Consider the following 115,343-nt stretch of genomic DNA (forward strand, 5'->3'; position numbering starts at 1 on the left):
CGGCAGCGGCAAGACGACCCTGCTCGAATTCCTGGTCGGGGCGCTGGCCGCGCGCGGACTGCGCGTGAACATCGTCAAGCACAGCCACCACGACATCGTGCTGGAGCCGCCGCACAAGGACAGTGCGCGCCTGCGCGCGGCCGGCGCCGCCGAGGTGATGATCGCCTCGCCCTACCGCTATGCCATCCTGCGCGAACTGCGCGGGGAGGGCGAGCCGCCGCTGGCGGCCCAGCTGGCGCGCCTGGCGCCGGCCGACCTGACCCTGGTCGAAGGCTATAAATGGGAGGCGCTTCCCAAGCTCGAGGTGTATCGCCCGGCGCTGGGCCGGCCGCCGCTGTATCCCGACGATCCGCTGGTGGTGGCGGTGGCCTCGGATGAGGCTCCCGACGAGGCTGGCCTGCATGCGCCCCCATGGCTCGACCTGAATGCGCCGGCAAGCGTCCTGGCCTGGCTCGAATCCTGGATGACGGCAGATCCTAAAGTTTCCGAAAAACAAGCCGTTAATGGGGGATAACCCTCACCAGGAGCATCGCATGGACGTCGCCAGCATCGCCAAGTTGTCCACCACTATTGCCGAGACCGGCAACAAGGAAGAAGTCGCCATGACCATGCTGAAAAAGCAGCAGGACATGCAGAAGTCGATGGCCACCCAGCTCCTGGGCACCATCGCGCCGCCTCCCGCGCAGAACCTGCCGGCGCATCTGGGCCAGAACGTCAACACGACCGCCTGAGCGCTGGTAATCTTGTCCCCGCCGGTTGCCGCCACGCGGCGGCCGGGTTATCCTGCCGGGTGCCCATTCGCCCACGCCCTGCCAGGAACCGCTCCATGAACAAACGCCAAGCCGCCATCGCCGCCGCCCTTGCCGGGCTCTGCGCCGCCTCGTCCACGGGCGCTGCTGCGCAAGACGATTCCATGTATGGCAGCAAGCCGGACCAGGAGCGCTGCTACGGTGTCGCCAAGACCGGGCAGAACGACTGCGGCACCGCCACCCACGGCTGCGCCGGCATGGCACGTGTCGACAACGATCCGGCCGAGTGGAAGATGGTGCCGAAGGGCAGCTGCGAAAAGGCGGGCGGCAAGCTCAGCGCGCCATCCACCCAGCCGCCCGTCCGGGCAAAGTAAGCGGTGCGGGTAGAGGAGGGCGCTGCTGCCGGCGTCGGCGTCGGCCTGCGCGCGCCGCACTACCGCGCCTTTTCGCCACGCGCCAGCCGGTCGGCTGGCTCGAAGTCCATAGCGAAAATTTCCTCGCCCGCGCTGGCTGGGACTGGCACGTGCTGCGCACGCTGCGCCGCGACTATCCCGTCAGCCTGCACGGAGTCGGCCTGGGGCTGGGCTCGGTGCATGGCTTCTCGCTCGAACACCGGCACGCGTGCGCGCGCTCGTCGATGCCGTCGAGCCGGCCCCGGTCTCCGAACACCTGAGCTGGGGCGCGCTGGGCGAACGCCACCTGAACGATTTATTGCCGCTGGCGCTGGACGAAGCCATGCTGGCGCTGCTGACCGGGCGGGTAGGGCGGGTGCAGGATGCGCTGGGGCGCCAGCTGCTGCTGGAAAACGTGTCGCGCTACGTCCGTTTTCGCGGCGACACGATGAGCGAGGCGCAGTTCCTGGCCGAGCTGGTGCGGCGCAGCGGCTGCGCGCTGCTGCTCGACGTGAACAACCTGTATGTCAACCAGCAGAATCACGGCGAGGATGCGCTGGCCGCGATCGCCGCGCTGCCGCAAGACGCCGTACGCGAAATCCACCTGGGCGGCCACCTCGACGCCGGCGGCCTGCTGGTCGACCATCACGGTGCCCAGGTTGCGCCGCCCGTCTGGACCCTGTACCGCGCGGCATTGGCGCGCTTTGGCCGCGTGCCTACCCTGATCGAATGGGACAGCGAGGTGCCGGCGCTGGAAGTGCTGCTGGCGGAAGCCGGCAAGGCGGAGGCGATCGGCGCTGCCTTCCGGTGCCGGCGCCGCGGGCAGGCGAAGAGACACCCGCGCCGTATGTGCCCGGGCCTGCACTGCGCGCTCATGCCGGCCTGCAGGCCAGCTTTGGGGCGGCCCTGTTCGACGCCGGGCGCGAAACCGAACTGGCGCAGGCCTTGCTTGGTGCCAATCCCGTCGAACTTGGGCGGCGCATCGCCGTCTACCGCGGCAACCTGCACGCCAGCTGGGAGCGCGCGCTCGCAGCAAGCTATCCGGTCCTGCGCGAACTGGTGGGGACGGCATTCTTCACGGCTATGGCGCATGCCTATGGCCGCGCGCACCCGTCGCAGGAGGGCGACCTGGCCGCTTTCGGCGCGCAGCTGGCTCGATTCATTGAAGCCTATGCGCCGCTGGCCGCCTATCCCTACATGGCGGATATGGCGCGCCTGGAATGGACGCTGCACCGCTGCGCCAGTGCCCCCGAGGCGCCGGTATTGCACGCCGTCGATCTCGCCGCCACCGACCCGGCAGCACTGGAGGCAGGCCGCTTCCCGCTGCATCCGGCCTGCGCCCTCGTTTCCAGCCCCTGGGCGGTCGGGACACTGTGGCGAGCGCATGGGGAGGGCGGTCCGCCGTTTCCGCAGCAAATGGCCACGCCGGGCTACGTCCTGGTGACGCGCCCGCGCTGGCACCCCAGCGTGACCGATATCGATGCGGCGGCACATGGGGCACTGGCGGCGCTGGCCGCCGGTGCCACCCTGGGTGATGCGCTCGACGCGGCGTTCGCACTGGACGAGGCTTTCGACCTGGGCGCACGCTTGCGCGAGTGGCTGGCGCTGGGCGTCTTCCTGCGCAGCGACCTTACTCCGACTTGAAGGTCCAGCTTTCAATGTGGCCGGTGTCCTGTGCCCCGCGGTCGCTGACCCGCAGGCGCCAGGTACCCAGGCGCGCCTTCGAGCCGAGCGACAAGGAATAGCTGCGGATGATGTTGTCGGTCCCGCTGCCGCTGCGGTTGTGCAGGTTGTACACCGTGCCGTCCGGCGCAATCAGGTCCATCACCAGGTCGCCGATGTAGGGATGGATGATGCGCACATCGACCGTCACCGCACCCGCGCTGCCTGCCGTATTGACGCTTACCGGGCTGGCCACGCCGGTCGTGTTGTTGTCGGGGATCGTGTAATCGCCCGTATTGCTGACTGTGACGCTTGCAGACACCGGCGCGGCCCGGAAGCCTGCGAGTGTGGCGGCACGCTCATTGAGTACGCGCGCGTTGTTCGAACGGGTGCTGGTCCCCATCGCCACGCCGTTGCGCGTCTTGCTGGGGTTGGACCACCAGTTGATGCGCGGGCAGCCGTTCGGGCAGTCATAGGCCATGATGGTGCGCCAGTTGCGACTCGGCGACAGGTAGCCGTGGCCATACGCATATGGCGTCGTGCTGCTGTCTTCCTCCGGATTGTGGCGCGCCCCGAACAGGTGGCCCAGCTCGTGGCCAAACGAGTAGTTGCCGACCGCGCAATCGGCGGTCACCGCCACGAAGGCCGAGGTGCTGGACGCGTGGATGGTGCCGTTGCCGCAGCCGCTGTTCCCGTCGGTCAGGAGCACGCCCACATCGGCCGCGTAGGTAGTGCGCTGGGCATGGATTTCGTCCATCACGCGGTCGTCGACGTCGGCATAGCGGCTACGATCGGTGCTGTTGCTGCCGCTCTCGCTGTAACTTACCGGCGCCACATGCGCCAGCTCCACGCGTGCATTCACGCCCGCGTTGACGTAGCCCTGGTTGGTCTCAGCCACCGCCAGGTTGATCTCGCCAACGATGTCGCCAATGCGATTCTTCGCGGCCGGCGTGTAGTTCACCAGCACGCGGATGACCGGCGTCCCGGCCAGGGCCGGCGTCACCGTCGTGCCGGGCAGCGTGGTGGCCGGTAGCTGGCGCTCCAGCGGCTGGCGTTCCAGCGGCTGGCGTTCCAGCGGCTGGCGCTCCGGGGACTGGCGCTCCAGCTCCCGGCGATATTCGCTTTCTTCGTGGTCGCGCGGGAAGGCGGCGCTGTCGATCTCGGCCACCGCATGGCTGCCATCGGCGGCGCTGCGGATGCGATACAGCTTGCCTTCGTGGCGGATACTGCCCGTTACCCGGCCTTCATGCACGACCAGGATGGTTTCTTCCGCTGCCGCTTCGGGCGTGCCGGGTGCCGCGGCATTGTGCTTGCCCACCCAGACGGCCACGCCGCCGCGCGTGTCGTAGCGCTGGGCGCGGCGTGCGGTGAACTGGCGCCCGTCCGGCAGCGGCATGCTCAATTCGGCCGCGCCCAGCGCGGCCGGGTTGACGTGCAGGCCAAGGCGCGCACGGCCTACCTTGTTGTCCTTGCCGAAGGGCGAGTTGGCGGCCGCGGCCTGGCCGGTGACGCTGCGCGTGGCGCCGTTTTCAAGGAACAGGGGTTCTGCCGCGTGACCGGCTGCGCTCGCCAGCAGCAGTGGGAGTGCGAGGGCGAGGGGAAGGCGTTTGATCATTGCTGGGTCTCCGTCGTTGTGGTTTTATCTTTTACTTAACAATTAAAAAATTGTTAAGTGATAAGAGTAGAACGTCGGAAACGCCTCGGTCTTGCTTCTTCGCGACAGCAGTTGCGCGATCACGCCAGAAGCGCAATCCCGGATGAGCATGCCCCGTCGAGGGCGCGGAGCGGTTCGTCGGCAGCGGCGCACCGGCTGGTCCGGGCACGCGCTTCCCCCGCCACGGCAAGGCAGATGCAAGGACAACCGACGATGGGAAGGACCGAACGAGGCGGGCACGACAAAGCCCGCGTACGGCGCCGGAGGGCGGATGAGGAATCAGGAGGGAACAGCAGGGCGAACGACAATGAAACAGCGCAACAGGAGGTGGACTCGTGCAACGCGGAGCGCGGCGCCGGAGGGCGCCGCGATGGACTCAATGGAAGGCGCGCAGGATCCGTGCTTCGCCGGTCAGGTCGGCGTAGCGCTCGTTGGCCAGCCGGGTCGCTTCCATCATGCGACACAGCTGGGCGTCCTCGAAGCGTTCGAGCTCTTCGTTGGCCGCGTTGAGCGCCATGGCCAGCTTGGCGCGCGCGTTCTGGTACAGGACGCTGGTGTATTGATCGGTGTTTTTCAGCAGCTCTTCCGCGTTTTCAATGACAAGGCGCAGATCGCCGATCAGCCTTTCCTGCGTTTGCGGGTTTTCGTCCGGAGTGTTCATCGCTCTCACCTTAAAGCCGGTTGATCACGTCTTAAAATTAAAACAAGGACTACCGGTCGCGTTTGTCTGCGCGCAAAGGTGCGCCGTAGAGGCCGGCAGTCCGCCTACTGCACCGAGATACGTACGTCGCCCACGGTCACGGTCTGGCCCGTGCGGATTTTCGCGGTCTTGCGCAGCTCCTGCTTGCCGTCGACCGACACCGCGCCGCTGGCCACCATGTTCTTGCCGGCGCCGCCGCTGTCGCACAAGCCCACCAGTTTCAACAGCTGGTTGAGTTCGACGAACTCGGATGTCAGTTCGAAAGTTGTCTTTTGCATACTATCCTCTGGAAAAATTGTAGGGCGCACAGTTGGGTTCGGTTTGCGCCCCCAACCCTCATTCCGGATCCGGCCGCGTCATGTCGATCGGAACGATCCACTGCTTGAACTGCTCTTCGTTGACATGGCCCGATTGCAGCGCCGCCTCGCGCAGCGTGATGCCGGTGTGCTGGGCGTGCTTGGCGATTTGCGCGGCGCGATCATACCCGATGTGCGGTGCCAGCGCGGTCACCAGCATCAGCGAGCGTTCCATCAATTCGCCGATGCGCGCGCGGTTCGGCTCGATGCCCTGCGCGCAGTGCTCGTCGAAGGAGCGCATGCCATCGGCCAGCAGGCGCGCGCTTTGCAGGAAGTTGTGGGCGATCATCGGCTTGAACACGTTCAGCTCGAAGTTGCCCTGGGAAGCGCCGATCGTCAGCGCGACGTCGTTGCCGAACACCTGGCAGCACAGCATCGTCATCGCTTCGCACTGGGTCGGATTGACCTTGCCCGGCATGATGGAACTGCCCGGTTCGTTCTCGGGGATGGTGATTTCGCCCAGGCCCGAGCGCGGGCCGGAGGCCATCCAGCGGATGTCGTTGGCGATTTTCATCAGGGCCGCGGCCAGGGTCTTGAAGGCGCCATGGCTGCTCACCAGGGCGTCGTGGCCGGCCAGCGCGGCAAACTTGTTCGGCGCGCTCTTGAACGCCAGGCCGGTGCGCGAGCCAAGCTCGGCGGCGATGCGCGCGGCGAATTCCGGATGCGCGTTCAGGCCGGTGCCGACCGCGGTGCCGCCGGCGGCCAGCGCCAGCAGGCCGGGCAGGGTGGACTTGATCGCGCTTTCCGCAAATTCCAGCTGGGCGACGTAGCCGGAAAATTCCGGCCCAGCGTCAGCGGCGTTGCGTCCTGCAGGTGGGTGCGGCCGATCTTGACGATGTCGGCGAAGTCGCGCGACTTGACGAGCAAGGTGCCGCGCAGCCGGGCCAGCGCCGGCAACACTTCCTTCGTCACCGCGATCGCCGCCGCCACGTGCATGGCGGTAGGGAAGATGTCGTTCGAGGACTGCCCCATGTTGACATGGTCGTTCGGATGCAGCAGGCGTGCCTCGCCCCGCTCGCCGTTCAGCAGCTCGGAGCCGCGGTTGGCCAGCACCTCGTTCATGTTCATGTTGCTCTGGGTGCCGGAGCCGGTCTGCCAGACCGCGAGCGGGAATTCATCGGGATGGCGGCCGTCCAGCACCTCGTCGGCGGCGGCAATGATGGCGTCGGCCTTGTCGCGCGGGAGCTTGCCGAGCGAGCGGTTGACGGCGGCCGCGGCGCGCTTGACTGGGCCAGTGCGGCAACCAGTTCCGGCGCCATCTTTTCGGTCGAAATGTGGAAGTGATGCAGGGAACGCTGGGTTTGCGCACCCCACAGGTGGCTGGCCGGTACCTCGATCGGGCCGAAGCTGTCTTTTTCTATCCGGTTTTCCATGGACTCGTCCTGTTATTTCGAAGCTGGAGCTAAAGAGTGTATCCGAACACCCGTTAATTACGCTTAGGCTACAAATTCACCCGATCCCATGGCGACCCGTCTTTCCCTACTGCTGTCGAGCTTGCTAGCAGCCTCCGTTTTCCCGGCCGCCGGCGCGCATGCGGCCGAACTGGGCGAGGCGAAAGTCGGGTCCCATATCGGCCAGCCGCTCGTCGCCGACGTCGAACTGACGATGATCGACGACGCCGCCAACCCGGTCCAGGTGCGCCTGGCTGACCCGAATGTGTACCGCGGCGCGAACATCGCCATGCCGGCGGTGCTGGGCAGCCTGAACATGTCTGTGATGCGCCGCGATGGCCGGCAGTTCCTGCATCTGACTTCGCTCAAGCCGGTGGAAGGCCGGCATCTGCACCTCTACCTCGACCTGGCCGACGGCAAGGAAAGACAGGTGCGCCTGGTGACCTTGTGGCTGACGCCCGATCCGAATCCGGTTCCGGTGCCAGCACCCGCGCCAGCCGCGCCGGTCGCCGCCGTCGTACCTGCTGCTACGCACGCGGCAGCGGCCGCTCCGGCGGGGCCTGCGCCTGCCGCGCGCAAGGCACCGCCAAACCCATGCCGAACGCGCGCCGAAAAGGCACGCGCCGGCACCGGCAAACCCCGCTGCGTCCCCCGCGCTTGCGGCCAAACCCGCAACCTGCGCAGCGGCACCCGCCGCCGAGCACGTCAATGCCTGCGTCGCACTCGGCGAAAAGAACGCCGCCCTGCGACACGAGCTTGTGCGCCTCGAAGACAGGATGGACAAGCTGCAGCTGCTGGCCGGCCACGCGTCGGCGTCGGCGCCGGCAAAGGATGCCACGGCGGTCCTGGATGCGGACGTACAAGGCCCCGAGGCGCATGCTCCATCAAACCGGCCGCCCCGCAGGCCGCGCCCCGCATCCACGCCAAACCGAAAAAGGCCCCGCCACCGGAAGCGGAGACGTCCTGGCTGCCGATCGCGGGCGCGGTAGCCGCGCTGCTGGCACTGGGCGGCCTGGTGGCCATGCTGGTGCGCCGCCGCCGTGCCGCGAGCGGCAAGATGGCGCAGCAACAGGAAGCTGACAGTCCGGAAAAGGGGGCCGGCGTCTCTGGCGCGGGCTCCGGCAAGCGCAATTTCGTGGCGACTGTGAAAGCGCGCTTGATGGCCTTGAGGCGACATAACCCGGCGCAGGACGCTGCGCAAACGGCGCCGGAAAGCGCTGCGCAACCGGCCGCGGAGGCGGTCGAATAGCCGCGCACGAATCGTCTACACAACTGCGAATTTTGCGCTATACTGAATTCGCTGGTTAACAAAACCACAAAAAAACGGCCCCAGGGTCCGGCGCAGCCACCACCGATAGCGTGGCGCGGGAACCGGTCTTTCGTCGCAAGACGCCTGGCTCCGGAAGCGGTCTGACTGCCAACAGCGGCAGCTGACGCCGGATGCAACCGGCAAAGAGGCGACCACCGGGATTACCTGGTGTTCGCTCTCCGAATTCAGTGGTCCGGGTTCCGGGCCGCGGCAAGAAGGCGCCCCTGAGGCGCCTTTTTGTTTGCCTCGCGATTTGTTTGCTTGAAGTTTTTGTGCGTGTAGAAATCGGACCCGTGCGGAGAGGGCGGCGCCTGTCCGGACGCGAGTTCGTCCACGCTCGCATGAACCGGCCGCCGGGACGAGGCCGCTGTTCGTCCGGCGCGGAAAACAAAAAAGCGCCCGCAGGCGCTTCGATGTCGGCCGATGCCGGCTTGGTGCGCCATACAAAACCTTCAGGACAAGGCGCGGCGTCGAAGACAGGTCGAGCGTACGGCAAGACGATGCAACGCTGGACTGGAGGTTTTGTCAGGCGCTCTTTAGTGCGGACGCATCGCCTGGTCCAGCTGTCCCATCCAGGGTTCGGTCACGTCGCGGATGGCGCGGTCGTTGGCCATGATCTGCTTGAGGAGGGCAATCTTGCTCAGGCGCTTGGCGCCGTCCAGCGCCGGGACGCCCGTCGCCGCGACGCTCGCCTGTGCAGCACATTCGCCCTGCAGCTGGTCGAAGCTGTTCCAGTCCCCCGTTTGCGCCGCCGTCGCCATCTTCCCGGTCAGGCCGGCGATGTTTTCATACATGGAGAGGACTTCGTTGGGGGTCATGTTAGCACCGCGACAATGTTATTCCGGTCGGATGACCGGTTGTCCTCCTTTTACGGCAGGGCTGTCGGGAACTTTAGGGTGTTCCTGAAAAAAAATCAAAATATTTTCCGACGCGCGGCGTGCCGGGGCAGCCGGCAGCGGCAGCACGAGCAATCGCCTGTCCATGCCGCATATTGCCGGGTTTATGCAGTCCAGCGCCCGATTCTGCGGCCTGTCGCATCAAGCCCCTGGCAGGTGCAGCCTTGACGTAGAGTGCGTGCTGGGTTGCTGCGCCGGACGCGGCGCCGACATACTAAGAGAGAGCACAAGATGAGAGACCACCAAGCTTCGAGCCTGGCCACGAACCGGGCCTGCGTCGCGGCCATCGCGCTGGCCCTGGCGGCCGGCAGCGCGCAGGCGGAAGCGCCGTTTTCCTTCGAGTCCACCCCAGGCAAGCTGCCGAAGGACGTCATTCCACTGCTGTACGACGCCCACCTGGTGCCGGACATGGCCGCCGACACCTTCCGCGGCGAACAGACCGTCGAGATCGAGGTGCTGCGTCCCACGCGCAGCATCGTCCTGAATGCCGCCAACCTGGCGATCGAGCGCGCGACCCTCGCCAAACGCGGCATGGCCGAGCGCGCGCTCACGCCCATCCTCGACGCCGAACACGAAACCCTGCGCTTCGACCTCGATGCGCCGCTGGCGCCGGGACGCTACCGCCTGGCCTTGCGTTTCAGCGGCCAGATCAACCGCGAGGGCAGGGGACTGTTCCAGGTGCGCTACAAGGCGGGAGCGAGCGACAAGAAGCTGGTGGCGACCACGATGGAGCCATCCGACGCGCGGCGCATGCTGCCCACCTGGGACGAGCCGGCCTTCCGCGCGCGCTTCAAGCTGACCGTCGACGTGCCCGCCAGCTTCAAGGCCTACTCGAACACGCCAATCGAAAAACAGCAAAAGCTCGCCGGCGGCCTGCAGCGCATCAGCTTCGCGCCCACCCCGAAGATGCCGAGCTACCTGGTGGTGCTGGTGGCGGGCGAGATGGAACGCGTCACCACGCGCCAGGACGGCGTCGAGATCGGCGTCGTCACCACCGAAGGCAAGCGCGGTTCCACCGCTTTTGCATTGAACAGCACGCGCGACCTGCTGCGCTACTACAACAATTATTTTGGCGTGCCTTACCCGCTCGCCAAGCTGGACCAGATTGCCATCCCCGGCGGCTTCAATGGCGCGATGGAAAACTGGGGCGGCATCGTCTATAACGAGTCGACCCTGCTGTACGACCCGGACAGGAGCCCGGAGCAGGTCAAGAAACTCACTTTCGAGGTCAACGCCCATGAAGTCGCGCACCAGTGGTTCGGCAACCTGGTCACGATGGCCTGGTGGGACAACCTCTGGCTCAACGAAGGCTTTGCCTCCTGGATGGCGGCCAAGGCAACGGCCCACTTCCATCCCGAGTGGCGCCCCTACCTGGACGGCATCGTCGAACGCGAGAGCGTCCTGAACCTGGACGCGCGCAAGACCACCCACCCGATCCAGACCCGCATCGACAACGAGGAGCAGGCTGCCGGCGCCTTCGACGCCATTACCTACGTCAAGGGCCAGGGCTTCCTGCGCATGCTCGAAAGCTGGGTCGGCGAAGACGCCTTCCGCAAGGGCATCCGCGCCTACATGGCGAAGCACCAGTACTCGAATACCACCACGGCCGACCTGTGGGCGGCGATCGAACAGACCTCCGGCAAGCCGGTGTCGAAGCTCGCCGCCGACTGGACCACCCAGCCCGGCTACCCATTGATTTCGGTGAGCCAGCGCTGCGAGGACGGAAAGCGCCAGGTCACGCTGACGCAGGAACAGTTCCGCGTGGACGAACCTGCGCGCGAGGAAAGGCTGTGGAACGTGCCGCTGCAGGTCGGCACCATCAACGGGCGCGCCTGGTACACCCTGCTGGCGAACCGCAGCAGCACCATCACCCAGGGTACGTGCGAAGGTACGCTGGTGGTCGATCCGCAGAGCGTCGGCTTCTTCCGCATCCAGTACGACCGCGCCAGCTTCGACGCCCTGGCACGCGATGCGGCGCGCCTGCCCGACACCACCCGCCTGAAGCTGCTCACCGATACCTGGAGCCTGGTTGCGGCCGGGCGCATGCCGCTCGATGCCTACACGGCGCTGGTGGCGAAATACGGCGACGAGCCGCGCCTGGCTGTCTGGGATTCGATCCTGGTCAACCTCGGCACGCTCGATAACCTGGCGCGCGGCGAGCCGGAGCAGGCCCTGGTGCGGCGCTTCATCATCGACTTCGTGCGTCCGAAATTCGCCAGACTCGGCTGGGAAGACAAGCCTGGCGAATCGTTGGAAGAGCGCCAGTTGCGCGCGCAACTGGCGAGCGTACTGGCGCTGGCCGGCGACGAGCGCGCGATCAACGAAGCGCGCGCGCGCTTTGCCAGTTATCAGCGCGACCCGGCCTCGGTCAGCCCGGAAATGCTCGACTTCGTGTTCGGTACCGTCGGCCGCTATGCCGACGCCGCCACCTACAAGGCGCTGGGCGAGCGTGTCGCCGCGGCCGGGACCGATGAAGAGCGCCACCGCGCGGGACGCGCCATGACGGGCGCGCTCGACCCGCAACTGGCCGAGGCCACGCTGCGCATGGCGCTCTCGCCCCAGGTGCCGGCGAACCTGGCATCGATGATCGTCGCCGGGGTAGGACGCCAGCACCCGGACCTGGCCTGGCGCTTCGCCACCGCCAACCGCGACGCGCTGTTGCAGAGCACCGATGCGGTCGGGCGCAACCGCGCGCTGGCGGGCGTGGTCGCGGCATCGAACGATGCGCGCCATGCGGATATGATGGAACAATATGTTGGCAAGCATTTTGGCCCGGACGCGCTGGTCGAAGCCCAGCGGGTCGGCAACGGCATCCGCGTGCGCGCGGCCCAGAAGGCGCGCCTGCTGCCCCAGCTGCGCGCCGCCCTGCAGACGCCACCACACTCACCGCAATCACATTAAATAGCGAGAAGAGGAAGACATGAAGACAAGCCCGACACCCATGAAGCGCGCCCTCGTCCTGGCGCTGTGCGCCGCCACGCTGGCACCGATGCTGGCCGCCGCGCAGTCCACGGCAAGCACGGCCAAAGCCCCTGAAAAACAGCTTGAAAAGCAGGCTGAAAAACAGGGCGACAAGCCGGCGAACATGACCGTGCTGCCTGGCGACGACTTCTTCGCCTATGCCAACGGGGACTGGCTGGCCAGGACCGAGATCCCGGCCGACCGCGGCTCCTGGAGCGCCATGGGCGCGCTCGCCGAAGAGACCAACACCCGCATCGCCAAACTGATCGAGGAGCTGGGCGCGGCCAAGGCGACAAGCGGCGAGGCGCGCAAGGTGGCCGACTTCTACGCCGCCTACATGGACGAAGCCGGCATCGAAAAGCGCGGCCTGGCGCCGATCCAGCCGATGCTCAAGGGGATCGCAGCGATCAAGGACAAGGCGGCGCTGGTGCGCGCGCTCGGCGCCTCGGTACGGGCCGACGTCGATCCGCTCAACGCCACCGACTTCTACACCGAAAACCTGTTCGGCCTGTGGGTGGCCGGCGGCCTGACCGACCCGTCGCGCAACCTGCCTTACCTGCTGCAGGGCGGCCTGGGCCTGCCCGACCGCGCCTACTACCTCGAGAACAATGCGCGCATGGCCGAGCTGCGCACCAGGTACCAGCAACACATCGCCGCGATGATGAAGCTGGCCGGCTTCGACAAGCCCGAGGAACGCGCCGCGCGCGTGTTCGAACTCGAGCTGGCGCTGGCCCAAACCCATGCCACGCGCGAGGAATCGGCCGACATCCAGAAGTCGAACAATGTCTGGAGCGCGAAGGACTTCGCCGCGCGCGCGCCGGGCATCGACTGGGCTGCCTTCTTCAAGGCTGCCGGCCTGCAGGGCCAGGAACGCTTCCAGGTCTACCACCCGAGCGCCGTCATCGGCGCGGCCAAATTGCTGGCCAGGGCCGATGTCGCCACCTGGCGCGATTACCTGGCCTTCCACCAGATCAACCAGTACGCCAGCCTGCTGCCGAAGGCTTTTGCCGACCAGCGTTTCGAATTCAACGGCAAGGCGCTCACCGGCACGCCGCAGCAGTCGGCACGCTGGAAGCGCGCGCTGGCCGCGACCAACGAGGCGATGGATGAAGCCGTCGGCAAGATCTACGTGGGGCGCTATTTCCCGGCCGAGAACAAGGCAAAAGTGCAGGCGATGGTCGCCAACATCATCGACGCATTCAGCCGCCGCATCGACAAGCTCGACTGGATGGCGCCGGCCACCCGCGCCCAGGCCCAGGCCAAGGTCAAGTCGCTGTATGTCGGCATCGGCTATCCGGAGCGCTGGAAGTCCTATGACGGCTTGCAGGTCGCCGCCGGCGACGCCTTCGGCAACGCCGTGCGTGCCGAGGAGTACCGCTATAAACAGGAACTGGCGAAACTCGGCAAGAAGCCCGAGCGCACCGACTGGGCCATGCCGCCGCAACTGGTCAATGCCGTCAACCTGCCGCTGCAGAATGCGCTGAACTTCCCGGCCGCCATCCTGCAGCCGCCGTTCTTCGATCCGAATGCCTCGGACGCGGCCAACTATGGCGCCATCGGCTCCATCATCGGCCACGAAATCAGCCACAGCTTCGACGACCAGGGCGCCCAGTTCGATGCCCAGGGCCGCCTGCGCGACTGGTGGACGAAGGAAGACCTGGCGCACTTCAAGACCGCGTCGAACAAGCTCGTCGCCCAGTACGGCAGCTATAAACCCTTCCCGGACCTGGCGGTGAACGGCCAGCTGACGCTGTCGGAAAACCTGGCCGACCTGGCGGGCCTGGCGGCCGCCTACGACGCCTTCAAGACCACGCCGGCCGGCAAGGTGGCGGCTGCCGATCGCCAGTTCTTCACGGGCTTCGCCGGGGCTGGCGCAGCAAGATGCGCGAAGCCTCGCTGCGCCGCGCCGTGCTGACCGACGGCCACGCACCGGCCCAGTACCGCACCTATATCGTGCGCAACCTGGATCCGTGGTACCAGGCCTTCGATGTCAAGCCGGGCCAGTCGCTCTACCTGCCGCCGCAGGAACGCGTGCGGATCTGGTAAGCGATGGACAACCTGGACGAGATCGCGCGGCGGACGCTGGCGCACTACGAGCAGAGTGCGCGGCAGTTCTTTGCCGGTACCATCGACCACGATGTCAGCCAGAACGTGGCGGCGCTGCTCGATGCCATCGAGGCGCCGGCGCCGTACACCCTGCTCGACCTGGGCTGCGGGCCCGGGCGCGACCTGAAGACCTTCAGTGCGCTCGGGCACCGCGCGATCGGGCTCGACGGCGCGCATGAGTTCGTCGAGATGGCACGCGGGCACAGCGGTTGCGAGGTCTGGCACCAGGATTTCCTGCACCTGGCGCTGCCCCGGGCATGTTCGACGGTATTTATGCAAACGCGTCCCTGTTCCACGTGCCGAGCGCGGCGCTGCCCGGCGTGCTGGCGGCGCTGCACGCCAGCCTGAAGCCGGGCGGCGTGCTGTTCAGCTCGAACCCGCGTGGCCACAACGAGGAGGGCTGGAATGGGCCGCGCTACGGCAGCTATTACGATTACCCGACCTGGGAGCGCTACCTGGTGGTGGCCGGTTTCGTGCCGCTGCACCATTACTACCGGCCGCCAGGCTTGCCGCGCGCGCAGCAGCCCTGGCTGGCCAGTGTCTGGCGCAAACCTATTGTTAATCAGCGAACAGAATTGCCCGGCGATCAGGCATAAGCTGGAAGCTCGATTTCAACCGAAGAGGTGATGGCATGAACGACGACCAAATCAAGGGCAAGGCCAAGGACATCGGCGGCAAGATCCAGGAAAAAGTCGGCGAAGTCACCGGCAGCCGCCAGCAGCAGGGTGAGGGATTGTCGAACCAGGCCGAAGGCAAGGTGCAGGAAAAAGTGGGCGACGTGAAGGATATCTTCAAGGGAAACAACTGATCCTGATGCCTGCAGGAACGAAAAGCCGCGATTCGTCGCGGCTTTTTCTTTGTCCGCCATTGCTCGCCAGCCATGCGCTGGCCGGCAATATTGCCAGCCTCGCCATGAAGGTACGCAAAGCGACAACAGATGGCGCCATCGCGGCGCCAGCAGATTGACTTTGGGAAGGCCGTCCTGGGGTGTCGTGCGAGCTCGGTCGCAGCTTCATTCCCGCCGCCGGGGCGGACTACGGGGCCCGCTTCGGGTGGAAGGGGAAAGGATGCGTGGCGAACATCAGCGAGATCGGCGTCGAAGACGAACAGGTGCGTCATGTTCCTGTCGAGCTTGCGCGCGTTCCCGAATGCCGCCAGGCGGGCACCGGGCAGCGTGCCCGGTGTGGCATCGGCCCCGCAAACATGCGGGGATCGGGCTCAAGCCTTGTCCCCGACCTCATCCCCCAGCACATCCTCCACATACAGCATCTGCACGAGGACCTTGATGACCGCCGCCAGGGGCGTCGCCAGTGCTACGCCGGCAAAGCCGAACAGGGTGCCGAACACCAGCTGCATGACGATGGTGAGCGCCGGCGGCAGGTCGACCGCTTTCGACTCGATCAGCGGCTGCAGCACGTAGCCTTCCACCAGCTGCACGCCGACGAAGAGCAGCACCGTGTACAGGGCCAGGTCCGGGCTGATCGAGAACGCGATCAGCACCGCCGGGACGCCCGCCATGATCGGTCCGAGGTAGGGCACGAAATCGAGCAGGCCGGCAATGATGCCGAGGATGAGTGCCAGCGGCACCCCGAGCAGGCTCAGGCCCACCGAGGTCGCCACGCCGACGATCAGCATCGACAAGGACTTGCCCAGCAGCCAGCTGCCGAGGGTGCGGCCGATGGTCGACAGCACCTCGCGCGCACGCTGCCGCTTCGCCTGCGGCACCAGCCTGATGAAGCCGTTCGTGTACAGGGTGGGCGAGGCGGCGAAATAGATACCGACGAACAGGATGATGACGACGTTGCCGAGCGCGCCGACGACGCCGCCGAAGAACAGGCCGGCGTTCGGCACCAGCGCCGACATCTGCCTGACGAGCTGCTCGGGCGAGGGCAGCCCGGCCATTACGCGCTTGAGCATGGGATGCTCGTTGATGGCCCCTTGCAGCTGCTGCAGGGATTTCGGTACGGTCTCGGCCAGCCGGGTCGCCTGCTCCGAGACCTGCGGCGCCATTGCCCAGCCGCCCAGGACGATCGCCGCCAGCAGCAAGACCACCACGAGGGCGAGGGCGATCTGGCGCTTGCACTTGATGCGCCGCGCCAGCATTGCGCTCAGCTCGTAAAACAGCACGGCGCACAGGACGCAGGCAAAGGTCAGCAGCAGGGCGTCGGCCGCGAACCAGGCGGCGGCCAGCCCCAGGATGAACAGCACCCCGATACCGTCGATGATGGCCACGCGTTTCATCAGGCTGCGTGGGGCCGCTCTGGAGACCTCGTCCGTGGACGCGGCGGCGGGCCGGCCTGGGGATTCAATATGCTCGCTCATGATGCCCCTTGATTAACAAATTGATAAGCAAAGACTACCATTTGTCACGCGCCGTCGCCGCATGGATGAGCTGCCGGCGCGCGCCCGCGGTATTGCAGAGCTATGTGAAGACACGCACGGAACGCGGCGGTACGGGGGCGTATTCTGGCCTCGTCGCGCTGTCATCCGACCGCGCCTGCCACGCAAGGAGATCATCATGAACAAGGACCAGGTCGAAGGCAAACTGCAAGACATCGGCGGCAAGATTCAGGAAGAAGCCGGCAAGCTGGTCGGCAACCCCGAGCAGCAGGTCAAGTGACTGAAGAACCAGGTCGAAGGCAAGACCCAGGAGAAATACGGCGACGCCAAGGAATCCCTGCGCGACGCCACCAACTAAGAGCCTATCCCGGTAGTCCGGAGTCGCTGCTGGCGCGCCTGACAAACGCGTGCTGCGTTGCTCGTCGTTGCATGGCCAGCCATGCGGCCTCCTCGCGCCTTGCCCGCGCTTGCCATGCATCGCCACCAGCTTTCCCCGGACTACCGGGATAGGCTCTAAGCTGCTCCAAGCGGCGCCCTGACGAAAAAACGGCCCCGGCGCGTGATGCGCCGGGGCCGTTTCTTTACGAGCGTACCGCTGCCGCCTTGCGAAGGCAGCGTGCCCGGGCTTACTGCACTTCGAAGGCGCCGATGTCGATCTTGCCGCCCAGCGTGCTGCGGGTCGTGTACGAAGCGGTGTGCTTGTAGCTCGACGTTGCCTTCAGCGACAGGCCGCCCGCCGAGTTGCCTGGTGTCGAGCCTGCGTTGACGATTTGCAGGTTATCGGTCACGCGCAGGTCGTAGGCGGCGCGGTTGACGAAGCTCGGTGCCAGCGACTGGAAGTTGGTCGTCTTGACCGCCGTCGCCTGGTTGGTGATGCTGCCGTAGCCGCTGAACAGGTTGTTGATCAGCTTGGCCGGCGTGGTCACGTTCTTGCTGACCACGACGAAGGTGCCACGGGTGCTGTCGTCGTTCACGAAGGTATTGTTCACCACGTACAGGTCGGTCTTGCGGTCGCCCACGCCTTCTTCACCGTAGGACACCAGGATCGGGTTGTTGCCGCCGGTCGGCTGCATGATCACGTTGCCGGTGATATAGGTGGTGCCGCCGTTCGGCACGTTGATCTCGTAGCTCGGACGGCCCGAAGCGGTCGTGCCGGTTTCGCCGGTACGCAGGCTCGAGAAGCGGTTGTACGCGATGGTGTTGTACAGCGCGCGCGTCTTCAGGTTGTGGCCGACATTGGCATCGTGCGAATAGTTGTAGCGGAAGGTCAGCTTCGCCACTTTGCCGATGTAGATGTTGTGGCTGTAGCCGTCGCCGTAGCCGTTGTGGCCGAACTCGTTGCGCTCCAGCGTGACGGTGCTGGCGGTGTTGACGCCGCTCAGGATGCCGTTTTCGTTATCGTGCAGGAACGAGTTACGCAGCGTGAAGTTGGTGCCTTCCAGGCGCAGGGCGGCGCCGTTCTTGTCGACGACCTTCGCGCCAACCATCTCGACATTGTCGATGACGATGTTGCTGCCGACGACGATCCAGGTGCCCTTGCCGAGAGCGTTCTTGCCGGCGGCATCGATCTTCGGACGGCCGTTCACGCCGCGGATGGTCAGGTTGCTCTTGTAGATGGCGCAGACGTCGCCCGAATAGGTGGCGGCCTGGATTTCAATGGTGTCGCCGGTCTGTGCGGCGGCAAATGCCTTGCATGGGGTCGCGTAAGTCTTGCCTGCGCCGACGCTGAGAATGGCTGCCGAAGCCGGGGCCGCGATTGCGGCGCCCAGGACGAGGGCGGAGGCGGCCAGGGTGATGCGGGTAGCGCTGATACGGATGGCTTGCATGTTGAATCTTCCTTGTGTGTGCCCGCTCGTTTGAGCGTGTCTGTAGATCAGGAACATGCAGAATACCGCGAGGAATTAATTCCGTGTGGATATATTTCAAGGTGGATTGCTAACGCCAGGACACATAGTTCACAATTCTCATAGGAAAGGAAGTGCATTTGCGGGCAAATGCAACTACAAAAAAAATTTTGATAGTGTCCCTATTTCGCAACAAAGGCCGTTGACTTTTTGTTGAGTTGTCAGAAATTTTGTGTAATGCCCGGCAACTATCGAGCTAAAAAGACAAAAAAGGCCGGCAAGCCATGTTGGCGTGCCGGCCCGGATAGTCCGGAAGGCAAACAGCGCTTCCAGAGTCGCCTGTCGATGCCAGGTCAGCGCGGTGTCGTGCCGCCCAGGTTTTTCTTGAAGAAGTTTTCGATCAGCCCATACACGTGGCGCTGGCTGGTGCGTCCCGAGATGCCGTGCTTGGCGCCCGGATAGGTCATCAGCTCGAACTGCACGTTGCGTTTCACCAGTTCGTCGATCAGGCGCGTGCTGTTGGTGAACAGCACATTGTCGTCGGCCATGCCATGCACCAGCAGCAGCGGCGACTTCAAGCCATCGAGGTGGGCGAACACGCCGCTACGGGCGTAGGCGTCCGGGTCCGACTTCGGCGTGGCGCCGACGAACTGCTCGGTGTAGTGGGTGTCGTACAGCGACCAGTCGGTCACCGGCGCCACCGACACGCCCATCGCGATCTTGTCGGATGCGGCAGCGAGCAGGCGCAGGGTCATGAAGCCGCCATAGCTCCAGCCGAACACGCCGACGCGCTTCGGATCGACAAAGCTCTGCTGCGCCAGCCAGTCGACGCCGGTCAGCTGGTCCTCGACTTCATATTTGCCCAGGTTGTTATAGATGACATCGGTAAAGGCGCGTTCGCGGCGGCTCGAACCGCGGTTGTCCAGCGTGAACACCACGAAGCCCTGCTGCGCCATGTACTGGTTGAAGTAATTGCCCCAGGTCCGGGTCACGCGCTGCGAATGCGGGCCGCCATAGGTGAAGAGGAAGACCGGATACTTCTTCGTCGCATCGAAACCGGCCGGCTTGATCATCGAGTAATGCAGCGTCTGGCCATCGTGCGCCTTGATGGTGCCGAATTCGGTGGGCAGGTGGTCGGGCAGGTACTTCGCGTACGGGTGGCTTGCGTTCAGCTCGTTATGCTCGAGCCATTGCACCATGGCGCCATCGGCGCGGCGGATGGAAATCTGCGGCGGGGTGTCCGGATTCGAGTAGGTGTCGACGAAAATCTTGCCGTTGCTTGCGAATGCCGACCCGTGCCAGCCGTCGCCCTGGGTGACGCGCGCAGGCTTGCTGGCCGTGCTGCCATCGAGCGCCAGCGCATAGGTCTGCTTGTCGATGACGGCGTCGCGGTTCGAGGCGACGTACACCTTGCCGGCGTTCTCGTCCACGGCGAGCACGCCGTCGATGCCCCATTCGCCGCGCGAGATCGGGTGCAGCAGCTTGCCGTTCAGGTCGTACAGATAGAGATGGTTGCGGCCGCTACGTTCGGAGGCCCAGATAAAGGCATTGCGTTTCTTCAGGAAGCGCAGGTCGTCGTGAATGCTGACCCAGGTCTTCGAGGTCTCGGTGAGCAGCGGACGCTGCGCCAGCGTGGCGGCATCCACGCCGACCAGGTCCAGGCGCTTCTGGTCGCGCGTCTGGCGCTGGTAGGCCAGGGTCTTCGCATCCGCGCTCCAGTCGGCGCGCACCAGGTAGATGTCCTTTTCGGGGCCCAGGTCCACCTTGCGCGACACGCCGGTTTCCGGCGACACGATGAAGAGGTCGACCAGCACGTTCGGGTCGCCCGCGGCAGGGTAGTGCTGGTCGATCACTTCGGTACGGTCGGCGAAGATTTCGAAGCGGCGTGCCACCGGCACCGGCGCTTCGTCGTAGCGTTTATAGGCGATTGCGGAATCGTCCGGCGCCCAGTAGTAGCCGGTGGTCTGGTCCATTTCTTCCTGGGCCACGAACTCCGCTTCGGCGTTGTGCACGGTGCCCTTGCCATCGTTCGTGAGCTGGCGCTCGGCACCGCTCTTCAGGTCGACCACGACCAGGTTCTGGTCACGCACGAACGAAACGTAGCGGCCGCGCGGCGAAATCTTCGCGTCCAGCACATTGCCGGAAGCAACCTTGCGTGCCGCGTCCGGTGTCGCCACGTCCACCAGGTACAGGTCGCCGGCGATCGGCACCAGCAGCTGCTTGCCGCTCGGTGCCCAGCTATAAGTAATGATGCCCGACAGCCCGGCCGTACGCGCGCGTTCGCGGCGTGCCTTTTCCTCGAGCGACAGGTTCTCGTTGGGAACGAGCTTCCTGGAGTCGACCAGCAGGCGCGTGGTCTTGTCCTTCATGTTGTATTCCCACAGGTCCTGCTGGAACTGGTTGTCCTGCCGGCCGCGCAGGAAAGTCACGCGTTCGCCGTCGGGCGACACCTTGACGTTTTTGACGCCGGGGCCGGCAAGCGAGGGTTCGCCATGGATGCGGTCGAGGGTCAGGCGTTCCGCGGAAGCGGGCGCAGCCGCGAGCACGGCCAGGAGGCAGAGGAGAAGGCGCATTGATTGTCTCGTAGGAAGTTAGCTATATGCAACGGACGAGACGATACCAGAGTCGCCCTCTAAAAGCAGTACATACCGCGCAGTACACACCGGTGATGAATGCACCGGCGACGCAGCCCCGGGGAGCGGGTCAGCCGGCCGCGCGTATCTTCTGGCGCGACAGGCGGTCGAACGACCAGGTCAGCAGCACGGCGGCAATCGTCAGGCCCAGCACGAGGCCGATCCAGAAACCGGTCGATTCCATCGGCGCGGCAGGAGAACCGGCGAACCAGCCAGGCGCGATGCCGAGGATATAGCCGAGCGGCAGCGAGAAGCCCCAGAAGGCGACCAGCTGGATGATCATCGGCGGGCGCGTGACCTGGTAGCCGCGGATCGCCGAGGCGGTGGCCACCTGGGTGGCGTCCGACAGCTGGAACAGGGCGGCGAACAACAGCAGGTGCACGCACGCTTCCTGCACCGCCGGATCCGACGTGTAGGCGCGTGCGATCTCCCAGCGGAACAGGGCGATGCAGGCCGCCGACAGCACGCCGAACGCGACCGACATGGCGACACCCACCCAGGCGACGAAGCGCGCCCGTACCGGATTGCCTTCGCCCATCGCCTGGCCGACGCGCGTGAGCAGGCCAATGCCGAAGCTGAGCGGCACCATGAACACGAGCGAGGCGAAGTTCAGCGCGATCTGGTGCGCCGACACCTGCACCACGCCGAAACGCGCCACCAGCAGGCTGATCAGGCCGAAGGCGCTGACCTCGGCAAAATAGGTGATGCCGATCGGGATGCCCAGGCGCAGCATCTCGCGGATTTCCTGCCAGTCCGGCCCTTCCCAGCCCGTGAACGGATAGGTCATGCGGTAGGCCGGCGAGAACCTGATCCAGGCCAGCATGGCAAACAGCATGCCGTACATGCCCACGGCGGTGGACACCGCGCAGCCGACCGCCCCCATGCGCGGGAAGCCCCAGTTGCCGTAGACCAGCAGCCAGTTGCTGGCCACGTTGAAGAGCAGGCCGAGGATGGCGATGATCATGATCGGCTTGGTCTGGTTGATGCTGGTCGTGTAGCCGTAGAGTGCGCGGTAGCAGGCAAAGGCCGGCATGCCGACGCTGATCACGTGCAGGAAGAGGGAAGCGCGGTCGGCCACGGCCTGCTCCAGGCCGATGTGGTCGAACAGCAGGGTGCACAGATTCGCCGCCAGCAGGGCGACCAGGCCGATGAAGAGTCCCTTCCACAAGGACTGGCGCACCGAATGCGGAATCTTGTCGTAGCGGGCGCCGCCGATCTCGTGCGCGACCACGGTATTGATCGACATCATCGTGCCCATGACGGTGACCAGCACGATCGACCATACCGAGGTGCCCAGCGACACCGCCGCCAGTTCGGCCGCGCTGACGTGGCCCGTCATCGCCACGTCGGCCACGCCCATGCCGACGGTGGCCAGCTGGCCGACCAGCATCGGCCAGGACAGTTTCCAGAGCGTGGCGATCTCCGCGCGGACGGGAGAGGAAGGCGGGCTGAGCGTGGCGGTGGAAGTCATGGGGTGCACGGCGGTCGAAAGCCCGATTTTACTGTCTAACTGATAAGGCCGTGGCGGAGAGCGGCTTGCGTGCGCTGCTCGCCCCGGCGCAGAGGCAAAACATTGTTTTCGGACGCACTGTCCCCATTTATGGAGGGACCGCAGCGTGGCCCGGAAGGGCGCCGCGCTGCACCGACTTCTCACCATTCCGGGAGTGCACTGTGGAATACAAGGACTATTACCAGACCCTTGGCGTCGACAGGGGCGCGTCCGCGGACGACATCAAGAAGGCGTACCGCAAGCTGGTGCGCAAGTACCACCCCGATGTCAGCAAGCATGAGGACGCGGACAGGAAAACCAAGGAACTCAACGAGGCTTACGGGGTACTGGGCGACCCCGACAAGCGTGCTGCCTACGACATGCTGGGCACGGACGGGCATGCCGGCGGCGACTTCCGCCCGCCGCCAGGCTGGGAAGGCTTCGACTTCGGCGGCGTGGGTGCCGACGATTTCTTTGCCGACCTGTTTGCCCAGGCCGGACGGCCGCGCCGCGGCCATGGCTTCGAGATGCGCGGCGACGACATCCACGCGACGATCACGATCGACCTGCAGGACGCCTACCGCGGCGCCACGCGCACGGTGAGCCTCCAGGTGCCGCGCCGCATGGGGCCGGGACGCGCCGCCGTGCAGGAAAAAAGCTCACCGTGACGATTCCGAAAGGCGTGACGCCGGGCCAGCAGCTGCGCTTGGCTGGGCAGGGCCACGAGGGACATGGCGGCGCCGCGCCGGGCGACCTCTACCTCGAGATCCGGTTCGCGCCCGACCCGCGCTACCGCATCGACGGCGTCCACGTGCACCAGGCGGTGCCGGTCACGCCCCGGGAGGCGGCGCTGGGCGGCAGCGTGTCCGTGCCGACGCCAGGCGGCACGGTCGAGGTCACGGTGCCGGCGGGCTCGCAAAGCGGACGCAAGCTTCGCCTGAAGGGCCGCGGCCTGCCGGGCAAGGTGCCGGGCGACCTCTACCCGGTGCTGGACGTGGTGCTGCCGCCCGCCAATAACGACAAGGCGCGTGCGCTCTACCAGGCCATGGCGCGCGACCTGGCGTTCAACCCGCGGGCGGCGTAGCGCCTGCCATGCGCACGGCCGGGAAGCGTGCAGGCTGTTTCGCGTCTGCCGGTGCGGGCACGGCTTGCCTGAAGCGCGCGCCGTGCGCGCCGCTGTCCTCCTAGAATCGGTGCCAGATGATTCACATTTACCAATTTCGAGGAGGTCACATGGAACAGAGCGGTAATGGAGCGCTGCACGGCAAGAAGGTAGCGGTGCTGATGACGGACGGCGTCGAGCAGGTCGAGTACACGGGGCCGCGCAATTTCCTCGAGCAGCATGGTGCCCAGGTGATCCTGATCTCGCCGAAAGCCGTCGGCGAAGCGGTGCAGGGCATGCACCACGACGACAAGGGCGACACCTTCCCGGTCGAAATGCACATCAACGACGCGCGGCCCGGCGACTTCGACGCGCTGCTGCTGCCGGGCGGCGAACAGAACCCCCTGGCCTTGCGCAAGAGCCCGGAATCGATCGCCTTCATCCGCGATTTCTACGCCGAGGACAAGCCGATCGCCGCCATCTGCCACGCCCCGTGGACGCTGATCGACGCCGGCATTGCCGAGTCGAAGAACCTGACGAGCTGGCCCGAGATCCAGGACGACATGAAGCGCGCTGGCGCGGAATGGGTCGACCAGGAAGTCGTCATCGACGAAAAGCTGATCACCAGCCGCAAGCCGGACGATATCCCGGCGTTCAACGATGCGCTGCTCAAGGCGCTGAAGGTGGATCCGCAGGCGGCGGACATTGGCCCGTCGTCGTAGGGAGGGCAGTGATGATGGCATGAGTCATCATCACTGGCACGCGGGATCGGCGCCGCTTCCATTCTCCCGCATGGCGGGGTTCGTAGGATGGGCGCCCCGGGCCCATGCGGATCCCGGAAACGGCAACCGCCGCCTGTCCTCGTGCGCATGAGGGGCCGAGCGGGCTCAGCCCCCGCCAATCTCCCGCTGCAGCTTCTTCGTCAGCTTCCCGAACACCAGCTCATACGACCTGCGCAGCAGGGCCGCCGCTTCCTCGTCGCCCAGCGCATCCCTGTCTTCCACATACACCCATTTCGCCCGCGCCAGGTAGGGCGCCGGAATGATGCCCGGCCGGTCGGTCAGTTCCAGGAAGCGATCGTCGTCGACCTTGAAGCTGATGCCCGTCGCTTCGCCCAGGTTGGTCACTGCGAACATCTTGCCGCCGACTGAAAAGACGAGGTCGTTGTCCCATTTCGTGTCTTCCGTGACGCCGGGAAAAGTACGGCAGAGGGATTTGGCGGCTTCGAAGTCCATGTGTGTGTCCTGAAAATGAGCAATGGCGGAAGTTTAACTCGGCATGCACGCAGACGGAGCGCCTGCGCCGGCAGGCCCGGCGCGCGCCGCGGCGTCAAAGGTCGCTACCGAACAGATCGCGCGTATAGACCTTGTCGACGACATCGTCGAGCACGCCGGTCATGCGGTTGCAGAGAATGACGTCGGCCTCGCGCTTGAACCTGTCGAGATCGGAGACGACGCGGCAGCCGTGGAACTCGGCCGCGGACAGCATGGGCTCATGGATGATCACGTCGATCCCCTTGTTCCGGATGCGCGACATGATGCCCTGGATGCTGGAGGCGCGGAAATTGTCCGAGCCTGCCTTCATGATGAGGCGGTAGACGCCGACGACGCCGGGCTTGCGGCGCAGGATGCTGTCGACAATGAATTCCTGGCGCGTCGTGTTGGCGTCGACGATGGCGCGAATCAGGTTTTGCGGCACGTCTTCGTAGTTGGCCAGCAGCTGCTTCGTGTCTTTCGGCAGGCAATAGCCGCCATAGCCGAAGCTGGGATTGTTGTAATGGGTGCCGATGCGGCTGTCGAGACCGACCCCCTCGATGATCTGGCGGCTGTCCAGCCCATGGGTGGCGGCGTAGGTGTCGAGCTCGTTGAAGTAGGACACGCGCATGGCCAGGTAGGTGTTGGCAAAGAGCTTGATCGCCTCCGCTTCGGTGCTGCCTGTCAATAATATCGGTACGTCCTTCTTGAGCGCCCCCTCGCGCAGCAGGTGTGCGAAGGTTTCAGCGCGCGCCGAGCGTTCGCCGACCACGATGCGCGACGGATGCAGGTTGTCGTACAGGGCCGTGCCTTCCCTCAGGAACTCGGGGGAGAAGATCAGGTTGTCCGTTTCCAGCAGCACCCGGGTCTTGGCGGTATAGCCTACCGGGACCGTCGACTTGATCACCATGGTTGCGCGCGGATTGATGGCCTTGACGTCGCGAATCACCGCTTCGATGGAGCGCGTGTCGAAAGTACCGGTCTCGGCGTCGTAATCGGTGGGGGTGGCGATGATGACGTAGTCCGCACCTTCGTAGGCTTCGCGCTTGTCGAGGGTGGCCTTGAAGTCCAGCTTCTCGTGCTGCAGGTACCAGCTGAGTTCCTTGTCTTCAAAGGGCGCTTCCTTGCGGTTGAGCGCTTCCACCTTCTCGGGAACGATGTCGAGCGCAACCACCTGATGCTGTTGAGACAGCAACACGCCATTCGACAATCCGACATATCCCGTGCCTGCTATCGCGATTTTCATGCGTTTCTGTACTCCATTACGCGAATATTCCTCTTCTGGGTCGTGCTTCATTGGCTGGTGAGATCGATGCGCTGGAGCGCGATGCCAAGGACGCGCGGGTCCGGGATGCCCTGCAATGCCTGCGGCGACATCGCATCCGGTATGGAGATCGACACTTCCTGGAGCAGGGCATCCCCCGCGGGCACAGGAAGCTTGACCTGCATCGATTCACCCGAGCTGGCCACCAGCTTCCGGCTCCATGGTCGGCCGCGGTCCCCGGTGGCGACCACGACGGCCACCGGACGTGCCGGGCTGGCACCAAAGACGGCGAAATGCAGCGTCGCTTCGCACCCCTTCGCCGTACATGCTGTCGGACGCGGCAGCTGCAAGGTCGCGGCCGCCTGCGACCAGACATGCTGCGCCTCCAGGCCGTGCCAACCGCTCTTGAGCACGAGCGGAGCGTTCCTGAACGCCGACCCCAGGACAAGCGGATAGGGAATGGCGTCGTAGATCGCGCGCAGCAAGGCCGTGCGCGCTGCGCTGCCCTGGAACTGCGGACGCAATCGGATTGTGGCGTAGTACTCGGTGTCCTCGACCTCGAGGTAAGGCAGGGCGCGCAAGGCGTGAACGAGGGGCAGCAGTTGCGCACGCCGCTCCCCCGGACAGCTAAAGCCCGGGACGGTGCGAAAAGGCGACTTCTGGGTCTCATGCGCGATGGTCCGGTCGGGACAGGGCCACAGATGGGGCGACCACAGCATGTGGACATACGGAAGAACGATCACGTCCGTCGTGCCGTCGACCAGGATGTTCTGGAGGACAGGGGCCGCGCCCGCATCGAGGTCGCCGTTGAGGCCTTGCATGGCCGCCGGCCAGCCCGGCAGGGCTGCGGCCAGGTTCTTGTCGCCGCCGATATTGAAAGTACGGAAGTTGGCGCGCGGTGCCAGGTAGTTCGCCATGAAGTCGTTATTCCATGGGAGGAACATGACCGTTTCGGCCGGCCGGATGTGCCGACGCAGGCTGGCCACGAGATCCTGGTCGATCTGCTTGAACATGGTCCGGTTGTCCACGCCCTGGCGCCACTGCGCGCGCAGGTCGGGCAGGTTGAACAGGATGATCAGGAGCAGCGCGGCCAGCCACGGGCGCGTGTCCTGCCCGCCCCTGCCGCCGATCCGGACCATGACGAGGAGCCATAGCGCGAAGATGCCGAGGGCCGACCAGCGGTAGGAAGCGCGCATGACATTGAAGCCTGGCAGCGTCTCGGAGATCCAGGGCATTGCCGGTCGGGACGAGCCCGATTGGTGGCGGTGCCGTCAGCGCCCGGCCGGACGGGGCGGCGTGCCCCGCCACCGGTTTGGTGGCGTTGATTTTCAATGCGGGCCCGAGCGCCATGTAGAAGCCGAAGGCCGCGACCAGCACGGCGGCCGTCGCGAATCCCTTCTGGCGACCACGCCACCACGCGGCCAGGGCGACGAGCAGGAGCGGGAGCGCGAACGTGGTGCGCCAGACCGAGTCGTCGCCGAAATAGCGCGCGTCGCTGCGCTCCACGCTCCAGCCGAGCAGGTCCGGCAGCCACAGCAGGCCTCTCGTGGGAATGGCGGCAAACGACAGGTCCAGCCCCCAGGCCCGGAAGAAATCGAGCTGCTGGGCTTCGAAATGCGACTTGCCGATATACGCGGAAAAGAGCAGGTAGGCCAAGCCGAAGCTGGCGACGTGGACTGGAACGGCGAAGCACGCCAGCGTGCGCCTGGCCTCGGGGCGCACAAGGAACGCATACAGCAGGAACATGCTGGCACCGCAGGCGAACATCATGAAGGTGTAGCCATCCATGAACACGGAGAGCACGGCAGCGGCGCAATACAGCGCCGCATCCGCCGCGCCGATGCGCCGCGACCCCGGCGCGAGCATGAACAGCCTGATGGCCGCCATGAAATAGAACGGCAACAAGGCGATCCCCAGGGACAACATGCTGTACCCGGCATGCGCCCACACGATCGGCATGCTCATCCATGCAACCGCTCCGGGCAGCGCAAGCGGCCGTCCTGCGCCGAACAGGCGCGCGACGCGATAGGCGGAAAACATGGCCAGGCCCAGCCAGGCTGCAACCATGCCGGCGTAGGCGTCGGCGGGATGCAGGCCGAGCCGGATCAGCAGGCCCGCGGGCCAGGCGCCGGCAAGCCCGAAGGCGATGGCGGCAGGCCGGGGAATCCCGAACGCATGCGTGTGAATGTCGAACAGGGACCCGTTCGCGAACGATTGCGAGAAACCCGTGGTCCATACGGCCTGGCCCAGCGTCGGCGTCATCAGGAAAGGCACCGCTCCGTGCAGCAAGAGTACGACAGCCACCGCGATGGCGACAAGGAGCAGCTCCTTCGGTGTTGCGGATGTTTTTTCAGACATGTTCGCTTCCGGATGCTGTCTGTGTAGGAAAAAAGACGGTCGCTGCCGCAAAAAACAATACGTCGCCGACCACCGTGACCATGCGTCCAAGGAGAACGGCAAGCAGCAGCTGTTCCTCCGAGACGAGTCCGTGCAACAGGAACAGCAGGAGCATTTCGCGCACGCCGACGCCGGCCGGTGCCCCCGGCGTGACCAGGCCAACCAGCCAGGCAAAGACATAGGCGCTGCCCACCGGCAGCCAGTAGCCCGTCTTCAGTCCCGCGCCACCAGCAACGGCCCCGAGCAAGCTCACGAACACCGCGGCGGAAACGAGCAGGAACAGGGTTTGCCACAGCAATGCCAGGCGCGCCTGGGGCCCACCGAGCCGGCCCACCGGGACGGCGAGCAGGGCAGCCGCGAGCAGGGCGAGCGCGACACCGGCGGCCACCGGGAAACCGGGCAGGATCAGCGGCAGCACCAGCGGGCCGGACAGCGCCCCGGCAATGGCGATGGAGCCCAGCTCCCACCCGATGGACTTGGCCAGCGGCACCGGTGCAATGCCGGCCGCCATGCCCAGTGCCTGCCGTCCAGCCAGGTGGAAGATATTTCCTGGCACATACTTCGCCAGCTGCGACAAGCCGTAGATGCGGATGGCCCCAGTGCGGCTTGCCACGGCCTCTAAGTGGCGTAGCAAGTGCCACCACGCCAAGGCAAGCAGAATATTGGCTGCGCCATACACGAAGGCGAGCAGGGCCATCACGCACCAGCCGCCCGGGGTGATGGCGGAAAAGGCCAGATCGCGCCAGTAGGCATCCAGGCGCAGGCCGACAAACGCGATGCCCACGAGGGCCAGTGCGCCGCCGAACCAGTGCAGGCCCCGGCGCAGGGCGGGCGACATCGTCAGTTGCGCGGACGGCAAAGCAGCATCGTCCACGGCAGTGGACTTCTCGTTTCAACAATGTCGAAGTAGCTCGACACCAGGCTGATGAAGCCCTTGCGCGACCAGTGCTGGAGGTGGCCTGGCGTGTTACCCCAGTCTCTGATGTACTTGCCGCGCGCCAGGTTGAGGGCACACCACAGCGGCTCGCGCGGCACGCTGAGGATCAGGTGCCGCACCGTGACGCTTTGCAGGGCCCTGAGGCCGGCTTCCGGATCCTCGAGATGCTCGAGCACTTCACAGCACACCACCAGGTCGGCAGCGTCGCGCGCGGCCTCGAGATCATAGATGCTGCGCGCTTCGAACAGGCCCGGCTGCAGGGCGCGCTGCCCGGCGTTTTCGCGTGCGATGTCGATCACGGCCGTCGAGAAGTCACATCCCCTAGCCGGGATTCCCCCCTCGTTCCAGCGCAGGACCCAATAGCCTTCGCCACAGCCGACTTCGTGGATCGAGCGGGGGGCTGCGCGGGTGACGAGCTCGGACAGGGCCGTATCGAACCCGTTCATCATCCATTTGACGATCGGGTTCTTCGAGCCGTATTTGTCGTACGTGTTGCCGATGACGATGCCATCTTCCGTCGCTCCGCCTGCAATCTTGATATTCATGAGTCGCTTCCGTCTTGTCTACTGGACACTGCGCTCGGCCGCATGCTCATCCGCCACGGGTTTGACAGCGGCGGCCGGCGCGATATTCGCGGTCTTGAAGCGGATATCCTCGAGCAGCTTGCGGTTCGCTGCCAACAGGTCGGCCACGAAGGCCACGAGCAAGGTCTGGAAACCCATGCCCAGCAGGACCGAAGCCAGGATCAGGGATTGGACGTGGCCACCGCCGTCGCCCTGCACGTAATGCCACAGGAAGCGCAAGCCGATCAGGAAGCCGAAACTGAAGAGAACGGCGCCAATCGTTCCAAAAAAGCTGAAAGGCCGGTAAATGACGAAAATGCGTGCAATCGTGAAAATGCTGCGCTTGATATACGAGGGAATGCTTTTGACCAGGCGCGAGGGGCGCAGGTCGCCGTTGACGCGGATTGGGACGGAAGTAATGGCAATGTTTTTCTGGCCCGCCTGGATAATCGTTTCCAGCGTGTAGGTATAGTCGCTGAAAACCATCAGGCGCTGGGCCGCGGGACGGCTGATCGCGCGAAAGCCGCTCGGCGCGTCGGGAATGGCCGTTTTGCTCGCCATGCGGACCACCCAGCTGCCGAGCTTCTGCAACAGTTTTTTTACGGGAGAGAAATGCTCGATGGTAGCAATAGGCCGTGCGCCAACGACGATCTCTGCTTCGTTGCGCAGTATCGGTGCCGTTAATGCGGGAATATCGTCCGCATTATATTGATTATCTGCATCTGTATTGACAATGACATCGGCACCCAGGCGCAGGCATGCTTCCAGGCCGGTCATGAAGGCCGTGGCTAGCCCCTTGTTGCCGGCGTGGCGGACGACGTGATGCACGCCATGCTGCTTGGCGACCTCGACCGTATTGTCCAGGCTGCCGTCGTCGATTATCAGCCATTCGACGCTGCTGAAACCAGGAACCGCGGTCGGCAGGGCTGCCAGGGTGACCGCAAGTGTCTGCGCTTCATTGAAGCACGGTATTTGTATGATTAATTTCATTTCTTTTATCCGTCGAAGTGGGCGCATTTTAAAGGTCGGGGCGGATTCGTGTCATCCTTTTCGTCGGCGTCTTATTTGATGTATTTACTGGAGCGGGGAGGGCGTTTCTGGTTTATGTGGGTGCTGGATGATGTTGCGTCTTGATTTTGTATGTACGGCGTTGAGGGCTGGGTAATCGAAACAATTCGTGAGAATTGATGGGGGGCGGGGGCAAGCTTTGGGGAGATTTGCCTGGCTAGGAAGGGGATGGGCTTGAAGTGTTGCGGAGTGCGGGAAGTTGCAGCCTGATTTCCGATTTATTGAACGGGGTGGAGACAGTTGTGCCAGGAGGGCAATGTTCTGCTCGCAGGTTGACTGGCGGGAGCTCGAAAGGCCAGGGCTCCGGCTGTTCGGGCGGGAGCGGAGGGGAAGCCATCGCTGCGCAAGGTCGAGTGGGGTCAAAGGTCGAGTGGGGTCAGGTCTGACATTTGGACACGAGCTCTGCTTTTGGTCGAGTGGGGTCAGGTCTGACATTTAGGTCGAGTGGGGTCAGGTCTGACATTTGGACACGAGCTCTGCTTTTGGTCGAGTGGGGTCAGGTCTGACATTTGGACACGAGCTCTGCCTTTGCGGAACGGTAGGCAGGAGGCGGAAGGCAAGAAATCGCTGCGCGATTTCCCTTAGTCGGGCGAATCGGAGAGCCCCTTGCGTCCGGAGGCGCAAGGTCGCGCGCAGGCTCGTCGCTTGCGCGCCCCGAAACCCCTGCTCGCCCCGCGTCCGTGCCGTCCGCGGAGTCGATTCCTGACGTCCGAACGCCACGCACACAAAAACAAACCCCCGCTGGCTTGCGCCAGCGGGGGTTTGTTTTTGTGTGCGTTGGTGGAGGCGGCGGGAATCGAACCCGCGTCCGCAAGCACTCTACAGACAGTTCTACATACTTAGCACTATCTTTTAATTTAACTTGGACAACGGGGATGTGCACCCTTTGTACAAGCGAGTTACCTTAAATTTCGGAAGCAACCAAGTAACCCGGTTGAGTCCTAGCCTCTGTAAATGACTCTACTTGCCTTGCGGCCCACCCCAGAGGCGAGGTAGTGTAGAGCTAGCAGCAATTAAGCTGCGAGTGCGTACGAGTTATCGTTTGCAGTTATTGATTTCTGGATGTATTTACGAGGTAACCAGTCCTCGGTATGCCCTGCGCTGCTTTGCAACCCACGTCGAAACCAGGTCGCCCCCAACGAAACTCCATTGTACTCCAATCGTGGACGGTGTGCAGTGCTGCGAAGCCGTGTGATGGGTACATGCCCCGTAGCCTGAGGTTCTGTTGCAAACCTGTGCCGTCGATGCAACAAGCGGCGCCTGGTCCATGACTGAACGGAGCAGGGGCACCGCGGCAGTCCATTCGCGGTGCCCGAACTTTCCTTACTGACCCTGGCTGTTGTGGTTGGCGACCTTGTTGCCGATATAGCCACCGCCGATGATGCCGGCGAGGGTCGCCAGTTTCTTGCCCTTGCCGCCGCCGATCTGGTTGCCGATCAGGCCGCCGATGACCGCACCGGTGCCGATGCCGACATAGTTCGGCTGGGCCGGAGCCGGGGCGGGAGCGATCGGGGCCGGTGCCGGGGCCGGACGGTAGCTCGGTTCCTGGACGTGCACGACCTTGGTCGTGTGATGCTCGATGACGCGCGGCTTCGGTGCGGACCACGGTGCGCTTCACGACGGGGCCGGCTCCTGCTTCACGACCACGACCGGCGCCGCTGCGTTGGCGGTCTGCACGTAGGTGGTGGTGCCTGGCGCAGCGCTGACGACCAGCGGGGCAGGTGCGTCGGCGTATTGCGCTACCGGTGCCGCAGCGAGCTGGGCCGGCGCGGCAGCCTGCAGCTGGCCTGCGGCGAGCGGCATGGCAGCGGTCGGGGCCAGGGCGGCTTGCTGTTCCGGGGCGCTGCGCGAGCTCGGCAGCATGCCGGTGATGGCGGCAGCGCCCGTCAGGCTGACGACGATCACCGACACGGCTGCGGCGGCCATCAGGGGATGAATGCGGGTAGCGTTTTGCGTGGTGTTCATGGTCTGCTCCATCAGTGTTGCGTTGTCGATGGAGGTAGATTACCGATCGCGCCGGTTACACGGTAGACACCAACCCGTATCAGTCGTAATCAGTTGTAAGTGGGCAAGCAGGGCGCCAGCTCAAGCCACCGATACGGTCGACTTGGCGGTCGTACCCAGCGAACGCAGCAGCGCGAGCAAGTCGAGCGGCGTCTGGCAGAGGAAATCGGCGCCCCAGGTCGTCGGCTCGATATTGCCGCAATAGCCCCAGCCGCAGGCTACCGTCACCATGCCGGCGGACTGGCCCGCTTCGATGTCGCGCAAGTCGTCGCCGACATACCAGCAATGTTCGGGCGCGATGTTCAGGCGGCGCGCGCCTTCCAGCAGCGGTGCCGGGTGCGGCTTGGCATGCGGCATGGTGTCGCCCGAGACCACGCAGCCCGCGTGGTCCAGGCCGATTTGCGGCAGCAGCGGGTCGGTGAAACGCGCCGGCTTGTTGGTGACCACGCCCCAGGCCATGCCGGCTTCCTCGATGCCCCGCAGCAGTGCGGCGACGCCGTCGAACAGCGTGCTCTCGACCGCCATGTGTGCCCGGTAGCGGTCGAACCACGCCAGGCGCAGCTCCTCGTAGCCCTCGTCGCCCGGGGCCAGGCCGAAGGCGGCGCCGATCATGCCGCGCGCGCCGGCCGAGGCTGTGGGGCGCAGCACGTCGTAGGGCGGGGGCCAGGCCGCGCTCGGTGCGCAGCCAGTTGACGGCGGCGGCCAGGTCGGGGGCGGTGTCGGCCAGGGTGCCGTCGAGGTCGAACAGGACGGCGCGCGGTGCCAGGGTCGGGGCAGGGGAGGTCATCGGTTGCACAGGAAGATAAGCGGGAAGGCGTGGAGCGGTTGCTTGAGGATTGATTACGCCAGCGGTTTGGTGCAGGCCACCATGTAGTTCACATCGGTGTCGTTGTTGAGCGAGTAAATTTTGGTCAGCGGGTTGTAGGTCAGGCCCTTCATGCCGTCGACCTGCAGGCCAGCCTGGCGCATGAATTGCGACAGTTCCGCCGGGGTCAGGAACTTGGCGTAGTCATGGGTGCCGCGCGGCAGCATGCGCAGTACGTATTCGGCGCCGATCACGGCCAGCAGGTAGGCCTTCGGGTTGCGGTTGATCGTCGAGAAGAACAGCTTGCCGCCCGGTTTCGCCAGCGCGGCCGCAGCACGCACGATCGAACCCGGATCCGGCACGTGCTCGAGCATTTCCATGCAGGTGACGACGTCATACTGGCCGGCTTCGTCAAGCGCCATGTCTTCGGCCGCGATCATCTTGTAGCGCACCTCCACGCCCGACTCCAGGCTGTGCAGGTCGGCCACTTTCAGCGCCTTCTTCGACAGGTCGATACCGGTGACTTTCGCCCCCTTCTTCGCCATCGATTCGGAGAGCACGCCGCCGCCGCAGCCGATGTCGATCACGTTCTTGCCCGCCAGCGGCGCGCGTGCGTTGATCCATTCCAGGCGCAGCGGATTGATTTCGTGGAGCGGGCGGAACTCGGAAGTCGGGTCCCACCAACGGTGGGCCAGTTCGCTGAATTTGTTGATTTCGAGAGGATCGGCGTTCGTATTCATAGGTCGGAATAATAGCGGGAAATACCGGGCTGCGACGAACGCGAGGCGACAAATTCGGGCAGCCCGGTGCAAAGGCGAAAAAAAACCCCGCCGCGGCGGGGTTCATGGACAGCAGGCCAGGCCTGCTGCGTGCTTACTGCTGCTGGCGGGTGCGGGTACCGACCACTTCGATTTCGACGCGGCGGTTCTTGGCACGGCCCGACGACGACTTGTTGTCGGCGACCGGCTGCTTCTCGCCCTTGCCTTCGGTGTAGATACGGTTCGCATCGACGCCCTTGCCCTGCAGGTAAGCCTTGACGGCTTCGGCGCGGCGGATCGACAGCTTCTGGTTGTAGGCATCGGTGCCGATCGAGTCGGTGTGGCCGACGGCGATGATGACTTCCAGGTTCATGTCGCCCAGCTTCGAGGTCAGCTCGTCGAGCGCCCCCTTGCCTTCAGGCTTGAGCACAGCCTTGTCGAAGTCGAAGAAGGCGTCGGCGGAGTAGCTCACTTTTTCCGAGGTCGGGACCGGTGCCGGTGCCGGGGCGGGTGCCGGAGCAGGGGCTTCGACGGCCGGCGGTGGCGGAGGTGGTGCGACGCACTTGCCGTTCTCGAGTTTTTCAGGCGGGACGCACAGCGGCGCGTCGCAGCCAGGGACCGCGTCGGCCGGGGTCCAGTAGCCGGTACGCCAGCACAGTCCGAAAGGATCGCGCGCGATCACGCCGCGGCTGTCCTGGACGTACGCGCTGTACGGCTTGTTCGCCTGGATGTCGGTCGTCAGCGGTGCGTACGGCGGTGCGCTTTGGGCAAAGGCACTGCCAGCCATCGCTGCCGAAGCTGCGAGCATGAGGGTTGCAATCTTCTTCATATTTTTCTTTCCTTTCGGTTTTATATCTTTCCGTTGCGAAACTTTGCTGGTTCGCAGGGACGTAGGCAGAATATTAACAGCTCGGTTGCCTTGTCTGTTTCGCATTGTGAAACATGCAATTAACTTCTCGACCATTTTGCCACATACGCCATATCCGCACGACGGGGCGTGACGCAATGGCAGTGCCGGGGATCGGTCACGTTGTTTCTGCGCAACAACGTGCTCAACAACACACGCTAGCTTGACGAAGGTTTATGACAAGCATGTGTCAAATCAACAATTGTGCGGTTGGCCCAGGGTTGGCAGAACTGCCCGGAATGCATGCCTTATATAGGCGTGCATGGTAGAATCATCCGTTGGAACTCATAACCATTAGCCTGAAAGCAGTCGACCCGCCCAATGGATCAATTCGCAAAAGAAACAGTCAACATTTCTCTCGAAGAAGAGATGCGCAAGAGCTACCTCGATTACGCGATGAGCGTGATCGTGGGCCGCGCGCTTCCGGACGCACGTGACGGCCTGAAGCCGGTGCATCGCCGCGTATTGTTCGCGATGCAGGAAATGAACAACGTGTGGAACCGCCCGTACCTGAAGTGCGCGCGTGTGGTCGGCGAAACCATGGGTAAGTTCCACCCGCACGGCGATGCGTCGATCTACGACACGCTGGTGCGCATGGCGCAGGACTTCTCGCTGCGCTACACCCTGGTCGACGGTCAGGGCAACTTCGGCTCGATCGACGGCGACAGCGCGGCGGCCATGCGGTATACCGAGTGCCGCCTCGACAAGATTGCCCAGGAGCTCCTGGCCGACATCGACAAGGACACGGTCGACTTCCAGCCGAACTACGACGGCAAGGAAAAGGAACCGACGGTCCTGCCGACCAGGATCCCCAACCTGCTGATCAATGGTTCCTCGGGCATCGCAGTCGGCATGGCTACCAATATCCCGCCGCACAACCTGTCGGAAGTCATCAACGGCGCCCAGCACCTGCTGCGCAACCCGGAATGCAGCATCGACGAATTGATCGAGCTGATCCCGGCACCGGACTTCCCGACCGCCGGCATCATCTATGGCGTCTCGGGCGTGCGCGACGGTTACCGCACCGGCCGCGGCCGCGTGGTGATGCGCGCCAAGACCCACTTCGAAGAGTATGGCAAGGATGGCGGCCGCATCGCGATCATCATCGACGAGCTGCCGTACCAGGTAAATAAAAAGTCCTTGCTCGAGCGTATCGCCGAAAACGTGCGCGACAAGAAGCTCGAAGGCATCTCCGACATCCGCGACGAGTCCGACAAATCGGGCATGCGCGTCGTCATCGAACTGAAACGCGGCGAAGTGCCGGAAGTGGTGCTGAACAACCTGTACAAGCAGACCCAGCTGCAGGACACCTTCGGCATGAACATGGTGGCGCTGGTCAACGGCCAGCCGAAGCTGCTGAACCTGAAGCAGATGCTGGAATGCTTCCTGTCGCACCGCCGCGAAGTGGTCACGCGCCGCACCGTGTTCGAGCTGCGCAAGGCGCGCGAGCGCGGCCACATGCTCGAAGGCCTGGCTGTTGCACTGGCCAACATCGACGACTTCATCGCCATCATCAAGGCCGCGCCGACGCCGCCGATCGCGAAGGTCGAGCTCATGCAGCGCGCCTGGGATTCGTCCCTGGTGCGCGAAATGCTGCTGCGTACCGCCGAGGGCAGCACGATCGGCGGCATCGAGGCTTTCCGTCCGGAGCACCTGCCGAAGCACTACGGCATGCAGACCGATGGCCTGTACAAGCTGTCGGACGAGCAGGCCCAGGAAATCCTGCAGATGCGCCTGCAGCGCCTGACCGGCCTGGAGCAGGACAAGATCGTCAACGAGTACAAGGAAGTGATGTCGCACATCGCCGACCTGCTCGACATCCTGTCGCGTCCGGAGCGCGTCACGACCATCATCAGCGACGAGATGGCGCAGATCAAGAACGACTACACCGAGAACGGCAAGGATGCACGCCGCTCGGCCATCGAACACAACGCCAGCGACCTCGACACCGAAGACCTGATCACGCCGCAGGACATGGTGGTGACGCTCTCGCATACCGGCTACATGAAGTCGCAGCCGATTGCCGAATACCGCGCGCAGAAGCGCGGCGGCCGCGGCAAGCAGGCGATGGCGACGAAGGACGAAGACTGGATCGACCAGCTCTTCATCGCCAACACCCACGACTACATGCTGTGCTTCAGTAACCGCGGCCGCATGTACTGGCTGAAGGTGTGGGAAGTGCCGCAGGGCTCGCGCAACTCGCGCGGTAAACCAATCGTGAACATGTTCCCGCTGCAGGACAACGAGAAGATCACGGTCATCCTGCCGCTGTCGGGCGAGAACCGCACCTTCCCGGAAGACCATTACGTGTTCATGGCCACTTCGCTGGGTACCGTGAAGAAGACGCCGCTGAAGGATTTCAGCAACCCGCGCAAGGCCGGCATCATCGCGGTCGACCTCGACGAGGGCGACTTCCTGATCGGCGCCGCGCTGACCGACGGCGAGCACGACGTGATGCTGTTCTCGGACGGCGGCAAGGCCGTGCGCTTCGACGAGAACGACGTGCGCCCGATGGGCCGTACCGCGCGCGGCGTGCGCGGCATGAACCTGGAAGAGGGCCAGCAGGTCATCGCCCTCTTGGTGGCCGAGAACGAGCAGCAGTCGGTGCTGACCGCAACCGAGAACGGCTTCGGCAAGCGTACCCCGATCACCGAGTACACCCGCCACGGCCGCGGCACCAAGGGCATGATCGCGATCCAGCAGTCCGAGCGCAACGGTAAAGTCGTCGCCGCGACCCTGGTCGATGCGCTGGACGAGATCATGCTGATCACGACCGGCGGCGTGCTGATCCGCACCCGCGTATCCGAGATTCGCGAGATGGGCCGCGCGACCCAGGGCGTGACCCTGATCGCCGTGGAAGACGGCACCAAGCTGTCGGGCCTGCAACGCATCGTCGAGACCGACCTGGAAGAGGTCGAGCTCGAAGCGGCGCCGGAATAAGCCTGGTAAGGCCACTCCTGCGCGAGTGGCCTTTTTTTTGTCCTTGCTTTGGCTGAGCCGCCTCGGCTTGTTCGAACCCTTACCGACATCACGAATGAACAGGATCCTCCTTGCCGTGAGCGCCGCGTCCGCCTTTGCCGGCCTGCCGTCGTTCGCTCATGCCGTGCGGGAATCGCAGAACCAGTAAGCACCATCGAGAGGACCACATGACCCAGGTATTCAATTTCTCCGCCGGCCCGGCCGTGCTCCCCAAGGAAGTGCTGCGCCAGGCCGCCGCCGAGATGCTCGACTGGCACGGCAGCGGCATGTCGGTGATGGAAATGAGCCACCGCGGGCCCGAGTTCATCTCGATCTACCAGCGGGCGGAAGCCGACCTGCGCGAACTGCTGGCCGTCCCGGGCAACTACCGGATCCTGTTCATGCAGGGCGGCGGGCTGGGCGAGAATGCCATCATCCCGATGAATTTGCTCGGCCGTGTGCAGGGCGGGGCAAATGCCCCCGCCGTGATCGACTTCGTCCACACCGGTTCCTGGTCGGGCAAGTCGATCAGGGAGGCGGCGCGCTACGCCCGGGTGAACGTCGCCGCCTCGAGCGAGGCGGGCGGTTTTACCACCGTGCCGCGCCAGGATAGCTGGCAGCTGAGCACGAACGCCGCCTACCTGCATGTCTGCACCAACGAAACCATCGACGGCGTCGAATTCGACTTCGTCCCCGAGCCGCCGCCCGGCGTGCCGCTGGTGGCGGACATGTCTTCCCACATCCTGTCGCGGCAAATCGATGTGTCGCGTTATGGCGTCATTTTCGCCGGCGCACAAAAAAATATCGGCCCGGCCGGCCTGACCCTGGTGATCGTGCGCGATGATCTGCTGGACGGTGCGCTGCCGATCTGCCCCTCGGCTTTCCACTGGAAGAACGTGGCCGAGCACGAATCGATGTTCAACACGCCGCCGACCTATGCGATCTATATTGCCGGGTTGGTATTTGCCCACCTGAAGCGCCAGGGTGGCGTGGCAGCCGTGGAAGCGCGTAATATCGAGAAGGCGCGGCTGCTCTACGACGCGCTCGATGCGGACGACTTTTACCAGAACCGGGTGGAGAAATCATGCCGCTCGCGCATGAATATCCCGTTCTATTTGCGCGACGAATCACTGAATGAGCAATTCCTGGCCGGCGCGAAGGCGCGCGGGCTGCTGCAACTGAAGGGCCACAAGTCCGTCGGAGGCATGCGGGCATCGATCTACAATGCGATGCCGATCGAAGGGGTGCAGGCCCTGGTCGATTATTTGAATGAGTTTGCGGGGCGGTAGGGAGCTCCCGATGACCACGGTGTGGGCATGCCACGAATCGTAGGGTGGGCTCCGCCCACGCGGTCGTACCGTTGCGGACCCCACCGTGGTCAGCATTCCACAGTTCGATCATCGTGAACGATTGTCGCGGATAAGCCGCAATAGATCATGCGGTGATACCGCGTGGGCAGAGCCCACCCTACGATCGCTGAAGGGCCACAAGTCCGTCGGAGGCATGCGGGCATCGATCTACAATGCGATGCCGATCGAAGGGTGCAGGCCCTGGTCGATTATTTGAATGAGTTTGCGGGGCGGTAGGGAGCTCCCGATGACCACGGTGTAGGCATGCCACGAATCGTAGGGTGGGCTCCGCCCACGCGGTCGTACCGTTGCGGACCACGTCGCGTCAAGTGCCGAAGCGTTGATCTCCGAGGTCGCGTTCACGGATGAGCCGCAACAGATCGGGCGATGATACCGCGTGGGCGGAGCCCACCCTACGGTCGCGAGGTCGCATCGGTTAACGATCACCGCACGCAAACACCAACAAACAGCAGCCTTCAATCAGCACAACCATGAACGACAAACTGACACCCCTGCGCCAGCAGATCGACGCGATCGACGCGCAAATCCTCGAGCTGCTGAGCCGGCGCGGGCGCCTGGCCCAGGAAGTGGGCCACGTCAAGGCCGAGACCTCCGCCCCCGTGTTCCGCCCCGAGCGCGAAGCGCAGGTGCTGCGCGGCGTGGCCGAGCGCAATGACGGGCCCCTGAGGGACCACGACGTCCAGACCATTTTCCGCGAAGTCATGTCGGCCTGCCGCGCCCTGGAAAAGCGGGTGACGGTCGCCTACCTGGGCCCGGCCGGTACCTTCAGCGAGCAGGCCGTCTACCAGCAGTTCGGCAGCGCCGTCGAAGGCTTGCCCTGTGCCTCGATCGACGAGGTGTTCCGCGCCGCCGAGGCCGGCACTGCCGACTTCGGCGTGGTGCCGGTGGAAAATTCCTCGGAAGGGGCCGTCAACCGCACCCTCGACCTGATGCTGGCAACGACCACCATTATCAGCGGCGAAGTGTCGATCCCGGTCCACCACAGCCTGATGAGCAAGAACGGCAGCATGGACGGCGTCAAGCTGATCTGCGCCCATTCGCAGGCGCTGGCCCAGTGCCAGGTCTGGCTCAACCTGCATCACCCGGACATCGAGCGCCGCGCCGTCGCCTCGAATGCGGAAGCGGCCGTGCTGGCCAGCCGCGATGCGGGCGTCGCCGCGATCGCCAGCGAAATGGCGGGTGAGCAATACCAGCTGGGCGTCATCCAGGCCCACATCCAGGACGACCCGCACAACCGCACGCGCTTCGTCATCATCGGCCAGCACCACACCAATCCGTCCGGGCAGGACCGCACCTCGCTGGTGCTGGCCGTGCCGAACCGGGCCGGCGCGGTCTACAATCTGCTGGCGCCGCTCGCGAAGCACGGCGTGTCGATGACGCGCTTCGAGTCGCGCCCGGCCCGTACCGGCACCTGGGAGTATTACTTCTATGTCGACGTCGAGGGCCATCGCCAGAACGAGGCAGTCGACCGTGCATTGACGGAACTGCAGGACAATGCCGCCTTCTTCAAGCTGCTCGGCTCCTATCCGGTCGGCCTTTAATTTTCCATTTTTCGAGATCAATCATGACGCAATTCGGTCCAGACTACGTTCGTGCCATCGCCCCCTACCAGGCCGGCAAACCCATCGCTGAAGTCGCCCGCGAATTCGGCCTCGACGAAGCCAATATCGTCAAGCTCGCTTCCAACGAAAATCCGTTCGGCGTGCCCGAGTCCAGCAAGACCGCGATGGCGCAGGCAGCAAGCGAACTGGGCCGCTATCCGGACGCCAACGGCTTCGAATTGAAGGCTGCCCTGTCCAGCCGCTACGACGTCCCGGCCGACTGGATCACGCTGGGCAATGGGAGCAACGACATCTTGGAAATTGCCGCCCATGCATTCGTGCAGAGGGGCGAGTCGGTCGTGTTCTCGCAGTATTCCTTTGCCGTGTACGCGCTGGCGACCCAGGGCGTGGGCGGGCGTGCGATCGTGGTCCCGGCCGTGAACTACGGCCACGACCTGGACGCGATGGCGGCCGCCATCGCGCCGGACACCCGCCTCGTCTACGTGGCCAATCCGAACAACCCGACCGGCACCTTCATCGATGCCGCGGGCATCGAAGCCTTCCTGAAAAAAGTGCCGGCTAGCGTCATCGTCGTCCTCGACGAGGCTTATAACGAATACCTGGCGCCCGAACACCAGTTCGAATCGAGCGCCTGGGTGCGCAAGTATCCGAACCTGGTGGTGTCGCGCACCTTCTCCAAGGCCTACGGCCTGGCCGGCCTGCGCGTGGGCTTCGCGATCGCCCAGCCAGCCGTCACCGACCTGATGAATCGCATCCGCCAGCCCTTCAACGTCAATTCGCTGGCGCAGGCGGCCGCGATCGCCGCGCTGAACGACAAGGCCTTCCTGGAAAAGGGCGCCCGCAACAATGCCGAGGGCTACAAGCAGCTGACCGCGGCCTTCGAGGAACTCGGCCTGGAATACGTGCCATCCTTCGGCAACTTCGTGCTGGTGCGCATGGGGGGCGACGATGGCGCCGGTGCGCGCGTCAACCTGGCTTTGCTCAAGCAGGGCGTGATCGTGCGTCCGGTGGCCGCCTACGGCCTGCCGCAGTGGCTGCGCATCTCGATCGGCTTGCCGGAAGAAAATGCGACCTTCATCGCGGCCCTGAAGCGAGCCCTGGCGCAGGCCGCCGCCTAATGCTGGGCAAGGTCGTCGTCGTCGGTACCGGGCTGATCGGCGGCTCGTTCGCGCTGGCCTTGAAGGCGGCCGGCGCGGCGCGCCAGATCGTGGGGCTGGAGCGTTCGCCCGATGCGCTGGCGCGTGCACTGGCGCTGGGCATCGTCGATGTCGCTACCGCTTCTTATGAGGAAGCAATGGAGGGTGCCGACCTGGTGCTGCTGGCCGCGCCAGTCGCCCAGACCGCTGCGATCCTGGCCGCCCCGGCGCCGCACCTGGAGCCGGGCACGGTCGTCACCGATGCCGGCAGCACCAAGCTTGACGTGGTTGCCAGCGCGCGCCAGGTGCTGGGCGAGGGTGCGCGGCAGTTCGTGCCTGCGCACCCGATCGCGGGACGCGAGACCAACGGGCCCGAGGCGGCCCTGGCCGAACTGTACCGCGGCAAGAAGCTGGTGATCACGCCGCTGGCGGAGAATGCGCCGGGCGACGTCGGCCTGGTCGCCGCCGCCTGGCGCCTGTGCGGCGCCGTGGTGCACACGCTCACGCCCGAGCAGCACGACGGCGTGTTCGCGGCTGTGAGCCACCTGCCGCATCTGCTGGCCTATGCCCTGGTCGACGATATCGCCGGAAGCCGCACGCCGAGCTGCTGTTCCAGTACGCCGCCAGCGGTTTCCGCGATTTCACCCGGATTGCGGCGTCCTCGCCGGAAATGTGGCGCGACATCAGCCTGGACCAACCGCGGCGCGCTGCTCACCGAGCTCGATGCTTATCTGGCACAATTGACTGCAATGCGGGCGCAGCTCGCCGCCGGCGACGGCCCGGCCCCGGAAGCCATCTACGCCAACGCCCAGCGCGCGCGGCGCGCCTGGAGCGACGCCATCGAAACAGCGGAGCCGCCACCGGTTCCGTCTCAGGAAGAATAATGACGCAGCAAAAGCCTCAATCGAAACACTATCCGCAGCACATCGACCTCGAGCCGGTGATGCATGTCGAGGGTACGGTGCGCCTGCCGGGCTCGAAGAGCATTTCCAACCGTACCCTGCTGTTGGCGGCGCTGGCAGAGGGCGAGACCCTGATCCACGACCTGCTCGCTTCCGACGACACCGCCGTCATGCTGGAGGCGCTGCGCGCGCTCGGCATCAAGTGGGAAGAAGTCGACGAGCGCAGCATCCGCGTGCACGGCGGGGGCGGCACCCTGCCCCAGCATGAAGCGGACTTGTTCATGGGCAATGCGGGCACCGCGATCCGTCCACTGACCGCGGCGCTGGCCGTGATCGGTGGCGACTACACCCTGCACGGCGTGTCGCGCATGCATGAGCGTCCGATCGGCGACCTGGTCGAGGCCCTGAACGCCGTCGGCGCCGCCATCGAGTACACGGGCGAGCCCGGTTTTCCGCCGCTGCGCATCAAGCGCGGCCACATCCACGCCAACCGCATGGCGGTGCGCGGCAATGTCTCCAGCCAGTTCCTGACCGCCTTGTTGATGGCGGCGCCACTGATGGCGCGCGGCCATGCGGTGACGATCGACGTCGTCGGCGAACTGATCTCCAAGCCCTACATCGAGATCACGCTGAACCTGATGCGCCGCTTCGGGGTCACGGTGGAGCAGAACGGCTGGGCCTCCTTCACGGTGCAGCCGGGCCAGCGCTACACGAGCCCGGGCAGCATCCACGTCGAAGGCGATGCCTCTTCGGCATCCTACTTCCCGGCGGCCGGCGCGATCGGCGGCGGCCCGGTGCGGGTGGAAGGCGTGGGCGCCGACAGCATCCAGGGCGACGTGCGCTTTGCCGACGCCCTCGAGCGCATGGGCGCGCTGGTCACCCGCGGCCCGAACTGGATCGAGGCACGCGCCAATGGCCCCCTGCAGGCCATCGACGCCGACTTCAACCACATTCCCGATGCGGCGATGACGATCGCGGTCGCCGCCCCTGTATGCCGACGGCCCCAGCACGCTGCGCAACATCGCCAGCTGGCGCGTGAAGGAAACCGACCGCCTGGCGGCGATGGCGACCGAACTGCGCAAACTCGGCGCCGAGGTGGAGGAGGGCGCCGACTACCTGCGCATCACGCCACCTGCGGAACTGAGCCCCGCCACCATCGACACCTACGACGACCACCGCATGGCGATGTGCTTTTCGCTGGCGGCCCTGGACGGCAAGGCGCGCCGCGGCAATGCCATGCGCATCAACGATCCGAAGTGCGTCGCCAAGACTTTCCCGGACTATTTCGAAGCGTTCGCGGGCATCGCGCGCAACGAACTGTTTTAATCGCGCCCGGCGCGTACCAGAGGTAATCACATGCCAAATTCCCATATTCCCGTCATCACCATCGATGGCCCGACCGCTTCCGGCAAGGGCACCGTCGCCGCCCGCGTCGCCGAGCGCCTGGGCTACCACCTGCTCGACTCGGGCGCGCTGTACCGCCTGACCGCCTTGTCCGCCATCCGTGCGGGCATCGCGCTGACGGACGAGCGCGGCGTGGCGAAGCTGGCGGCCGAACTGCCGGCGCGCTTTGCCGGCGGCGACATTTTCCTGGGAGACGAGGAAGTCGGCGCGCTGATCCGCGCCGAGGAAGTCGGCAACAGCGCCTCGAAGATCGCGGCGCTGCCGAGCGTGCGCCAGGCCCTGTACGCCCTGCAGCTGGGCTTCCGGCGGACACCCGGCCTGGTGGCCGACGGGCGCGACATGGGCACCGTGATCTTCCCCAACGCCAAGCTGAAAGTGTTCTTGACAGCAAGTGTTGAGGCACGTGCGGAGCGCCGCTATAAGCAATTGATTGGCAAAGGATTTTCTGCTAATATGGACGATCTGCTCGCGGATTTGCAGGCGCGCGACGAACGCGACACCCGTCGCACCGTCGCCCCGCTGGTCCCGGCAGAGGGCGCGTACATCCTCGATACGTCGGACATGACGGTCGATGTAGCGGTGGAGCAAGTGCTTCACTGGAACGCGCTGTTGTAGTTTGTTGTACCAAGTGGTGCCTGGAGCGTGCAATCCTGCCTCTTCCGGTGTTGTCCAACCTGACCCAGTTCAGAACCGCACCATCGACGGTCCTGCTGGCTAACTCGTAAATAACTCATGTCTACTGCAACCAATCAAGATTCCGGTATGGAAAGCTTCGCAGCCCTCTTCGAGGAATCGCTGTCGCGTCAAGATATGCGCTCGGGCGAAGTCATTTCCGCTGAAGTCGTGCGCCTGGATCACAACTTTGTGATCGTCAACGCCGGCCTGAAGTCGGAAGCCTTCATTCCGGTCGAAGAATTCAAGAATGACCAGGGCGAACTGGAAGTCCAGATCGGCGACTTCGTTTCCGTGGCCATCGAATCGCTCGAAAACGGTTTCGGCGATACCATCCTGTCGCGCGACAAGGCCAAGCGCCTGGCATCGTGGCTGGCACTGGAAAAAGCAATGGAGTCGGGCGAGATCGTCACCGGCACCGTCAACGGTAAAGTCAAGGGCGGCCTGACCGTCCTGACCAACGGCATCCGCGCATTCCTGCCGGGTTCGCTGGTCGACACCCGTCCAGTCAAGGACACCACCCCGTTCGAAGGCAAGACCCTCGAATTCAAGGTCATCAAGCTGGACCGCAAGCGTAACAACGTCGTGCTGTCGCGCCGCGCCGTCATCGAAGCATCGATGGGCGAAGAGCGCCAGAAGCTGATGGAAACGCTGAAAGAAGGCACGGTCGTGACCGGCGTCGTCAAGAACATCACCGACTACGGCGCGTTCGTGGACCTGGGTGGCATCGACGGCCTGCTGCACATCACCGACCTGGCATGGCGTCGCGTGCGTCACCCGTCGGAAGTGCTGTCGGTTGGCCAGGAAATCACCGCCAAGGTCCTCAAGTACGACCAGGAAAAGAACCGCGTCTCGCTGGGCGTCAAGCAGCTGGGCGACGATCCCTGGACCGGCCTGTCGCGTCGTTACCCGCAAGGCACCCGCCTGTTCGGTAAAGTCACGAACCTCACCGACTACGGCGCGTTCGTCGAAGTCGAGCAGGGCATCGAAGGCCTGGTGCACGTGTCGGAGATGGACTGGACCAACAAGAACGTGGCCCCGAACAAAGTCGTGCAGCTGGGCGACGAAGTCGAAGTCATGGTCCTGGAAATCGACGAAGAGCGTCGCCGTATCTCGCTGGGCATGAAGCAGTGCAAGGCGAACCCATGGGACGACTTCGGCATGACCCACAAGAAGGGCGACAAGGTCCGTGGTTCGATCAAGTCGATCACCGACTTCGGCGTGTTCATCGGCCTGCCAGGCAACATCGATGGCCTGGTGCACCTGTCCGACCTGTCGTGGACCGAAGCCGGCGAAGAAGCAGTGCGCCGCTTCAAGAAGGGCGACGAGCTGGAAGCCGTTGTCCTGGCCATCGACGTCGAGCGCGAGCGTGTTTCGCTGGGCGTCAAGCAGCTCGAAGGCGACCCGTTCAACAACTTCGCAGCCCTGAATGACAAGGGTTCGCTGGTCACCGGTACCGTCAAGTCGGTCGAGCCTAAGGGCGCCGTCATCGGCCTGAACGAAGAAGTCGAAGGCTACCTGCGCGCTTCGGAAATCTCGCGTGACCGCGTGGAAGACGCTGGCACCCACCTGAAAGTGGGCGACAAGGTCGAAGCACTGGTCATCAACATCGATCGCAAGGCTCGCAGCATCCAGCTGTCGATCAAGGCGAAAGACAATGTCGAGACCCAGGAAGCGATGAGCAAGCTGGCTTCGGACAACAGCGCAGCGACCGGCACCACCAGCCTGGGCGCCCTGCTGAAGGCCAAGTTCGATAACAAGAACTAATTGGCTGCCTGAGGCGACCAGATGACCAAGTCCGAGCTGATTGCACGACTGGCTGAGCGTTATTCTCAGCTGGTCGCCAAGGATGCGGAGTACGCAGTCAAGACCATCCTCGATGCGATGACCAACGCCCTGGCGACCGGGCAGCGCATCGAGATCCGTGGTTTCGGCAGCTTTGCACTGAACAGCCGTCCTCCCCGCATCGGCCGCAACCCGAAGTCCGGCGACAAGGTGATGGTGCCCGAAAAACGGGTGCCCCACTTCAAACCGGGCAAGCAGTTGCGCGAGCGGGTCGACGCGATGGTCGGGCAACCGATCATCGAAGACTGAAGTCGTCTGCGAGCGTGCAGGCAACAAGAAAGGCGTCCATCGGACGCCTTTTTTTTTGCGTGGCGATGGCGTTCTGCGTAGGGCAGGCGGGCCTCCCGCCTGCGCGTTCAACCGGCACATGACCCGCCGCGGAGCCCTGCAAGTGCAGCAGAGCCACGGAACAGGTGCCCCAGACGTGGTTTGAACGCGTAGGCGGGGAACCCGCCTACCCTACGAACGTCCCGATCGATGTCGATCAGCCCGTTCTTTGAAATAAACTTGCAGATATGCGACACTGCGCCTTTGCAGAGCGCCAGCCGGAACACCCATGAAATTCCTCTCCACCATCGCCGGATTCATCCTCTTCGTCCTGTTTTTCGGCTTCGCGCTGAAGAACACGAAGGAAGTCGAGCTGATTTTTTTCCTCGGCTACGAATTGCGCGGTCCGCTGGTGCTGATGCTGCTCGCCTTTTTCATCGCGGGAGCCGGGATGGGCATCCTTGCCATGTCGCCAACCGTGTTCCGCCATCGCCGCGAAGCCTCGCAGCACAAGCATACCGTGCAGGCGCTGCAAAGCGCCGCCGGCACCGGCACTGCCCAACCGCCCGCCGACGCCGTGACGACCCCGCGCTGAGCGCTGCACTTCAACCAAGAACAAGAACCCATGGAATTTGAAATCTGGTGGCTGCTGGCCATTCCCGTCTTCTTCGGCCTCGGCTGGATCGCCGCCCGGGTCGACATCAAGCAACTCCTGTCCGAATCGCGCACCTTGCCGCGGGCCTATTTCAAGGGCCTGAACCTGCTGCTCAACGACCAGCCGGACAAGGCCATTGACGCCTTCATCGAGATCGTCACCCTCGACCCGGAAACGGCCGACATGCATTTTGCGCTCGGCAACCTGTTCCGTCGCCGCGGCGAGATCGAGCGTGCCATCCGCGTCCACCAGAACCTGCTGGCGCGGCCCGACCTGCCGTCGGCGCAGCGTGCGCAGGCACAATATGAACTCGGCATGGATTACCTGAAGGCGGGCCTGCTCGACCGCGCCGAGGAAACCTTCAACAGCCTCGTCGACGGCAGCTACAGCGTGCAAGCCCAGCGCGCGCTGCTGGAAATCTACCAGCGCGAAAAGGAATGGCGCCGTGCCATCGACGCCGCCACCGGCCTGCAAGCCTCGGGCGCCGGTGCCCGCCAAAAGGAAATCGCCCAGTTCTATTGCGAGCTGGCCCAGGACGCGCTGGTGCGCACCGACCTGCCCGACGCGCTGTCCCTGCTCGACAAGGCGCTGCACGCGGACCGCAACAGCGTGCGCGCGACGATGCTGCTGGGCGACGCGCTGCTGGCCCGGGGCGAGGTCGAGGGGGCGATCACCACCTGGAAGCGCGTCGAACAGCAGAGCGTGCCGCATGTGGCCCTCGTTGCCGGCCGCCTGATGGATGGCTTCCGCCGCGTCGGCCGTGCGCAGGAGGGCGTCAACCTGCTGCGCTCCTACCTGGCCGAAGCCTCGTCGATCGACCTGATCGAAGTCGTGTTCAAGGCCGTCATCGAACTCGATGGCGTGGAAGCGGCCAAGCAGCTCGTCCTCGACGAACTGCGCCGCAATCCCACCCTGCTCGGCCTGGATAAATTGCTGGAAGCGCGCCTGATGGATGCGCCGGCCCACATTTGGGAAGAGCTGTCGATGGTGAAGAACCTGATCCACGGCTATACGGCCAAGCTGGCGCGCTACCAGTGCAGCCATTGCGGCTTCAAGGCGCGCCAGTACTATTGGCAATGCCCGGGCTGCAGCAACTGGGAAACCTATCCGCCGCGCCGCACCGAAGAACTGAATGTGATGAATTGAAGGTGGCCAGCTGGACGCCACGTTCCGAGTGGGCACGTCATGCAAGCCCCCGGCTCCAATGACCCCACCCTACATGAATGCATACGCGATGATGAACACGACCGCAAGCCGCCTCCTCGACGGCGCAGACTACCTCCAGACTCCGGCGCCTGCCCTCGACAGCGTTCGCCTGCTCGTCGTCGGCGACGTCATGCTCGACCGTTACTGGTTCGGCGACGTTTCCCGTATTTCGCCCGAGGCACCGGTGCCGGTGGTGCGCATCGAACGGCGCGAAGAGCGCCTGGGCGGCGCCGCCAACGTCGCGAGGAATGCCGCCGCGCTCGGTGCGCAGAGCGGCTTGCTGGGCGTGGTCGGGGCCGACGAAGCCGGCAGCCAGGTCGAGACCCTGCTGCGCGACTCCAGCATCCACAGCTACCTGCAGCGCGACGAGGCGATTTCGACCATCGTCAAGCTGCGCGTCATCGGGCGCCAGCAGCAGATGGTGCGCATCGACTTCGAGGAAGCGCCCACCGAGACCGTGCTGCGCGACAAGCTGACCCAGTTCCGCGCGCTGCTGCCGGACTACGACGTCCTCATCTTCTCCGACTACAACAAGGGCAGCCTGGTGAACGTGGCCGAAATGATCAAGGCCGCGCGCGCAGCCGGCAAGATCGTGATGGTCGACCCGAAGGGCGACGACTTTTCCATGTATGCCGGCGCCACCATCCTGACGCCGAACAAGTCCGAACTGCGCCGCATCGTCGGCAGCTGGAAGACGGAAGAACAGCTGACCGAGCGCGCCCAGGCACTGCGCCTCGAACTCGGCCTGGAAGCGCTGCTGCTGACCCGCTCGGAAGAGGGCATGAGCCTGTACACGGACGATGAAGTACTGCACGTGCATGCCGATGCGCGCGAAGTGTTCGATGTGTCCGGTGCCGGCGACACGGTGATCGCGACCATGGCGGCCATGCTCGGTGCCGGAGTGCCGCTCGACGTGGCCCTGGCCACCGCCAACCGCGCCGGCGGCATCGTCGTCGGTAAACTCGGTACGGCCACCGTCACCCGCGAGGAATTGTTCGCGGCCTGATGCGGGCCACGGGGCGGCCTGGCGCCGTCCCTACAGCAGCAACACCTCGGCCTCGCCCGGTATCACCAGCCGGGTTTCCGGGGTATATCCCTCGTCGCCCTTGAAACGGCGGCAGAACACCGTCTCGTGCGCATGGTTGCGCAATTCCTCGCTGGCCGGCAGCGTGGCCACGACCCGCTCGCCCCCGCGCGCAGCAGCACCGGGTGCCCTGCATGTGGCTGCACACGGCCACGGCCAGCTTGCGGGTGACGGCCCACACCACCGGTTTCTGGTACCGGGGCAGCAGCTTGCCGACCGCGCCGCGCGCATCCGCCAGCAGCGACTGCACCGCGCCCACCGTCCAGGCGTCGCGCGGCAGGGTCGGCACCAGCACCAGGTTGACCGACAGGTCTTCCTTGCGCTTGTTGATCAGGAACTGGCCGTTTTCCCGTGCGATGCGCTCATTCACCGGGACGACGAACACGCCATCGGCCTGCGCCTTCACCGGCAGGGGTCTCGTGCTCGCCTTCGAGCCAGATCTCGAGGTCGTCGGTACGCACGTCCCGGCGCTTGGCGCGCAATTCGACACCGAGCGCCGCGCGGCCGCCGAGCGCATCCTGCACCGCCCGCGCCATAGGGTAGAACAGGTCGGCGTAGGGCACCAGGCGCGTGCGCGCGCCCTTGATCTCGACGGTTTGCAGGGCAGCGGGCGCGGCATCGGGATCGGCCGTGGCGCAAACGGGCAGGCAGGACAGGAAGCCGGACAGCAGCAGGATGGAGGGGCGCATGGCAGGCTGGGAGTTGCCGGGGAAGCCCCATGGTTTCATGCTTTTGCCGGAAACTCAACAGGGCCTCCAATTTTCCACCTTACGTGCCTTGATTGACCTCAACAGTTCAGCGTCAACACGAATGGCCGTGCCGCGTTAAGCGCGGGTGGGCGGCATCCGCCGTCCACTTCCCGTACATGGAGAGATTCGATGATCAAGAAACTGATGCTTGCCATTGCCGTGCTGGTTGCTTCGACCGGCTTCGCGTTCGCCCAGGTCGACGTCAACAAGGCCGATGCCGCCGCGCTCGATGGCGTGAAGGGCGTGGGCCCGAGCATGTCGAAGGCCATCCTGGACGAGCGCGCCAAGGGCGAGTTCAAGGACTGGGCCGACTTCCAGAAGCGCGTCAAGGGTGTCGGCGACAAGAAGGCGGCCAAGCTGTCGGAAGCGGGCCTGCAGGTGAACGGCAAGGGCAAGGAAGGCGCCGCTCCGTCCAAGCCCGATGCCAGGGCCGACACCAAGACCGCCAAGGCGGCGCCTGCGAAGGAGGCCAAGGCCAAGGGCGGCGAGGCCAAGGCGGCAATGTAAGCTCGCGCTTGTTCCGGCTGCCGCAATGGCGGCCGGTGGTGGCGGGCACCGACATGGCGGACGCATGCCAGGTACGCCGTGGGGTGCCCTTTCTTCAGCGGGGCGACGGGCGTGCGATTAGCCGTTCCAGCAGCCGCGCCAGCAGGTTACAGCACAGCAGCAAGGGCAGATAGACGAGGAAAGTCCAGGTCTGCACCTCGCCCAGCAGCGCCCGGTACAGCGCCACCGTGCCGAGGACCAGGAACATGTGGGACAGGTAGAGCTCATAGCTCAGGCTCCCCATGCGCGCAAGCCAGCCCAGGCCGTGGCGCGCCCGTGGCGGATGGGCGTGGCAGGCCAGCAGCAGCGCGCAGGTCCCGAGGCAGAGGACGACCAGCCCGGACTTGAACAGGTGGCGGTGCACTAGGTCGGACCAGCCCAGCACCAGCACGATGCCAGTCAAGCCGAGCCAGGCCATGGCACGTGCCTGGCGCGCACCTGGACGCCAGCGCTGCGCCAGCAGGGCCGCCAGTACGCCCCAGGCGATCGCCGCCATGCCCGGCAGGTAGGCCTTTTCGCGCCACACCTCGTCGGCCACCGGTACCAGGTTACGCAGCGGCACCAGGCAGAGCGCCCATGCCAGCAGCAGGCCGATCAGTACCCGGCGTGGCAGCCACAGGCAGAGCATGGGAAAGCCCAGGTAGAACACTTCCTCGATCGACAGCGACCACAGCACGTCCCAGCCCGCCGGTGCCCAGCCCGTGCGGCCCTCGTACCAGTTGAAGGTGAACGTGAGGGCCGAACCAAGCAATCCGACGGTCGTCTGCTCGCCTTCCGGCGCAAAGTCGGGCACGCCCATCCATGCCAGCAGCGTCAACACGGCCAGGACCAGCCCCAGCAGGGGCAGGATGCGCCGCGCCCGGGCAAGATAGAAGCGGCGCAGGTCCACCCGCGCCAGGTCGCCATCGCGCTCGATGATGCGGCTCGCGATCAGGAAACCCGAGACCGTGAAGAAGATGAACACCGCCTCGTAGCCATTGAAGCTGATGGCGTCGATCAAGCGCTTCGGCAGCCAGTCGCCGAGCAGGCTGGGGCCGAGCGGCAGGCGGAAGGGCAGGGCCAGGTGATGCACGATGACCAGCAGGATGGCGAGGCCGCGCAGGCAATCGATGCCGAAGTTGCGCGGCGCCGGACGCAGTGTGGCTGGTGTGGTGCCTGGCGACGGCGCGTGCGGAAGGACCGGTGGCATTGTTGTCATGTGGATAGCTTTCAGATGGACCGCCGCCATCATAAGCGCACCCGGCCGTCGCGGCCAGCAGGACCGGCGCCGCGCCCCGCACGAGCGTGCCGGCCGCGCCGTTTTTGCATGTAAAGACTGCAAGCGGCGGGGTATGCATGAGAAGATAAAGCGCTTGATTGAAGCGTAACGATTTCAAGGATTCCCATGCCTCACGTCCGCATTATCGCCGGCCTTGTTGCCGCCCTGTTCGCTGGCGCCGCTGCCGCTGCCGCCACCCCCGCTGCAAAGAGCGCGGCTCCCGCCGGTCCCGACGTCAAGCGCCACCAGGCGCAGATCGACAAGATCGTCGCCGAGATCTCGCCCAAGCGCATCGAAGGCTATGTGCGCAAGCTGGTGAGCTTCGAGACCCGCCATACGATGTCGGACACGACTTCCGAGACGACCGGTATCGGCGCCGCACGGCGCTGGATCAAGGGCGAACTGGAACGCTGCGGCGCCGGCAACCTGCAGGTCGCCTTCGACAGCCACATGGCACCGGTATCGGCGCGCATCTCGCGCCCGACCGAGATCGTCAACGTGGTCGCCACGCTGCCGGGCACGCAGGAAGCATCGAAAGACCGTCTCTACGTGGTCAGCGGCCACTATGACTCGCGCAACACCGACGTGATGGATGCCACCGGCAAGGCGCCAGGCGCCAACGACGATGCTTCCGGCACGGCCGCGGTAATGGAAATGGCCTGCGTGATGGCCAAGTACAAATTCGACGCCACCCTCGTCTTCATGGCGGTCGCCGCCGAAGAGCAGGGCCTGCTCGGCGCCGGCCACTGGGCAAAAACGGCGCGCGAAAAGAACCTGAACGTCGCCGGCATGTTCACCAACGACATCATCGGCAGCTCGCGCGCCGACGACGGCCGCATCGACAACAAGCAGGTGCGCCTGTTCGCCCAGTCGATCCCCGCAACCAGGGAGATGAGCGAAGCCGTGCGCACCCTGGTGGCCACCGGCGGCGAGAACGATTCGATCTCGCGCCAGCTGGCACGCCATGTCAAGGAGCAGGGCGAGCGCTACGTCAAAGGCTTCAAGGTCAATGTCATCCAGCGCCACGACCGCTACCTGCGCGGGGGCGATCACATGCCTTTCCTGGAGCAGGGCTATGCCGCGCTGCGCTTTACCGAGCCGAACGAGGATTTTTCGCACCAGCATCAGAACCTGCGCACCGAGGACGGCAAGGTGTATGGCGACCTGACTGAATTCGTCGACTTCGACTACACGGCCAGGGTGGCGAAGGTGAACGCCGCGGCGCTGGCCTCGCTGGCGCTGGCACCTGCCGCGCCGAAGGAGGTCAAGGTACGCACCGACAAACTGGTGAACGATTCGACGCTGGTGTGGCAGGCCAATGCCGAACCGGACGTCGTTGGCTACCGCATCGTCTGGCGCGAAACCACCGCCGCCGGCTGGCAGGGATCGCAGTACGTCGGCAACGTCACCGAGGCGACCGTCAAGCTGTCGAAGGACAATTACTTCTTCGGCGTGCAGGCTGTCGACAAGGACGGCAACGCCAGCGTCGCGACTTACCCGATGCCGCTGCGCTGATCTTGCAAGGTGGGCACGGCGTGCCCACCTTGCGCCATACCGCGCCTCTGGCCCTCCCCATACGCCTTGTCCCTTCCCGGTTTAGAATGATGGTTTGAAGAACCGTGAGAAAGCAAACATGGCCTACAAGACCATCGAAGACACGATCGGCAATACCCCGCTGGTGCAACTGGTGCGCCTGCCGGGGCCGGAGATCGCTGCGCGCAACAACATCATCCTGGGCAAGCTGGAAGGGAACAACCCGGCCGGCTCGGTGAAGGACCGCGCCGCCATGTCGATGCTGAAGAATGCCGAGGCGCGTGGCCAGATCAAGCCGGGCGACACCATCATCGAGGCCACCTCCGGCAACACCGGTATCGCGCTGGCGATGGCGGCGGCGATTCGCGGCTACAAGATGCTGCTCCTGATGCCGGACAACCTGTCGATCGAGCGGCGCCAGAGCATGGCCGCCTACGGCGCCCAGATCGTGCTGACGCCGAAGACGGGCGGCATGGAATATGCGCGCGACATGGCCGAGCAGATGCAAAAGGACGGCAAGGGCATCATCCTCGACCAGTTCGCCAACCAGGACAACCCGCGCGCCCACTACGAGACCACCGGCCCCGAGATCTGGCGCGACACCGAAGGCCGCATCACCCATTTCGTCAGCGCGATGGGCACGACCGGCACCATCATGGGCGTCTCGCGCTACCTGAAGGAACAGAACGAGGCGGTGCGCATCATTGGCGCCCAGCCCGAGGAAGGCTCGTCGATCCCGGGTATCCGCAAGTGGCCGCAAGCCTACCTGCCGAAGATCTACGACAAGGCGCGCGTGGACCAGGTGGAAAACGTCGGCCAGGCGGCGGCCGAACAGATGGCGCGCCGGCTGGCGGCGGAAGAGGGCATCTTCTGCGGCATCTCGGCGGCCGGTGCCTGCGAAGTGGCGCTGCGCGTTGCCCAGACGGTGGAGAATGCAACGATCGTGTTCGTCGTCTGCGACCGCGGCGACCGCTACCTGTCGACCGGGGTGTTCCCGGCCTGAACAGGACGCAGAATGGCAAAAGGGGCGATCCGATCGCCCCTTTTTTTCGTCCTTCTTCCGTCACGGCCGCGCCGGGTGGCCGGCCGTGTGGAATATCGGAAAATTACTCGCCGCTCGAGGCGCCTGGTGCCGCGCCTTCTTTCGGCTTGAACTGCTTGTCGCTGATGCGGAACTTGTTGCGGCGGTCGCCCATCAGGTAGCGCAGGTCGCGAATCGACAGGTCGCTCACCTCGTGCATGCGAATGAGCAGCGATGCACCCACCGGCAGGCGGTGGTGCCGGATTTTGGAGATCACGGGCGGCGCCACTTCCAGTGCGCGCGACAGTGCGGCGTCGTTTTTCAGGCGCAGGTTCTCGATGAGGGTGTCCAGCAGACGGTTCGGGTTGTATTGCAGCAATTCATCCGACTCCGCATCGCTGTTCATATCAATGCCGACTTGGTTTGTCATGATCTCTTTGTTCCTATTGTGGGTTACGGAAAGTCGCTAGCGGCGTTTCGATTCCGGACGTCTTTCGAAAAAATATACTCAATTGTACAACTATTTTAGGCTCTAGTACCTATGAGCAATAGAATTCGGTGCGAAGCGTTGATCCTGTTGTCTAATCGCAACAATAGCCGCAATGCAATTCTCTCACAAACTCACGGAAAAAATAATTGTTTTTTCGTTAAACCGGAGTGTAGAGGAAACACGTGTTGCGAGACGCACGTTTCAGATTGATATGCCTGAATGACAAGACCGGAGGGGGTATGCGCGATCAAAAATGTTTCCATAGAGTACAGAAACAGAGTCGGGAGAGATACACCGGGGGAGTACCCCGGTATTTGAAGTGCTGCGCTACAGCAAAACCGCCGCTTTGTTGTGACAGCCTGTTACATGCTGTTACAACTTTCCTGCTCTACAAGACTGCGCCGCTGCGGGCTTCTCGTACGGCACGGCCGAGTTCGATCACCGACATGGCGTAGAAATAGCTACGGTTATATTTGGTGATGGCAAAAAAGTTATCGCTGGCGACCCAGTATTCGGTCGGCGCGGCGCCGTTTTGCAGGTCGACCAGGCCGTACAGCCGGTCGGTGGCCAGGGGCGTACCAGTGACGACGCCGACCGCCGCCAGCTCGTCGGGACGCAGGCTCGCAACGAGGCCGCGGTCGAGCAGGCTTTCCCAGTGGCGGTGCTCGGCCACATCGGCCGGGATCACGGCCGGGCCTTTCTCGCGCGGGTTCCACCCATGCTGGATCAGGAAGTTGGCGACGCTGCCGATGGCATCCGCGCTCGAACCGCGCAGGTCGACGTGACCGTCGCCGTCGAAGTCGACGCCATACTTCAGGATGTTGCCGGGCATGAACTGCGGCAGGCCGACGGCGCCCGCGAACGAGCCCAGCAGGGAGAACGGATCGATGTTCTCGTGGCGTGCCAGCAGCAGGGTGTTTTCCAGCTCGCTGCGGAAGAAGGCGCTGCGTGCGGCGGCGTTCGGCGCTTCCGGATAGGCAAAGGCCAGCGTGGTGAGCGTATCGAGCACGCGGAAGCGTCCGGTGTCGCGGCCATACACGGTTTCGACGCCGATGATGCCCGCCAGGATTTCCGCCGGCACGCCATAGGTGGCCTCGGCGCGCGCCAGGGCGTCGGCGTTCTCGTTCCAGAAGCGCACGCCGGCACCGATGCGGATCGGCTCGATGAAGCGTTCGCGGTAGGCTTGCCAGTTCTTCGGCTTGCCCGGCGGCGCCGGTTTTACCAATTGCACGGCCGAGTCGACGAAGCGCACCTGGCGCATGCGCGCCTCCAGCTCGTCGCGGTCGAAGCCGTGTCTGGCGGCCATCTCGTCGACGAAAACGCGCACGGCCTGCCAGTCGGCGAAGTTGACCTGTTCACCTTCGTAGTCGATGCCGCTCGCGGCGACCGCGGCTTTGGCGACTGGCTGGGGCGCGGCCTTGGCGGCCTTGCCTTTAACAAGCTTGCCTTTGGCCGGCTTGGCCTTGGCGCCCTTGCCCTTGGTGGCCTTCGTGATCCTGGCCTTGCCCTTGTCCGCCCCGTGCTGGGAGGCGGCGCTGGCGTGGGAGTGAGGTGCTGCGAGAACGAGTAGTGCGAGAATGGATGCGAAGAATTTCATCTAACTTGCGAAAGTAGGCGCTTCAGGACCGCGGCAAGATGTTCGTGGCGGCGCGGGGGCGCGTAGCGCCAGGCGCTGTAACGGGACAGGAACTCGGCCACCGCCGCCTGCGCGCGGGGGCGCCAGCCTGCCGGCCTGCGCGATGCGCGCGGCGTAGGCGCCCGGACCTTCATCTGCCGAACGCGCCAGTCCCAGCCGGGCCAGGCGCGTACACAGGGCCGAGTATAGCGCATCGATCGGGTCGATTTCGCGGCGCCGCTTCAAAGTTCTGGCAACCAGCAACAGAGTTATCAGGACGGCCAGCGAGAGCGGCAAACGCCATCCCAGCAGCGAGGACTGCACATAATCGAGCACGTTGCGCTGGCGCTGCGGCGTGTAGTTCAGCACCCACTGGTTCCAGCTGTTGTTGAGCGCCCCGGCCGCATAGCGCAGCTGGGCCAGCAAGGGATGGCTGTCGCCGTCCAGGCGCATCAGGCTGCCCAGGCCCTCGATGCCGAAGGGCGCGCTCTCGGGAATCGCGCTGGCCAGCCCGCGCCGCACCCGTTCGGGCGCCACCGCCGCGGTCGGGTCGATGCGCACCCAGCCGCGCCGCGGCAGCCAGACCTCGGCCCGTGCATGGGCGTCGGACTGGCGCACGGTGAGGTAGCCGTCCGGGGATTGAGTTCGCCGCCCCGGTAGCCGGTGACGACCCGTGCCGGCACGCCGGCGGCGCGCATCAGGAACACGAAGCTGCCGGCGAAGTGCTCGCAAAAGCCGGCGCGGCTCTCGTAAAGAAAAAGCGTCGACGGCGTCGCGTCCCAGCAGCGGAGGACTGAGCGTGTACACATAGTTCTGCTCGCGGAAGCTGCGCAGCACGGCTTCCACCCGCCTGCGTGGATCGGCCTCTGAACGCAGCGCCAGGCCCGCCATCAGCGCGCGCGGATTGCTGCCCGCCGGCAGCTGCAGCCAGTCGTCCAGGCCGGGCGGCGGGCCCGGGCCTGCAGGCTGAAATCGAGATGCGAGCGCATGCGGTAGCGCAGCCGGGTTTGCAGCGGCGCGTCCGCGGTGATTTCGAAGCTGTCCGAAACCTGTACCGCCTTGCCGACCAGTTGCGGCAGCTGCGCGGGCATCTCGAGCGCGAACAGCCAGCGCGAGTCGGCCGGCTCGGTCGTCACTTCATAGGCCAGCGGCCGTCCGCGCAGCGACAAGTCGGCGGGCGTATCGGTGGCGCCGCGCTCGCTTGGTCGCACGCGGGTCCAGGTGCGGCCATCGTAGACACCCAGCACGGGGCCGCGCCAGTACAGGCGTTCCTGCGCCGGCACGGGCCCGTCGAAACGCACGCGGAAGGCAGGCTCGGTCGATTCCGCCAGGCCTGCCATCGTGCCCGGTGCCATGGTTTCCGACATGCCGGTGCGGGCGCTGGCGGCGTCGTCGGGCAGGCCCCAGAGCGGACCCTGGATGCGCGGGAACAGGAAGAACAGGCCAAGCGCCAGCGGCATGGCCAGGCCGAGGATGCGCACGCTCATCAGCAAACGGGCGCTTAGCGGCGGGCGCGCTGCGCCGAACTGGAAGCTCATCTGGGCGGTCAGCAGCGCCAGCACCGATAGCACGGTCAGGAGCGCGGTGCCGATTCCCTGCTCGTAGAAGAAGTTCGTCAGCACCAGGAAGAAGCACAGGAACACCACCACGAACAGGTCGCGCCGCGCGTGCATCTCCAGCATCTTGAAGGTCACCAGCAGCACCAGCATGGCGACGCCGGCTTCGCGGCCGAGCAGGGTCTGGTAGCTTTGCGCCACGCCCAGCATGGCCGCCGCGGCCAGCGGCAGGAGCAGCAGCGAGGACGGCATGCGCTTGCCCTGCAGGGTGATGGCCGCGCGCCAGGACAGCGTCAGGCCGCACAGCAGCGATACCCAGGCCGGCAGGTGGGCCATGTGCGGCAGCAGCACCAGCAGGGCGCTGGCCAGCAGCAGCAGGGTATCGGCCTTGTCGCGCGGGAGCGACGTCAACTTCGCCAGCAAGGCATTCATCGCGCCTCTCCGGGTGTGCCGACGCCATACAGGGCGAGGGCGCGCAGGCAGGCGGCCTGGTGGGCCGCGCCGATGCCGGCCTCGAAGCTGTCGCCGCCCAGGCGGAAGGCATAGGGCAGGGCGCGCTGTTCGCACTCGAGCACCCAGCGCGTCAGGCGCGACAGGCGCAGTTCCAGGTCCATCCGCGGCGGCAGCTGCGCCAGGTCGAGCAGCAGTTCGCTGTGGGCGCCCCCTTCGAAATGCTTGGTGGCGAGCTGGCCGCCGTCAGCCGGGTCGAGGCGCGCGATCTGGCGCCAGGCCAGGCGCTTGAGCGGGTCGCCCGGCTGGTAGGGGCCGCACGCCGGCGAAGTCGTCGTCGCCACCGTGGCCGCTGCCCTCGCTGCCGCTGTTGGAAGCCGGCGGTAGCGGCGGCGCGCCCTCCTCGGGGAAGGGATAGACCAGCGCGCGCATGTCGGGCTGCCAGTAACTCCAGGCGCGAAACAGCCCCAGCGGAAAGCGCGTGGACAGCACCGGCGCGGCGCGGCCAGCCAGCCGCGCGCCTCGCTCGGCAGTGCCAGGCGCACGGTGGTGTTGCCGCTGGCGGGAATGTCGACCAGGTGGCGCCCCGCATCAGCGCTGCCGGCGAGGTCGACCTGGATCGCGTAGCGCGCCCGTTTCGTGGTGTTCGCCAACTGCAGTTCGAACAGCGCTTCCTGGCCGGCGAAGACGGAAGGCGCGCGCCCTGCCGCCAGGCGCAGGTGCACCAGGTTGCGCCAGGTGAAAAACAGGTCGACCACGGCGCAGGACAGCGCCAGGAAGGTCAGGCCGAAGCCGAGGCCCAGGTTGTAGTTGATCGAGCCGACCAGCAGCACCAGCAGCAGGGCGGCGAAGCCCAGTCCCGGGCCGGTCGGCAGGATGTAGACCTGGCGCTGGCCGAGGAAGGCCTCGCGGCCGCGGCGCCGTTCGCGCTTCGGGCGCGGCAGCCAGCCGGTGCCGGCGCGTCCCTTCGCGCTTGACTCGGCTTTGTCGGCCGCCGCTGCCACATCCGTCGCCATGCTAGACCGGCACCGATTTCTGCAACTGCAGCACCAGGTCGCGGCTGGCCAGCGCCAGGCCCCGGGCCGATTTCAGCGGGCGCAGGCGGTGCGCGCAGACGGGCACCAGCACCGCCCGGATGTCTTCCGGCAGCACGTGGTCGCGTCCTTCGAGGGCGGCCCAGGCGCGTCCCGCCTGCAAGAGGGCCAGCGTCGCGCGCGGCGACAGGCCTTCGGCGAACAGCGTGCCCGGCGCGAGGCCGCGGCCAGTGCCTGCACATAGTCGATCAGCGCGTTGGAGGCGTGGATGCCGCGCAGGGCCTGGCGCGCTTCGACCAGTTCGGCCGGGCTCATCGCCGGCTCGAGCGTGCGCAGGGTGCGCGCCGGTCTTCGCCCATCAGCAGCGCGCGTTCGGCGGCCGCGTCCGGGTAGCCGAGCGAAAGGCACATCAGGAAGCGGTCGAGCTGGGATTCGGGCAGCGGGAAGGTGCCCACCTGGTGCGCGGGGTTCTGCGTGGCGATGACAAAGAAGGGTTCGGGCAGGGGGCGGGTCATGCCGTCCACCGTCACCTGGTGCTCCTCCATCGCCTCGAGCAGGCCCGACTGGGTCTTCGGCGTGGCGCGGTTGATCTCGTCGGCCAGCAGCACCTGGGTGAAGATCGGGCCCGGGTGGAAGGAAAAGCCGTTCTTCTCGCGTTCGTACACCGAGATGCCGGCAACATCGGCCGGCAGCAGGTCGCTGGTGAACTGGACGCGGTTGAACTTCAGTCCGAGCGAGATGGCCAGCGCGTGCGCCAGCGTGGTCTTGCCGACGCCTGGCACGTCGTCGATCAGGAGGTGGCCCCCGGCCAGCAGGCAGGTGAAGGCAAGGCGTACCTGCTGGTCCTTGCCGACCACGATCTTGCCCACTTGCCTGGCGCTGGCATGCAATTTATTGAACATAGAGAGTTCCAAAAGTCGAATGATGCGAGGCCGCGCCCGGCATGGTAGATTAGTGCCATTGCAAGCATTCTTTCCATGCCGCGCCGAAGCCGTCCAAACGATTCTATGCGAGAACGGCCGATCCCGGTGTATGGCTGAGCAGCGCGGCCATCCCGGAATCACGGCGGCGCTGCGGCAGCGCACCGGCCGCGCTCACTGCACCAGGCACCGCACCAACCACCGCACCACGACCGCACCACCATGAGCACAGCCATCTACAGCCATCCCGACTGCCTGCGCCACGACATGGGCGACTGGCATCCGGAGTCACCCAGCCGCCTGCAGGCGATCGAAGACCAGCTGATCCTGGCCCGCCTCGACGGCCTGCTCGAGCGCCGCCTGGCGCCGCTGGCCGAGATTCCCGCCGTGCTGCGCAACCATACCGAGGGCGCGCTGGCGCTCGTGCGCGACCACATCCCGCCGCCCGGCGAGACCTATGCGCTCGACGCCGACACCTTGCTCTGCCACGCCAGCTTCGATGCCGCCCTGCGCGCCGCCGGGGCAGCCCTGGCCGCCACCGATGCGGTGATTGCCGGCGACATCGCGAACGCCTTCTGCGCGACCCGTCCACCCGGCCACCACGCCACCCCGAGCGAGCCGATGGGTTTCTGCCTGTTCAACAACGTCGCCATCGCCGCGCGCCACGCCCTCGAAGCGCACGGCCTGGAACGCATCGCCATCGTCGACTTCGACGTTCATCACGGCAACGGCACCGCCGACGCCTTCCGCGACGACCCGCGCGTGCTGATGGCCAGCTTCTTCCAGCATCCCTTCTATCCGTATTCGGCGCCCGAGCCGTTGACAGGCACCCGCGTCAACGTGCCGGTGCAAACCGGCAGCGGCGGCGACGTCGTGCGCCGGTGGTGCGCGAATACTGGCTGCCGGCGCTGCGGGCGCACCGGCCGCAGATGGTCTTCGTCTCGGCCGGCTTCGACGCCCATCGCGACGACGACATGGGCGGCATGGCGCTGGTCGAAGCCGACTATGCCCGGATGACGCGCGAGATCATGGCGGTGGCGCGCGAACACGCGGGCGGGCGCATCGTCAGCTGCCCGGAAGGGGGCTACGACCTGTCGGCGCTGGGGCGCAGCGTCGTCGCCCACCTCAAGGTGCTGGCCGAACTCGACTAGCCCCGTCCGGCGGCGCGGGCGCCCGGCCAATTGTTACCTTCGGGTCCCGGTGCCATTTAACTGACAGTAAATTTTATTTGCATAGGCGTTTTCGCCACAGAATCTTCTTCAGTCAATCGTGCGTTTGACAGCAATCTAAGCCAGGCATACAGTCGGCTCAGCCGTAAAAAACGGCTGCGCCTGCGTTTGCCGGCAGCGATGGCGACCGACAGGCGTCCACTCAAAAACAAGGAGGAGATTGTGAAGAAAGTACTGCAGATGATGGCGGCCGTCTGTTTGATGGCCGCCTCGAGCTTTGCCGCGGCCACGAACTACACACTATGGATCAATGGCCGCACCGGTGGCGGGGTGGTCGGCAACTACAACAGCTGGACCTATTGGGGTCCCGGCACCACGGCCGCCGGCGTCAACAAGAAATCGGTCAACTGGGACGGGCGCAGCAGCATTGCTTCGCAAAGCGGCAAGATCCGCGACGCGCTCGACTGCTTCTGCACCGGTAACAACTGGTGCTATGTCGTCACCCACAGCGCCGGCGACCTGATGATGGGCTACACGATGGCCAATTACGGCGGCTCGGCGCGCGTGAAGAAGAATGCGGTCGCGAACACCTCTGGCGTCTGCGGCAATACCGACGGTACGTCCCAGACCGGCTGGAACATCAAGTGGGTGCGCGCCGCGTCGGGCGCCGGCGGCGGCTCGGAGCTGTCCGATGCCGGCTCCTGGACCACGTCCGAACCGCTGGTGCAGGACCTGAAGACCACCACCGCGCGTGCCATGTACAACCACAACACCACCCGCAACGTCTGGTTCTACATGTATGCCGGCGCCAAGGGCACCGCCTACTCGGGCATCCTGCCGGGCCAGGACGACGAAGCCGTGGCCTACCATAGCACCGGCGGCGTGGCCGGCAGTTCGGGAGGCTCCTACTGCAACCCGAGCGACTGGCTGTGCAACGACCTGAGCCTGGGGACGGCGGCCAACGAAGGCGGCAGCCTGAAGTGGAGCTACCACTCGGTCAGCTTCCGCGACGATAACGAGGCCTACAACCACTATGCCAACGGCAACTGGGGCGGCATCGTCGGCGTGGTCCGCAGCGCCGTGGTGAACAGTGCCCTCTGATCGTCCGGGAGGGTGGCGCGCTGGCGCCGCTGGCTGCCGCTGGCGCTGCTGTTCGCGCTGGTGGCGGCCATCGGCTGGCTGGTGCTGCGCAAGGGCGAGCAGCCGGGGCCGGCGCCCGTCGCCGGTCCCGCTGCCGCTGCCCGGGGCCCCAGTTCTTCGGCCAGGTCGCGGCCGCGGGCGGGGGGGCGCCGCCGGCAGCCGACGAGCGCACGCGCCAGCGCCAGCTGCTGGTCGAAAACTACGAACTGGCCGACCACACCTATTGCAGCTACCGCGAGGGCAGCCAGTATCCGGCCGGCTCGCGGCCGATGTCGCAGAATCCCGACCAGGCCTATCCGAACCGGCCCGTCACCGAGATGAACCCGATGCGCGGCGACGACCGCCGCAGCAACCCGAACATCCTGCTGCAGACTTCGCAGTCGCGGGTCTACCTGGCGGCCGGGGAATCGGTCTCGTTCTCGCTGCGCGCGGTCGAGCCGGGCGGCAACGGCGTGCCGCTCGTGATCACGCGCGCGCTGGCAGCCGGCATCACGACGGCGGGCGCCCGCCCGACCGCCCAGGTGCCGCTGGCCTTTGCCGACGATGGCGGCGGCGCCGATCCGGTGGCGGGCGACGGTGCTTTTGCCGCCGTGCTGACGCCATCCCAGACGGGCCTGGCGGGCTTTCACGGCACCATCCGCACCGAGGTGCGCTACACGGCCGGCGGCAAGAACGGCGCGCTGATCTTCGACGTGATCCATTCGCCCTCGGTGCCCGCCACGGGCTGGCCCGCCGCGCGAGGCGATCGAGGACGGTTCGCTGGTCTTCGTGCTGCGTGCCGACGTGCGCCAGCCGGGGCGCTATGTCGTCACCGGCCGCATCGACGACGCCCGGGGGCGGCCGTTCGCGCTGGCGACCTTCAACGAGGTGCTGGGTCCGGGGCCGAACGACATCAAGCTGGTCGCCTTCGGCAAGCTGCTCCACGACGGCAAGGCCGCGCTGCCGCTGACGCTGCGCGACGTCGACGGCTACCTGCTGAAGGAAAACGCCGATCCAGACCGCGAACTGATGCCGCGCCTGGAAGGCAAGGTGCTGACCAGCCGCTCGCAAACCCTGAAGGGCATCTCGACTGCCGAATGGACGAGCGAGGAGCGCCAGCGTTACCTGACGGAGTTTGCCAAGGACCGCAAGCTGGCCGGCGAGAACCTGGCGAAGTTCGACCCGGCGCAGCCCTTGCCGGCGAGCGCCTGCGAAACGCCGGCGCGGTAGGACATGCAAGGCATCGGGGCAGGGCCTCGATGCCTTGTACGTTGCCGCTACGGGACAGCTGCGGCGCGGCGGTCGTTGACGGCGCCGGTAGACAGTGCCGACCGGCTCGATATGAGGCTCGCCAGCGTGGTAAATCAACTTCGCCGCCTACACCCGCCACGCCCCGCTGTTCGGTATCCTTCCCCCCACGCCCGGACGCGCGCCGGTTGACGCGCCGTCGTCCCTGTAATGTGATGGCGGCAGCGGTCGGCCAACCGAGGAACCCACCGTCACCACAACAATGGAGGAAGACATGGGACGTCCCGCGCGCATTGCCTTAGTCCTCTGCCTGCCCGGCATGCTTGCCGCCGGCCTGGCTGACGCCACCAACTACACGCTCTGGATCCATGGCCGCAACGGCGGCGGCGCGATCGGCAACTACAACGATTTCGCCTACTTCGGCCCGGCCGCTACGGCTGCCGGCGTCAACAAGAAGGCCGTGAACTGGGATGGCAAGAGCGGCGTGGCCTCGCAAAGCGGCACCATCCGCTCGGCGCTCGACTGCTTCTGCACGGGGAACAACTGGTGCTATGTCGCCGTGCACAGCGCCGGCGACATGCTGATGGGCTACACGCTGGCCAACTATGGCGGCTCGCAGCGTCCGGTCACGAATGCCCAGCCGAACACGGCCGGTGTGTGCGGCGCGGGCGGCGGCACGCAGACCGGCTGGAACATCAAATGGGTGCGGGTCGCGGCGGGTTCCGCCGGCGGCAGCGAGCTGGCCGACATCGGCGCCTGGGCGGTGAGCGACGAGATCGCCCGGCAGCACAAGGTGACCACCGCGCGCGCGCTCTACAACCACAACGACACGCGCAATGTCTGGTTCTACATGTATGCCGGCGCGCCGGGGGCACGCTGTATTCGTTCGCGCTGCCCGGCCAGGACGACGAAGTGGTGGCCTACCACAGCGCCGGCGCGGCTTCCGGGGCGGCGGCAGTTCGCTGTGCAACCCGGGCGACTGGTTCTGCAACGACCTGACGCTTGGGTCGGGCCCGAACCAGGGTGGGCGCGCCAAGTGGGCCTTTCACTCGGTGGAGTTTCGCGACGACGGCGAAGACTACGGGCACTACACGGGGCGGACCTGGGGCGGGGTGACGAGCCTGGTGCGGCGCGACATGGAAGCGCTGGCGCGCTAGGGCGGAGAGGGACGGCTGGCGAGGCTGCCGCGCGCTGGAGCGTTCCAGCGCGCGGCCGACCGCGCCTGCTCAGCCCTCGATCTGGCGCGGCGCGCGTTTGGCCGCGCCGCCGGGCCGCTTGCCGACCACGTAGACGACGTACATCGGCTGCATCTGCTCGATGTCCGGCTGCGCCAGCGCGACATCCTCCGCCATGCCCGGTGCCATGCCTGCACCCGCCGACGGGGCGGCGCGCTGGGACGGTCCGCTCAGGCAGGCTGCCAGGCACAGCGCACCGAAAGCCCCAAAGATCCATACTTCGACGTTGCGCGCGATTCCCATGACGATCTCTCCTCGAACCGGCCACAGCGGCCGTCTCGTCATCGTGCGCGCCGGCCTTCCCTGGGTATTGTCCTGGATCAAGCCAAATTTGTTACGTGTGGAAACATAACGACAGCGCGGCGGGACGCGTAGCGGGCGGCAGCGTAAAATACCGCCTCGTTCGCAGAATTTGAAAGCACAGCATGTCGATACAATGGTTCCCGGGCCACATGAACTCCGCCAAGAAGCAGGCGGAGGAGCAGATGGAGTTCATCGATCTCGTGATCGAGGTGCTCGATGCACGCCTGCCCGAGGCGAGCTGCAACCCGCTGGTCGACCGCATGCGCAAGTTCCGCCAGCGTCCGGTACTCAAGATCCTCAACAAGATCGACCTGGCCGACCCGGTCGCCACCGCCGCCTGGAAAGCCTTCTACGATGCCCAGCCGGGCGTGACGGCCTATCCGATGACGACCAAGCGCCCGGCCGACGTCGCGCGCATCCCGGAGCTGGCCCGTTCGCTGGCGCCGCACCGGGGCGTGCCGACCAAGCCGCTGCGCATCATGATCATGGGCATCCCCAACGTCGGCAAGTCGACCCTGATGAACGCGCTGCTGAAAAAGCGCGTGGCCAAAGTCGGCGACGAACCGGCGGTCACCAAGACCCAGCAGAAGCTCTACCTCGACCAGTTCACCGTGCTGGTCGATACCCCGGGCCTGATGTGGCCGAAGATCGACATGCCGAGCGACGGCCTGATGCTGGCCGCCAGCCATGCCATCGGCACGAATGCCCTGATCGAGGAAGAGGTCGCCTTTTTCCTGGGCGACGTGCTGCTTGAACGCTATCCGCAGCTGCTCACGGCGCGCTACGGCTTCAAGACGGAAGGCCTGGACGGCATCGGCGTGGTCGAGCAGGTGGCGGCGCGCCGCGGTTTCCGTGTGCGCGGCGGCGAGTTCGACGTCGAAAAAGCGGCCCACGTGCTGCTGCACGACTACCGCAGCGGGGCCATCGGCCGCATCAGCCTGGAAACCCCGGACTCCCGCGCCGCGCGCCTGGAGGCGCACCGCATCGAGAAGGAAGAAAAAGCGCGCATCGCCGCCGAGAAGGCTGCCTTGAAGGCCGAAGAGGCCGCCCGCGGCAAGCGCGGCACCTGAGGGGGTGTAGGGTGGGCACTTGTGCCCACGCTGTCTCACCGTTTGCTCAGGACCTAGGGTGGAGTCCCGACTCCACGCGGTTTCCCCGCTGAACAGAGAAACGGTATCGTGCCTCCGACAAGACGCGGCCCACGTGGCAACCGGCGCGCCACCATCCGACCCGAAACCCTTGCCAGGTATATAATCACGCCGTTCTGGTGCCCGCGTGCGCGATCTGCGCGCGCAGTTAAACGGGAAACACGATGCCACCGCGCCCCCGGCGCATGGCCAGGTGTGCTGCCCCCGCAACGGTAATCAAGCGTCGCCCCGGCGACAGACTTCCTCGAACACCACTGTGCCGCGCACAGGAAGGTGAGGCGGTCCGACTTGCAAGCCCGGATACCGGCCAGACAGGTGGACGCGCCCGGCGTGTCTCGTGGTGCCGCCCTGTGCGTCGCGAGGCTTACCGGGCGACGTTCGTGGAGTCCGGCCTGCGGGGACGCAAGCCGGGCGCACCCTTATCGAAGAACCAAGATCATGACTGCTGTTGTTTCGAACAGCGCGCCGGCCAGAACGCCGATCGCGCTGGCCTGCGCCGTTTCCCTTTCCCTGTTTGCCGGCGCCGCCCTGGCCGCCGCCGACGTCCCGGACGCTGCCGCCGAATCCGTCTCCACCGTGCATGTCACCGGTGCCCGCTTCGCCAGCGATCCGGCCCTGACGCCGATCGGCGCCACCGTCATCACGGCCGACGAGATCCGCAATGCCGGCGTCACCGACGTGAATGCCGCCATCCGCAAGATTGGCGGCGTATACGGCCGTCAGAGCTTCGACGGTTCGCCCGACTTCGCGCTCGACCTGCGCGGCTTCGGCACCAACAGCAGCCAGAACATGGTGGTCATGGTCGACGGCGTGCGCATGAACGAGAACGAACTGACTGGCGCCGTGCTGTCGACGATTCCCGTCGATACCGTCGAGCGCATCGAGATCATGCGCGGCGGCAGCAGCGTGCTGTACGGCGAAGGCGCGACCGGCGGCGTCATCAACATCATTACCAAACGCGGCGCCGATGGCGGCTACCACGGCTCGCTCGCCCTCGAGGCCGGCCAGCGCCACAGTTTCGATACGCGCGCCTCGGTGCGCCACGGCGCCGGCCCGCTGTCCTTCGACCTGGCCGCCGCGCGCCGGGCAGCCATAACGACCGCGCCAACAACCAGTTCCTGCAAAAGACCGTCAGCGGCGGCGTCCAGTGGGCGCAGGATGGCACGCGCCTGGGGCTGCGCGCCGAAAGCGCGCGCCAGGATGCGCGTTTCCCGGTGCGCTCACCCTCCCGGAGTTCGAGCAGGACCCGACCCAGACCCATACGCCGCACGACTTCGGCGACCTCGCAACCGACCGGGTCACCGCCTTTGCCGAGCAGCGCATCGGCAGCGTGGAACTGGCGGCCGAGCTGTCGCATCGCGAGCGCGAAGTCAATTCGCGCTACGAGTACCAGACCGCGTCCGGTCCCACGGTGCTGGAGTCGACCGGCTACACCCGCCAGACCCAGTTCTCGCCGCGCCTGCGCCAGATCGCCCGCTCCGGCACCCTGCTCAACGAAGTCGTCGCCGGCATCGACCTGACCCGCTGGGAGCGCGGCGCCGCCGGCGTGGGCGCAATCAGCATCCGGGATGCGCGCGCCGTCTACCTGCGCGACGAGCTACGCCTCGAGGGTGCGCTGAAGGCGCGCCTGGCGCTGGGCGCGCGCCACGAGAAGTTCGAGAAGGAGGACACGCGTGGCTATGAAGCCGGCAACCCGTTCTCGGGCGCGCCGAACGGCACCCAGTCGCAGAATGCCTGGACCCTGGAAGGCAGCATCGATCCGATCGCGGGTGTGACCCTGCACGCGAAAGCGGGGCAGAGCTACCGCGTGCCGAACGCCGACGAAAACGCTTACCGCTCGAGCGACGGCCTGCTGGACGTGCAAACTTCGCGCGACCTGGAAATCGGCATCAGCGCCGGCAGCACGGCACGTGGCGTCTCCGCACGCGTGTTCCGCCACCGCCTGCGCAACGAGATCTTCTTCGATCCGACCCTCGCCGGCGGCTGGGGCGCGAACACCAACCTCGACCCGACCCGGCGCCGGGGCGTCGAAGTGGACGGCCACGCGGATCTGGGCGCGGACCTGCGCCTGACCGGCCACTGGCAGCACGTCCAGGCAGAGTTCACCGAGGGCCCGAACGCTGGCCGCGGCATGGTGCTGGTGCCGAAGAACGTGCTGACCGCGCGCCTGGCCTGGCTGCCGGCCGGCGGCCACAGCGCCGACATCGGCGCCCAGTACGTCTCGACCCAGCGCTACGGCAACGACTTCAGCAACGATTGCGGCGCGCGCATTCCGTCCTATACGACGTTTGATGCCCGCTACGCCTACCGCGTCGGCCCATGGGAATTCGCACTCGCCGGCCAGAACCTGGCGGACCGCGACTACTTCAGCCAGGCCTATGGCTGCCGCAGCGGCATCTATCCGGGCAATGGCCGCCTGCTGAAGCTGTCGGCACGCTACGACTTCTGATGTCGTGAGCACCGCCATCGCCAACCCGTCGCCTGCGCGCCGGCACGCCGCCACGCTGGCGCTGCTGGCCGCATGCGCGCTGGCGGCGCTGGCGGGCGCGGGACTGGCAGGCTCGGTGGCCGTGCCGCTGGCTGATTTTCCATCCGCCCTGGCCAGCCTGGTGCGGGGCGAGCCAGGCGGCATGGCGGCGACCCTGCTCGACCTGCGCACGGGCCGCGCCAGCGGGCTTTCGTGACCGGCGCGGCGCTGGCGCTGGCCGGCGTGATGATGCAGGCGCTGGTCAGGAATCCCCTGGCCGACCCCTACGTGCTGGGCGTGTCGGCCGGCGCCGCCGTTGGCGCCCTGGCCGCGCTGCTGTTCGGCGCCGCGCTGTGGGCGGTCGACCTGGGCGCGCTGGCCGGCGCGGTGGCGGTCTCGCTGCTGCTGTACCTGCTGGCGCGGCGCGACCTGGCCGGTGGGCGCGGGGGCGTGCGCACGGGCGAGTCCAGCACCTTGCTGCTCACCGGCGTGCTGCTGGCCTCGGCGTGCATGGCCCTGGTCACCCTGATGCTGTCGGTCGCGCCCGAGTCGCGCCTGCGCGGCATGGTGTTCTGGATGATCGGCGACCTGGCCGGCACCTCGTGGCGGGCGCTGCCCTGGATCGTACTGGGCGGCGCGCTGCTGCTGGCGCTGCGCCGTGCCCGCGACCTGAATGTCATGGCCCTGCATGCCGATGCCGCCGTCACGCTCGGTGTCGATGTGACCGCCCAGCGCCGCTTTCTCTTCATCTGTTCCGGCCTGCTGACGGCCTGCGCCGTCACCACCGGGGGCAGCATCGGCTTCGTCGGCCTGGTGGTGCCGCACGCCTGCCGCCATGCCTTCGGACCCGACCACCGCATGCTGCTGCCGGCGGCAAGCCTGGCTGGCGGCGGCTTCCGGTGCTGGCCGATACGCTGGCGCGCACCGTGCTGGCACCGCAGCAGCTGCCGGTCGGCGTGCTCACCTCGCTGATCGGCGTACCGGTCTTCCTGTTCCAGTTGCATCAACTTCACCTGCGCCGCCCATGATCGAGACCCGCAACCTCCTCCTGCGCGCCGACGGCCGCGTCCTGCTCGAGCGCCTGGACTGGCGCGTCGATCCCGGCCAGAGCTGGTGCGTGATCGGCCCCAACGGCGCCGGCAAGAGCACCTTGCTGCGCACGCTCGCCGGCCTGCGCACGCCCGACGCTGGCCAGGTGGTGCTGGCCGGCCGGCCACTGCCCGACTGGCCGCTGACGGCGCTGGCGCGCGAGCGTGCCTACCTGGCGCAGTCGCGCGGCGACGCTTTTGCCTACCGCGTCATCGAGACGGTCCTGATGGCGCGCCACCCCTATCACGCCGACCGCTACTGGGAAGGCAGCGACGACCATGCCGCCGCCGAGCGCGCACTGCGTACCCTCGACGTGCTGCACCTGGCCCAGCGCGACGTGCGCACGCTGTCGGGCGGCGAGCGCCAGCGCGTGGCGATCGCCGCGCTGCTGGCCCAGGACACGCCGCTGCTGCTGCTCGACGAGCCGGCCAATGCGCTCGACCTGGCGCACCAGGTGGCGATGACGGACCTGCTGGCGCGCCTCTGCCGCGACGAGGGCAGGGCGGTGGTCAGCGTCGGCCACGACCTGAACCTGGCCTGGAGCGGCGCGACGCATGCGCTGCTGCTGTTGAAGGACGGCGCCTGGCGCGCCGGGCCTGTCGCCGAGGTGATGCGCGCCGATTTGCTGAGCGACTGCCTCGGCCATCCGATCGCCGCCATCCACCATGGCGGACGCACCATCTTCCTGCCCGACGATACGCCGGTGCCGGTGCCTGCGAAGCTGCCTGGCCTGGCGGCGCGGAGGGCGCAGTGAAAATCTCGCTCATGCTCGCAGCCGTGCTGGCGCTCAGCGCGAACCTGGCCGCGGCCGCCATCAGCGTCGTCGACGATACGGGCCGCCGCGTCGTGCTGGCGCGCCCGGCCGCGCGCGTGATCTCGATGGCCCCGCACGTGACCGAACTGGTGTTCGCGGCCGGCGGCGGCGCGCGCATCGTCGGCGCCATGAACCATAGCGACTATCCGGCGCAGGCACGCCGCATCCCGCTCGTCGGCTCGAACAGCCAGATCGACCTGGAACGCGTAGTCGCCCTGAAACCCGACCTGCTGATCGTCTGGCAAAGCGGGAACACCGCGCGCCAGATCGCCCAGCTGCAGGGCCTGGGCATCCCCGTGTTCTACAGCGAGCCGCGCAGCTTCGATGCGGTGGAAAGCAGCCTGCGGCGCTTCGGCCAATTGCTCGGCACGGAGGAACGGGCGGGAGCGGCTGCCGCGCGCTTTCATGCGGAAGTGGCCGGCCTGCGCAGCCGCCATGCGGGACGCCCGCCGGTGACCGTGTTCTACCAGGCCTGGGACGCGCCGCTCTACACGCTCAACGGCGAGCACATCGCCAGCGAGGCGATCCGGCTCTGCGGCGGTCGTAACATCTTTGCCGACCTGAAGACGATCGCGCCCCAGGTCGAGCTCGAGGCGGTGGTGGCGAGTGATCCGGAAGCGATCGTCGGCGGCAAGCGCTATACGCCCCAGGACCGCGGCCTGTCGATCTGGTCGCCTTATCGCGGCATGACGGCGGTACGGCGCGACAACCTGTTCACGCTCGACGAGGAGCTGCTGACCCGGCCCGGGCCGCGCGTGGTCGAGGGGGCCGCGGCCCTGTGCGCGCGCCTGGAGACGGCGCGTGCACGCCGCCGCGCGGCCCTTGTAGGCGGTAAGCGCGCGTTACACCCGTAAGCAAATGCAAAAATGCGCCCGTTTGCCCTAGCCGAGGGCAAAAAAGTGGTAATCTCGCGGTCGTTTTCTCCCTATTTCACCAGAAGGATATTTATGCGCCGCTCCCTGCGTTTCGCCCTTGTCGCCGCCAGCCTGGTCGCCAGCACCGCTTTCGCCACGCCAACCAATCCGCAGAACGGGGTGGAATACACGACGCTGTCGACGCCACAGCCGGTGCAGGCCGTGGGCAAGAAGGTCGAAGTGATCGAATTCTTCGCCTACCACTGCCCGGCATGCTACGCATTGGAACCTGGCTTGAACGAATGGATCAAAAAGAATGCGAATAGCGTCAACCTGCGCCGCATCCACCTGCCGTTCCAGGGCCCGGCCGATCCGGAAGCGCACCTGTTCCTGACGCTCGAAGCAATGGGCAAGGAAGCTGAAATGCATCCGAAGATCCTCAACGCCGTCCACGTCCAGCGCGTGCGCCTGATGAAGGACGAGCAGATCATCGACTGGGTTGCGAAGAACGGCATCGACCGCGCGAAATTCCTGGAAACCTGGAACTCGTTCGGCGTGATGACGAAACTGCGCCGCCTGCCGCAAGCCAGCACCAACTACCAGGTGAGCGGCACGCCGACGCTGATCGTCGACGGCAAGTACCAGACTTCCCCTGGCCAGGTCGCGGAAAAGCTGAAGATCACCGACCGCAACCAGCTGATGCAGGCCCACTTCCAGGTCCTCGATGCACTCGTTGCGAAGGCAGCCAAGACGAAATGAGTGATTCAGAACGCAAGGTCCTCGAAATGTACGAGGGCTCGCGCCCCCGGGAAGAGGACTTGTTCGAGACCAGCCACGTGAACCACGTGGCCTGGTCGCTTGTCGTCATCTTCGCCGGCATCGCCATCTGGCTCTGCATTGCGCTCGTCAATGCCGAAAACCAGCGTTATGCCCTGATGACGAACAAATGTCCGGATCCCGTGTTCAAGGGCGGCGTCGACAAGGCCTGCCTGTACACGGTGCGCTCGCGGGACCACTGGTGGGAACACCTCTGGTACGGCTTCACCCACGTCAAGCCCGAGACGGGAAAGTAAGCGGGAAACAAGAAGCGCCGCGGGCCTCAGCCCTGCGGCAGCGTCACGACGAAGCGGGCGCCGCCGAGCGGCGAGGCCTCCACCGCCAGCGTTCCCCATGCAGCAGCACGGCCTTGCGGGCGATCGACAGGCCCAGGCCGAAGCCGCCGGTCGCGCGGTCGCGGCTGCGGTCGAGCCGGTAGAAGGGCTCGAAGATGCGTTCGCGCTCGTCCTCCGGAATGCCCGGCCCGTCGTCCTCCACGGCGATCGTGATGCGGCTGCCGTCGCTGCGCGCCGACAGGCGGATGTCCTGCGCCGCATATTTCTGTGCATTCCTCAGCAAATTCGACAGCGCGCGTTTCAGGAGGCGCGGATCGGCCTTCACGCGCCCCAGCCCGTCGGGGCAGTCGAGCGCCAGGCGCTGTGCTCCCGGCGGCAGGCCGCTCTCGACCGTACGTAGCAGCACGCCGAGATCGACACTCTGCATCGGCAGGGCCTGTTCGCTGTCGAGGCGCGCCATCCCGAGCAGCTCGTTGACCAGGCTGTTCAGTTCAGTCACGTCGCCCTCCATCGCCGCGATGCGCGCGCGCAGGGCAGGGTCGTCCGCCCTGTCGTGCAGTAGTTCGAGTGCGAATTCCAGGCGCGCGATCGGCGTGCGCAGTTCGTGCGAGACCGAATGCAGCAGGTTCTTCTGCGACACGAGCAGCTGCTCGATGCGGTCGGCCATCAGGTCGATGCGTTCGGCCAGCGGATAGATGCTGCGCGAGGAGCGCATGCGCGCACGCGCCGACAGCTTGCCGGCGCCAAATTCGTCGGCCACGCGCGACAGCGTCTGCAAGCCCTGCCAGTGCGCGCGCGACCACAGCGCGATGGGCGCGAGCAGCGCCAGCGCGACGATCACGTAGCGCACCGCCTCCATCTGCAGCGCCAGGCCGATGTCGATCGGCAGGTTGCGCGCATGGATCACCTCGTCGTCGCTGCCGATATAGCGTTCGCCGGTGAGGTCGACGCGCCGGTAGAAGGACTTGTTCCCGACGTCGAGTACGACTTCGCCGCGCTCGAGCGCACCCAGGCTGGCCGCGGGCAGGAAGGTGCGCGCCCGTGCCAGCGTCACGAGGTCGTAGCGGGTATCGGAGACTTCGCGCGCCCGGTTCAGGCGGGTGAGCCATTCGTCGGTGGGCGCGGCGTCGACATATTGTTCGATCAGGAAGATCTGGGCCGAGGCCTGGCGCCGGGCGATGTCTTCCAGCGGGTCGCCGAACAGGCGGCTCATCGTGAAGTAAATGACGAAGGTCGCCGCCGTGATCGATAACATCACCAGCATGAAAAAGCGGAAGAAAATCCGGTTCACCCGTTGTTCTCCACCCGGCGCCTGCCTGTTGTGCGTTTTACCAACATCATTTTTCTCCCGCCGACATTGTATCGGAGCAAACAGCGAACCGGGCTTTTACAAATTCACGACAATTGGCCGACATTTGATGCGGGATTAATAATTTCCCGCTGGGTAACATCAACGCAGATCAGGTTTTCCGTTTGCCCACCTGACATGCGAGTGTCGGTGGGCTTTTTTATTCCGGTCGCCGCCCAGCGGCGTGCGGCCAGCCGAAGCGCCACGAGGCCTGCCCTCCGCGCCATTGTTGCGTCAAGTGCTGGGGAGCAAGGATATGTTGGAGCTGGGCTTGCCTCAACGTAAAATAATGGCACCTGCGTTTTTGCGATCCCACCCATGACCAAGCTTTTCGCCCTGGCCCTTGCAGCTGTAGCGAACACTGCCGCTGCACAGACGCCGGCGACCAATCCGATGCCTGACGGCAGCCGCGACATGTATGTCGGGCTGGGCGTCGTGTCGGCCCCGCGCTACGAAGGCGCGCGCACGAGCGAGCGCCACGCACTGCCGGTGCTGCAGGTCCAGTGGAGCAATGGCGTCTTCGTGTCGGGCATGGGTGCCGGCATGCACCTGTCGCGCGCGCCCCAGGTCGAGTACGGACCGCTGATCGAAGTCCAGCCGCGTCGTGACGAGTCGGGGCGAAGCGGCGAGATCGGCTCCGCCACCGACACCCGCATCAGCATCATCAAGCTGCCGCCCACCACCCCCGAGAACCGCCCGGAAGGCATGGCGCCGGTCCACGCGCGCCTGCAGGCCGGCGGCTTCCTGAACATCTATCTGGCGCCCGACTGGCGCCTGACCAGCAGCATGCTGTACGGCGCCGGCAACGCGCGCAACGGCGCCAGGCTCGATCTCGGCGTGCAGCGCCTGGCGACGACCATCGGCGACGCCCACCGCATCACGCTGTCGGCTGGGCTGGCGATCGCCAACCGCAGCTATAACCAGGCCTTCTTTGGCGTCGACGAGGCCGATTCCCGCGCCAGCGGCAATCCCATGTTCGCGGCCGGCGGCGGCCGGAAGGATGCGCGCCTGGCCGCCCGCTGGAACTGGGCGTGGTCGCCGTCCTGGATGCTCACGTCCAGCGTCCAGGCCACGCACCTGCTGGGAAGTCCGCGCCACAGCCCGCTCGTCGAGCGGCCGACCAACCTGACGGTTTCCACCGCCATCGCCTACCGGTTCTGACGATGCCACTGGCCCGCCACCTCTCCATCTGCGTCCTGTCGCTATGCGCCACGTCCGCCAGCGCGCAATTGCGTGCCGGGGAATGGGTCAGCTATCGCGATGCCTACCGCGCCATGGTGGTATTCGAAAAGTACGGCGGCGCCAAGAACTACCTGCAGAGCCAGCTCCAGGTCGCCCCCCAGGACAGGTCGGTCTCCTTCGACGGCCTGCAATTGACCCTGGCCGGCAAGACCAACCAGGTCAACCTGCCGCTCGACCCACTTGGACGCGCCGCTTTCCCCCTGCTCAAAGCGGCCTACGACGAGAACGTCGCCTTGCTGCTGAGCCGCAAGATCGGCAGCTTCACCGTGCGCCCGCGCGTATCGATCGCGCTCCAGGCCGACGGTTTGTATGAAGACAGCGAGCTGCGCGCCGCCTGCGAGCAGGCACTGGGCTTCGCCCGCTACGGCGACGGCTCGCTGCGCAGCCGCCAGTGCGGCGGCGTGCGCTTCGTGTTCGCCAAGCGGGCAGGGGGAGGCCGGCGTGCGCCTGCATCGCCAGGACGGCAGCGACAGCGCGCTACCCGTCGTGTCCGGCACGGCCTTCGGCGGCGATGGCGACGACGGCTTCCCGACGGTGCTCTATCGTTTCAACGGCGCGGAGCGGGGCCAGTTGGTCACGGCCAATCCACCGCTGGCGATCGTGCCGGTCTTCGACTAAAAGCTCCCCGCACCGAAGGCAGGCGCCCTGTAGAATTGTTGCCTGACAATTTCATGGAGCCCCAATGCGCCGTTTCCTCCTGCCCCTGCTGTTATCCGCCTGCACGCTGACCCAGGCGGCCGAATGGAAGGACAGTCCGCAAGTCGCGCGCCTGTTCGCCCAGGAAGGCGTCAAGGGAACCTTCATCGTCCACGACGTCGCCGCCGACAGCTACACAGTGCATGACCGCCAGCGTGCGCAAACGCGCTACATTCCTGCCTCGACCTTCAAGATCGCCAACAGCCTGATCGGGTTGTCCACAAGCGTGGTGGCGAATGTCGACACGGTACTGCCCTATGGCAGCGGGCCAACGCGGCGGCCGGAATGGGCGCACGACATGTCGCTGCGCGATGCGATCAGGATATCGAACGTGCCGGTCTACCAGGGCATGGCGCGCCGCATTGGCCTCGAGCGCATGCGTGCGGGCCTGCGCACCCTCGAATACGGCAACATGGATCCGGGGCAAAGCGTCGACACCTTCTGGCTGGACGGCCCGCTGGCGATCAGCGCCCAGGAGCAGACGGTCTTCCTCGACAGGCTGGCGCAGGATAAGCTGGCCGTGCCGAAGGAAGCGATGGCCGCGGTGCGCTACATCCTGCGCCAGGAGGGCAGGGAAGAACTCTATGCCAAGACCGGCTGGGGTTCGCCGCCAGGCGCCACGGTCGACATCGGCTGGTGGGTCGGCTGGGTGAAAAAGGACGGCAAGCTCTACACCTTTGCCCTGAACGTCGACATTCCGGACAACGAGACTGGCGCCAAGCGGGTATCGCTGGGCAAGGCCGCATTGACGGCGCTTGGCTTGCTTTGAATTAGCGCGCCTGACAGAACCGCTCTCAGTTCCAGGCCGAGGGCGAGAACAGGTAGCCCTCGCCCCAGACCGTCTTGATCTTCTCCGACTTGGTGTCGTCGAACTTGCGGCGCAATTTCGAGATGCAGTTGTCGATGCTGCGATCTAACCCGTCGAACTCGATGCCGCGCATTTTCTTCAGCAATTCGTCGCGCGAGAGCACCCGTCCGGCCGCCTCGGCCAGCACCAGCAGCAGCTTGTATTCGGTATTGCTCAGCACACAGAGTTCGTCGCGCCAGTAGACGGTGCGGTCGCTGCCGACGATGCGCAGGGCGCCGAATTGTAGCTCGCCCGCGTCGGGCGCAGCCTTGCCGCCGCTGTTGGCGCCGCTGTTGCTTGTCCTGCGCAGCAGGGCACGCAAACGCGCCAGCAGCACGCGCGGCTGCACCGGCTTGTTGACGAAGTCGTCCGCGCCCTGTTCCAGGCCCGAGACCTCGTCGTAGGAGTCCTCGCGCGCGGTGAGGATCAGGATCGGCACCGGCGAGATCGCGCGGATCTGGCGGCAGACCACCATGCCGTCCAGGCCCGGCAGCATCAGGTCGAGCACCACCACGTCCGGCATGAAGGCCTGGAAGCGCGACAGAGCTTCGTCGCCGCGGGTGACGAGCTCGACGGTGAACTCGTAGTTGGACAGATATTCGGTAACGAGCTCGGCCAGGCGCGCATCGTCTTCCACCAGTAATACTCGGTACATGTGTTTCTCCTCGCTCGACATTCTATAAGAGCAATAGTCGTAAAACACATTTCCTACATAATGGAGACAAGCGGATACAGTTTCGGGACAGTCGGCATATTTCGCAGCCCGATTCCTCATCCCGTTCCGTCATGGGACGAAAAAAAATCCGCCGCAGCGGATTTTTTACACGGCAGCCGAAACTCAGGCCATGTTGCCGTTCACGAATTCCCAGTTGACCAGGTTCCACCACGATTCCACGAACTTGGCGCGGGCGTTGCGGTAGTCGATGTAGTAGGCGTGTTCCCAGACGTCGCAGGTCAGGAGGGCCTTGTCGTCGGAAGCCAGCGGGGTGTGCGCGTTCGAGGTGTTGACGATGTCGACGCCGCCGTCGGCCTTCTGCACCAGCCAGGTCCAGCCCGAACCGAAGTTGCCGACCGCCGACTTCGAGAACTCTTCCTTGAACTTGTCGAACGAACCCCACTTGGCGTTGATCGCGTCCGCTACTTTGCCGGTCGGGGCGCCGCCACCGTTCGGGGTCATGCAGTTCCAGAAGAAGGTGTGGTTCCAGACCTGGGCCGAATTGTTGAAGATGCCGCCCGAGGACTTCTTGACGATTTCTTCCAGGGACATGTTCTCGAACTCAGTGCCCTTGATCAGGTTGTTCAGGTTGGTCACATAGCCAGCATGGTGCTTGCCATAGTGAAATTCCAGGGTCTCGGCGGAGATATGCGGCTGGAGGGCGTCTTTCGCGTACGGCAGCGGTGGCAGAGTATGTTCCATGTCTTATTCCTCTAATTGGTTGGAAACGGTGAACGATTCGTCCGAAACGGCGCATATTCTAAACCGGATGGCCTGATGTTGCATGTTTGCTCCCGAAACCACGGTTTCGCCCGACCGGCGAGGCCTTTATTCGAGTCTTGCCTGCACGCTCGATACCTTCACTTCGGCGCTGCCCTCGGCCAGGCGCATCGTCAGTACCTGACGTGCCTTTATCTGCCCCGGCGAGCGCAGCGCCTGGCCCTCGGCATTGCTGACGATGGCATAGCCGCGCTCGAGCGTGCGCTGCGGGTTCAGCAGTTCCAGCTGCGATGCCAGCGCCGTCAAGGCATCGCGCCGTTGTTTGACCAGGCTGCACACGCTCCCGTTCAGGTGACGCTGTTCCGAGGCCAGCTGGGCACGCAGCGTGCGCAGGTCCGGGCGGTGCCGCGCCCAGCGCTGCTGCAGCTGGGCCAGCAGCACGCCGCCGCGGTGCAATGGCATGCGCACGCCATGGGTGAGGGCACCCGCCATGCTGCGCAATTTGAGGCGCTGGTGCGCGATCTGGGCTGTCGGGCTGAGCAGGCGCCGGCTGAGGTTATCCAGGCCCTGGCTCGCCTCCGACAGCGTGCGCCGCATCGCACGGCGCAGGTCGGTGGCATCCGCCGCAAGCGAGGCCATCCAGTCGTCGCGCGGAGTGGCGGCCAGCTCGGCAGCGGCCGTCGGCGTGGCGGCGCGCAGGTCGGCGGCGAAGTCGGCAATGGTGACGTCGGTTTCGTGGCCGACGCCTGAAATGACGGGGATGCCGCAGGCGGCGATCGCCCGTGCCACGCATTCCTCGTTGAAGGACCACAGGTCTTCGATCGAGCCGCCGCCGCGGCAAACCAGCAGCACGTCGACCTCGGCGCGGCGCGAAGCGGTCATGATGGCCTCGGCGATCTTGTCGGCCGCAAACTGCCCTTGGACGGGCGCCGGATACAGCACGATGTTCACGTGCGGCGCGCGCCGTTTGAGGGCCGTCAGGATATCGCGCAGCGCGGCCGCCTGCGGACTGGTAACGATGCCGATGCTGCGCGTGAACAGGGGCAGTGGGCGCTTGCGTTCGGGCGCGAACAGTCCTTGGGCCGCCAGCTTTTCCTTCAGGCGCAGGAAGGCTTCATAGAGCTGGCCGACCCCGGCGCGGCGGATCGCCTCGACATTGATCTGGTAGTCGCCTCTGGCGCCGTATAGCGTGACGAGGGCGCGCACCTCGACCTTGTCGCCTTCGCGCGGGACGAAGCCGGCATATTGGGCGCGGCTGCGGAACATGACGGAGCGCACCTGGGCGGCGTCGTCCTTCAGCGTGAAATACCAGTGGCCGGAGGCGGCGCGCGTGAAGTTCGAGATTTCCCCACCGATCCACACCAGCGGGAAGCTGCGCTCGAGCAGGCGCGCCACCTGCGCATTCAAGGCGGTGACGCTGAGGACGGCGGGTGCCGCATAGGCGGCGTCGGAAGTCGAATCGTTGAGCATGATCGTAGCGGATGGAAGAAGCCGAGCGATGAGCTTATGGCATATCCGTGGCGGATAAACAAGGGTTTTCTATCGCGCGGCGCCACGCGGGTGGCATCGCCTTTTTTGCTGGCAGCCCAGGGTGATCTGTTTTAAATCAAACACTTGCAAGGTGGTAAGGGCACTTGGGCACAATGTTATCCACAAAAAATGTGGGGAACTCAGCAGTAAGCGGCCGAGGCTGCCACAAAAGCGGGCACGTGGTGGAAGACTGTTTTGAATCAAGGGCTTAAGACATGTCGAACGGCCTTGCGCACATTGTTTTCCACAGTTTGTGTGTAAAGGCTGCGCCGGCTTGCCGAGCCGACCCCATAACGGTACGGGACATCCCGCTTTTCTCTTCCGTATGCGTAGTTCTTAACTGTGCGAAAAATTTATGCAGCGTCAAATTTCTCTTTGAAATCAAAGCGCTTGGCGGAGCGCAACACGCTTCCTCACAATTTTATCCACAGAAAATGTGAAGAAGCGCATCCTAGGGACGATGCGACTTTCAGGCCCGGGGCTTTTCCGGACGGGACCGCTTCAACGCTAAGACTGTTCAGCACATGCTGCCCGCAAACCCGCAGGCCGCGGTAATTGCTTAAAAAGCCAGCGACGCTAAAACGCTGTTCAAATTCATGGACTTAGTGTTTGCCAGGGCTGATTGCACACATTCTTTTCCACAGAAAGCGTGGATAGACCTTGATGCTCAACAAGATAGCGGCCCAACAGGAGAACGGCGGGGCCTGTAGCCATGAACTCCGCCGGAAGTCGATTGAACAACTACTTCCACCCAGCGCTCCCGCTCCCTTTGCAACAGACTGCTACGTTTCGAGGCAGAAATACTTTCCTGTTTAAAATCAAGGGGATGAAGCGAACTGGTCCCGCTTGCTCACACTTTTGTCCACAAAAAGTGTGGGCATCTACTTCAATGTTCGCTGCCGGCCGGGTGGTTCGATCCATGCTGCATTTATAGGCGCGGCTTTATTGTTGAGCTAAATCAAAGACTTAGTCTGCTCGACTGATCCTTGCGCACAATTTTATCCACAGAAAATGTTTGCAAGTTCCGCTCGGCCACTGTCACTGCACATTTCGTGCGCGTCAAAACGAAACAATGATTTCCTTCGCTGCCAAATTCTTGCGCATAGGAAAAATTTCCTTAAGAATCAAGGTGCTTGTGCCTGATCAAGGCCCTTGCGCACAATTTTATCCACAGAAATTGTGCAGAACTTTGGCCAGCAGCCTCGCGCACGGCGCGTGTCAGGCTTGCCGCAATGCTGTCAACTTGTTACATTGCCGAATTCGTTTCTATTTAGCAGGAGTTCACTTGTTCGCCATTCTCCAAGCCGCCGGTTGGCCCATCTGGCCTTTGTTGTTCGCTTCCATCCTGGCCCTGGCCCTGATCATCGAACGCCTGGTTTACCTGCGCCGCGAAAAAATCCTGCCGAAGCAGCTGCTGGGCGAAGTGATCCAGGTCTACCGCAACAACAAGGTCACCCCCGACATCATCAATACGCTGGAACAGAATTCGCCGCTCGGCACCGTGCTGGCGGCCGCGCTGCGCAACGTCGACGCGCCGCGCGAAGTCATGAAGGAATCGATCGAAGAGGCCGGCCGTGGCGTCGCCCATGTGCTCGAGCGCTTCCTGACCACGCTGGGCACGATCGCTTCGCTGGCGCCGCTGATGGGCCTGTTCGGTACGGTGGTCGGCATGATCGAGATTTTTGGCTCGCAAAACGCCAGCGGCGCCAACCCGGCCCAGCTGGCGCACGGCATCTCGGTGGCGCTGTACAACACCGGGTTCGGCCTCGCGATCGCCATGCCGGCGCTGGTGTTCTACCGCCACTTCCGCGCCCTGGTCGACAGCTTCATCATCGACATGGAACTGCAGGCCGTGAAATTTGTCGACGTCGTCCACGGGGCGCGCAAATGATGGATTTCCGCCGCGGCCGCAAGCGCGAGGATCCGGAGATCAACCTGATCCCGTTCATCGACGTGCTGCTGGTCGTGCTCATCTTCCTGATGGTGTCGACCACCTACAGCAAGTTCACCGAACTGCAGATCACGCTGCCGACGGCCGACGCCGAAAAAGCAGCCGAGAAGCCGTTCGAGATCAACGTCACCATCGATGCCAAGGGCAACTACACCGTCAACGGCACCCCGGTCTCGTTCAATGGCGTGGGCGGCCTGGCCGACGACCTGAAGGCCGCTGCGCGCAGCGGTCCGAACGGCCAGCCGGTGAAGGATCCGGTCGTCATCGTCAATGCCGACCAGTTCGCGATGCACCAGATGGTGATCAATGTGCTGGAAGCGGCGCGCATCGCCGGCTACGACAAGCTGACCTTCGCTGCCCAGACCGGCGGTAAAAAGTAACCCTCAGTTAAACAGGGCGGACAGCACCGGGCGCCTGGCCACCCGGTGCTGTTTTCTTTTGAACTCCCATGTCGAACCCTCGCTCCCTCGAAACGACCCTGACCCGCGCCTGGCTGCGCCGCGGTCCGCTCGCCTGCGCCCTGTGGCCGCTGTCGCTGCTGTTTCGCGCGCTGGCGGCGCTGCGTGGCGCGCTGTTTCGGGCTGGCGCACTGAAGGCTGAGCGCCTGCCGGTGCCGGTGATCGTCGTCGGCAACATCTTCATCGGCGGCACCGGCAAGACACCGCTGACGATCTGGCTGGCCGAGGCCCTGCGCGCGGCCGGTTTCCATCCGGGCGTGATTTCGCGCGGGCACGGAGGGGACGGCGACGCGGCGGTGCTGCCGGTCACGGTGGACTCGGACACGCGCGCGGTCGGCGACGAGCCCCTCCTGATCGCGCGCCGCGCACGCGTGCCCGTCTTCGTCGGGCGCAAGCGTGCCCAGGCGGGCAGGGCGCTGCTGGCGGCGCATCCGGACGTCGACGTGCTCATCACCGACGACGGCCTGCAGCACTATGCGCTGGCGCGCGACATCGAAGTCGTGCTCTTCGACGGCCGCGGGTCGGCAACGGCTGGCTGCTGCCGGCCGGGCCGCTGCGCGAGCCGCCCTCGCGCCGGCGCGATTTCACGGTGGTGAACGCGCCTGAATTGACGCCGCAACTGGCGCGCGCAGTGGGTGGCCGGCCCTTCCGCATGGAGCTGGCCGGCGACCATGCGGAGCGCCTGGGTGGCGCCGGCGAACGCCTGCCGCTGGGGTCCTTTGCCGGCAAGCGGGTGCTGGCGGCGGCCGGCATCGGCAATCCGGGCCGCTTTTTCGCACTGCTGCGGGGCGCCGGACTGCAATTGGCCGAACTGCCCCTGCCCGACCATTACGATTTCCGCGACAATCCTTTTGCTGCGGTGGAGGCCGATGTCATCCTGATCACGGAGAAGGATGCAGTAAAATGTGGGCAACTTGAAAACCTGAAGCACGACCCGCGCCTGTGGGTCGTCCCGGTGACGGCGCGCATCGATGCCGCGCTGGCCGAACAAATTGTGGAGAAATGTCGTGGACGCTCGCCTGCTTGATATCCTGGTCTGCCCGCTGTGCAAGGGACCGCTCGAATACGATAAGAAGGCGCAGGAACTGACTTGCCGCCCCGACCGCCTGGCTTACCCGATCCGTGACGGCATTCCGATCATGTGGGCCGACCAGGCCCGCCGCATCGAACCGGTGTGAGCACCGGCCGTATGGGCTTTACCGTCATCATCCCGGCGCGCCTGGCCTCGACGCGCCTGCCGAACAAGCCGCTCGCCGACCTCGGCGGCAAACCGATGGTCGTGCGCGTGGCCGAGCGCGCGCGCGAGTCCGGTGCGGCGCGCATCATCGTCGCCACCGACCATCCCGACATCCTGGCCGCCTGCGCCGCGCATGGCGTCGAGGCGCGCATGACGCGCGCCGACCACCCGTCCGGCACCGACCGCATCGCCGAAGTGGCGCGCGAACTCGGCCTGGCGGACGACGAGGTCGTCGTCAACCTGCAGGGCGACGAGCCGCTGATCGATCCGACCCTGCTGGCCGCCTGCGCCGCCCGCATCGAGGCCGGCGTGCCGATGGCCACCTGCGCCCATCCGCTGCACGAGGTGGCGGACGTGTTCAATCCGAACGTGGTGAAGGTCGTGCTCGACCGCCGGGGCAGGGCGCTGTATTTTTCGCGCGCCACGATTCCCCGGCACCGCGACGCCTTCGCTGACAGCCGCGACGCGCTGCCGCCGGGCTACGCCCCGCTGCGCCACATCGGCCTCTACGCCTACAGCAACGCCTTCCTGCAAGCCTACCCGAGCCTGGAAGTGGCGCCGCTCGAGCAGGCGGAAGCCCTGGAACAGCTGCGCGTGCTCTGGCACGGCTACCCGATCGCGGTCCACGTCACCGACAGTGCGCCGCCGGCCGGCGTCGACACTCCGGAAGACTTGGCGCGGGTACGTGCGGTGTTTGCGGCCTGAATGCGTCCTGAATACGTTTTGACCGAGGTGAAAAGGGATTGCGCGCGCGCCTGTGCCCGATCAAGTGAGGCTGCCGACAAGCCCTTCCTTACCCCTGGCGATTGGCGCTGACGCTGACTTTTGTGGTAAGTTTCGTACCAAGGCTGCCAGATATGCATCAATCCCGCTTCGTTGCCAACACAATTACAATTTTCAACATCCGTCTTAGGAATTTTTCATGCGTCTCATTCTGTTAGGAGCGCCTGGCGCCGGCAAAGGCACCCAGGCTAACTTCATCAAGGAAAAATACAATATCCCGCAGATCTCCACCGGCGACATGCTGCGTGCGGCGATCAAGGCCGGCACCGAACTGGGCCTGGCGGCGAAAAAAGTAATGGACGCAGGGGGACTCGTTTCCGACGACATCATGATCGGGCTGGTGAAGAACCGCCTGCAGGAAGCCGATTGCGCCAACGGCTACCTGTTCGACGGCTTCCCGCGCACCATCGCGCAGGCCGACGCCATGAAGGACAACGGCATCAACGTCGACTACGTGCTGGAATTCGACGTGCCCGACGAGATGATCGTCGAGCGCATGAGCGGCCGCCGCTCGCACCCGGGCTCGGGCCGCGTGTACCACACGAAGTTCAATCCGCCGAAGGTTGCCGACATCGACGACATCACCGGCGAGCCGCTGGTCCAGCGCGACGACGACAAGGAAGAAACCGTCAAGAAGCGCCTCGAGGTCTACCATAACCAAACCGAAGTGCTGCTTGGCTACTACAACAAATGGGCCCAGTCGGGCCTGCCGGGCGCCCCGAAATACCGCAAGATTTCGGGCGTGGGCCCAGTCGAACAAGTACGCGACGCGGCGTTTGCCGCACTCGCCGAGTAAGACCGAAAGCGGACGCGAGTCCGCTTTTTTTTCGTGCCCCGGCTGTACCAGAGCGCCTTTGCGCTCATGGAGCACCAATGGTTTGCATCAAAGTCAGCAGTACGCAGTGAGGCAGACTCCTTCGCCGTAGCGGGTGAAGCGTCTTTCAATGTGTGGTTGTGAATACTTGATCAAAATCTAAGGGGACGATATGGCAGCAAACTTTCTCGCGTTTGCGGTGGCGTGCGGCGCCATTGCGGTCATCTACGGGCTATGGGCCAGGGCCTGGATCCTGCGCCAGGACGCCGGCAACGAACGCATGCAGGCCATAGCGCAGGCGATCCAGGAGGGCGCCGGGGCCTACCTGGCGCGCCAGTACCGCACCATCGGCATGGTCGGTCTCGTGCTGCTGGTAGCCATCTGGTTCCTGCTGGGACGCTGGACCGCGCTCGGCTTCTTCGGCGGCGCCGTCCTGTCGGCCGCCTGCGGCTTCATCGGCATGAACGTCTCGGTGCGCGCCAATGTCCGTACCGCCCAGGCGGCAGCGAGCGGCATGAGCGCGGCCCTGAACGTCGCATTCAAGGGCGGCGCAATCACCGGCATGCTGGTGGTCGGCCTGGGCCTCCTGGGCGTCACGCTGTTCTACTGGCTGCTCACCAGCATGGCAGACGGTAGCGGCCAGTCCCGCCACGACGTCATCGAGCCCCTGATCGGGCTGGCCTTCGGCGCTTCCCTCATCTCGATCTTCGCGCGCCTGGGCGGAGGCATCTTCACCAAGGGAGCCGACGTCGGCGCCGACCTCGTCGGCAAGGTCGAGGCCGGTATTCCGGAAGACGACCCGCGCAACCCCGCCGTCATTGCCGACAACGTCGGCGACAACGTGGGCGACTGTGCCGGCATGGCCGCCGACCTGTTCGAAACCTATGTCGTCACCCTGATCGCCACCATGCTGCTGGGGGCGCTGATGGTGACCGATAACATCGGCGAAGCGATGCTCTACCCGCTGCTCCTCGGCGCGGTATCGATCCTCGGCTCCATCGTCGGCTGCGCCATGGTGCGGGCCCGTCCCGGGCGCAAGATCATGGCCGCGCTCTACACCGGCCTGTGGTGGGCGGCCGGGCTGTCCCTGCTGGGCTTTGCCGTCGTCACCTGGATGGTATGGGAAGACCCAGCCATGCGCGGCAGCATGCTCGGTTGCGCCATCGTCGGCATCGTGCTCACTGGCCTGATGGTCTACATCACCGAGTACTACACGGGCACCCAGTTCAAGCCGGTCCAGCATATCGCCGAAGCCTCGACCACCGGCCACGGCACCAACATCATCGCCGGCCTGGGGGTCTCGATGAAGTCGACCGCCTATCCGGTACTGGTGGTGTGCGCCGCCATCCTGATCGCCTACCAGCTCGGCCAGCTGTATGGCATCGCGATCGCCGCCACGTCCATGCTGTCGATGGCCGGCATCATCGTCGCGCTCGACGCCTATGGTCCGATCACCGACAACGCCGGCGGCATCGCCGAAATGAGCGGCATGCCCGATTCCGTGCGCGCCGTTACCGATCCGCTCGACGCCGTCGGCAATACCACCAAGGCCGTCACCAAGGGTTATGCGATCGGTTCTGCCGGCCTGGCCGCGCTGGTGCTGTTCGCCGACTACACCCACGCGCTTGACTCGGCCGGCAAGTCCATCGTGTTCGAGCTGTCGAATCCCCTCGTGATCGTCGGCCTCTTCATCGGCGGCCTGATTCCCTACCTGTTCGGGGCAATGGCGATGGAGGCGGTCGGGCGTGCGGCCGGCGCCGTCGTGGTCGAGGTACGGCGCCAGTTCCGCGATATCGTCGGCATCATGGACGGCAGCGGCAAGCCCGAGTACCACAAGGCGGTCGACATGCTGACCGCCTCGGCCATCCGCGAAATGATCATTCCCTCGCTGCTGCCGGTGATCGTGCCGGTCGCGGTGGGCATGCTGCTGGGGCCTGCGGCCCTGGGCGGACTGCTGGTGGGCACCATCATCACCGGGCTGTTCGTTGCCATCTCGATGACCACGGGCGGCGGCGCCTGGGACAATGCCAAGAAATACATCGAGGACGGCCACCACGGCGGCAAGGGCTCGGATTCGCACAAGGCGGCCGTCACCGGCGACACCGTGGGCGACCCCTACAAGGACACGGCGGGGCCGGCGGTCAATCCGCTCATCAAGATCATCAACATCGTCGCGCTGCTGATGGTGCCGCTCTTGCCGGCAGCCGGGTGGATCGCCGTTTCCGAGCCGCAGATCGCCCAGCTGAAGCGTCCGCCGCGGGCAAGCGTGCCGGCGACGGCCACCGCGCCAGGCGTGGCGCCGGCATTGGCACCGGCGGCCGCAAGCGCGGTCGGAGCCGACAGGCCACCGGCAACGGCGGCGACGAAAACGGCAGTGCAGGTGGAAGCGACGCGGCCCTGACCCGGACCGCGCCCGACGCTACAGTCTTGCGGCTGTGCGGCCCTGGTGGGCAGCACAGCCGGTGTGCGGGACGCAGCGGTGTGGCGGAGAAGCGCGCTAGCCCTTGCCGCCCAAGGCCTGTTCGATGGCGGCCGCCAGCGAAGCATGGTCCGAGTCGCCGTGATAGCGCTCGCCGTTGATGAAGAAGCTCGGGGTGCCCTTGGCACCGTGCGCGTGGGCCTCCTGCACATCGCGCTCGACGCGTGCGCGATGGCGTCCGCCTTCGAACTCGCTCGTGAAGCGCGCCACGTCGAGCTGCAGGTTGGCGGCAAGCGCCGGCAGCGTGTCCTCGTCCAGCATGCCCTGGTTCTCGAACAGGGCGTCGTGCATGTCCCAGAACTTGCCCTGGGCAGCGGCGGCTTCGGCGGCTTCGGCGGCGGGCTGCGCGAAGGGATGCAGGTCGGTGAGCGGCAGGTGGCGGAATACGAGGGTCACCTGGTCGCCGTGCTGGCGCTGCAGCTGGGTCAGCGCCGCGTGGGCGCGGGCGCAATAGGGGCACTGGAAGTCGCCATACTCGATCAGGGTCACGGCCGCGTTCCTGCCGCCGCGGACGTGGTCGTCCTCTGCAATCGTCAAACTGTTGCTCATGCTCTCTCCAATGGTTGGGCCGGCAGGCCGGCGATTGCAGCCATGATGGCATGAGGCAGGGCCTGTACGCCGCAGGTTTCCGTGCGTCAGTACTCTTCAGAACATGCACCCCCGGCTCGCCGCTTAGCGCAGCGAAACACGGGAGGCCAAATGGGTAATGGCGATGAGCTCCTGCCCACACCTCTTCGCCGATAGGCCACGCAGTTGCGCCAGACCATGCGCGATGACGCCACGGTTGACGTCGTTCCATGCTCGTGGTGGCGCTGCGTTCCCGGGCTGGGCATAGGGCGGATGAGCGAATGACGGCGGGCGCAAGTGCGCGCCATGGGGCGGCGCGCAGGCGGATAATCCTGCCATCGGCCAGATTCGTCAGGAGGACGGCATGGAACATGCACACGACCCCCGGCAGGGGAAGGGCGCACGGCACGAACGGCACATGAAGGCGGCCAGGATCGTGCTGGCCTTGCTGGTCGCCCCGGTGGCCAGCAGCGTTGCCGGCCAAAGCACGCAACCGCGCGCTACGGGCGCGGCGGCTCCCGCCCAGGCCAGCCCGCCGCCTGCTACCGGCCCCAGCTACGGACCGGTACTGCATCCGCAGCCGCTCAAATCGGAACCGGGCGCCCAGCCCGAGCAGACGCCCCAGGCCCGGGAAGAAAAGGCCGGCGCCGTGGCGCAGCCACGCCGGGGGGAGAGGTGGATCCCTCGGCACGGCCGGCACCGCAGCCGAAGGACCCGGCCGGCTCTGGAGCGGAGAAAGCCGGAAACGGGAAAAGCAGGGATGCGCGCAGGGAAACAGGAAAGGCTGCACGCAAAGATGCGCGCAACAGCGGGCCGCGGCGCGCCGTGTGGCAGCGCATCGATCCCTTGCCGGCCGTGGCCTCTGACGGCACCGCCGCCGTCGCCACCGCTGCCGCCGCAGCCGGTCTCGACCGTACCGGGGCCGGCGCAGATCAATACCTGTCTGGGCAGCACCTGCATCGACACGCAGGGCGCCACCTACAACACGGGCGTCGGCAACGCGGCGGTCAACAGCAGCGGCAGGCTGTGCAACCGCAGCGGCAACACGATGCAGTGCTTCTGAAAAGCCGCACGCGCCTCGAATGAGCCCGGTAGCTTGCGCCCGGTAGGGCAGTCCCGGGCGGGCAGCCCCAGGCGGGCAGCCCCAGCAAGCAGCCCCCGGCGGGCGGCTCCAGCGGGCAGCCCCAGCGGGCCGCTGCGACGGCGATACCCTCCGCTGCCGATCCCATTCTTTTCAACTCCACGTGGTTTTTTTCCCCAAAGTTCGCTACAATCCTGCGAGTTGACGTTAACGTAAACGTCAAAGACCGCGAACTGGACAAGAAAAGGGAAAACCATGCAAATTCAGAATAATGTGTTCATCGTCACCGGCGGCGCGTCGGGCCTGGGAGCGGCCACCGCACGCATGATCACCGACGCGGGCGGCAAGGTCGTCATCGCCGACGTGCAGGCAGAGGCGGGCGCTGCGCTGGCAGCCGAGCTGAACGGTCAGTTCGTCAAGTGCGACGTCACCTCCGAGGAGGACGGCAAGGCGGTCGTGGCCGCTGCCGTCGCCATGGGCACGCTGCGTGGCCTGGTCAACTGCGCCGGCGTCGCGCCGGCCGTGAAAACCGTGGGCAGGATGGCCCGCACCCGCTCGACGTGTTCCAGCGCGCGGTGAACATCAACCTGGTCGGCACCTTCAACATGTCGCGCCTGGCCGCCGAAGCGATGGGCAACACGGAAGCGGGCGAATACGGCGAGCGCGGCGTCATCATCAACACCGCCTCGGTCGCGGCCTTCGATGGCCAGATCGGCCAGGCGGCCTACGGTTCGTCGAAGGCGGCCGTCGCCGGCATGACGCTGCCGATGGCACGCGACCTGGCACGCAGCGGCATCCGCGTGATGACGATCGCCCCCGGCATTTTCGAGACCCCGATGCTGATGGGCATGCCACAGGAAGTGCGCGACTCGCTCGGCAAGATGGTGCCGTTCCCGCCGCGCCTCGGCATGCCGAAGGAATATGCCCACCTGGCCAAGGCCATCATCGAGAACGTCATGCTCAATGGCGAAACGATCCGCTTGGACGGGGCGATTCGTATGCAGCCAAAATAAGGGCTGGTCTTGTCAGGCAGCTGCGTGGAATGAGCCATCTGACAATTTAAGGTAGGATGCCAAACGGTATCGGGCGCGCAGCGCAGCTTGCGCGCCCGCTTTGCTTTTGGAGAATCCATGATCACGTTGAAGAAGTTCGCCGGTGCGGCCGCGTTGCTGACGCTGGGCGCGTTTGCCGCGGTGAATGCGCCGGCCCAGGAAGTCGCCCAGAAGGCAGTTCCAGGCACTGCCCAGGAAGCCGCCCAGCGCGCCCCCGAGATTTCTACCGGCTATGCCGACAAGGCCGGCTGGGCGGCGCGCAAGTACATGGTGGTGGCGGCCCATCCGCTGGCGGTCGAGGCCGGCTACCAGATCCTGAGGAAGGGCGGCAGCGCCATCGATGCCGCGATCGCCACGCAGATGGTGCTGACCCTGGTCGAGCCGCAGAGTTCGGGCATCGGCGGCGGTGCCTTCCTGATGCATTATGACGGCAAGAAGGTGCAGGCCTTCGACGGCCGCGAAACGGCGCCAAAGGCGGCCGACGAACACCTGTTCCAGAAGCCCGACGGCACGCCGCTGTCGCGTACCGCCGGCATCGTCGGCGGGCGCTCGGTCGGCGCGCCGGGTGTGCTGCGCATGCTCGAGCTGGCCCACAAGCAGCATGGCAAGCTTCCCTGGAAGACGCTGTTCGAACCGGCGATCCGCTTGTCCGAACGCGGCTTCCCCGTCAGCGAGCGCCTCAACGGCCTGCTGACCTGGGACGCGCATATCCGCAAGGACCCGGCTGCAGGCAGCTATTTCTACGATGCCGCAGGCAAGCCCTGGCCAGTCGGGCACGTATTGAAGAACCCGGCGCTGGCGAAAACCCTGCGCGAAATCGCGCGCGGCGGCGCCGATGCCTTCTACAAGGGACACATCGCACGCGACATCGCGGCGAAGGTCAGGAGCCATCCGACCAACCCGGGCCTGCTGACGGCGCGCGATATCGCCGACTACCGTCCCAAGCTGCGCGATCCGGTCTGCAGCGACTACCGCGTCTACACCGTCTGCGGCATGCCGCCGCCATCCTCGGGCGGCATCGCCGTTGCCCAGATGCTCGGCATGTTCGAGACGCGCGACATGGCCAGCCTGGCGCCAAAGGACGGCGTACCGGGCGTCGACGCCCTGCACCTGTTCTCGGAAGTGGGGCGCCTGGCCTATGCCGACCGCAACCGCTACGCGGCCGATACCGACTTCGTGCCGCTGCCCGGACGCGGGTTGCCGGCCCTGATCGACAAACAATATCTGGCGCGCCGCGCTGCGCTGATCACGGAGCGCTCGATGGGCGAAGCACCCGCCGGCAACCCGCTCGGGCTGGACGTGGCCTGGGGTCGCGACAACGCCATCGAAACGCCGTCGACCTCGCACCTGGTTGTCGTCGACGGTCACGGCGCCGGGCTGTCGATGACGACCACGGTCGAAGACGCCTTCGGTTCGCGCCAGATGGTCGGCGGCTTCATCCTGAACAACCAGCTGACCGATTTTTCCTTCGACTCGGTTGACGCAAGCGGCCCGATCGCCAACCGCGTCGAGCCGGGCAAGCGCCCGCGCAGCGCGATGTCGCCGACGGTCGTGTTCGACAAGAAGAGCGGCAAGCTCGTCATGGCAATCGGCTCGCCTGGAGGGCCGGCGATCATCAATTACGTTGCCAAGGTACTCGTCGGCACCCTCGACTGGGGCCTGAACGTGCAGCAGGCGATTTCGCTGCCGAACTTCGGCAGCCGCAACGGTCCGACCGAGCTCGAAGCGGGGCGCTTCCCACAGGCAACCGTGGACGCACTCAAGGCACGCGGCCATGCGGTGCGCCAGCTGGAACTCAATTCCGGCCTGCACGGCGTCATGCGCCTGCAGATCCATGGCGAGCCCTGGTGGTTCGGTGGTGCGGATCCGCGACGCGAAGGTGTCGCAAAAGGTGACTGACGGGCAATAATTTCCCTCAAGCTGCACTTTGTTTGATAACCTTACGAGGTGGACAAAGAACAAGACAGCGCGACGCCATCGACCGCAGCCGGGACGCCGGTCCCGCTGCGCCATGCCTACCCATTTTGGTCATCGGCGGCATGAGAGCCTTCCTGCTCGCTGCGCTGCTGGCGCTGGCCGCCTGTCTCGGCACGGCGGCGCATGCCGCACCGGCGCCGACGCTGCGCTTCGAACACCTCAGCGTCGAAGACGGCATGGCCCAGAAACCGTGCTGACCATGGCCCGGGATGCCGACGGCTTCATGTGGTTCGGCACCCAGAACGGCCTGTCGCGCTTCGACGGCTACCGCTTCGTCAATTTCCGCAACCTCGTCGGCGACGCGACCACCCCGGGCAGCAACTGGATCCGCGTGCTCCACGTCGATCCCAAGGGGCCGCCTGTGGATCGGCAGCGATGGCGGCCTGGCGCGCTATGACGCCACCACCCAGCGCTTCCAGCAATTCCTGCCGAACGAGCCGGCGCGGCGTGGCAACGGCAACCGCCGTGTGCGCGCCATCCTCGACGACGGCAAGGGCGGCCTGTGGCTGGGCACGGGCGACGGCCTGCAGCATTTCGACATCGACAGCAACCGCTTCACGACCTGGCACCAGGTTCCCGGCGACCCGCACAGCCGGGCAACGACGAAATCACCGCGCTCGCGCTGGACAAGCGCGGCCGCCTCTGGATCGGCACCGCAACCGGGGTCGACAGTTTCGATCCGGTGCGGCGGCGCTTCGACCACCATTGGCCCAACGACGGCAAGGCGGTGGAGGTGCACACCCTACTGGCGGACGCTGCCGATACGCTGTGGATCGGCCACGTCGGCGGCCTGGAGCGCATGCAGCTGGCAGGCGGGAAGGCCGGTGCCGTGCGTAGCCTGGGACAGGCCGAGAACATGCCGCGCACCTACGTGTCCGCCATCTACGACGACGGCAAGGGGCAACTCTGGGTGGGCACCCGCGACGACGGACTCTTCCGGTGGAACGCCAAGCGCAACAACTTCGAAGTGCACCGCCAGGCGCTCAACGACTCCCACAGCCTGACCGACAACCACATCTCGTCGCTGTTTCGCGATCGCGTCGGTACTTTTTGGGTCGGCACCTGGTATTCCGGCGTCTCGCGCGTCGACCTCGGCAGCGGCGGCTTCGCGCGCTTGCTGCTCGAGCGCGACGGCAGCGGCGAGGCCGCCGACAACCGCGTGCGTGCGATCGACAACGACGGGACAGGGCGCCTGTGGCTGGCCGTGGCGACCAGCCTCCAGCTCTACGACCCGACCCTGACCGGCAAGGATGCCTACCGCTTGTGGCGTCACGATCCGAACAATCCGAACAGCCTGATCGACTCCCGGGTCAACGCCGTGCTGCGCGACCGCGACGGCCTGATCTGGGTCGGCGGACGCACCGGCATCACCAGCTTCGACGTCAAGCGCGGGCGCTTCACGCGCCAGGTGCTCGTGCCGGGCGACACCCACGCCAATACGGTGCGCGCGCTGTCGCTCGGGCGCGACGGCAGCGTCTGGATCGCCACTCGCGGCGGCCTGCACCGGCTCGACCCGCGTACGCGCCGCCTGGAGACCTTTCGCCACGACCCGATGCGCCAGGGCAGCCTGTCCGACAACAACGTGCGCCCCATGCTGGACGACAGCCGCGGACGGCTGTGGGTCGGCAGCTTCAACGGCCTCGACTTGCTCGACCGCAGCAGCGGGCGCTTCCGCCATTTCCGCCACGACCCTTTCGACCCAAATAGCCTCAGCCATGACGAGGTGCACACGCTGTACGAGGACAAGGCCGGCAACATCTGGGTCGGCACGGCCGTCGGCCTGAACAAGATGGTCACCGCCGCCGACGGTTCGGTGAGCTTCGTGCGCTACACCTCGCGCGACGGCCTCGTCGACGACGCGGTGGCATCGATCCTGGAAGACGCCCATGGCGTGATCTGGGTCAGCACCAATGACGGCCTGTCGCGCTTCGACCCTGCCACCAACGCCTGGCGCAACTATACGGAGGTCGACGGCACCATCGACGGTGCCTATTACGACAGTTCGGCCGTGCGTGCGCCGGACGGCACCCTGTACTTCGGCGGCTTCAATGGGATGACCGCCTTCGACCCCGACGCCCTGCGCCACAACCGCATCGCGCCGCGCGCCGTCATCACCGGTATCGAGATTTTCAACCGGCCCGTGCAGACCGCCTACCCGCATCTGCTGAACGGTCCCGTCGAGAACACGCGTGCGATCACGCTGCCGTCCGCGTATTCGGTTTTTTCGCTCGAGTTCTCGGCGCTGCACTACGCCGCGCCGCAGCACAACCGCTTCTCGTACAAGCTCGAGGGCTTCGACGAGCAATGGGTCAGCGCCGACGCGGCCAAGCGCTTCGCCACCTATACCAATCTCGATCCCGGCAAGTACCTGTTCCGGGTGCGCGCCGCCAACAAGGACGGGGTCTGGAGCGAGACGCCGGCCACGCTCGCCATCACGATCGAGCCCCCGGTGTGGGGCACCTGGTGGTTCCGTGGCGTCCTGCTGGCGACGCTGGTCGGGCTCGGCACCGGCGGCTATACCTGGAGGGTGCGGCGCCTGAGCCAGCAGAAGGCCCATCTCGAGCGCCTGGTCAGCACCCGCACCGAGGAAATCGCCCAGCAGAACAGCCTGCTGGAACGCCAGACCGAGGAGCTGCGCGAACGCGAGCGCGAGGTGCGCCGCAGCACGGAGGAGCTGGCCGAGGCCAACCGCGCCCTGTACGAGAACGAGGAACGCCTGCGCCTGGCCAAGGACCGCGCCGAGGACGCCGCGCGCCAGAAGTCCGAATTCCTGGCCAACATGAGCCACGAGATGCGCACGCCGCTTGCCGGCGTCATCGGCATGCTCGGCTTCGCGCTGCGCGACGGCCTGCTGCGCGAGAATACGCGCGAACAGATCCTGCGCGGCCAGGCCAATGCCCAGTCGCTGCTGGCGATCATCAACGACCTGCTCGACTTCTCGAAGATCGAGGCCGGCAAGCTGACGATCGAGAACATCGACTTCGCCCTGGACGGCGCGATCAACAACGTGGCCGGCCTGTTCGAGGAGCAGGCGGCCGCCCACAGCGTCGGTTTCGCGATCGCGCTCGACGAGCGGCTGCCGCGCTTCGTCGTGGGCGACCCGACGCGCCTGCGCCGGTGCTGATCAACCTGGTCGGCAATGCCTTCAAGTTCACCCCGAGCGGGCAGGTGACGCTGCGCGTCGAGCGCCGCCCGGAAGACCGGTGGCGCGCGGGCCGGGCGCGACGCATCACATGATCCGCTTCTCGGTGCAGGACACCGGCATCGGCATCGCCGCCGATGCCCTGCCGCGCCTGTTCCAGAAATTCGAGCAGGCCGACGCCACCACCACGCGCCGCTACGGCGGAACCGGGCTGGGCCTGGCGATCTGCCGCCAGCTCGTCGAGCTGATGGGCGGGGCGATCGGCGTGACCAGCAGGCAGGGCGAAGGCAGTACCTTCAGCTTCGTGCTGCCGCTGCGCGACGGCGTCGAACCGCCGAGCATCGAACACGCGCCGCGCAGGCCGCACGCGCACCGCCTGCGCGTGCTGTGCGCCGAGGACTTCGCCACCAACCAGATCATTGCCCGCATGATGGTCGAGGAAATGGGGCACCAGATCGAGATCGTCGAGAACGGTGCCATGGCGGTGGCCGCCTGCGCGCGCGCCCGTTACGACATCATCCTGATGGATGGCCGCATGCCCGAGATCGACGGCGCCACCGCCACGCGCCTGATCCGCGCCGGCGGCGCACTCGATGCGCCCGTGCTCGACCAGCACGTGATGATCGTCGCCCTCACCGCCAACGCCAGCGACGAGGACCGCGACCGCTACCTCGCCTGCGGCATGGACGGCTTCCCGGCGAAACCGATCGACGAGGCCGCGCTGCATTACCAGCTCAGCCGCGCCATCGAGCGCCAGCTGCAGCGCGGCATCGCCTTGCCCTTGATGACGTCGGCGCCGCCGACGACGGCCGAGCTCGACGCCATGTTCGGCGTGGCGGGCGAGCCCGCGTCCGGCCCTGCGCCGGGACGGATGGCCCATCTGCAGGCGCGCATGCGCACGGCCTTCGCCGCCGACCTGCCGCGCCGCCGTGCCGAACTGCACGCCGCGTTCGCGTCCGGCGACACCGAGACCTGCGCCCGCGTCCTGCACGGCCTGCGCGGCAGCGCCCTCTACCTCGGCGCCAGCGAGCTCGTCGCCATGTGTGCGCAACTGGAAAAGACGCTGGACGGGGCCGAGGCGGCAATCGCAATGGCACAGTTGCGCGCCCAGTTGCCGCAGCTGGAAGCCATGCTGACCCCGTTCGAACAGGAAGCGGCCTGACGGCGGCGCGTCGCCGCGGGCGCGGCCCTGCTTCCTGACCTGACGTTCCTGTCAGGCGCGGCGAACCGCAAAAGCCTCGTATAATGTTCTTTTATGGCAACAGGTGCCTGGGAGCGGCGATGAAGGTGCTGGTGGTGGACGACGATGTGGTGTCGCGCATGATGCTGATGCATCTGGTCGACGGCTGCGGCAGGTACGAAATCCTGGAAGCGGAAGACGGACTCGACGCCTGGCGCCAGTTCGAGGCCGGGCTGCGTCCAGCCATCACCTTTTGCGACCTGCGCATGCCCCATTTGTCGGGCACCGAGCTGCTGGTGCGCGTCAAGGCCAACCCGGCGCTGGCCGCCATGCCCTTCGTCCTGGTGTCGGCGGCAAACGACAGCGCGACGATGGACGAAACCGTTCAGCTGGGCGCCGACGGTTATGTCGTCAAGCCCTTCCGCGTCGAGCAACTGCGCCCGCACCTGATCGCCCTCGAGGCCGACGAAACGCCCGCCGCCTGTGCCGCGCGCCTCGGCGTCGACCTGGCGCGCCTCGCGCTTTACTTCAGCGGCCTGGACCGGCAACTGGCGGAGGCCGGCCCCGTTCTGGACGACTTCCTGGCCGCGGGCGATGCCGCCGGCGCGGGCGAACGCCTGGCGCGCCTGCGCGAAGGCTGCGCCCCCGGGCCTCTACGCGGCGGCGGCCGGGTTCGCGCGTGCGGAAGCGGCGCCGCGCCCGGCCCCTGTCACGGCGGCATTGACGGACGCACGCGCCGCACTCGCGCGCCGGCTTGCACTCTTCGAAGGCGCAAGCAGCTAGGCGCTGAAACCTGGCTCAGTTGGTTTCGTGTTCTTCCTGCCGCGCCGCAGCCGGTGCCGGACGGTAGGTGACTACGCGGTACAGGTACCAGGCGAGTATGGCGCCAAGCACGGTCTTCGAGACCGGATCGACATAGCGCGATACTTCGGAATACTTGTCCTCGAGCAGAAAGCCGGCGGCCGTCAGCAAACCGGTCCAGGCCAGCGAGCCGATGCTCGAGTACAGCAGGAACTGCGCCAGCGACATGTTTCCCAGACCGGCCGGCACCGAGATCAGCGTGCGCACGGCCGGCACCAGGCGCCCGAACAGCACGGCCTTGCGTCCGTGCTTGTGGAAGGCCTGCAAAGCCTTGTCGATGTCGCTTGACGTGACCGTCAGCCAGCGCGCGCGGCGGTCGGCCAGCTTCTTGAGCCGCTCGCAGCCATAGATTTTCGCCGCGTAATACCAGGGCAGGGCCCCCAGCACCGAGCCGCTCGTTCCCGCCAACAGCACACCCACCAGGTTCAGGTCGCCACGCGCGACGACGAAGCCGGCAAACGGCATGATCATCTCGGACGGGATGGGCGGAAAAATATTTTCAAGCGCCATCAAGGCGAACACGCCGAGGTAGCCGCTCTTTTCCAGGAACTGGGTGATCATTTCGAACATGGCGGCCTCTGGACGGACACAGGAGTACCGATCATATACGGGCTCGGCGTGCGGCGGCGTACGGGCGGCGCTGCAGGTCATCCAGATCTCGGCCTGGGAATCTTGCGAGGGACAAGCAGCCCCAAGAAAGGCCTCTGGAACACGGCGCGACATGCCTGGTCATGCTTCCAGCATGAACTTGGCACCTTAGCGATCAGCGGTAAGCTCCGGCACGCGATTTTCTTAACTTCCAGTTAACATTTCTGGCAAGTTGTGATATTTTGCACAACTTTATTCGACTTGGCGGAAGTCGGGCTGCTTGACGCAGGAGGGATTCGTCTTCAGCACCGGTTTTTTAGCGCAAATAACGACCATCAAGGTTTCCCAATAAAACGGCTTCCTGGCAACGACGCGCCTCCAGGCCGGCCAGTACGATTTTTAGATTATCGACATGAAGATTCAGGCTTACTTCGCGCATGTTGCAGTGGCAATTTTTCTGACACTCGGTGTCGCACATGCGGGAATCCCGGGGTTTGGCGATCCGACACCGTGTGGGCCCGGAATGAGTTGCGTGCCCGGGACGCCGACTGTCCCGCCTTCGTGCGGACCCGGAAAGGGCGGAGCGGTTTGTGGCGCCGGCGGACCGGCCAGCCTGGCTGCGGCTTCGCCTGTCACTGTCGGGGCCGGTAATCCAATCAACGTCATCACGGGCAACAAGTACCAGCGTGAAGTGGACATGGCGCCACTGCCCGGGGTATTGGGCTTGGAGATCGTGCGGCACTACAACAGCGCCTTCAGTCAGCCGAACCACTCGACCAACCTGGTGGGACGTGGTTGGAAGTTGTCTTACGAAACCGAACTGCACGCGAGCCCGACTTCCTTGCAGATCGTCCAGGCCGACGGTACCCGCGTCATCTTCAGTCGCGACCGTCGCCGGCCGAGCTTGTGCGAGAGCGGCAATCCAGCCGACGGCGTGGTCGACGTCGTGCGCACCGCACGCGGCGACGAATACCGCTGGCGCTGGGCGGATGGGCGTGAACTGAGCTTCGACAGTGCAGGCAAGCTGGTGCAAATCCTGGCCCCCAGCGGCGAATTCGTCACCCTGCAGCACGACGGCCGTGGCCGCTTGCTGAAGGTAACCGATCCCCAGGGACGCAGCCTGCGCCTGCAGTATCCCGGCAAGGATGGGAACACACGCGGCTTTCGCGGCGTGCAGGCCATCGATAGTCCGGTCGGCCGCTTCACCTACGGCTACGGCAGCACCGCGGCGCCGGGTGCTGGCCAGTCGCCTGCCTTGCTGGCGAACCTGGTGCGCGTGGGCTACCCCGACAGCCCCGGCGCCGCCGCGACCGGACGCCGCTATCATTATGAGGACCCGGCCAATCCGACACTGCTGACCGGTATCAGCATCGAGACGGCGAGCGGAGCAGCCAAGCCTGCCGTGACCCGCTATGCGACTTATGCCTACGCGGCCGATGGGCGCGCCGTGTACTCAGGTCACGACGGCAACGTCGGTGCGGTCAAGCTCGACTACAAACAACCCGGCCTCACCGCGGTCACCAATAGTCTGGGCGGCGTTACGCTGCTCCGTCACGCGATCGTCGGCGGCCAATACCGGCTGCTCGAAGTGCGCGGCGAAGGCTGTGCCGGCTGCGCCCCGGCCAATACACGCTACGGCTACGACGCCAGCGGCCGCCTGAGCGAGGTCACCCGCATCGATCCTGAGGGCAAGCCTGTCGAGGCAAACCGGACCACGTTCGACGCGCTGGGCCGTCCGCTACGGGTGCAGCGCATCGCCTATGTCAACGGGCTTGCCCAGGCGCCAGAGGCCTTGTTGCGCTACGAATATGGCGAGGGTAGCGGCATGCTGCCGACTCTGATTGCCAAACCGAGTGTGGTACCGGGCAAGGAGCATGTCACCCGCATTCGCTACAACGGCCACGGCCAGCGCGTGAGCGTCAGCGAAAGCGGGTGGATGCCGGCACCGTTGCCGGGACAAGCGCCTGCCGTGCTTGCCCGCACCACCACCTATGGCTACAGCAAGATCAATGGCCGCAGCCTGTTGACCCGGATCGACGGGCCGCTCGCGAACGGCAAGAGCGCTTCGCCTCTCGACTCGGACATCACGCTGATCGCCTACGACAAGCGTGGCAACCATATCGCCAAAGTCACCGCGCCGGGGAACCAGGTCACGCTGGTGGCGGCCGTGAGCGATGTCGGCCGCCCGACGGTGATCGTCACGCCGGACGGCGTCGAAAACCGCGTCGAATACGACCGCGACGGCCGCGCCACCAAACTGGTCAAGGCCGGGGTGGCGCAGTCCTATACCTATGCGGCCTTGGGCGCGCTCGCCAGCATGACGAGTGCGACCGGCGAACGCATCCATTTCGACTATGCCGCCAGTGGCCAGCTGCTCGCCATCGCCGACGCCCAGAACAACCGCATCCGCTTCCAATGGAGCACGGAAGACGAGCTGCTCTCGCGCACCCTGCTCAATCCCGACGGCAGCGTGGCACAGGAAAGCGACCTGGCGCGCTTCGTGCCCGCCGGCAGCAAGGAAGAAGGCCAGTTCCGCGCCCTTGCCGAGACCCAGGCCGGCACAGCCTCGTTGGGTCTGGCCGCGCAGGGACGCGATGCCGCCACGCTGACGGCCGGCCGCGAACCCTACCTGCCCGCAGCCCTGGACCTGGCCTTCGACCCGGCCCGCCGGCTGAGCGAAGTGCAGGACCGCCGCCGCAACCGCACCGCTTATGTGTACGACGATTTCGGGCGGCTCGTTGCCATCGGCAGTCCGGACAGCGGCACCACCCGCTACAGCTGGGATGCGGCCGATCGCCTGATTGAAAAAATCACTGGCGCCGGCAGCACCGACGAAAACAGGATCGGCTATCGCTACGACCAGGCCGGGCGCGTCGTCGAACAGCGCACGCGCGAGGGCAGGACTGTTATCGCCTACGGTGCGCAGGGACGTCCGGTCAGCATCAGCTACCCGGGCGGGCAGGAACTGTTCGGCTATGACGCCGCCACGCGCTTGACCCTGCATACACGCGTGATCGACGGCAGGCGGTTCGCGACGGCCTATCGCTACAACGATGTGGGCCAGCTGGTGGCAAAGACCTTGCCCGACGGGCAGGTCCTGACCTACACCTACAACGGCGCAGGCCATGCCAAACCGGGCTTGCTGGCCGCGATCGGCCGGCAGGATCTGTTCGGCAAGACCACCCTGCTCACCGGTCTGAACGAAGCCGGCGACGGCTACGCCGACCAGCGCTACCAGCTGGCCAATGGGGTCGGCTACGTGCGCCAGCTGGACCGCTTCGGCCAGATCCGTCATATCGGCAGTGCCGGCATCTGGGAAGAACACCAGGCGCGCACGGCCAGCGGCCTGCTCGAGCGCCGCGTTGTCGCCGCTATGGGCCAGCGGCAAACCACGGGCCTGAGCTACGACGTGCTGGGCCGCCTGCAGGGCATGGGCAAGGCCGGCGCGCAGCACGAACCGGGCACACGCGGTTATGCCTACGACCCGGCAGGCAACCTGCTCAGCCAGATCGTCGGCGCCAGCAGCACGACCTATCGCGTGGCACCCGACAGCAACCGCCTGGTCGCGGCCGTGCAGGGTGGCCAGGAGCGGCGTTACAGCTACAACGGCGCAGGCAGCGTCACCGCCATCGGCGACACCGCTTATACCTGGGACAGCCAGCAGCGCCTGGTCAAGGTCGCGCGCGCCGGAAAACCGGTGGCCGAGTATGCCTATAACGCCTTCGGCGAACGCATCAGGAAGATCAGCTATGCCGGCAACCAGCGCAAGGTGGTCTATTACTTCTACGACGGCGCCCAACTGGTTGCCGAAGCCGAGCCCGACAAGGGCGCCATCGACATCACCCGCCAGTACGTCTGGCTCGAAGAATATGGCCAGGCGCGTCCGATCGCCATGCTCCAGCATCGCGGGAGTTCTGCCGGTGCCGCGCTGCAAGCGATTCCGACCGAGCGCACCCAGAGCGCCGGGCGCGCGCAACAGACCGAGGTCTTTGCCATTGTTGCCGACCATACCGGCGCACCGCGCGCCTTGGTCGACGAACAGAAAAAGACCGTATGGCGCGCCGAGGCGACCGGGTTCGGCGAACTGATCGTCGCCGCCGACAGCAAGCTCGTCCTGAACCTGCGCGGCTCTGCGCAGTATCACGACACCGAAACCGGCTTGCACTACAACCGCCACCGCTACCTCGACGTGGACAGTGGACGCTACCTGTCGGCGGACCCGAGCGGACAGCAGGGCGGGCCCAACCTGTATGCCTTTGCGAACAATAACCCGGTCGACAATATCGATCCGCTGGGCCTGTCGAGCAAGCCCGCGGGCGCCGTGACGACCTGGAGCATGCAGGATAAGCTGAAGTATGTGATGGAGCGGGTGGCTGCCAAATTCCCTGGTGAACTGGGCGACGCGCTATTGGAAATGGTGAGCCCGGCCTCGCTCGCCACCACGGCCGGCGTGTTTGCTGTCTGGGCCGCGGCACAGGCAACGCCATATGGATGGGCTGCGGATATTGGCCTTGCAGGCCTCGGATACCTGTTCATGGGGTCCGCAGTGCTCGATGTGCTTCATGGGGTATGGGATTCGGCCTCGCTGATCATGAACGCCAAGTGCGAGGGCGATCTCGATAAGGCAGGCGATATACTGGCGCATGGGCTGGGAGTGGCCGTCGCGAGTAGTGGCGCTACCTTAGGCGCCGCAAAGGTGTCCAAGATCGTCAAGGCGGTGTTCGAGAAGAGCGCGCTGGCGAAGGCGGTGATTTTCAAGCCTAATATTGCGAAGCACTTGAAAACAGTTGATGGGTTCGATCAGAAAACTGGCGTCAAAGGTGCCCACAATCGCGACGCTTTCTTCAGTGCGGTGTTGGACAACAGTCTCAAGATCACAAAAGTGACCCCTGGTCAGCCACCCGGAATCACGACGTATGAGTATCTGATCCCTAAACGGCTCCCCAATGGGGCGATAGAAAAGGATGCGTTAGGCAATATTGTCTACAAGAGTCCAGGGAAAAATCCGCCTACGAAAACTGTCTACGATCCGAATGTATTCCCGGATCAGAAAATTTTCGATCTGGGAAGGAAAGCCGCTGCTGATGGGTATCATGCCGCGAGGGCCAACGGGCTCCAACAATACGATGCCAAGGCGGGAGGGATTACGTTCCGCGTCTATATCGATCCAAAAACCGGCGAGATAACGAATTTCCATCCGAAATAGTGTTCATCCGCGCTTACTCGATATAGGTCGTCTGCGCCCCCCCAGTGCTGTCCCATCGGTCCTGGCCGGGCAGCATGAGGAATCGAGGAGGGCGGCCTTGCGAAAGGCAGGTCCCGGTGCAGCGCGAGCTCATCAATGGAGACGGATTGGAAAAGGTATAGTCAATGCGTAAATTAAGTACCATCTTTAAGAAATTTATTGGGCAGAATGCTGTGACTCAGACAAAAAAAGTGTTTGAAAGTCTAAATTGTCACACGGACGACGAGTATCAGGCTAAGGAGTTCCTGAACTCAATGTACTCACAAGGTCGTTTTGTTCGTGCAATAGAGGGTATCGTAAATAGGGAAGACATCATTGTTAACGATGAATATTGCCTGTTTCCTGAGCCAGACCTGAATGAGCCAATAGCGCACTTTGAAGGCGTTAAATTCGTCGCTTTTGACAGCGAACTGGTGATTTCCGAAGCGGCTTGCTCTACGATTATTGATCAGGCATGCGCGAACTACCTTCGCTTGCATCCGGAAGATACGGGTGAGATCAATGCGATTCTACAAAAACGGCTGTTCTGACCTATTTCTACTTGCCTATAACTATCTTTCCGCAGAGTTCCAGTTGCTGAAGACAGGTTTCAATCGACGTTGAGACTGGGTTGAACATGCAATCCATCTTCCCACAAATATTCGGCTACGGCTGGCCCAGCGATGAGCAATTAGTCGAGTTTGCCCGCAGCGGGCATGGATACATGGGAAATGACGGCTACTACGGCGTGACCTACGCTTCAGATCTCGACGAGTACGAACGAGTTGTCGAAAGGCGATCCATCGGCGACAACCACGTCGAAATCACTTATTGGGACGGAGAGCCTCGATCCATACAGGTAGCCGAGGCCGTCTATCTTGAGGCGCTCGCGGCATATCTGGAGTCGCGAGGAAAGAAAGAGGCGGCTTCGGCATTAGAAGGCTTGGCCGCAGAGGTCCGCGCTAAAGGCACATAAGCTGCATCATCCTTGTTCTGAGCCGTTTTCCAGGACTGCCACAACAACGGACTGGACCGGCCTTGTGGAAGGCGGGCGCGATGGCCAGTTCTGGTGCAAAGGGGCACGCAATGCAGCGCAAACTCCACGTTTCCATCATCGAAAGCCTGGAATGACCAAGCCTTATCTCTATGATGCGTCTATTCTTCCGAAAGACTTTACGCTGCCAAAAAGCTATGTGGAATTGGCCTTATCGCAAAATCAGCCGGATCTGTCCCCCTGGGAATTGTTGTTTCTGGATGTGCCGCGCAGTTCGAGCTATTACGGCGCGATGCTGCAGCGATATCCAGACAAGCCCTTGGTGCCGTTTGCTATAGCGAACGATGAAAGCGGCCTATTTAATGATGGATATGTCGTACTTGCTTGCTTTGATGGCAATGATAAGAGCGGTAATCCGACTATCTATTATCACGATTACGGAAGCGATCAGCACGTGCACTGGTCCGACAGATATTGCATACCGAACTTCGATGAATGGCTACGGGTCGAGGGGGAAGAGTCCGCACGGTATAAAGCAAGCCGGGCAGAGGATGACAGCATCTGACAAGGCGGTACTAGATGCAGCCTTCCCCTCCTGCTAATCAACAAGTATTGTCATTAACGATGGATATTGACAGTGCCTTGGATAAGCCGGCGCTGCTAAGCCTTATCGATCAAGCACGACGTTTGCATCTCTACTTCATGTCTGTTTCGACCGGGCGCGCACCGTATCATCACATGCATTGCTGAGTTTACCTGCAATTAGTATTGTCGTGCAGTACCCGCCAATGCTTCTGCTTAAGTGTATAAGGGCGGCTATCAGGAAAGAATAATATATTCAAGGAAACTGAAATTTCCAGTGATCCTTGATGTAGTCGGCAGCTGTCCTGATTCAATAGACAAGTTCACGCGCGCTGCATTAGGATGCGCATCTATTCAAGATAGCAACTTCGACAATGCGAGGCTCGTGTGAAACAAAAGCTTGAAATGGCGCAACTGCGCCGACCGCCCAATCGGCTGACGGCGGAAGAATATCGGATGTACAAGCTTGACGGCATGTCATGGGAAGAGAAGGTTCAGTTTCTAGGCGTAAACTCCGGCACCGCCACCAATTCAAATAATGACCTGCGCTCCCAAGCCCTTACTCGAGATAAGTTGATCACCTACAGCATCCTGCGTCTCCATGGATTCTCATTTCCTGAAATCAAGGCCGTTGCGCATCCAACGCGGAGTTTTCCGGATGCCGTCTCTTTACGTTCGGTGCAAGAGATCGCGACATATCTGCAAACCCAGGCCGCGTTCCCGTTTTTCATGAAACCAATCGGCGGCAATGCGGGCGCCGGATCGGTCTGGGTCGACGGCTACGCCGACGGCAAGCTGCAGCTGCGCAATGGCGATACGATTCCGCTCGAGAAATATTTCGATCGTTGGCGCTCGTTCGAGGGGATCGTGCTGCAGGCGGTGGCGCGTCCGCATCCGGAAATTGCGCAACGCTTCGGCCCCAGGCTGGCGACGGCGCGGGTGGTCGTGCTCATGGGCGAAGACGGGCCGATCATCCATCGCGCGGTCCTGCGCATTCCAGCAGGCAAGAACATGATCGACAATTTCAGGCACGGGGCGTCGGGCAACCTGCTCGGTGCCATCGAGGTCGACAGCGGGCTCGTGTCGAATGTGATCGGCAAGAAGGGGAACCAGTTGGATACCATCCCGACGCATCCCGATACCGGCGAGCAGATCATCGGCTTCACGCTGCCCGATTGGGAGAAGGCCAAGGACTTGTGCGTCCAGGCGGCACCGCTGTTCCCAGGCATCATGTACCAGTCCTGGGATATCGCCTTCACGGAGGAGGGCCCACAGACCATCGAGGTCAATTCGGGCGGCGATGTCGACGTGCTCCAGCTCGCCTCCGGACGGGGCATCGCCGACGCAACCTGGTGGAAGCTGTTCCGCGAACCGAAGCCCGGCAATGTCCTGCGGCGCTGGATGGTGCGCAGCGGTCCCTGGAAGCGCCACGCCTGATGCGAGAACGATGCAGCGGCAACCATCGCAAGGGATGATCAAGGAACGGGGCATCCTGTTTTCTGGCGCGATGGTGCGCGCGCTGCTCGACGGCACCAAGAGCCAGACGCGCCGCGCGCTGCGCCCGCAGCCGGAAGGGGAATGCGCGCCCGAAATGGCGCGGAATCGCTTCGGCCTGGCCGGCGACCGGCTGTGGGTGCGCGAAACCTATTTCGCCTTCGGCCATTGGGAAACGCGGCCCAAGGCCGGGAAGGCAGGTAACGCCCGGTATTTCATCGACCAGACGCGCACGAGCGGCCAGCGCTACCGTTACGCGCTCGACGAACCCGGCGGCGCCGACCCGCTGGCCGGGCGGGTAGCGGGCGACCTGCCGCGCTGGCACCAGCGCCCGGCGCTCTTCATGCCGCGCGCCGCCAGCCGCATCCTGCTCGAGATCGTCGGCGTGCGGGTCGAGCGGCTGCGCGCGATCAGTGCGGACGATGCGCTGGCCGAAGGCATCGATCCCCAGGGCGCCGGCGGCGACCCGGTACTGGCCTATCGGAAGGTGTGGGAGCGGATCAATGGGGCCGGAAGCTGGGATGCCGACCCGTGGGTATGGGCGGTGGAATTGAGGCGGCTGGCGCCTTGAGCCGGCTCGATGCATGTCATCCCACTGAGGCGGCATCAGGAGAACGGACAAGAAATCTGGTGGTCCCCCCGACTGGAATCGAACCAGTATCCCACGCTTAGGAGGCATGTGCACTATCCATTGTGCTACGGGGAGGACGCAGGCCGCCGAGGCGGCACGGTGCGGTTCGGCGAGCGGGCCCTGCTTGAGCAGGCCGGTATCGTGAACCGAGCGCAATTATAGCCGAGGATAGGCCGATAATTGGAAGTCAGTGGAAGCGAAGGCGCCGCAATCGGTACAATAGCCGCTTCTTTCAATTTTTCGCCGCCTCGCGCCCCTTCTTGCGCGCGCGAACGGCCCGCTCACAGAATATGGCAGTCATCTCCCTTTCGTCCGCGCAACTCGCGTTCGGCCACGTCGCGCTGCTCGATCACGCGGACTTTTCCCTCGAATCCGGCGAACGGGTCGGCTTGATCGGCCGTAACGGCACCGGCAAGTCCTCGCTGCTGAAAATTATCGCCGGGCGCTTCAAGCTCGACGATGGCCTGTTGGTCATGCAGCAAGGCATCAAGATCGCCTATGTCGAGCAAGAGCCGAGCTTCGATCCGGAGTCGACCGTGTTCGATGCGGTCGCCGCCGGCATGGGCGAACTGCAAGGGATGCTGGCCGAGTACGAAGCGCTGACCGGCCAGTTCGGCCAGGGCGACGACGAGGCGCTGATGGAACGCATGCACGTGTTGCAGGTCAAGCTCGACGCCACCGACGGCTGGAACTTGAACAACAAGGTCGATACCACGCTCGACCGCCTGGGCCTGGCGCGCGACGCGAAGATGGGCACGCTCTCGGGCGGGATGCAGAAGCGCGTGGCGCTGGCGGTCGCCCTGGTGTCGGCACCGGACGTGCTGCTGCTGGACGAACCGACCAACCACCTCGATTTCAAGTCGATCCTGTGGCTGGAAGGGCTGCTGCGCGATTTCCGCGGCTCGGTCCTGTTCATCACCCACGACCGCAGCTTCCTCGACAACGTCGCCACCCGCATCATCGAACTCGACCGCGGCAAGCTGTTGTCGTTCCCGGGCAATTTCTCGACGTACCAGGAGCGCAAGCGCGAACTGCTGGCGAACGAGGAAGTCGAGAACGCCAAGTTCGACAAGTTCCTGGCCCAGGAAGAAGTCTGGATCCGCAAGGGCGTGCAGGCGCGCCGTACCCGCGACGAAGGCCGTGTCCGCCGCCTGGAGGCGCTGCGCCTGCAGCGCGCCGCGCGCCGCGATACGCAGGGGCAGATCAAGCTTGACGTCGGCACGGGCGAACGCTCCGGCAAGATCGTCGCCGAGCTGGAAAACGTGTCCAAGTCATACGGCGAAAAAGTGATCATCACCGACTTCACCGGCACGATCATGCGTGGCGACAAGGTCGGCCTGATCGGCCCGAACGGCGCGGGCAAGACGACGCTGCTGAAGATCATCCTGGGCGAGGAAACGGCCGACAGCGGCACCACGCGTCTCGGTACCAAGCTGAACGTGGCCTACTTCGACCAGATGCGCGCCCAGCTCAACGAAGAGGCGAGCCTGGCCGATACCATCTCACCGGGCAGCGACTGGGTCGAGGTCAATGGCCAGCGCAAGCACGTCATGACTTACCTGAACGACTTCCTGTTCGCGCCGGAACGTGCCCGTTCGCCGGTGAAATCGCTCTCGGGCGGCGAGCGCAACCGCCTGCTGCTGGCCCGTCTGTTCGCCAAGCCGGCGAACTGCCTGGTGCTGGACGAACCGACCAACGACCTCGACATCGATACCCTCGAACTGCTGGAAGAACTGCTCGAGGACTATACCGGCACCGTGTTCCTGGTGAGCCACGACCGAACCTTCCTCGACAATGTCGTTACGCAAGTGATCGTGGCCGAAGGGCAGGGCATGTGGCGCGAATACGTGGGCGGCTACAGCGACTGGGAGCGCGTCAAGTCGCAAGCGCCGCAGGTGGCGGCTGCGTCCGCGAAATCGGTCCCGGCGAAGAATGCCGAGCCTGCGGCGCCGGCCGCCGCGGCAGCCGCGGTGAAGAAGGTAAAGCTGAGCTACAAGGAACAGCGCGAACTGGAAGAGCTGCCCCAGCTCATCGCCTCGCTCGAGGACGAGCAGTCGGCGATTACCGCGCAGCTCAATGCGCCGGACTTCTACAAGACCAATCCGGCCGACGCGCGCCGCATCAATGCACGCTTTGCCGAGATCGACGAATTGTTGATGGACGCACTCGAACGCTGGGAGCGCATCGAAGCCCGCGCGCGCGGCGACGCCTGATCGCTTGTCGTGGCGGCGCGTCGGCCTTGCCCCGCGCGCCGCTTTATCGCCTGCGCTCCCCGGCGCAGGCGCGTCCTGCCCTGCCGGACGGCCTCATGTACGCCTCCGCGCGATGTTCCCTATCGACGTGTGCCTAGCATATTCGTCGAACCACACCTCGTAGTCGATCAAGTCCCCGGGCGGAACTGCTCGTCTTTTCGCCGGTCTCATCAGTAACTGCGCGGCGGCTTTGCGCCGTTTTTCCGCGTCCCGCGTTGCAGGACGGGAGCCAGGGCTGCGGAGTCCGCGCCGTTTGATCCAGCACAGCCCATGGACGGGAGTTTTCTTCAGTATCGTTTCACGGGCTGCCCCGACCATCGCCGACGCCGGCTTGCATTGCCTTTCGAGAGACCACGACATGTCGAGAAACCGCTCCCATCCGCTTGCACTGGTGGCTGGCCTCATCCTGTCGGCGCCGGGCTGGGCCATTCCCGGAAGCTCGCTCGACGTCTACGGCCGCGTTGGCTGGGCACATGACGACAATCTGCTGCGCATTCCGGAAAACGAGCCCGCTTTCGACAACCAGCGCGCCGATTCCTGGACTACGGCGGAGTTCGGCGCGGTGGTCGACAAAACGCTGCGCCGCCAGCGCCTGCTGGCCGTGGGCAAGCTCTCGAAAGTGAAATTCGACCATTTCCGCCAGCTCGACTACGACGGCAAGGACCTGCAAGCCTCCTGGTACTGGGAACTCGGCAAGCGTTTCTCCGGCCAGCTCGGCAGCACCTACGCCCAGACGCTTGCGCCCTATACGGATTTCCGCAGCAACGAGCGCAACCTGAGGCGGCAACGCCGCGGCTTTTTCGAAGGAGGGTGGAAGCTGCATCCGCGCTGGGAAGCGCATGCCGCGTTCTCGCGCGAGAAATTCGAGTACGAGCTGGCCGCGCAGGCCTACAACAACCGCACCGAGAAGGTCGCCGAGCTCGAAGGACGCTACCTGGCGCGCAGCGGCAGCGCCGTCGGCCTGGTGTTGCGCCGCATCGAAGGCAGGTATGCCAATCGCCGCCCCTTTGCCACGAGCCCGCTGACCGACGATTTCCACCAGGACGAGCTCAAGGCACGGGTCGAGTGGAAGGCGAGCGGCTCCACCACGCTGCAGGCGCTGGCCGGCTATGCCAGGCGTACCCAGCCATCGTTCGGTCCGGGGCGCACGAGCGGCGCAAACGGCCGCATCACGGTGCTGCATGAGCCGCGCGGCAAGTTCGCCTACCGCAGTTCCGTGTGGCGCGATTTCGCTCCGCTCGAGAGTTCCATCGTCAGCTACACCCTGAACAAGGGCGTCAGTGCCGGCGCTACCTGGAACGCGACGGCGAAGCTGCGCGTTGATGCCGACGCGGTCTACGAGCGGCGCAACTACAACCAGCGCATCGCCTTCAGCGCCCCGGATGGCCTGGACGACACGCTGCGTTCGGCTACCCTCAAGGCGAGCTGGGCGGTGCGGCGCAAGCTGAGCGTGTCCGCAGCCTATGTCCACCAGGCCCGGACCGGCTCCGCGGTACTGGGCATCGGCAACTTCAAGTCGAACACGGTCGTCCTCAACGCGAGCGCACAGTTCTGAGCATCATGCGATGACGGTCAACGACATTCCGCTCATCTCGTTCTTCCAGCGAGTGCTCGATCCCCTGATCATCATGGGGTCGCTGTACCTGTCGTCGATGGCATTCGAGGAACCGTTCTCCGGCTATTCGCTGGTGCTGATGATTCTCGCCTTCTTCATCTCCTCGGCGGTCTACCAGCACATCGACCCCTACCGCACCTGGCGCAGCGGGCGCATGTTCGCCTATGCCCGCGACACCTTGTTCGGCTGGTGCGTGACGATTGCGGTGTTGTACTTCCTCGGCTCGGCCAGCGGGCTGAAATACTATTACGACGAACGGGTGCTGCTGGCCTGGATCATCGCCACCCCGGCCACCCTGCTGGGCAGCCATATCCTCGTGCGCCGCGCCGCCGGAGCGCCCGATCGCAGCCGTGAGCTGCGCTCCGTGGTCGTGGTCGGCGCCAACGATGTCGGCGTCAAGTTCGCCGGCGTATGCGCGCGCCATCCGCACCTGTTCATGCAAGTGCATGGCTTTTTCGACGACCGCGCCAGGGTGCGCCATCCCGCCAGCCTGCGCCATCCCGTGCTCGGCGCCGTCGCGGAGTTGAGCAGCTATGTGCGGACCCATAACATCAAGCTGATTTTCATCAGCCAGCCGATCTCCGCGCAGCCGCGCATCCGCCGCCTGATCGACGAATTGCAGGACACGACGGCCTCGGTGTACTTCCTGCCCGACGTCTACGTGTTCGACCTGATGCAGGCACGCTTCGACAACGTCGGCGGCATGCCCGTCATCGCCATCTGCGAAACCCCGTTCATGGGCCTGAACGGCATGCTCAAGCGGCTCTGCGACATCGTGCTGTCCAGCGTGTTCCTGGTCTTGCTGGCGCCCCTGATGTTGACGATTGCAGGGGCTGTGAAGGCCAGTTCGCCAGGGCCGGTGATCTTCACGCAGCGCCGCTACGGCCTGTACGGAGAAGAAATCCACGTCTACAAATTCCGCTCGATGCGGGTGCTCGACGACGGCAACGAGATCGTCCAGGCCCGCCGCGACGATGGCCGCGTGACGCCCATCGGCCGCTTCCTGCGCCGCACCTCGCTCGACGAATTGCCACAGTTCGTCAACGTGCTGCAAGGTCGCATGAGCATCGTCGGACCGCGGCCCCATGCCGTCGCTCACAACGAGCAGTATCGGAAACTGATCAAGGGCTACATGTTGCGCCACAAAGTGAAACCAGGCATCACCGGCTGGGCCCAGGTCAACGGCTTGCGCGGTGAAACGGCCACGCTCGACAAGATGGAAGCACGCGTCCAGTACGACCTGGACTATTTGCGCAACTGGTCGGTATGGCTGGACCTGTGGATCATTTTGAAGACAATCCGGGTAATTTTGACGCGAGAGAACGCGTTCTGACGCAAAGCGCTTAACGCTGCCTTAAGTGCGCCGTCGCTCGCTGGCGCGCCGCTTGTCTGCGGCGCCGGGCTGCTTATGATGACCGTGGAAGCCTCGTTCCCATCGGCGTGGCAGGGCAGGGCAACCGGATCGTGTCGCGGGGCCTTGCGTGCATGGCCCGCATCCGGGAGCTGTTGTATGGGGCGGCCACTTTTGGTTCCCCAATAGTGCGCACGCGCAGTTCGATACTGGTCAAGAAGGCGGCAAGGCACGACAGGTACGCTGGCAAGGGCAGTCCGTCGCCGCGGCTCGCAGCAGTTACGGCGCAGCACCAGGCACGGCAGGCGCGAGGTACCGGCACGTCGCCCGGGCATCGCAACAAGGCAGGTCACGGCAAGCATCGCAGCCGGTCGCGGCCCCACATCATGGCATCGCTTACATCGTCGCAACCGATCGGAGTGGACCTTGAAGAATCCAGAACCCCGCATCTATGTCGCCGGCCATCGCGGCCTCGTTGGTTCCGCCATCGTACGCGCGCTGCGCGCACGCGGCCACACGAGCATCGTCACGCGCACGCACCAGGAACTCGAGCTGACCGACCAGCCGTCCGTCCGCGCCTTCTTCCGCAGCGAGCGCATCGACCATGTCTATCTGGCGGCGGCACGGGTGGGCGGCATCCACGCCAACAATACCTATCCTGCCGAATTTATTTACGACAATCTGATGGTGCAGGCGAATGTCATTCACGAGGCCTGGCGCGCCGGCGTGGATCGGCTCTTGTTCCTCGGCTCGTCCTGCATTTACCCTCGCCTGGCGGCGCAGCCGATTCGCGAGGAGTACCTGATGGAAGGTGCGCTCGAACCGACCAACGAGCCCTACGCCGTCGCCAAGATTGCCGGCATCAAGCTCTGTGAAAGCTACAACCGTCAATACGGCACCGATTTTCGCAGCGTCATGCCAACGAATCTGTACGGACCGGGCGACAACTACCATCCGCAAAACAGCCACGTGATCCCGGCCCTGGTACGGCGCTTCCACGAAGCGAAGGCGAACTGCGCGCAGGAGGTCGTCATCTGGGGCAGCGGCAAACCGATGCGCGAGTTCCTCTATGTCGACGACATGGCCATGGCCAGTCTCCATGTCATGCACCTGGCGCCGGAAACCTATGCCGCGAACACCGGTCCGATGCATTCCCATATCAATGTCGGCACCGGACAGGACGTCAGCATCGGCGAGCTGGCCCATCTCGTGGGCGAAGTGGTCGGGTTTGAAGGACGCATCGTGTTCGATGCCTCCAAGCCCGACGGCACGCCACGCAAGCTGCTCGATGTGTCGAAGTTGCGCGCACTTGGCTGGAGCGCCAGTACGCCGCTGCGCGAAGGGCTGCGCCGGGCGTATTCCGCCTTCCTTGCCGTCGAGGTAGCCGATGCGCCCGCCTGAAAGCCCCGTGCCGGTGCAGCCGCGATGCTGCCGCGCCGGATGACGCCTGCAGCGAGGCCCGTAACGCGATCTTTTTCATGACGAGGACTTATGTCGAACATCTTTCAGGAAACGGGCGCGCGGCGCCGCAGCCGCCGCGGTCCGAGCCGTGGGCGTGGTCGCATTGCTGTCGGCCGCGCTGGCGGGATGCAGCGGACGCT

96 protein-coding genes, 1 tRNA gene, 1 other RNA gene, 17 pseudogenes and 1 riboswitch (2 of these 116 only partly in view) are annotated in these 115,343 nt (G+C 65.2%); of the genes and pseudogenes, 74 read left to right on the forward strand and 41 right to left on the reverse strand.

The window, feature by feature from the left end; translation table 11 throughout:
• The 5 genes and pseudogenes from mobB to G4G31_RS25765 form a co-directional block, all read left to right on the forward strand.
• On the forward strand, positions 1-514 hold the 3' portion of the coding sequence (mobB, locus tag G4G31_RS10985) for a molybdopterin-guanine dinucleotide biosynthesis protein B (RefSeq protein WP_229425518.1). 71 nt of this gene lie to the left of the window's left edge; the window shows 514 of its 585 coding nt (coding positions 72-585); its start codon lies off the left edge, out of view; the stop codon is at positions 512-514.
• Between the two features lie 19 nt (positions 515-533).
• A complete protein-coding gene (locus G4G31_RS10990) occupies positions 534-731 on the forward strand; it encodes a YjfB family protein (RefSeq protein WP_182991448.1) in 198 nt (65 codons plus the stop codon).
• A gap of 95 nt (positions 732-826) precedes the next feature.
• A complete protein-coding gene (locus tag G4G31_RS10995) occupies positions 827-1,123 on the forward strand; it encodes a DUF2282 domain-containing protein (RefSeq protein ID WP_182991449.1) in 297 nt (98 codons plus the stop codon).
• Positions 1,036-1,874 (forward strand): annotated as a pseudogene (locus G4G31_RS25760) (DUF692 domain-containing protein); the annotation flags it as partial. The gene G4G31_RS10995 and the pseudogene G4G31_RS25760, both read left to right, overlap by 88 nt.
• A gap of 74 nt (positions 1,875-1,948) precedes the next feature.
• Positions 1,949-2,785, forward strand: coding sequence for a DNA-binding domain-containing protein (locus tag G4G31_RS25765; RefSeq protein WP_229425519.1), 837 nt, complete (start codon positions 1,949-1,951; stop codon positions 2,783-2,785).
• Here the strand turns inward: G4G31_RS25765 and G4G31_RS11010 are convergent.
• From G4G31_RS11010 to G4G31_RS29060, 5 genes and pseudogenes are all read right to left on the reverse strand, one after another.
• A complete protein-coding gene (locus G4G31_RS11010; protein WP_182991451.1) occupies positions 2,772-4,418 on the reverse strand; it encodes a proprotein convertase P-domain-containing protein in 1,647 nt (548 codons plus the stop codon). The genes G4G31_RS25765 and G4G31_RS11010 overlap by 14 nt on opposite strands.
• Positions 4,419-4,833: 415 nt before the next feature.
• Complete coding sequence (locus G4G31_RS11015; RefSeq protein WP_182991452.1) at positions 4,834-5,118, reverse strand: DUF883 domain-containing protein; 285 nt, start codon at positions 5,116-5,118, stop codon at positions 4,834-4,836.
• A 104-nt stretch (positions 5,119-5,222) separates the two neighbouring features.
• The gene (locus G4G31_RS11020) at positions 5,223-5,435 is read right to left on the reverse strand and encodes an RNA-binding S4 domain-containing protein (protein ID WP_182991453.1); all 213 of its coding nucleotides are present in this window, start codon (positions 5,433-5,435) and stop codon (positions 5,223-5,225) included.
• 58 nt (positions 5,436-5,493) lie between these two features.
• Positions 5,494-5,931, reverse strand: a complete 438-nt coding sequence (locus G4G31_RS29055) for a lyase family protein (protein WP_374011304.1) — start codon at positions 5,929-5,931, stop codon at positions 5,494-5,496.
• Positions 5,926-6,827, reverse strand: a pseudogene (locus G4G31_RS29060) (lyase family protein); the annotation flags it as partial. The gene G4G31_RS29055 and the pseudogene G4G31_RS29060, both read right to left, overlap by 6 nt.
• Before the next feature lie 147 nt (positions 6,828-6,974).
• Between G4G31_RS29060 and G4G31_RS11030 the strand changes: the two are divergent.
• Positions 6,975-8,153 carry a hypothetical protein gene (locus tag G4G31_RS11030; protein ID WP_182991454.1) on the forward strand — a complete coding sequence of 393 codons (1,179 nt, stop codon included), beginning with the start codon at positions 6,975-6,977 and terminating at the stop codon, positions 8,151-8,153.
• 596 nt (positions 8,154-8,749) lie between these two features.
• Here G4G31_RS11030 and G4G31_RS11035 read toward each other — a convergent pair.
• The gene (locus G4G31_RS11035) at positions 8,750-9,031 is read right to left on the reverse strand and encodes a flagellar protein FliT (protein WP_182991455.1); all 282 of its coding nucleotides are present in this window, start codon (positions 9,029-9,031) and stop codon (positions 8,750-8,752) included.
• A 309-nt stretch (positions 9,032-9,340) separates the two neighbouring features.
• On the opposite strand from G4G31_RS11035, the gene G4G31_RS11040 reads away from it, so the two are divergent.
• The 6 genes and pseudogenes from G4G31_RS11040 (at position 9,341) to G4G31_RS11060 (ending at position 15,142) form a co-directional block, all read left to right on the forward strand.
• Positions 9,341-12,010: a M1 family metallopeptidase gene (locus G4G31_RS11040; protein WP_182991456.1), complete on the forward strand. Its 2,670-nt coding sequence runs from the start codon at positions 9,341-9,343 to the stop codon at positions 12,008-12,010.
• Between the two features lie 40 nt (positions 12,011-12,050).
• Positions 12,051-13,985: a M13 family metallopeptidase gene (locus G4G31_RS11045; RefSeq protein ID WP_267873666.1), complete on the forward strand. Its 1,935-nt coding sequence runs from the start codon at positions 12,051-12,053 to the stop codon at positions 13,983-13,985.
• Positions 13,952-14,116: a M13-type metalloendopeptidase gene (locus tag G4G31_RS27530; RefSeq protein ID WP_267873667.1), complete on the forward strand. Its 165-nt coding sequence runs from the start codon at positions 13,952-13,954 to the stop codon at positions 14,114-14,116. The genes G4G31_RS11045 and G4G31_RS27530 overlap by 34 nt, the downstream gene beginning before the upstream one ends.
• A gap of 3 nt (positions 14,117-14,119) precedes the next feature.
• Positions 14,120-14,772 (forward strand): annotated as a pseudogene (locus G4G31_RS11050) (class I SAM-dependent methyltransferase).
• A gap of 35 nt (positions 14,773-14,807) precedes the next feature.
• Positions 14,808-14,984 (forward strand): CsbD family protein, encoded by a 177-nt coding sequence (locus G4G31_RS11055; RefSeq protein WP_182991457.1) that lies wholly within the window; start codon positions 14,808-14,810, stop codon positions 14,982-14,984.
• 5 nt (positions 14,985-14,989) lie between these two features.
• The gene (locus G4G31_RS11060; RefSeq protein ID WP_182991458.1) at positions 14,990-15,142 is read left to right on the forward strand and encodes a hypothetical protein; all 153 of its coding nucleotides are present in this window, start codon (positions 14,990-14,992) and stop codon (positions 15,140-15,142) included.
• Positions 15,143-15,394: 252 nt separating this feature from the next.
• Here the strand turns inward: G4G31_RS11060 and G4G31_RS11065 are convergent, their stop codons facing one another.
• Positions 15,395-16,498, reverse strand: a complete 1,104-nt coding sequence (locus tag G4G31_RS11065; RefSeq protein WP_182991459.1) for an AI-2E family transporter — start codon at positions 16,496-16,498, stop codon at positions 15,395-15,397.
• 196 nt (positions 16,499-16,694) lie between these two features.
• Here G4G31_RS11065 and G4G31_RS11070 point away from each other — a divergent pair.
• Positions 16,695-16,874, forward strand: a pseudogene (locus G4G31_RS11070) (CsbD family protein).
• 268 nt (positions 16,875-17,142) lie between these two features.
• On the opposite strand, the gene G4G31_RS11075 reads toward G4G31_RS11070, so the two are convergent.
• From G4G31_RS11075 to G4G31_RS11085, 3 genes are all read right to left on the reverse strand, one after another.
• The gene (locus tag G4G31_RS11075) at positions 17,143-18,342 is read right to left on the reverse strand and encodes a hypothetical protein (RefSeq protein WP_229425520.1); all 1,200 of its coding nucleotides are present in this window, start codon (positions 18,340-18,342) and stop codon (positions 17,143-17,145) included.
• A 371-nt stretch (positions 18,343-18,713) separates the two neighbouring features.
• Positions 18,714-20,933, reverse strand: a complete 2,220-nt coding sequence (locus tag G4G31_RS11080) for a S9 family peptidase (RefSeq protein ID WP_182991460.1) — start codon at positions 20,931-20,933, stop codon at positions 18,714-18,716.
• 130 nt (positions 20,934-21,063) lie between these two features.
• Positions 21,064-22,464 (reverse strand): MATE family efflux transporter, encoded by a 1,401-nt coding sequence (locus G4G31_RS11085; RefSeq protein ID WP_182991461.1) that lies wholly within the window; start codon positions 22,462-22,464, stop codon positions 21,064-21,066.
• Positions 22,465-22,664: 200 nt separating this feature from the next.
• Here G4G31_RS11085 and G4G31_RS11090 point away from each other — a divergent pair.
• Together G4G31_RS11090 and G4G31_RS11095 are read left to right on the forward strand one after the other, a co-directional pair.
• A pseudogene (locus G4G31_RS11090) lies at positions 22,665-23,566 on the forward strand (DnaJ C-terminal domain-containing protein).
• Between the two features lie 149 nt (positions 23,567-23,715).
• Positions 23,716-24,306, forward strand: a complete 591-nt coding sequence (locus G4G31_RS11095; RefSeq protein ID WP_182991462.1) for a type 1 glutamine amidotransferase domain-containing protein — start codon at positions 23,716-23,718, stop codon at positions 24,304-24,306.
• A gap of 165 nt (positions 24,307-24,471) precedes the next feature.
• Here G4G31_RS11095 and G4G31_RS11100 read toward each other — a convergent pair whose 3' ends face one another.
• The 12 genes and pseudogenes from G4G31_RS11100 to ompA all read right to left on the reverse strand — a co-directional run bounded on the left by G4G31_RS11100 (position 24,472) and on the right by ompA (position 35,462).
• The gene (locus tag G4G31_RS11100) at positions 24,472-24,819 is read right to left on the reverse strand and encodes an MmcQ/YjbR family DNA-binding protein (RefSeq protein ID WP_182991463.1); all 348 of its coding nucleotides are present in this window, start codon (positions 24,817-24,819) and stop codon (positions 24,472-24,474) included.
• A gap of 94 nt (positions 24,820-24,913) precedes the next feature.
• Positions 24,914-26,083, reverse strand: a complete 1,170-nt coding sequence (locus G4G31_RS11105) for a nucleotide sugar dehydrogenase (protein ID WP_182991464.1) — start codon at positions 26,081-26,083, stop codon at positions 24,914-24,916.
• Positions 26,084-27,025: 942 nt separating this feature from the next.
• Positions 27,026-28,363, reverse strand: a complete 1,338-nt coding sequence (locus tag G4G31_RS11110; protein WP_182991465.1) for a hypothetical protein — start codon at positions 28,361-28,363, stop codon at positions 27,026-27,028.
• Between the two features lie 88 nt (positions 28,364-28,451).
• The gene (locus tag G4G31_RS11115) at positions 28,452-29,372 is read right to left on the reverse strand and encodes a hypothetical protein (RefSeq protein WP_182991466.1); all 921 of its coding nucleotides are present in this window, start codon (positions 29,370-29,372) and stop codon (positions 28,452-28,454) included.
• A complete protein-coding gene (locus G4G31_RS11120; RefSeq protein ID WP_202033735.1) occupies positions 29,339-29,980 on the reverse strand; it encodes a bifunctional 2-polyprenyl-6-hydroxyphenol methylase/3-demethylubiquinol 3-O-methyltransferase UbiG in 642 nt (213 codons plus the stop codon). Before G4G31_RS11120 ends, G4G31_RS11115 begins: the two co-directional genes overlap by 34 nt.
• 18 nt (positions 29,981-29,998) lie before the next feature.
• Positions 29,999-30,988 (reverse strand): glycosyltransferase family 2 protein, encoded by a 990-nt coding sequence (locus tag G4G31_RS11125; RefSeq protein WP_182991467.1) that lies wholly within the window; start codon positions 30,986-30,988, stop codon positions 29,999-30,001.
• An 856-nt stretch (positions 30,989-31,844) separates the two neighbouring features.
• Positions 31,845-32,203: a transfer-messenger RNA gene (ssrA, locus tag G4G31_RS11130) on the reverse strand.
• Positions 32,204-32,389: 186 nt separating this feature from the next.
• Entirely contained in the window at positions 32,390-32,623 is a 234-nt protein-coding gene (locus tag G4G31_RS28245) for a glycine zipper 2TM domain-containing protein (RefSeq protein WP_308622158.1), read from the reverse strand.
• A gap of 57 nt (positions 32,624-32,680) precedes the next feature.
• Positions 32,681-33,031 (reverse strand): hypothetical protein, encoded by a 351-nt coding sequence (locus G4G31_RS28250; protein WP_308622159.1) that lies wholly within the window; start codon positions 33,029-33,031, stop codon positions 32,681-32,683.
• Between the two features lie 120 nt (positions 33,032-33,151).
• Positions 33,152-33,857 (reverse strand): annotated as a pseudogene (locus tag G4G31_RS11140) (HAD family hydrolase).
• Between the two features lie 53 nt (positions 33,858-33,910).
• Positions 33,911-34,615, reverse strand: a complete 705-nt coding sequence (gene ubiG / locus G4G31_RS11145) for a bifunctional 2-polyprenyl-6-hydroxyphenol methylase/3-demethylubiquinol 3-O-methyltransferase UbiG (protein WP_182991468.1) — start codon at positions 34,613-34,615, stop codon at positions 33,911-33,913.
• 133 nt (positions 34,616-34,748) lie between these two features.
• Entirely contained in the window at positions 34,749-35,462 is a 714-nt protein-coding gene (ompA, locus tag G4G31_RS11150; RefSeq protein WP_182991469.1) for an outer membrane protein OmpA, read from the reverse strand.
• Between the two features lie 399 nt (positions 35,463-35,861).
• Here ompA and gyrA point away from each other — a divergent pair, with 399 nt between their 5' ends.
• From gyrA to rfaE1, 14 genes and pseudogenes are all read left to right on the forward strand, one after another.
• Positions 35,862-38,480 carry a DNA gyrase subunit A gene (gene gyrA, locus G4G31_RS11155; RefSeq protein WP_182991470.1) on the forward strand — a complete coding sequence of 873 codons (2,619 nt, stop codon included), beginning with the start codon at positions 35,862-35,864 and terminating at the stop codon, positions 38,478-38,480.
• 206 nt (positions 38,481-38,686) lie between these two features.
• The gene (gene serC / locus G4G31_RS11160) at positions 38,687-39,787 is read left to right on the forward strand and encodes a 3-phosphoserine/phosphohydroxythreonine transaminase (protein WP_182991471.1); all 1,101 of its coding nucleotides are present in this window, start codon (positions 38,687-38,689) and stop codon (positions 39,785-39,787) included.
• Positions 39,788-39,974: 187 nt separating this feature from the next.
• A pseudogene (locus tag G4G31_RS25770) lies at positions 39,975-40,084 on the forward strand (3-phosphoserine/phosphohydroxythreonine transaminase); the annotation flags it as partial.
• A 254-nt stretch (positions 40,085-40,338) separates the two neighbouring features.
• Positions 40,339-41,409: a prephenate dehydratase gene (gene pheA / locus G4G31_RS11165; RefSeq protein WP_182991472.1), complete on the forward strand. Its 1,071-nt coding sequence runs from the start codon at positions 40,339-40,341 to the stop codon at positions 41,407-41,409.
• Between the two features lie 23 nt (positions 41,410-41,432).
• Positions 41,433-42,548, forward strand: a complete 1,116-nt coding sequence (hisC, locus tag G4G31_RS11170; protein ID WP_182991473.1) for a histidinol-phosphate transaminase — start codon at positions 41,433-41,435, stop codon at positions 42,546-42,548.
• Positions 42,548-43,279, forward strand: a pseudogene (locus G4G31_RS11175) (prephenate dehydrogenase); the annotation flags it as partial. The gene hisC and the pseudogene G4G31_RS11175, both read left to right, overlap by 1 nt.
• Positions 43,216-44,412: pseudogene (aroA, locus tag G4G31_RS11180) on the forward strand (3-phosphoshikimate 1-carboxyvinyltransferase); the annotation flags it as partial. The pseudogenes G4G31_RS11175 and aroA, both read left to right, overlap by 64 nt.
• A 91-nt stretch (positions 44,413-44,503) precedes the next feature.
• Positions 44,504-44,794 carry a hypothetical protein gene (locus G4G31_RS27535; RefSeq protein ID WP_267873668.1) on the forward strand — a complete coding sequence of 97 codons (291 nt, stop codon included), beginning with the start codon at positions 44,504-44,506 and terminating at the stop codon, positions 44,792-44,794.
• Positions 44,795-44,824: 30 nt separating this feature from the next.
• Complete coding sequence (gene cmk, locus G4G31_RS11185) at positions 44,825-45,487, forward strand: (d)CMP kinase (protein WP_182991474.1); 663 nt, start codon at positions 44,825-44,827, stop codon at positions 45,485-45,487.
• A gap of 147 nt (positions 45,488-45,634) precedes the next feature.
• Entirely contained in the window at positions 45,635-47,311 is a 1,677-nt protein-coding gene (gene rpsA, locus G4G31_RS11190) for a 30S ribosomal protein S1 (RefSeq protein WP_229425521.1), read from the forward strand.
• A gap of 21 nt (positions 47,312-47,332) precedes the next feature.
• Complete coding sequence (locus G4G31_RS11195) at positions 47,333-47,638, forward strand: integration host factor subunit beta (RefSeq protein ID WP_056344442.1); 306 nt, start codon at positions 47,333-47,335, stop codon at positions 47,636-47,638.
• Between the two features lie 307 nt (positions 47,639-47,945).
• Complete coding sequence (locus G4G31_RS11200; protein ID WP_182991476.1) at positions 47,946-48,251, forward strand: lipopolysaccharide assembly LapA domain-containing protein; 306 nt, start codon at positions 47,946-47,948, stop codon at positions 48,249-48,251.
• Positions 48,252-48,281: 30 nt separating this feature from the next.
• A complete protein-coding gene (lapB, locus tag G4G31_RS11205; RefSeq protein WP_182991477.1) occupies positions 48,282-49,457 on the forward strand; it encodes a lipopolysaccharide assembly protein LapB in 1,176 nt (391 codons plus the stop codon).
• A 91-nt stretch (positions 49,458-49,548) separates the two neighbouring features.
• Entirely contained in the window at positions 49,549-50,523 is a 975-nt protein-coding gene (gene rfaE1 / locus G4G31_RS11210; RefSeq protein ID WP_182991752.1) for a D-glycero-beta-D-manno-heptose-7-phosphate kinase, read from the forward strand.
• Here rfaE1 and G4G31_RS11215 read toward each other — a convergent pair.
• Entirely contained in the window at positions 50,495-51,007 is a 513-nt protein-coding gene (locus G4G31_RS11215; protein ID WP_182991478.1) for a hypothetical protein, read from the reverse strand. The two genes, rfaE1 and G4G31_RS11215, sit on opposite strands and share 29 nt — an antisense overlap.
• On the reverse strand, positions 50,964-51,329 hold the full coding sequence (locus tag G4G31_RS11220) for a hypothetical protein (RefSeq protein ID WP_182991479.1): 366 nt from the start codon (positions 51,327-51,329) through the stop codon (positions 50,964-50,966). The genes G4G31_RS11215 and G4G31_RS11220 overlap by 44 nt, the downstream gene beginning before the upstream one ends.
• A gap of 150 nt (positions 51,330-51,479) precedes the next feature.
• Between G4G31_RS11220 and G4G31_RS11225 the strand changes: the two genes are divergently transcribed.
• Positions 51,480-51,857 (forward strand): helix-hairpin-helix domain-containing protein, encoded by a 378-nt coding sequence (locus G4G31_RS11225; RefSeq protein ID WP_182991480.1) that lies wholly within the window; start codon positions 51,480-51,482, stop codon positions 51,855-51,857.
• Between the two features lie 94 nt (positions 51,858-51,951).
• On the opposite strand, the gene G4G31_RS11230 is transcribed toward G4G31_RS11225, so the two are convergent.
• Positions 51,952-53,094: an acyltransferase gene (locus G4G31_RS11230; RefSeq protein ID WP_202033736.1), complete on the reverse strand. Its 1,143-nt coding sequence runs from the start codon at positions 53,092-53,094 to the stop codon at positions 51,952-51,954.
• A 186-nt stretch (positions 53,095-53,280) separates the two neighbouring features.
• Between G4G31_RS11230 and G4G31_RS11235 the strand changes: the two genes are divergently transcribed.
• On the forward strand, positions 53,281-54,669 hold the full coding sequence (locus G4G31_RS11235) for a M20/M25/M40 family metallo-hydrolase (protein ID WP_182991481.1): 1,389 nt from the start codon (positions 53,281-53,283) through the stop codon (positions 54,667-54,669).
• A 118-nt stretch (positions 54,670-54,787) separates the two neighbouring features.
• A complete protein-coding gene (gene cysM, locus G4G31_RS11240) occupies positions 54,788-55,690 on the forward strand; it encodes a cysteine synthase CysM (RefSeq protein WP_182991482.1) in 903 nt (300 codons plus the stop codon).
• A 103-nt stretch (positions 55,691-55,793) separates the two neighbouring features.
• Here cysM and G4G31_RS11245 read toward each other — a convergent pair whose 3' ends face one another.
• The 6 genes and pseudogenes from G4G31_RS11245 to G4G31_RS11265 form a co-directional block, all read right to left on the reverse strand.
• Entirely contained in the window at positions 55,794-56,114 is a 321-nt protein-coding gene (locus G4G31_RS11245) for a hypothetical protein (protein ID WP_229425522.1), read from the reverse strand.
• Between the two features lie 472 nt (positions 56,115-56,586).
• The gene (gene mltB, locus G4G31_RS11250; protein WP_182991484.1) at positions 56,587-57,795 is read right to left on the reverse strand and encodes a lytic murein transglycosylase B; all 1,209 of its coding nucleotides are present in this window, start codon (positions 57,793-57,795) and stop codon (positions 56,587-56,589) included.
• Positions 57,796-58,622: pseudogene (locus G4G31_RS29065) on the reverse strand (transglutaminase family protein).
• 81 nt (positions 58,623-58,703) lie between these two features.
• Positions 58,704-59,801, reverse strand: coding sequence for a DUF3488 domain-containing protein (locus G4G31_RS25785; protein WP_229425523.1), 1,098 nt, complete (start codon positions 59,799-59,801; stop codon positions 58,704-58,706).
• A complete protein-coding gene (locus G4G31_RS11260; protein WP_229425524.1) occupies positions 59,798-60,835 on the reverse strand; it encodes a DUF58 domain-containing protein in 1,038 nt (345 codons plus the stop codon). The genes G4G31_RS25785 and G4G31_RS11260 overlap by 4 nt, the downstream gene beginning before the upstream one ends.
• 1 nt (position 60,836) lies before the next feature.
• A pseudogene (locus tag G4G31_RS11265) lies at positions 60,837-61,755 on the reverse strand (AAA family ATPase).
• Positions 61,756-61,995: 240 nt separating this feature from the next.
• Here G4G31_RS11265 and G4G31_RS11270 point away from each other — a divergent pair.
• The 4 genes and pseudogenes from G4G31_RS11270 (at position 61,996) to G4G31_RS11285 (ending at position 65,291) form a co-directional block, all read left to right on the forward strand.
• A pseudogene (locus G4G31_RS11270) lies at positions 61,996-62,924 on the forward strand (histone deacetylase family protein).
• A 240-nt stretch (positions 62,925-63,164) separates the two neighbouring features.
• Positions 63,165-64,043 (forward strand): hypothetical protein, encoded by an 879-nt coding sequence (locus G4G31_RS11275; protein ID WP_229425525.1) that lies wholly within the window; start codon positions 63,165-63,167, stop codon positions 64,041-64,043.
• 365 nt (positions 64,044-64,408) lie between these two features.
• Positions 64,409-64,657: pseudogene (locus G4G31_RS28255) on the forward strand (hypothetical protein); the annotation flags it as partial.
• A 193-nt stretch (positions 64,658-64,850) separates the two neighbouring features.
• Positions 64,851-65,291 carry a hypothetical protein gene (locus tag G4G31_RS11285; protein ID WP_182991486.1) on the forward strand — a complete coding sequence of 147 codons (441 nt, stop codon included), beginning with the start codon at positions 64,851-64,853 and terminating at the stop codon, positions 65,289-65,291.
• Between the two features lie 621 nt (positions 65,292-65,912).
• Here G4G31_RS11285 and G4G31_RS25790 read toward each other — a convergent pair.
• On the reverse strand, positions 65,913-66,110 hold the full coding sequence (locus G4G31_RS25790; protein WP_229425526.1) for a hypothetical protein: 198 nt from the start codon (positions 66,108-66,110) through the stop codon (positions 65,913-65,915).
• A 35-nt stretch (positions 66,111-66,145) separates the two neighbouring features.
• Here G4G31_RS25790 and G4G31_RS25795 point away from each other — a divergent pair, with 35 nt between their 5' ends.
• Entirely contained in the window at positions 66,146-66,466 is a 321-nt protein-coding gene (locus tag G4G31_RS25795; protein ID WP_229425527.1) for a hypothetical protein, read from the forward strand.
• A 69-nt stretch (positions 66,467-66,535) separates the two neighbouring features.
• Here G4G31_RS25795 and G4G31_RS11295 read toward each other — a convergent pair whose 3' ends face one another.
• The gene (locus tag G4G31_RS11295; RefSeq protein ID WP_182991487.1) at positions 66,536-66,787 is read right to left on the reverse strand and encodes a hypothetical protein; all 252 of its coding nucleotides are present in this window, start codon (positions 66,785-66,787) and stop codon (positions 66,536-66,538) included.
• 209 nt (positions 66,788-66,996) lie between these two features.
• On the opposite strand from G4G31_RS11295, the gene ylqF reads away from it, so the two are divergent.
• Complete coding sequence (gene ylqF, locus G4G31_RS11300) at positions 66,997-67,917, forward strand: ribosome biogenesis GTPase YlqF (protein WP_229425592.1); 921 nt, start codon at positions 66,997-66,999, stop codon at positions 67,915-67,917.
• 178 nt (positions 67,918-68,095) lie between these two features.
• Positions 68,096-68,322, forward strand: a riboswitch (cobalamin riboswitch).
• 92 nt (positions 68,323-68,414) lie between these two features.
• On the opposite strand, the gene G4G31_RS27870 is transcribed toward ylqF, so the two are convergent.
• Entirely contained in the window at positions 68,415-68,687 is a 273-nt protein-coding gene (locus G4G31_RS27870; RefSeq protein ID WP_275944536.1) for a hypothetical protein, read from the reverse strand.
• Here G4G31_RS27870 and G4G31_RS28260 point away from each other — a divergent pair.
• The 7 genes and pseudogenes from G4G31_RS28260 to G4G31_RS11330 form a co-directional block, all read left to right on the forward strand.
• Positions 68,674-68,874: pseudogene (locus G4G31_RS28260) on the forward strand (TonB-dependent receptor plug domain-containing protein); the annotation flags it as partial. The gene G4G31_RS27870 and the pseudogene G4G31_RS28260 sit on opposite strands and share 14 nt — an antisense overlap.
• 268 nt (positions 68,875-69,142) lie before the next feature.
• Positions 69,143-70,444, forward strand: coding sequence for a TonB-dependent receptor domain-containing protein (locus G4G31_RS25805; RefSeq protein WP_229425528.1), 1,302 nt, complete (start codon positions 69,143-69,145; stop codon positions 70,442-70,444).
• A gap of 16 nt (positions 70,445-70,460) precedes the next feature.
• Positions 70,461-71,490 (forward strand): annotated as a pseudogene (locus tag G4G31_RS11310) (FecCD family ABC transporter permease).
• A complete protein-coding gene (locus tag G4G31_RS11315) occupies positions 71,487-72,305 on the forward strand; it encodes an ABC transporter ATP-binding protein (protein WP_182991490.1) in 819 nt (272 codons plus the stop codon). Before G4G31_RS11310 ends, G4G31_RS11315 begins: the two are co-directional and overlap by 4 nt.
• An 11-nt stretch (positions 72,306-72,316) precedes the next feature.
• The gene (locus G4G31_RS11320) at positions 72,317-73,219 is read left to right on the forward strand and encodes a cobalamin-binding protein (protein ID WP_182991755.1); all 903 of its coding nucleotides are present in this window, start codon (positions 72,317-72,319) and stop codon (positions 73,217-73,219) included.
• Between the two features lie 93 nt (positions 73,220-73,312).
• Positions 73,313-73,978, forward strand: a complete 666-nt coding sequence (locus G4G31_RS11325) for a thiol:disulfide interchange protein DsbA/DsbL (RefSeq protein ID WP_182991491.1) — start codon at positions 73,313-73,315, stop codon at positions 73,976-73,978.
• Entirely contained in the window at positions 73,975-74,292 is a 318-nt protein-coding gene (locus G4G31_RS11330) for a hypothetical protein (protein WP_182991492.1), read from the forward strand. Before G4G31_RS11325 ends, G4G31_RS11330 begins: the two co-directional genes overlap by 4 nt.
• Positions 74,293-74,335: 43 nt before the next feature.
• Here G4G31_RS11330 and G4G31_RS11335 read toward each other — a convergent pair whose 3' ends face one another.
• Positions 74,336-75,622 carry an ATP-binding protein gene (locus tag G4G31_RS11335; protein WP_229425530.1) on the reverse strand — a complete coding sequence of 429 codons (1,287 nt, stop codon included), beginning with the start codon at positions 75,620-75,622 and terminating at the stop codon, positions 74,336-74,338.
• Between the two features lie 375 nt (positions 75,623-75,997).
• Between G4G31_RS11335 and G4G31_RS11340 the strand changes: the two genes are divergently transcribed.
• Genes G4G31_RS11340 through blaOXA form a run of 3 tightly spaced genes read left to right on the forward strand, consistent with a single transcriptional unit; the run spans position 75,998 to position 78,386 of the window.
• Positions 75,998-76,840, forward strand: a complete 843-nt coding sequence (locus tag G4G31_RS11340; RefSeq protein WP_182991493.1) for a MipA/OmpV family protein — start codon at positions 75,998-76,000, stop codon at positions 76,838-76,840.
• 2 nt (positions 76,841-76,842) lie between these two features.
• Positions 76,843-77,649, forward strand: a complete 807-nt coding sequence (locus tag G4G31_RS11345) for a hypothetical protein (RefSeq protein ID WP_229425531.1) — start codon at positions 76,843-76,845, stop codon at positions 77,647-77,649.
• A complete protein-coding gene (gene blaOXA / locus G4G31_RS11350) occupies positions 77,604-78,386 on the forward strand; it encodes a class D beta-lactamase (protein WP_182991494.1) in 783 nt (260 codons plus the stop codon). The genes G4G31_RS11345 and blaOXA overlap by 46 nt, the downstream gene beginning before the upstream one ends.
• Before the next feature lie 25 nt (positions 78,387-78,411).
• Here the strand turns inward: blaOXA and G4G31_RS11355 are convergent, their stop codons facing one another.
• The 3 genes from G4G31_RS11355 to xseA form a co-directional block, all read right to left on the reverse strand.
• Positions 78,412-79,119, reverse strand: coding sequence for a response regulator (locus G4G31_RS11355; RefSeq protein WP_275944337.1), 708 nt, complete (start codon positions 79,117-79,119; stop codon positions 78,412-78,414).
• Between the two features lie 183 nt (positions 79,120-79,302).
• A complete protein-coding gene (locus G4G31_RS11360; protein WP_182991496.1) occupies positions 79,303-79,881 on the reverse strand; it encodes a superoxide dismutase in 579 nt (192 codons plus the stop codon).
• A 126-nt stretch (positions 79,882-80,007) separates the two neighbouring features.
• Positions 80,008-81,369: an exodeoxyribonuclease VII large subunit gene (gene xseA, locus G4G31_RS11365; RefSeq protein WP_182991497.1), complete on the reverse strand. Its 1,362-nt coding sequence runs from the start codon at positions 81,367-81,369 to the stop codon at positions 80,008-80,010.
• A gap of 1,345 nt (positions 81,370-82,714) precedes the next feature.
• On the opposite strand from xseA, the gene G4G31_RS11370 reads away from it, so the two are divergent.
• The 7 genes and pseudogenes from G4G31_RS11370 to G4G31_RS11400 all read left to right on the forward strand — a co-directional run bounded on the left by G4G31_RS11370 (position 82,715) and on the right by G4G31_RS11400 (position 89,073).
• On the forward strand, positions 82,715-83,320 hold the full coding sequence (locus G4G31_RS11370; protein WP_182991498.1) for a MotA/TolQ/ExbB proton channel family protein: 606 nt from the start codon (positions 82,715-82,717) through the stop codon (positions 83,318-83,320).
• Positions 83,320-83,760: a biopolymer transporter ExbD gene (locus tag G4G31_RS11375; RefSeq protein WP_182991756.1), complete on the forward strand. Its 441-nt coding sequence runs from the start codon at positions 83,320-83,322 to the stop codon at positions 83,758-83,760. Before G4G31_RS11370 ends, G4G31_RS11375 begins: the two co-directional genes overlap by 1 nt.
• A 68-nt stretch (positions 83,761-83,828) precedes the next feature.
• Positions 83,829-84,865: pseudogene (gene lpxK / locus G4G31_RS11380) on the forward strand (tetraacyldisaccharide 4'-kinase).
• Entirely contained in the window at positions 84,846-85,016 is a 171-nt protein-coding gene (locus tag G4G31_RS11385) for a Trm112 family protein (protein WP_182991499.1), read from the forward strand. Before lpxK ends, G4G31_RS11385 begins: the two are co-directional and overlap by 20 nt.
• An 11-nt stretch (positions 85,017-85,027) precedes the next feature.
• On the forward strand, positions 85,028-85,780 hold the full coding sequence (kdsB, locus tag G4G31_RS11390) for a 3-deoxy-manno-octulosonate cytidylyltransferase (protein WP_182991757.1): 753 nt from the start codon (positions 85,028-85,030) through the stop codon (positions 85,778-85,780).
• 217 nt (positions 85,781-85,997) lie between these two features.
• Positions 85,998-86,654: an adenylate kinase gene (adk, locus tag G4G31_RS11395; protein WP_182991500.1), complete on the forward strand. Its 657-nt coding sequence runs from the start codon at positions 85,998-86,000 to the stop codon at positions 86,652-86,654.
• A 190-nt stretch (positions 86,655-86,844) separates the two neighbouring features.
• Positions 86,845-89,073, forward strand: coding sequence for a sodium-translocating pyrophosphatase (locus tag G4G31_RS11400; RefSeq protein ID WP_182991501.1), 2,229 nt, complete (start codon positions 86,845-86,847; stop codon positions 89,071-89,073).
• Positions 89,074-89,169: 96 nt separating this feature from the next.
• Here the strand turns inward: G4G31_RS11400 and G4G31_RS11405 are convergent, their stop codons facing one another.
• On the reverse strand, positions 89,170-89,700 hold the full coding sequence (locus tag G4G31_RS11405; RefSeq protein WP_182991502.1) for a DsbA family protein: 531 nt from the start codon (positions 89,698-89,700) through the stop codon (positions 89,170-89,172).
• 382 nt (positions 89,701-90,082) lie between these two features.
• Here G4G31_RS11405 and G4G31_RS11410 point away from each other — a divergent pair, with 382 nt between their 5' ends.
• From G4G31_RS11410 to G4G31_RS11430, 8 genes and pseudogenes are all read left to right on the forward strand, one after another.
• Entirely contained in the window at positions 90,083-90,781 is a 699-nt protein-coding gene (locus G4G31_RS11410) for a hypothetical protein (RefSeq protein WP_182991503.1), read from the forward strand.
• Positions 90,782-91,054: 273 nt separating this feature from the next.
• Positions 91,055-91,812, forward strand: a pseudogene (locus G4G31_RS11415) (3-hydroxyacyl-CoA dehydrogenase).
• A 117-nt stretch (positions 91,813-91,929) separates the two neighbouring features.
• Positions 91,930-93,750, forward strand: coding sequence for a gamma-glutamyltransferase (ggt, locus tag G4G31_RS11420; protein WP_182991504.1), 1,821 nt, complete (start codon positions 91,930-91,932; stop codon positions 93,748-93,750).
• 140 nt (positions 93,751-93,890) lie between these two features.
• Positions 93,891-94,025, forward strand: a complete 135-nt coding sequence (locus G4G31_RS27540; protein ID WP_267873669.1) for a hypothetical protein — start codon at positions 93,891-93,893, stop codon at positions 94,023-94,025.
• Between the two features lie 2 nt (positions 94,026-94,027).
• Positions 94,028-94,225 carry a hypothetical protein gene (locus tag G4G31_RS25810; protein ID WP_374011305.1) on the forward strand — a complete coding sequence of 66 codons (198 nt, stop codon included), beginning with the start codon at positions 94,028-94,030 and terminating at the stop codon, positions 94,223-94,225.
• A gap of 105 nt (positions 94,226-94,330) precedes the next feature.
• Positions 94,331-96,952: a two-component regulator propeller domain-containing protein gene (locus tag G4G31_RS25820; RefSeq protein WP_229425533.1), complete on the forward strand. Its 2,622-nt coding sequence runs from the start codon at positions 94,331-94,333 to the stop codon at positions 96,950-96,952.
• Between the two features lie 109 nt (positions 96,953-97,061).
• On the forward strand, positions 97,062-98,132 hold the full coding sequence (locus G4G31_RS25825; protein ID WP_229425534.1) for an ATP-binding protein: 1,071 nt from the start codon (positions 97,062-97,064) through the stop codon (positions 98,130-98,132).
• A gap of 119 nt (positions 98,133-98,251) precedes the next feature.
• A complete protein-coding gene (locus G4G31_RS11430; RefSeq protein WP_182991505.1) occupies positions 98,252-99,004 on the forward strand; it encodes a response regulator in 753 nt (250 codons plus the stop codon).
• Here G4G31_RS11430 and G4G31_RS11435 read toward each other — a convergent pair.
• Positions 98,949-99,581: a DedA family protein gene (locus G4G31_RS11435; RefSeq protein ID WP_182991506.1), complete on the reverse strand. Its 633-nt coding sequence runs from the start codon at positions 99,579-99,581 to the stop codon at positions 98,949-98,951. The two genes, G4G31_RS11430 and G4G31_RS11435, sit on opposite strands and share 56 nt — an antisense overlap.
• A gap of 430 nt (positions 99,582-100,011) precedes the next feature.
• Here G4G31_RS11435 and G4G31_RS11440 point away from each other — a divergent pair, with 430 nt between their 5' ends.
• From G4G31_RS11440 to G4G31_RS11465, 6 genes are all read left to right on the forward strand, one after another.
• Positions 100,012-104,805: an RHS repeat-associated core domain-containing protein gene (locus G4G31_RS11440; RefSeq protein WP_182991507.1), complete on the forward strand. Its 4,794-nt coding sequence runs from the start codon at positions 100,012-100,014 to the stop codon at positions 104,803-104,805.
• A 164-nt stretch (positions 104,806-104,969) separates the two neighbouring features.
• A complete protein-coding gene (gene cdiI / locus G4G31_RS11445; RefSeq protein WP_182991508.1) occupies positions 104,970-105,374 on the forward strand; it encodes a ribonuclease toxin immunity protein CdiI in 405 nt (134 codons plus the stop codon).
• Between the two features lie 86 nt (positions 105,375-105,460).
• On the forward strand, positions 105,461-105,799 hold the full coding sequence (locus G4G31_RS11450; RefSeq protein ID WP_182991509.1) for a hypothetical protein: 339 nt from the start codon (positions 105,461-105,463) through the stop codon (positions 105,797-105,799).
• Between the two features lie 64 nt (positions 105,800-105,863).
• Positions 105,864-106,382 (forward strand): SMI1/KNR4 family protein, encoded by a 519-nt coding sequence (locus tag G4G31_RS11455; RefSeq protein WP_182991510.1) that lies wholly within the window; start codon positions 105,864-105,866, stop codon positions 106,380-106,382.
• A gap of 404 nt (positions 106,383-106,786) precedes the next feature.
• Entirely contained in the window at positions 106,787-107,836 is a 1,050-nt protein-coding gene (locus G4G31_RS11460) for a sugar-transfer associated ATP-grasp domain-containing protein (protein ID WP_182991511.1), read from the forward strand.
• Positions 107,837-107,846: 10 nt separating this feature from the next.
• Entirely contained in the window at positions 107,847-108,464 is a 618-nt protein-coding gene (locus tag G4G31_RS11465) for a hypothetical protein (RefSeq protein ID WP_229425535.1), read from the forward strand.
• A gap of 60 nt (positions 108,465-108,524) precedes the next feature.
• On the opposite strand, the gene G4G31_RS11470 is transcribed toward G4G31_RS11465, so the two are convergent.
• Positions 108,525-108,599 (reverse strand) — tRNA-Arg (locus G4G31_RS11470).
• Between the two features lie 215 nt (positions 108,600-108,814).
• Here G4G31_RS11470 and G4G31_RS11475 point away from each other — a divergent pair.
• From G4G31_RS11475 to G4G31_RS11495, 5 genes are all read left to right on the forward strand, one after another.
• Positions 108,815-110,737 (forward strand): ATP-binding cassette domain-containing protein, encoded by a 1,923-nt coding sequence (locus tag G4G31_RS11475; RefSeq protein WP_182991512.1) that lies wholly within the window; start codon positions 108,815-108,817, stop codon positions 110,735-110,737.
• A gap of 397 nt (positions 110,738-111,134) precedes the next feature.
• Entirely contained in the window at positions 111,135-112,331 is a 1,197-nt protein-coding gene (gene epsL / locus G4G31_RS11480) for an XrtB/PEP-CTERM-associated polysaccharide biosynthesis outer membrane protein EpsL (protein WP_182991513.1), read from the forward strand.
• A gap of 10 nt (positions 112,332-112,341) precedes the next feature.
• Complete coding sequence (locus tag G4G31_RS11485; RefSeq protein ID WP_182991514.1) at positions 112,342-113,724, forward strand: undecaprenyl-phosphate glucose phosphotransferase; 1,383 nt, start codon at positions 112,342-112,344, stop codon at positions 113,722-113,724.
• A 444-nt stretch (positions 113,725-114,168) separates the two neighbouring features.
• A complete protein-coding gene (locus tag G4G31_RS11490; protein ID WP_182991515.1) occupies positions 114,169-115,143 on the forward strand; it encodes a GDP-L-fucose synthase in 975 nt (324 codons plus the stop codon).
• Positions 115,144-115,297: 154 nt separating this feature from the next.
• Positions 115,298-115,343, forward strand: the start of a protein-coding gene (locus tag G4G31_RS11495; protein WP_229425536.1) for an EpsD family peptidyl-prolyl cis-trans isomerase. 965 nt of this gene lie beyond the right edge of the window; the window shows 46 of its 1,011 coding nt (coding positions 1-46); its start codon is at positions 115,298-115,300; its stop codon lies off the right edge, out of view.

Source organism: Massilia sp. Se16.2.3 (assembly GCF_014171595.1).
Classification (GTDB): Bacteria; Pseudomonadota; Gammaproteobacteria; order Burkholderiales; family Burkholderiaceae_D; genus Telluria.

Coding starts and splice junctions, on each gene's coding strand:
- G4G31_RS10990 (WP_182991448.1), top strand. CDS start 534: ATGGACGTCGCCAGCATCGCCAAGTTGTCCACCACTATTGCCGAGACC.
- G4G31_RS10995 (WP_182991449.1), top strand. CDS start 827: ATGAACAAACGCCAAGCCGCCATCGCCGCCGCCCTTGCCGGGCTCTGC.
- G4G31_RS11010 (WP_182991451.1), bottom strand. CDS start 4,418: ATGATCAAACGCCTTCCCCTCGCCCTCGCACTCCCACTGCTGCTGGCG.
- G4G31_RS11015 (WP_182991452.1), bottom strand. CDS start 5,118: ATGAACACTCCGGACGAAAACCCGCAAACGCAGGAAAGGCTGATCGGC.
- G4G31_RS11020 (WP_182991453.1), bottom strand. CDS start 5,435: ATGCAAAAGACAACTTTCGAACTGACATCCGAGTTCGTCGAACTCAAC.
- G4G31_RS29055 (WP_374011304.1), bottom strand. CDS start 5,931: ATGCCGGGCAAGGTCAATCCGACCCAGTGCGAAGCGATGACGATGCTG.
- G4G31_RS11030 (WP_182991454.1), top strand. CDS start 6,975: ATGGCGACCCGTCTTTCCCTACTGCTGTCGAGCTTGCTAGCAGCCTCC.
- G4G31_RS11035 (WP_182991455.1), bottom strand. CDS start 9,031: ATGACCCCCAACGAAGTCCTCTCCATGTATGAAAACATCGCCGGCCTG.
- G4G31_RS11040 (WP_182991456.1), top strand. CDS start 9,341: ATGAGAGACCACCAAGCTTCGAGCCTGGCCACGAACCGGGCCTGCGTC.
- G4G31_RS11045 (WP_267873666.1), top strand. CDS start 12,051: ATGAAGCGCGCCCTCGTCCTGGCGCTGTGCGCCGCCACGCTGGCACCG.
- G4G31_RS27530 (WP_267873667.1), top strand. CDS start 13,952: ATGCGCGAAGCCTCGCTGCGCCGCGCCGTGCTGACCGACGGCCACGCA.
- G4G31_RS11055 (WP_182991457.1), top strand. CDS start 14,808: ATGAACGACGACCAAATCAAGGGCAAGGCCAAGGACATCGGCGGCAAG.
- G4G31_RS11060 (WP_182991458.1), top strand. CDS start 14,990: ATGCCTGCAGGAACGAAAAGCCGCGATTCGTCGCGGCTTTTTCTTTGT.
- G4G31_RS11065 (WP_182991459.1), bottom strand. CDS start 16,498: ATGAGCGAGCATATTGAATCCCCAGGCCGGCCCGCCGCCGCGTCCACG.
- G4G31_RS11075 (WP_229425520.1), bottom strand. CDS start 18,342: ATGCAAGCCATCCGTATCAGCGCTACCCGCATCACCCTGGCCGCCTCC.
- G4G31_RS11080 (WP_182991460.1), bottom strand. CDS start 20,933: ATGCGCCTTCTCCTCTGCCTCCTGGCCGTGCTCGCGGCTGCGCCCGCT.
- G4G31_RS11085 (WP_182991461.1), bottom strand. CDS start 22,464: ATGACTTCCACCGCCACGCTCAGCCCGCCTTCCTCTCCCGTCCGCGCG.
- G4G31_RS11095 (WP_182991462.1), top strand. CDS start 23,716: ATGGAACAGAGCGGTAATGGAGCGCTGCACGGCAAGAAGGTAGCGGTG.
- G4G31_RS11100 (WP_182991463.1), bottom strand. CDS start 24,819: ATGGACTTCGAAGCCGCCAAATCCCTCTGCCGTACTTTTCCCGGCGTC.
- G4G31_RS11105 (WP_182991464.1), bottom strand. CDS start 26,083: ATGAAAATCGCGATAGCAGGCACGGGATATGTCGGATTGTCGAATGGC.
- G4G31_RS11110 (WP_182991465.1), bottom strand. CDS start 28,363: ATGACGCCGACGCTGGGCCAGGCCGTATGGACCACGGGTTTCTCGCAA.
- G4G31_RS11120 (WP_202033735.1), bottom strand. CDS start 29,980: ATGAATATCAAGATTGCAGGCGGAGCGACGGAAGATGGCATCGTCATC.
- G4G31_RS11125 (WP_182991467.1), bottom strand. CDS start 30,988: ATGAAATTAATCATACAAATACCGTGCTTCAATGAAGCGCAGACACTT.
- G4G31_RS28250 (WP_308622159.1), bottom strand. CDS start 33,031: ATGAACACCACGCAAAACGCTACCCGCATTCATCCCCTGATGGCCGCC.
- ubiG (WP_182991468.1), bottom strand. CDS start 34,615: ATGAATACGAACGCCGATCCTCTCGAAATCAACAAATTCAGCGAACTG.
- ompA (WP_182991469.1), bottom strand. CDS start 35,462: ATGAAGAAGATTGCAACCCTCATGCTCGCAGCTTCGGCAGCGATGGCT.
- gyrA (WP_182991470.1), top strand. CDS start 35,862: ATGGATCAATTCGCAAAAGAAACAGTCAACATTTCTCTCGAAGAAGAG.
- serC (WP_182991471.1), top strand. CDS start 38,687: ATGACCCAGGTATTCAATTTCTCCGCCGGCCCGGCCGTGCTCCCCAAG.
- pheA (WP_182991472.1), top strand. CDS start 40,339: ATGAACGACAAACTGACACCCCTGCGCCAGCAGATCGACGCGATCGAC.
- hisC (WP_182991473.1), top strand. CDS start 41,433: ATGACGCAATTCGGTCCAGACTACGTTCGTGCCATCGCCCCCTACCAG.
- cmk (WP_182991474.1), top strand. CDS start 44,825: ATGCCAAATTCCCATATTCCCGTCATCACCATCGATGGCCCGACCGCT.
- rpsA (WP_229425521.1), top strand. CDS start 45,635: ATGGAAAGCTTCGCAGCCCTCTTCGAGGAATCGCTGTCGCGTCAAGAT.
- G4G31_RS11195 (WP_056344442.1), top strand. CDS start 47,333: ATGACCAAGTCCGAGCTGATTGCACGACTGGCTGAGCGTTATTCTCAG.
- G4G31_RS11200 (WP_182991476.1), top strand. CDS start 47,946: ATGAAATTCCTCTCCACCATCGCCGGATTCATCCTCTTCGTCCTGTTT.
- lapB (WP_182991477.1), top strand. CDS start 48,282: ATGGAATTTGAAATCTGGTGGCTGCTGGCCATTCCCGTCTTCTTCGGC.
- rfaE1 (WP_182991752.1), top strand. CDS start 49,549: ATGAACACGACCGCAAGCCGCCTCCTCGACGGCGCAGACTACCTCCAG.
- G4G31_RS11220 (WP_182991479.1), bottom strand. CDS start 51,329: ATGAAACCATGGGGCTTCCCCGGCAACTCCCAGCCTGCCATGCGCCCC.
- G4G31_RS11225 (WP_182991480.1), top strand. CDS start 51,480: ATGATCAAGAAACTGATGCTTGCCATTGCCGTGCTGGTTGCTTCGACC.
- G4G31_RS11230 (WP_202033736.1), bottom strand. CDS start 53,094: ATGACAACAATGCCACCGGTCCTTCCGCACGCGCCGTCGCCAGGCACC.
- G4G31_RS11235 (WP_182991481.1), top strand. CDS start 53,281: ATGCCTCACGTCCGCATTATCGCCGGCCTTGTTGCCGCCCTGTTCGCT.
- cysM (WP_182991482.1), top strand. CDS start 54,788: ATGGCCTACAAGACCATCGAAGACACGATCGGCAATACCCCGCTGGTG.
- G4G31_RS11245 (WP_229425522.1), bottom strand. CDS start 56,114: ATGAACAGCGATGCGGAGTCGGATGAATTGCTGCAATACAACCCGAAC.
- mltB (WP_182991484.1), bottom strand. CDS start 57,795: ATGAAATTCTTCGCATCCATTCTCGCACTACTCGTTCTCGCAGCACCT.
- G4G31_RS25785 (WP_229425523.1), bottom strand. CDS start 59,801: ATGAATGCCTTGCTGGCGAAGTTGACGTCGCTCCCGCGCGACAAGGCC.
- G4G31_RS11260 (WP_229425524.1), bottom strand. CDS start 60,835: ATGGCGACGGATGTGGCAGCGGCGGCCGACAAAGCCGAGTCAAGCGCG.
- G4G31_RS25795 (WP_229425527.1), top strand. CDS start 66,146: ATGTCTGGTTCTACATGTATGCCGGCGCGCCGGGGGCACGCTGTATTC.
- G4G31_RS11295 (WP_182991487.1), bottom strand. CDS start 66,787: ATGGGAATCGCGCGCAACGTCGAAGTATGGATCTTTGGGGCTTTCGGT.
- ylqF (WP_229425592.1), top strand. CDS start 66,997: ATGAACTCCGCCAAGAAGCAGGCGGAGGAGCAGATGGAGTTCATCGAT.
- G4G31_RS27870 (WP_275944536.1), bottom strand. CDS start 68,687: ATGGCGGCATTCACGTCGGTGACGCCGGCATTGCGGATCTCGTCGGCC.
- G4G31_RS11315 (WP_182991490.1), top strand. CDS start 71,487: ATGATCGAGACCCGCAACCTCCTCCTGCGCGCCGACGGCCGCGTCCTG.
- G4G31_RS11320 (WP_182991755.1), top strand. CDS start 72,317: ATGCTCGCAGCCGTGCTGGCGCTCAGCGCGAACCTGGCCGCGGCCGCC.
- G4G31_RS11325 (WP_182991491.1), top strand. CDS start 73,313: ATGCGCCGCTCCCTGCGTTTCGCCCTTGTCGCCGCCAGCCTGGTCGCC.
- G4G31_RS11330 (WP_182991492.1), top strand. CDS start 73,975: ATGAGTGATTCAGAACGCAAGGTCCTCGAAATGTACGAGGGCTCGCGC.
- G4G31_RS11340 (WP_182991493.1), top strand. CDS start 75,998: ATGACCAAGCTTTTCGCCCTGGCCCTTGCAGCTGTAGCGAACACTGCC.
- G4G31_RS11345 (WP_229425531.1), top strand. CDS start 76,843: ATGCCACTGGCCCGCCACCTCTCCATCTGCGTCCTGTCGCTATGCGCC.
- blaOXA (WP_182991494.1), top strand. CDS start 77,604: ATGCGCCGTTTCCTCCTGCCCCTGCTGTTATCCGCCTGCACGCTGACC.
- G4G31_RS11355 (WP_275944337.1), bottom strand. CDS start 79,119: ATGTACCGAGTATTACTGGTGGAAGACGATGCGCGCCTGGCCGAGCTC.
- G4G31_RS11360 (WP_182991496.1), bottom strand. CDS start 79,881: ATGGAACATACTCTGCCACCGCTGCCGTACGCGAAAGACGCCCTCCAG.
- xseA (WP_182991497.1), bottom strand. CDS start 81,369: ATGCTCAACGATTCGACTTCCGACGCCGCCTATGCGGCACCCGCCGTC.
- G4G31_RS11375 (WP_182991756.1), top strand. CDS start 83,320: ATGGATTTCCGCCGCGGCCGCAAGCGCGAGGATCCGGAGATCAACCTG.
- kdsB (WP_182991757.1), top strand. CDS start 85,028: ATGGGCTTTACCGTCATCATCCCGGCGCGCCTGGCCTCGACGCGCCTG.
- adk (WP_182991500.1), top strand. CDS start 85,998: ATGCGTCTCATTCTGTTAGGAGCGCCTGGCGCCGGCAAAGGCACCCAG.
- G4G31_RS11400 (WP_182991501.1), top strand. CDS start 86,845: ATGGCAGCAAACTTTCTCGCGTTTGCGGTGGCGTGCGGCGCCATTGCG.
- G4G31_RS11405 (WP_182991502.1), bottom strand. CDS start 89,700: ATGAGCAACAGTTTGACGATTGCAGAGGACGACCACGTCCGCGGCGGC.
- G4G31_RS11410 (WP_182991503.1), top strand. CDS start 90,083: ATGGAACATGCACACGACCCCCGGCAGGGGAAGGGCGCACGGCACGAA.
- ggt (WP_182991504.1), top strand. CDS start 91,930: ATGATCACGTTGAAGAAGTTCGCCGGTGCGGCCGCGTTGCTGACGCTG.
- G4G31_RS27540 (WP_267873669.1), top strand. CDS start 93,891: ATGAGAGCCTTCCTGCTCGCTGCGCTGCTGGCGCTGGCCGCCTGTCTC.
- G4G31_RS25810 (WP_374011305.1), top strand. CDS start 94,028: ATGGCCCGGGATGCCGACGGCTTCATGTGGTTCGGCACCCAGAACGGC.
- G4G31_RS25825 (WP_229425534.1), top strand. CDS start 97,062: ATGATCCGCTTCTCGGTGCAGGACACCGGCATCGGCATCGCCGCCGAT.
- G4G31_RS11430 (WP_182991505.1), top strand. CDS start 98,252: ATGAAGGTGCTGGTGGTGGACGACGATGTGGTGTCGCGCATGATGCTG.
- G4G31_RS11435 (WP_182991506.1), bottom strand. CDS start 99,581: ATGTTCGAAATGATCACCCAGTTCCTGGAAAAGAGCGGCTACCTCGGC.
- G4G31_RS11440 (WP_182991507.1), top strand. CDS start 100,012: ATGAAGATTCAGGCTTACTTCGCGCATGTTGCAGTGGCAATTTTTCTG.
- cdiI (WP_182991508.1), top strand. CDS start 104,970: ATGCGTAAATTAAGTACCATCTTTAAGAAATTTATTGGGCAGAATGCT.
- G4G31_RS11450 (WP_182991509.1), top strand. CDS start 105,461: ATGCAATCCATCTTCCCACAAATATTCGGCTACGGCTGGCCCAGCGAT.
- G4G31_RS11465 (WP_229425535.1), top strand. CDS start 107,847: ATGCAGCGGCAACCATCGCAAGGGATGATCAAGGAACGGGGCATCCTG.
- G4G31_RS11475 (WP_182991512.1), top strand. CDS start 108,815: ATGGCAGTCATCTCCCTTTCGTCCGCGCAACTCGCGTTCGGCCACGTC.
- epsL (WP_182991513.1), top strand. CDS start 111,135: ATGTCGAGAAACCGCTCCCATCCGCTTGCACTGGTGGCTGGCCTCATC.
- G4G31_RS11485 (WP_182991514.1), top strand. CDS start 112,342: ATGACGGTCAACGACATTCCGCTCATCTCGTTCTTCCAGCGAGTGCTC.